General features: G+C 33.6%; 124 protein-coding genes, 2 pseudogenes and 1 riboswitch (2 of these 127 cut by a window edge). Of the genes and pseudogenes, 21 read left to right on the top strand and 105 right to left on the bottom strand.

What is annotated here, in order from left to right:
- A protein-coding gene (locus tag EKH84_RS10235) for a family 10 glycosylhydrolase (RefSeq protein ID WP_127066208.1) crosses the window boundary here: on the bottom strand, positions 1 to 1,570 show its 5' portion. It extends 131 nt beyond the left edge of the window; the window shows 1,570 of its 1,701 coding nt (coding positions 1-1,570); its start codon is at positions 1,568 to 1,570; the stop codon falls past the left edge of the window.
- A gap of 228 nt (positions 1,571 to 1,798) precedes the next feature.
- Here EKH84_RS10235 and EKH84_RS10230 point away from each other — a divergent pair, with 228 nt between their 5' ends.
- Positions 1,799 to 2,488 (top strand): transglycosylase domain-containing protein, encoded by a 690-nt coding sequence (locus EKH84_RS10230; protein WP_127066207.1) that lies wholly within the window; start codon positions 1,799 to 1,801, stop codon positions 2,486 to 2,488.
- Between the two features lie 142 nt (positions 2,489 to 2,630).
- On the top strand, positions 2,631 to 3,068 hold the full coding sequence (locus tag EKH84_RS10225) for a MarR family winged helix-turn-helix transcriptional regulator (RefSeq protein WP_127066206.1): 438 nt from the start codon (positions 2,631 to 2,633) through the stop codon (positions 3,066 to 3,068).
- A 56-nt stretch (positions 3,069 to 3,124) separates the two neighbouring features.
- Here EKH84_RS10225 and EKH84_RS10220 read toward each other — a convergent pair whose 3' ends face one another.
- The 3 genes from EKH84_RS10220 to EKH84_RS10210 are packed head-to-tail and all read right to left on the bottom strand — an operon-like array spanning position 3,125 to position 4,775.
- A complete protein-coding gene (locus tag EKH84_RS10220) occupies positions 3,125 to 3,532 on the bottom strand; it encodes a hypothetical protein (protein ID WP_127066205.1) in 408 nt (135 codons plus the stop codon).
- A gap of 32 nt (positions 3,533 to 3,564) precedes the next feature.
- Positions 3,565 to 3,744 carry a hypothetical protein gene (locus EKH84_RS10215; RefSeq protein WP_013656558.1) on the bottom strand — a complete coding sequence of 60 codons (180 nt, stop codon included), beginning with the start codon at positions 3,742 to 3,744 and terminating at the stop codon, positions 3,565 to 3,567.
- Positions 3,745 to 3,773: 29 nt separating this feature from the next.
- On the bottom strand, positions 3,774 to 4,775 hold the full coding sequence (locus EKH84_RS10210) for an SPFH domain-containing protein (RefSeq protein ID WP_127066204.1): 1,002 nt from the start codon (positions 4,773 to 4,775) through the stop codon (positions 3,774 to 3,776).
- Between the two features lie 238 nt (positions 4,776 to 5,013).
- On the opposite strand from EKH84_RS10210, the gene EKH84_RS10205 reads away from it, so the two are divergent.
- Positions 5,014 to 6,288 carry an L-cysteine desulfidase family protein gene (locus EKH84_RS10205; RefSeq protein ID WP_127066203.1) on the top strand — a complete coding sequence of 425 codons (1,275 nt, stop codon included), beginning with the start codon at positions 5,014 to 5,016 and terminating at the stop codon, positions 6,286 to 6,288.
- A 97-nt stretch (positions 6,289 to 6,385) separates the two neighbouring features.
- Here EKH84_RS10205 and EKH84_RS10200 read toward each other — a convergent pair whose 3' ends face one another.
- The 17 genes from EKH84_RS10200 to EKH84_RS10125 all read right to left on the bottom strand — a co-directional run bounded on the left by EKH84_RS10200 (position 6,386) and on the right by EKH84_RS10125 (position 23,812).
- Positions 6,386 to 6,703: a DUF1540 domain-containing protein gene (locus EKH84_RS10200; protein WP_127066202.1), complete on the bottom strand. Its 318-nt coding sequence runs from the start codon at positions 6,701 to 6,703 to the stop codon at positions 6,386 to 6,388.
- 95 nt (positions 6,704 to 6,798) lie between these two features.
- On the bottom strand, positions 6,799 to 8,106 hold the full coding sequence (locus EKH84_RS10195; protein ID WP_127066201.1) for an MATE family efflux transporter: 1,308 nt from the start codon (positions 8,104 to 8,106) through the stop codon (positions 6,799 to 6,801).
- Positions 8,107 to 8,198: 92 nt separating this feature from the next.
- Positions 8,199 to 8,750, bottom strand: coding sequence for a TetR/AcrR family transcriptional regulator (locus tag EKH84_RS10190; protein WP_127066200.1), 552 nt, complete (start codon positions 8,748 to 8,750; stop codon positions 8,199 to 8,201).
- 130 nt (positions 8,751 to 8,880) lie between these two features.
- Complete coding sequence (locus EKH84_RS10185) at positions 8,881 to 10,599, bottom strand: methyl-accepting chemotaxis protein (protein WP_127066199.1); 1,719 nt, start codon at positions 10,597 to 10,599, stop codon at positions 8,881 to 8,883.
- A gap of 163 nt (positions 10,600 to 10,762) precedes the next feature.
- Positions 10,763 to 11,101, bottom strand: coding sequence for a P-II family nitrogen regulator (locus EKH84_RS10180; protein ID WP_041712938.1), 339 nt, complete (start codon positions 11,099 to 11,101; stop codon positions 10,763 to 10,765).
- Positions 11,102 to 11,144: 43 nt separating this feature from the next.
- Entirely contained in the window at positions 11,145 to 12,401 is a 1,257-nt protein-coding gene (locus EKH84_RS10175) for an ammonium transporter (RefSeq protein ID WP_127066198.1), read from the bottom strand.
- A 995-nt stretch (positions 12,402 to 13,396) separates the two neighbouring features.
- Entirely contained in the window at positions 13,397 to 13,630 is a 234-nt protein-coding gene (locus tag EKH84_RS10170; RefSeq protein WP_127066197.1) for a hypothetical protein, read from the bottom strand.
- Positions 13,631 to 13,701: 71 nt separating this feature from the next.
- The gene (locus EKH84_RS10165) at positions 13,702 to 14,130 is read right to left on the bottom strand and encodes a DUF1893 domain-containing protein (protein ID WP_127066196.1); all 429 of its coding nucleotides are present in this window, start codon (positions 14,128 to 14,130) and stop codon (positions 13,702 to 13,704) included.
- Entirely contained in the window at positions 14,096 to 14,704 is a 609-nt protein-coding gene (locus EKH84_RS10160; RefSeq protein WP_243118659.1) for an ECF transporter S component, read from the bottom strand. Before EKH84_RS10160 ends, EKH84_RS10165 begins: the two co-directional genes overlap by 35 nt.
- Positions 14,705 to 14,708: 4 nt before the next feature.
- Complete coding sequence (locus EKH84_RS10155) at positions 14,709 to 15,839, bottom strand: aldo/keto reductase (RefSeq protein ID WP_127068036.1); 1,131 nt, start codon at positions 15,837 to 15,839, stop codon at positions 14,709 to 14,711.
- 210 nt (positions 15,840 to 16,049) lie between these two features.
- Entirely contained in the window at positions 16,050 to 16,193 is a 144-nt protein-coding gene (locus tag EKH84_RS22035; RefSeq protein ID WP_190283569.1) for a hypothetical protein, read from the bottom strand.
- 219 nt (positions 16,194 to 16,412) lie between these two features.
- Positions 16,413 to 17,171: an ABC transporter ATP-binding protein gene (locus tag EKH84_RS10150; protein WP_127066195.1), complete on the bottom strand. Its 759-nt coding sequence runs from the start codon at positions 17,169 to 17,171 to the stop codon at positions 16,413 to 16,415.
- A 3-nt stretch (positions 17,172 to 17,174) separates the two neighbouring features.
- On the bottom strand, positions 17,175 to 19,493 hold the full coding sequence (locus EKH84_RS10145; protein WP_127066194.1) for an ABC transporter permease: 2,319 nt from the start codon (positions 19,491 to 19,493) through the stop codon (positions 17,175 to 17,177).
- Positions 19,478 to 20,776, bottom strand: a complete 1,299-nt coding sequence (locus EKH84_RS10140; RefSeq protein WP_127066193.1) for an MFS transporter — start codon at positions 20,774 to 20,776, stop codon at positions 19,478 to 19,480. Before EKH84_RS10140 ends, EKH84_RS10145 begins: the two co-directional genes overlap by 16 nt.
- 2 nt (positions 20,777 to 20,778) lie before the next feature.
- The gene (locus tag EKH84_RS10135) at positions 20,779 to 21,417 is read right to left on the bottom strand and encodes a TetR/AcrR family transcriptional regulator (RefSeq protein ID WP_127066192.1); all 639 of its coding nucleotides are present in this window, start codon (positions 21,415 to 21,417) and stop codon (positions 20,779 to 20,781) included.
- A gap of 367 nt (positions 21,418 to 21,784) precedes the next feature.
- Positions 21,785 to 23,071, bottom strand: coding sequence for a branched-chain amino acid transport system II carrier protein (gene brnQ / locus EKH84_RS10130; RefSeq protein ID WP_127066191.1), 1,287 nt, complete (start codon positions 23,069 to 23,071; stop codon positions 21,785 to 21,787).
- A gap of 405 nt (positions 23,072 to 23,476) precedes the next feature.
- A complete protein-coding gene (locus tag EKH84_RS10125) occupies positions 23,477 to 23,812 on the bottom strand; it encodes a YddF family protein (protein ID WP_127066190.1) in 336 nt (111 codons plus the stop codon).
- Between the two features lie 310 nt (positions 23,813 to 24,122).
- Here EKH84_RS10125 and EKH84_RS10120 point away from each other — a divergent pair.
- A pseudogene (locus EKH84_RS10120) lies at positions 24,123 to 25,295 on the top strand (IS3 family transposase).
- 43 nt (positions 25,296 to 25,338) lie between these two features.
- On the opposite strand, the gene EKH84_RS10115 reads toward EKH84_RS10120, so the two are convergent.
- The 6 genes from EKH84_RS10115 to EKH84_RS10090 form a co-directional block, all read right to left on the bottom strand.
- Entirely contained in the window at positions 25,339 to 25,524 is a 186-nt protein-coding gene (locus tag EKH84_RS10115; RefSeq protein WP_127066189.1) for a hypothetical protein, read from the bottom strand.
- 649 nt (positions 25,525 to 26,173) lie between these two features.
- Positions 26,174 to 26,938, bottom strand: a complete 765-nt coding sequence (locus tag EKH84_RS10110) for an alanyl-tRNA editing protein (RefSeq protein ID WP_127066188.1) — start codon at positions 26,936 to 26,938, stop codon at positions 26,174 to 26,176.
- Between the two features lie 10 nt (positions 26,939 to 26,948).
- Entirely contained in the window at positions 26,949 to 27,260 is a 312-nt protein-coding gene (locus EKH84_RS10105) for an AzlD domain-containing protein (RefSeq protein ID WP_127066187.1), read from the bottom strand.
- Positions 27,261 to 27,307: 47 nt separating this feature from the next.
- Positions 27,308 to 28,042, bottom strand: a complete 735-nt coding sequence (locus EKH84_RS10100) for an AzlC family ABC transporter permease (RefSeq protein ID WP_013656532.1) — start codon at positions 28,040 to 28,042, stop codon at positions 27,308 to 27,310.
- A gap of 29 nt (positions 28,043 to 28,071) precedes the next feature.
- Positions 28,072 to 29,052, bottom strand: a complete 981-nt coding sequence (locus EKH84_RS10095; protein WP_243118657.1) for a serine O-acetyltransferase — start codon at positions 29,050 to 29,052, stop codon at positions 28,072 to 28,074.
- 58 nt (positions 29,053 to 29,110) lie between these two features.
- On the bottom strand, positions 29,111 to 30,025 hold the full coding sequence (locus tag EKH84_RS10090) for a PLP-dependent cysteine synthase family protein (protein WP_127066186.1): 915 nt from the start codon (positions 30,023 to 30,025) through the stop codon (positions 29,111 to 29,113).
- A 142-nt stretch (positions 30,026 to 30,167) separates the two neighbouring features.
- Between EKH84_RS10090 and pdxR the strand changes: the two genes are divergently transcribed.
- Positions 30,168 to 31,607 carry a MocR-like pyridoxine biosynthesis transcription factor PdxR gene (pdxR, locus tag EKH84_RS10085; protein WP_127066185.1) on the top strand — a complete coding sequence of 480 codons (1,440 nt, stop codon included), beginning with the start codon at positions 30,168 to 30,170 and terminating at the stop codon, positions 31,605 to 31,607.
- A gap of 306 nt (positions 31,608 to 31,913) precedes the next feature.
- Here the strand turns inward: pdxR and EKH84_RS10080 are convergent, their stop codons facing one another.
- The 6 genes from EKH84_RS10080 to EKH84_RS10060 form a co-directional block, all read right to left on the bottom strand.
- Entirely contained in the window at positions 31,914 to 32,822 is a 909-nt protein-coding gene (locus tag EKH84_RS10080; protein WP_190283568.1) for a C40 family peptidase, read from the bottom strand.
- Between the two features lie 425 nt (positions 32,823 to 33,247).
- On the bottom strand, positions 33,248 to 33,406 hold the full coding sequence (locus EKH84_RS22030; protein WP_190283567.1) for a hypothetical protein: 159 nt from the start codon (positions 33,404 to 33,406) through the stop codon (positions 33,248 to 33,250).
- Positions 33,407 to 33,413: 7 nt separating this feature from the next.
- On the bottom strand, positions 33,414 to 33,620 hold the full coding sequence (locus tag EKH84_RS10075) for a hypothetical protein (RefSeq protein WP_127066183.1): 207 nt from the start codon (positions 33,618 to 33,620) through the stop codon (positions 33,414 to 33,416).
- A gap of 37 nt (positions 33,621 to 33,657) precedes the next feature.
- Positions 33,658 to 33,981, bottom strand: coding sequence for a hypothetical protein (locus tag EKH84_RS10070; protein ID WP_127066182.1), 324 nt, complete (start codon positions 33,979 to 33,981; stop codon positions 33,658 to 33,660).
- Between the two features lie 153 nt (positions 33,982 to 34,134).
- Positions 34,135 to 34,602 carry a GyrI-like domain-containing protein gene (locus tag EKH84_RS10065; RefSeq protein WP_013656523.1) on the bottom strand — a complete coding sequence of 156 codons (468 nt, stop codon included), beginning with the start codon at positions 34,600 to 34,602 and terminating at the stop codon, positions 34,135 to 34,137.
- A 110-nt stretch (positions 34,603 to 34,712) separates the two neighbouring features.
- A complete protein-coding gene (locus EKH84_RS10060) occupies positions 34,713 to 35,657 on the bottom strand; it encodes a copper amine oxidase N-terminal domain-containing protein (RefSeq protein ID WP_127066181.1) in 945 nt (314 codons plus the stop codon).
- Positions 35,658 to 36,007: 350 nt separating this feature from the next.
- On the opposite strand from EKH84_RS10060, the gene EKH84_RS10055 reads away from it, so the two are divergent.
- Positions 36,008 to 36,412 (top strand): hypothetical protein, encoded by a 405-nt coding sequence (locus EKH84_RS10055; protein ID WP_127066180.1) that lies wholly within the window; start codon positions 36,008 to 36,010, stop codon positions 36,410 to 36,412.
- A 348-nt stretch (positions 36,413 to 36,760) separates the two neighbouring features.
- Here EKH84_RS10055 and EKH84_RS10050 read toward each other — a convergent pair whose 3' ends face one another.
- The 3 genes from EKH84_RS10050 to EKH84_RS10040 all read right to left on the bottom strand — a co-directional run bounded on the left by EKH84_RS10050 (position 36,761) and on the right by EKH84_RS10040 (position 38,850).
- The gene (locus tag EKH84_RS10050; protein WP_127066179.1) at positions 36,761 to 36,988 is read right to left on the bottom strand and encodes a hypothetical protein; all 228 of its coding nucleotides are present in this window, start codon (positions 36,986 to 36,988) and stop codon (positions 36,761 to 36,763) included.
- Between the two features lie 595 nt (positions 36,989 to 37,583).
- A complete protein-coding gene (locus EKH84_RS10045) occupies positions 37,584 to 38,654 on the bottom strand; it encodes an FtsK/SpoIIIE domain-containing protein (RefSeq protein WP_127066178.1) in 1,071 nt (356 codons plus the stop codon).
- 4 nt (positions 38,655 to 38,658) lie between these two features.
- Positions 38,659 to 38,850 (bottom strand): hypothetical protein, encoded by a 192-nt coding sequence (locus EKH84_RS10040; protein ID WP_127066177.1) that lies wholly within the window; start codon positions 38,848 to 38,850, stop codon positions 38,659 to 38,661.
- A 132-nt stretch (positions 38,851 to 38,982) separates the two neighbouring features.
- Between EKH84_RS10040 and EKH84_RS10035 the strand changes: the two genes are divergently transcribed.
- Positions 38,983 to 39,186: a helix-turn-helix domain-containing protein gene (locus EKH84_RS10035; RefSeq protein ID WP_190283566.1), complete on the top strand. Its 204-nt coding sequence runs from the start codon at positions 38,983 to 38,985 to the stop codon at positions 39,184 to 39,186.
- Positions 39,187 to 39,195: 9 nt separating this feature from the next.
- Here EKH84_RS10035 and EKH84_RS10030 read toward each other — a convergent pair whose 3' ends face one another.
- From EKH84_RS10030 to EKH84_RS09965, 17 genes are all read right to left on the bottom strand, one after another.
- On the bottom strand, positions 39,196 to 39,594 hold the full coding sequence (locus tag EKH84_RS10030; RefSeq protein ID WP_127066175.1) for a metal-dependent hydrolase: 399 nt from the start codon (positions 39,592 to 39,594) through the stop codon (positions 39,196 to 39,198).
- Positions 39,595 to 39,794: 200 nt separating this feature from the next.
- Positions 39,795 to 44,441, bottom strand: coding sequence for a phage tail tape measure protein (locus tag EKH84_RS10025; RefSeq protein WP_127066174.1), 4,647 nt, complete (start codon positions 44,439 to 44,441; stop codon positions 39,795 to 39,797).
- A gap of 1 nt (position 44,442) precedes the next feature.
- Positions 44,443 to 44,820, bottom strand: a complete 378-nt coding sequence (gene gpG / locus EKH84_RS10020; RefSeq protein ID WP_127066173.1) for a phage tail assembly chaperone G — start codon at positions 44,818 to 44,820, stop codon at positions 44,443 to 44,445.
- A gap of 69 nt (positions 44,821 to 44,889) precedes the next feature.
- Positions 44,890 to 45,240 (bottom strand): hypothetical protein, encoded by a 351-nt coding sequence (locus EKH84_RS10015; protein ID WP_127066172.1) that lies wholly within the window; start codon positions 45,238 to 45,240, stop codon positions 44,890 to 44,892.
- A complete protein-coding gene (locus tag EKH84_RS10010; RefSeq protein WP_127066171.1) occupies positions 45,240 to 45,803 on the bottom strand; it encodes a hypothetical protein in 564 nt (187 codons plus the stop codon). Before EKH84_RS10010 ends, EKH84_RS10015 begins: the two co-directional genes overlap by 1 nt.
- A complete protein-coding gene (locus EKH84_RS22025) occupies positions 45,800 to 45,967 on the bottom strand; it encodes a hypothetical protein (protein ID WP_190283565.1) in 168 nt (55 codons plus the stop codon). Before EKH84_RS22025 ends, EKH84_RS10010 begins: the two co-directional genes overlap by 4 nt.
- 9 nt (positions 45,968 to 45,976) lie before the next feature.
- Positions 45,977 to 46,774 (bottom strand): hypothetical protein, encoded by a 798-nt coding sequence (locus tag EKH84_RS10005; protein ID WP_127066170.1) that lies wholly within the window; start codon positions 46,772 to 46,774, stop codon positions 45,977 to 45,979.
- Positions 46,749 to 47,288, bottom strand: a complete 540-nt coding sequence (locus tag EKH84_RS10000; protein WP_127066169.1) for a hypothetical protein — start codon at positions 47,286 to 47,288, stop codon at positions 46,749 to 46,751. The genes EKH84_RS10005 and EKH84_RS10000 overlap by 26 nt, the downstream gene beginning before the upstream one ends.
- Positions 47,289 to 47,600: 312 nt before the next feature.
- Positions 47,601 to 48,053, bottom strand: coding sequence for a hypothetical protein (locus EKH84_RS09995; protein ID WP_127066168.1), 453 nt, complete (start codon positions 48,051 to 48,053; stop codon positions 47,601 to 47,603).
- A 137-nt stretch (positions 48,054 to 48,190) separates the two neighbouring features.
- A complete protein-coding gene (locus tag EKH84_RS22020; protein ID WP_190283564.1) occupies positions 48,191 to 48,340 on the bottom strand; it encodes a hypothetical protein in 150 nt (49 codons plus the stop codon).
- Between the two features lie 90 nt (positions 48,341 to 48,430).
- Complete coding sequence (locus EKH84_RS22015) at positions 48,431 to 48,607, bottom strand: hypothetical protein (protein ID WP_190283563.1); 177 nt, start codon at positions 48,605 to 48,607, stop codon at positions 48,431 to 48,433.
- A gap of 13 nt (positions 48,608 to 48,620) precedes the next feature.
- Complete coding sequence (locus EKH84_RS09990) at positions 48,621 to 48,944, bottom strand: helix-turn-helix transcriptional regulator (protein WP_127066167.1); 324 nt, start codon at positions 48,942 to 48,944, stop codon at positions 48,621 to 48,623.
- 197 nt (positions 48,945 to 49,141) lie between these two features.
- A complete protein-coding gene (locus EKH84_RS09985; RefSeq protein ID WP_127066166.1) occupies positions 49,142 to 49,936 on the bottom strand; it encodes an ATP-binding protein in 795 nt (264 codons plus the stop codon).
- Positions 49,937 to 49,955: 19 nt separating this feature from the next.
- Positions 49,956 to 50,666, bottom strand: a complete 711-nt coding sequence (locus EKH84_RS09980) for a hypothetical protein (protein ID WP_127066165.1) — start codon at positions 50,664 to 50,666, stop codon at positions 49,956 to 49,958.
- A gap of 26 nt (positions 50,667 to 50,692) precedes the next feature.
- Positions 50,693 to 50,977 (bottom strand): helix-turn-helix domain-containing protein, encoded by a 285-nt coding sequence (locus tag EKH84_RS09975; RefSeq protein ID WP_127066164.1) that lies wholly within the window; start codon positions 50,975 to 50,977, stop codon positions 50,693 to 50,695.
- A 206-nt stretch (positions 50,978 to 51,183) separates the two neighbouring features.
- Positions 51,184 to 51,507: a hypothetical protein gene (locus EKH84_RS09970; RefSeq protein WP_127066163.1), complete on the bottom strand. Its 324-nt coding sequence runs from the start codon at positions 51,505 to 51,507 to the stop codon at positions 51,184 to 51,186.
- 99 nt (positions 51,508 to 51,606) lie between these two features.
- Positions 51,607 to 51,801 (bottom strand): helix-turn-helix transcriptional regulator, encoded by a 195-nt coding sequence (locus EKH84_RS09965; RefSeq protein WP_127066162.1) that lies wholly within the window; start codon positions 51,799 to 51,801, stop codon positions 51,607 to 51,609.
- A 143-nt stretch (positions 51,802 to 51,944) separates the two neighbouring features.
- Here EKH84_RS09965 and EKH84_RS09960 point away from each other — a divergent pair, with 143 nt between their 5' ends.
- Both EKH84_RS09960 and EKH84_RS09955 read left to right on the top strand, forming a co-directional pair.
- Positions 51,945 to 52,430, top strand: a complete 486-nt coding sequence (locus tag EKH84_RS09960) for a helix-turn-helix domain-containing protein (RefSeq protein ID WP_190283562.1) — start codon at positions 51,945 to 51,947, stop codon at positions 52,428 to 52,430.
- Complete coding sequence (locus tag EKH84_RS09955) at positions 52,431 to 53,552, top strand: tyrosine-type recombinase/integrase (RefSeq protein ID WP_127066160.1); 1,122 nt, start codon at positions 52,431 to 52,433, stop codon at positions 53,550 to 53,552.
- A 92-nt stretch (positions 53,553 to 53,644) separates the two neighbouring features.
- On the opposite strand, the gene purD is transcribed toward EKH84_RS09955, so the two are convergent.
- The 12 genes from purD to EKH84_RS22010 all read right to left on the bottom strand — a co-directional run bounded on the left by purD (position 53,645) and on the right by EKH84_RS22010 (position 66,869).
- Positions 53,645 to 54,898 carry a phosphoribosylamine--glycine ligase gene (gene purD, locus EKH84_RS09950; protein WP_127066159.1) on the bottom strand — a complete coding sequence of 418 codons (1,254 nt, stop codon included), beginning with the start codon at positions 54,896 to 54,898 and terminating at the stop codon, positions 53,645 to 53,647.
- A gap of 3 nt (positions 54,899 to 54,901) precedes the next feature.
- Positions 54,902 to 55,483, bottom strand: a complete 582-nt coding sequence (gene purN, locus EKH84_RS09945; RefSeq protein WP_127066158.1) for a phosphoribosylglycinamide formyltransferase — start codon at positions 55,481 to 55,483, stop codon at positions 54,902 to 54,904.
- The gene (purM, locus tag EKH84_RS09940) at positions 55,471 to 56,514 is read right to left on the bottom strand and encodes a phosphoribosylformylglycinamidine cyclo-ligase (protein ID WP_127066157.1); all 1,044 of its coding nucleotides are present in this window, start codon (positions 56,512 to 56,514) and stop codon (positions 55,471 to 55,473) included. Before purM ends, purN begins: the two co-directional genes overlap by 13 nt.
- A 134-nt stretch (positions 56,515 to 56,648) precedes the next feature.
- Positions 56,649 to 58,046: an amidophosphoribosyltransferase gene (purF, locus tag EKH84_RS09935; RefSeq protein ID WP_127066156.1), complete on the bottom strand. Its 1,398-nt coding sequence runs from the start codon at positions 58,044 to 58,046 to the stop codon at positions 56,649 to 56,651.
- Positions 58,047 to 58,061: 15 nt separating this feature from the next.
- On the bottom strand, positions 58,062 to 58,766 hold the full coding sequence (gene purC / locus EKH84_RS09930) for a phosphoribosylaminoimidazolesuccinocarboxamide synthase (protein WP_013656491.1): 705 nt from the start codon (positions 58,764 to 58,766) through the stop codon (positions 58,062 to 58,064).
- 125 nt (positions 58,767 to 58,891) lie between these two features.
- Positions 58,892 to 59,380, bottom strand: coding sequence for a 5-(carboxyamino)imidazole ribonucleotide mutase (purE, locus tag EKH84_RS09925; RefSeq protein WP_127066155.1), 489 nt, complete (start codon positions 59,378 to 59,380; stop codon positions 58,892 to 58,894).
- 121 nt (positions 59,381 to 59,501) lie between these two features.
- Positions 59,502 to 63,218: a phosphoribosylformylglycinamidine synthase gene (locus EKH84_RS09920; protein WP_127066154.1), complete on the bottom strand. Its 3,717-nt coding sequence runs from the start codon at positions 63,216 to 63,218 to the stop codon at positions 59,502 to 59,504.
- A 363-nt stretch (positions 63,219 to 63,581) separates the two neighbouring features.
- Positions 63,582 to 64,301: an RNA polymerase sporulation sigma factor SigF gene (gene sigF, locus EKH84_RS09915; RefSeq protein ID WP_127066153.1), complete on the bottom strand. Its 720-nt coding sequence runs from the start codon at positions 64,299 to 64,301 to the stop codon at positions 63,582 to 63,584.
- Between the two features lie 23 nt (positions 64,302 to 64,324).
- The gene (spoIIAB, locus tag EKH84_RS09910; RefSeq protein ID WP_013656487.1) at positions 64,325 to 64,753 is read right to left on the bottom strand and encodes an anti-sigma F factor; all 429 of its coding nucleotides are present in this window, start codon (positions 64,751 to 64,753) and stop codon (positions 64,325 to 64,327) included.
- 24 nt (positions 64,754 to 64,777) lie between these two features.
- Positions 64,778 to 65,119 (bottom strand): STAS domain-containing protein, encoded by a 342-nt coding sequence (locus tag EKH84_RS09905; protein WP_013656486.1) that lies wholly within the window; start codon positions 65,117 to 65,119, stop codon positions 64,778 to 64,780.
- A 201-nt stretch (positions 65,120 to 65,320) separates the two neighbouring features.
- Positions 65,321 to 66,706: a tetratricopeptide repeat protein gene (locus EKH84_RS09900; RefSeq protein ID WP_127066152.1), complete on the bottom strand. Its 1,386-nt coding sequence runs from the start codon at positions 66,704 to 66,706 to the stop codon at positions 65,321 to 65,323.
- On the bottom strand, positions 66,696 to 66,869 hold the full coding sequence (locus EKH84_RS22010; RefSeq protein WP_013656484.1) for a hypothetical protein: 174 nt from the start codon (positions 66,867 to 66,869) through the stop codon (positions 66,696 to 66,698). Before EKH84_RS22010 ends, EKH84_RS09900 begins: the two co-directional genes overlap by 11 nt.
- Before the next feature lie 237 nt (positions 66,870 to 67,106).
- Between EKH84_RS22010 and EKH84_RS09895 the strand changes: the two genes are divergently transcribed.
- Together EKH84_RS09895 and EKH84_RS09890 are read left to right on the top strand one after the other, a co-directional pair.
- Positions 67,107 to 67,463, top strand: a complete 357-nt coding sequence (locus tag EKH84_RS09895) for an ArsR/SmtB family transcription factor (protein WP_013656483.1) — start codon at positions 67,107 to 67,109, stop codon at positions 67,461 to 67,463.
- A 19-nt stretch (positions 67,464 to 67,482) separates the two neighbouring features.
- The gene (locus tag EKH84_RS09890; protein WP_127066151.1) at positions 67,483 to 68,661 is read left to right on the top strand and encodes an aminotransferase-like domain-containing protein; all 1,179 of its coding nucleotides are present in this window, start codon (positions 67,483 to 67,485) and stop codon (positions 68,659 to 68,661) included.
- A gap of 153 nt (positions 68,662 to 68,814) precedes the next feature.
- On the opposite strand, the gene EKH84_RS09885 is transcribed toward EKH84_RS09890, so the two are convergent.
- The 4 genes from EKH84_RS09885 to EKH84_RS09870 all read right to left on the bottom strand — a co-directional run bounded on the left by EKH84_RS09885 (position 68,815) and on the right by EKH84_RS09870 (position 72,719).
- A complete protein-coding gene (locus EKH84_RS09885; RefSeq protein WP_127066150.1) occupies positions 68,815 to 69,705 on the bottom strand; it encodes an ATP-grasp domain-containing protein in 891 nt (296 codons plus the stop codon).
- Between the two features lie 117 nt (positions 69,706 to 69,822).
- A complete protein-coding gene (locus EKH84_RS09880) occupies positions 69,823 to 70,245 on the bottom strand; it encodes a hypothetical protein (RefSeq protein WP_127066149.1) in 423 nt (140 codons plus the stop codon).
- Positions 70,246 to 70,543: 298 nt separating this feature from the next.
- Positions 70,544 to 71,527 (bottom strand): tetratricopeptide repeat protein, encoded by a 984-nt coding sequence (locus EKH84_RS09875; RefSeq protein ID WP_127066148.1) that lies wholly within the window; start codon positions 71,525 to 71,527, stop codon positions 70,544 to 70,546.
- 55 nt (positions 71,528 to 71,582) lie between these two features.
- Positions 71,583 to 72,719: an SLC13 family permease gene (locus EKH84_RS09870; protein ID WP_127066147.1), complete on the bottom strand. Its 1,137-nt coding sequence runs from the start codon at positions 72,717 to 72,719 to the stop codon at positions 71,583 to 71,585.
- Positions 72,720 to 73,117: 398 nt separating this feature from the next.
- On the opposite strand from EKH84_RS09870, the gene fba reads away from it, so the two are divergent.
- Both fba and EKH84_RS09860 read left to right on the top strand, forming a co-directional pair.
- Complete coding sequence (gene fba, locus EKH84_RS09865) at positions 73,118 to 73,981, top strand: class II fructose-1,6-bisphosphate aldolase (protein WP_127066146.1); 864 nt, start codon at positions 73,118 to 73,120, stop codon at positions 73,979 to 73,981.
- A gap of 354 nt (positions 73,982 to 74,335) precedes the next feature.
- Positions 74,336 to 74,500: an alpha/beta-type small acid-soluble spore protein gene (locus EKH84_RS09860; RefSeq protein ID WP_013656476.1), complete on the top strand. Its 165-nt coding sequence runs from the start codon at positions 74,336 to 74,338 to the stop codon at positions 74,498 to 74,500.
- 75 nt (positions 74,501 to 74,575) lie between these two features.
- On the opposite strand, the gene EKH84_RS09855 is transcribed toward EKH84_RS09860, so the two are convergent.
- The 13 genes from EKH84_RS09855 to EKH84_RS09795 form a co-directional block, all read right to left on the bottom strand.
- A complete protein-coding gene (locus EKH84_RS09855) occupies positions 74,576 to 76,270 on the bottom strand; it encodes a peptide ABC transporter substrate-binding protein (RefSeq protein ID WP_127066145.1) in 1,695 nt (564 codons plus the stop codon).
- Between the two features lie 87 nt (positions 76,271 to 76,357).
- Positions 76,358 to 77,347, bottom strand: coding sequence for an ABC transporter ATP-binding protein (locus tag EKH84_RS09850; protein WP_127066144.1), 990 nt, complete (start codon positions 77,345 to 77,347; stop codon positions 76,358 to 76,360).
- Positions 77,334 to 78,362, bottom strand: coding sequence for an ABC transporter ATP-binding protein (locus EKH84_RS09845; RefSeq protein ID WP_013656473.1), 1,029 nt, complete (start codon positions 78,360 to 78,362; stop codon positions 77,334 to 77,336). Before EKH84_RS09845 ends, EKH84_RS09850 begins: the two co-directional genes overlap by 14 nt.
- A gap of 18 nt (positions 78,363 to 78,380) precedes the next feature.
- Positions 78,381 to 79,565 (bottom strand): ABC transporter permease, encoded by a 1,185-nt coding sequence (locus EKH84_RS09840; protein ID WP_127066143.1) that lies wholly within the window; start codon positions 79,563 to 79,565, stop codon positions 78,381 to 78,383.
- Between the two features lie 10 nt (positions 79,566 to 79,575).
- The gene (locus EKH84_RS09835) at positions 79,576 to 80,496 is read right to left on the bottom strand and encodes an ABC transporter permease (RefSeq protein WP_127066142.1); all 921 of its coding nucleotides are present in this window, start codon (positions 80,494 to 80,496) and stop codon (positions 79,576 to 79,578) included.
- Positions 80,497 to 80,882: 386 nt separating this feature from the next.
- Positions 80,883 to 81,842, bottom strand: coding sequence for a D-2-hydroxyacid dehydrogenase (locus tag EKH84_RS09830; protein WP_127066141.1), 960 nt, complete (start codon positions 81,840 to 81,842; stop codon positions 80,883 to 80,885).
- Between the two features lie 4 nt (positions 81,843 to 81,846).
- Positions 81,847 to 82,974 (bottom strand): SPFH domain-containing protein, encoded by a 1,128-nt coding sequence (locus tag EKH84_RS09825; RefSeq protein WP_127066140.1) that lies wholly within the window; start codon positions 82,972 to 82,974, stop codon positions 81,847 to 81,849.
- Between the two features lie 137 nt (positions 82,975 to 83,111).
- Positions 83,112 to 84,341, bottom strand: coding sequence for an aminopeptidase (locus EKH84_RS09820; protein WP_127066139.1), 1,230 nt, complete (start codon positions 84,339 to 84,341; stop codon positions 83,112 to 83,114).
- Positions 84,342 to 84,420: 79 nt separating this feature from the next.
- Entirely contained in the window at positions 84,421 to 84,603 is a 183-nt protein-coding gene (locus tag EKH84_RS09815) for a DUF4250 domain-containing protein (protein WP_127066138.1), read from the bottom strand.
- 168 nt (positions 84,604 to 84,771) lie between these two features.
- Entirely contained in the window at positions 84,772 to 86,058 is a 1,287-nt protein-coding gene (locus EKH84_RS09810; RefSeq protein ID WP_190283561.1) for a bifunctional folylpolyglutamate synthase/dihydrofolate synthase, read from the bottom strand.
- Positions 86,037 to 86,816, bottom strand: a complete 780-nt coding sequence (locus EKH84_RS09805; protein ID WP_127066136.1) for a folate family ECF transporter S component — start codon at positions 86,814 to 86,816, stop codon at positions 86,037 to 86,039. The genes EKH84_RS09810 and EKH84_RS09805 overlap by 22 nt, the downstream gene beginning before the upstream one ends.
- A gap of 71 nt (positions 86,817 to 86,887) precedes the next feature.
- Positions 86,888 to 86,985, bottom strand: a riboswitch (THF riboswitch).
- A 121-nt stretch (positions 86,986 to 87,106) separates the two neighbouring features.
- Positions 87,107 to 88,540, bottom strand: a complete 1,434-nt coding sequence (locus tag EKH84_RS09800) for a sensor histidine kinase (RefSeq protein ID WP_127066135.1) — start codon at positions 88,538 to 88,540, stop codon at positions 87,107 to 87,109.
- Positions 88,537 to 89,223, bottom strand: a complete 687-nt coding sequence (locus EKH84_RS09795) for a response regulator transcription factor (protein ID WP_013656464.1) — start codon at positions 89,221 to 89,223, stop codon at positions 88,537 to 88,539. The genes EKH84_RS09800 and EKH84_RS09795 overlap by 4 nt, the downstream gene beginning before the upstream one ends.
- A gap of 182 nt (positions 89,224 to 89,405) precedes the next feature.
- Here EKH84_RS09795 and EKH84_RS09790 point away from each other — a divergent pair, with 182 nt between their 5' ends.
- Positions 89,406 to 89,624: a helix-turn-helix domain-containing protein gene (locus tag EKH84_RS09790; protein WP_013656463.1), complete on the top strand. Its 219-nt coding sequence runs from the start codon at positions 89,406 to 89,408 to the stop codon at positions 89,622 to 89,624.
- Between the two features lie 13 nt (positions 89,625 to 89,637).
- On the opposite strand, the gene EKH84_RS09785 is transcribed toward EKH84_RS09790, so the two are convergent.
- The 5 genes from EKH84_RS09785 to EKH84_RS09765 all read right to left on the bottom strand — a co-directional run bounded on the left by EKH84_RS09785 (position 89,638) and on the right by EKH84_RS09765 (position 94,956).
- Positions 89,638 to 91,377 (bottom strand): ATP-dependent metallopeptidase FtsH/Yme1/Tma family protein, encoded by a 1,740-nt coding sequence (locus EKH84_RS09785; RefSeq protein WP_127066134.1) that lies wholly within the window; start codon positions 91,375 to 91,377, stop codon positions 89,638 to 89,640.
- Positions 91,378 to 91,827: 450 nt separating this feature from the next.
- Positions 91,828 to 92,499: a GntR family transcriptional regulator gene (locus EKH84_RS09780; protein WP_127066133.1), complete on the bottom strand. Its 672-nt coding sequence runs from the start codon at positions 92,497 to 92,499 to the stop codon at positions 91,828 to 91,830.
- Positions 92,500 to 92,578: 79 nt separating this feature from the next.
- Positions 92,579 to 93,838 (bottom strand): hypothetical protein, encoded by a 1,260-nt coding sequence (locus tag EKH84_RS09775; protein ID WP_127066132.1) that lies wholly within the window; start codon positions 93,836 to 93,838, stop codon positions 92,579 to 92,581.
- Positions 93,839 to 93,900: 62 nt separating this feature from the next.
- The gene (locus tag EKH84_RS09770) at positions 93,901 to 94,056 is read right to left on the bottom strand and encodes a DUF1540 domain-containing protein (RefSeq protein WP_013656459.1); all 156 of its coding nucleotides are present in this window, start codon (positions 94,054 to 94,056) and stop codon (positions 93,901 to 93,903) included.
- Between the two features lie 63 nt (positions 94,057 to 94,119).
- Positions 94,120 to 94,956: a phosphatase PAP2 family protein gene (locus EKH84_RS09765; RefSeq protein WP_013656458.1), complete on the bottom strand. Its 837-nt coding sequence runs from the start codon at positions 94,954 to 94,956 to the stop codon at positions 94,120 to 94,122.
- 116 nt (positions 94,957 to 95,072) lie between these two features.
- On the opposite strand from EKH84_RS09765, the gene EKH84_RS09760 reads away from it, so the two are divergent.
- The gene (locus EKH84_RS09760; protein ID WP_127066131.1) at positions 95,073 to 95,975 is read left to right on the top strand and encodes a tetratricopeptide repeat protein; all 903 of its coding nucleotides are present in this window, start codon (positions 95,073 to 95,075) and stop codon (positions 95,973 to 95,975) included.
- 36 nt (positions 95,976 to 96,011) lie between these two features.
- Complete coding sequence (locus EKH84_RS09755) at positions 96,012 to 97,097, top strand: sensor domain-containing diguanylate cyclase (RefSeq protein ID WP_127066130.1); 1,086 nt, start codon at positions 96,012 to 96,014, stop codon at positions 97,095 to 97,097.
- Between the two features lie 72 nt (positions 97,098 to 97,169).
- Here the strand turns inward: EKH84_RS09755 and deoD are convergent, their stop codons facing one another.
- The 3 genes from deoD to EKH84_RS09745 form a co-directional block, all read right to left on the bottom strand.
- Positions 97,170 to 97,871, bottom strand: coding sequence for a purine-nucleoside phosphorylase (gene deoD / locus EKH84_RS09750; RefSeq protein WP_013656455.1), 702 nt, complete (start codon positions 97,869 to 97,871; stop codon positions 97,170 to 97,172).
- 154 nt (positions 97,872 to 98,025) lie between these two features.
- Positions 98,026 to 98,190, bottom strand: a complete 165-nt coding sequence (locus tag EKH84_RS22005; RefSeq protein ID WP_013656454.1) for a hypothetical protein — start codon at positions 98,188 to 98,190, stop codon at positions 98,026 to 98,028.
- 124 nt (positions 98,191 to 98,314) lie between these two features.
- Positions 98,315 to 99,169, bottom strand: a complete 855-nt coding sequence (locus EKH84_RS09745; protein WP_127066129.1) for a DUF6734 family protein — start codon at positions 99,167 to 99,169, stop codon at positions 98,315 to 98,317.
- Between the two features lie 453 nt (positions 99,170 to 99,622).
- Here EKH84_RS09745 and EKH84_RS09740 point away from each other — a divergent pair, with 453 nt between their 5' ends.
- The 3 genes from EKH84_RS09740 (at position 99,623) to EKH84_RS09730 (ending at position 100,984) form a co-directional block, all read left to right on the top strand.
- Positions 99,623 to 99,874 (top strand): FAD-dependent oxidoreductase, encoded by a 252-nt coding sequence (locus tag EKH84_RS09740; RefSeq protein ID WP_127066128.1) that lies wholly within the window; start codon positions 99,623 to 99,625, stop codon positions 99,872 to 99,874.
- Positions 99,875 to 100,092: 218 nt separating this feature from the next.
- Positions 100,093 to 100,590 carry a TetR/AcrR family transcriptional regulator gene (locus EKH84_RS09735; protein WP_127066127.1) on the top strand — a complete coding sequence of 166 codons (498 nt, stop codon included), beginning with the start codon at positions 100,093 to 100,095 and terminating at the stop codon, positions 100,588 to 100,590.
- 31 nt (positions 100,591 to 100,621) lie between these two features.
- Entirely contained in the window at positions 100,622 to 100,984 is a 363-nt protein-coding gene (locus EKH84_RS09730) for a hypothetical protein (protein ID WP_127066126.1), read from the top strand.
- Positions 100,985 to 101,225: 241 nt separating this feature from the next.
- On the opposite strand, the gene EKH84_RS09725 is transcribed toward EKH84_RS09730, so the two are convergent.
- The 5 genes and pseudogenes from EKH84_RS09725 to EKH84_RS09705 form a co-directional block, all read right to left on the bottom strand.
- Positions 101,226 to 101,822 carry an HAD family hydrolase gene (locus tag EKH84_RS09725; protein WP_127066125.1) on the bottom strand — a complete coding sequence of 199 codons (597 nt, stop codon included), beginning with the start codon at positions 101,820 to 101,822 and terminating at the stop codon, positions 101,226 to 101,228.
- Between the two features lie 81 nt (positions 101,823 to 101,903).
- Positions 101,904 to 102,212 (bottom strand): GNAT family N-acetyltransferase, encoded by a 309-nt coding sequence (locus EKH84_RS09720; protein ID WP_127066124.1) that lies wholly within the window; start codon positions 102,210 to 102,212, stop codon positions 101,904 to 101,906.
- Positions 102,213 to 102,449: 237 nt separating this feature from the next.
- Positions 102,450 to 102,824, bottom strand: coding sequence for a hypothetical protein (locus tag EKH84_RS09715; RefSeq protein WP_013656450.1), 375 nt, complete (start codon positions 102,822 to 102,824; stop codon positions 102,450 to 102,452).
- Positions 102,825 to 103,121: 297 nt separating this feature from the next.
- On the bottom strand, positions 103,122 to 103,832 hold the full coding sequence (locus EKH84_RS09710) for a CPBP family intramembrane glutamic endopeptidase (RefSeq protein WP_127066123.1): 711 nt from the start codon (positions 103,830 to 103,832) through the stop codon (positions 103,122 to 103,124).
- A gap of 346 nt (positions 103,833 to 104,178) precedes the next feature.
- Positions 104,179 to 104,586 (bottom strand): annotated as a pseudogene (locus EKH84_RS09705) (IS3 family transposase); the annotation flags it as partial.
- A 240-nt stretch (positions 104,587 to 104,826) separates the two neighbouring features.
- On the opposite strand from EKH84_RS09705, the gene EKH84_RS09700 reads away from it, so the two are divergent.
- Positions 104,827 to 105,300 carry a hypothetical protein gene (locus EKH84_RS09700; protein WP_127066121.1) on the top strand — a complete coding sequence of 158 codons (474 nt, stop codon included), beginning with the start codon at positions 104,827 to 104,829 and terminating at the stop codon, positions 105,298 to 105,300.
- Positions 105,301 to 105,354: 54 nt separating this feature from the next.
- Here EKH84_RS09700 and EKH84_RS22000 read toward each other — a convergent pair whose 3' ends face one another.
- The 3 genes from EKH84_RS22000 to EKH84_RS21995 all read right to left on the bottom strand — a co-directional run bounded on the left by EKH84_RS22000 (position 105,355) and on the right by EKH84_RS21995 (position 106,308).
- Positions 105,355 to 105,492: a hypothetical protein gene (locus tag EKH84_RS22000; RefSeq protein ID WP_190283560.1), complete on the bottom strand. Its 138-nt coding sequence runs from the start codon at positions 105,490 to 105,492 to the stop codon at positions 105,355 to 105,357.
- Between the two features lie 283 nt (positions 105,493 to 105,775).
- Positions 105,776 to 106,138: a hypothetical protein gene (locus tag EKH84_RS09695; protein WP_127066120.1), complete on the bottom strand. Its 363-nt coding sequence runs from the start codon at positions 106,136 to 106,138 to the stop codon at positions 105,776 to 105,778.
- Between the two features lie 14 nt (positions 106,139 to 106,152).
- Positions 106,153 to 106,308, bottom strand: a complete 156-nt coding sequence (locus tag EKH84_RS21995; RefSeq protein ID WP_190283559.1) for a hypothetical protein — start codon at positions 106,306 to 106,308, stop codon at positions 106,153 to 106,155.
- Positions 106,309 to 107,000: 692 nt separating this feature from the next.
- Here EKH84_RS21995 and EKH84_RS09690 point away from each other — a divergent pair.
- Positions 107,001 to 108,587, top strand: coding sequence for a transposase (locus tag EKH84_RS09690; RefSeq protein WP_127066119.1), 1,587 nt, complete (start codon positions 107,001 to 107,003; stop codon positions 108,585 to 108,587).
- A gap of 360 nt (positions 108,588 to 108,947) precedes the next feature.
- On the opposite strand, the gene EKH84_RS21990 is transcribed toward EKH84_RS09690, so the two are convergent.
- The 7 genes from EKH84_RS21990 to EKH84_RS09660 all read right to left on the bottom strand — a co-directional run.
- Positions 108,948 to 109,091, bottom strand: coding sequence for a hypothetical protein (locus tag EKH84_RS21990; RefSeq protein ID WP_190283558.1), 144 nt, complete (start codon positions 109,089 to 109,091; stop codon positions 108,948 to 108,950).
- Positions 109,092 to 109,161: 70 nt separating this feature from the next.
- A complete protein-coding gene (locus tag EKH84_RS22945) occupies positions 109,162 to 109,359 on the bottom strand; it encodes a helix-turn-helix domain-containing protein (protein ID WP_127066118.1) in 198 nt (65 codons plus the stop codon).
- 39 nt (positions 109,360 to 109,398) lie between these two features.
- Positions 109,399 to 110,199, bottom strand: a complete 801-nt coding sequence (locus EKH84_RS09680) for a hypothetical protein (protein WP_127066117.1) — start codon at positions 110,197 to 110,199, stop codon at positions 109,399 to 109,401.
- A gap of 87 nt (positions 110,200 to 110,286) precedes the next feature.
- Entirely contained in the window at positions 110,287 to 110,475 is a 189-nt protein-coding gene (locus EKH84_RS09675) for a hypothetical protein (protein WP_127066116.1), read from the bottom strand.
- 468 nt (positions 110,476 to 110,943) lie between these two features.
- A complete protein-coding gene (locus EKH84_RS09670; protein ID WP_127066115.1) occupies positions 110,944 to 111,486 on the bottom strand; it encodes a hypothetical protein in 543 nt (180 codons plus the stop codon).
- Positions 111,487 to 111,498: 12 nt separating this feature from the next.
- Positions 111,499 to 112,905 carry an AAA family ATPase gene (locus EKH84_RS09665; protein ID WP_127066114.1) on the bottom strand — a complete coding sequence of 469 codons (1,407 nt, stop codon included), beginning with the start codon at positions 112,903 to 112,905 and terminating at the stop codon, positions 111,499 to 111,501.
- Between the two features lie 315 nt (positions 112,906 to 113,220).
- Positions 113,221 to 115,343: the 3' portion of a phage tail tape measure protein gene (locus tag EKH84_RS09660; RefSeq protein ID WP_127066113.1), read on the bottom strand. It continues 196 nt past the right edge of the window; 2,123 of the gene's 2,319 nt are visible here — the last part of the coding sequence; its start codon lies beyond the right edge, outside the window; the stop codon is at positions 113,221 to 113,223.

Genomic DNA, 115,343 nt, shown 5'->3' with positions numbered 1-115,343 from the left:
TTCTAGCTCCTGCTCTAATATTAAGGCTCGTCGCATTAACTGTACCTTGTTTTGGAAAACTGCTAGTATTTGTTGTACTACCAGCTGTATTGCCATTATTGGTTGTACTTTGACTGGCATCTACCTTGATATACGCTGCACTTGCCCAACCCACTGTGCCGTTAGACAACTTTACTTTATACCAATCCCCTAAAATACTTAGGATAGTAACCTTAGTTCCACTACTTACTTTTGCAACAACTGGTCTATCTGTTCTAGCACCAGATCTAATATTTAAAGTTGTTGCAGATACAACACCTGTTTTTCCCACAGCATTAGGATTTACATTGCTGCTAGAAGAACCTGAACCCGTACCATTTTCAGTATTACTATTACCATTGTTACTACTGTTTCCTCCAGAACCTGTATTTCCTGTACCTGTCACTGGGTTTGCTTTGTAATAATTGCTAATTTTATCTTTGCTTCCCATACGATTACTCAAAAGATCTCTCAAACTAAAGTAAATACTGCCCTCAACTTGGGTATACTTTTCATTGACAGCTAATTGCGTATCAATTTGAGTTGCCACTACATCACGATAAATACCTTGTCCAATATATAGCTTAGTAGAAGTACCTACTACTTGATTAGACCACCATTTCACTAAAGTTTCATAATCTGCTTTAGCATGACCTGTTTCCCAATAGATTTGAGGTGTAATGTAATCTAGCCAACCATTTTGAATCCAGGTTCTTGCATCAGCGTATACCGAATAATACGCTTCATTACCTGATGTTGCTGAGCCTAAAGGATCAGAAGTATTATTCTTCCAAATACCTGCTGGGCTAATACCAAAACTGATATTCTTTCCTGAAGAACGATTAATCGCTTTAATAGCATAGCTTACACGAGATACCATATCATTAACTGCTTGGCGTCTATGATTAGCTACGGTGCCATCTTTGCTTTCACCTGCTGGAAGTGGATACGAAGATGGGTAAAAATAATCATCAAAATGAATCCCATCTACATTATAGTTTGTAGCAATTTCTTTGACTGTATCTACAATATGTACTTTAACTTCTTCTAACTCCGGATTATAGTAGAGTGCATTATTATAACTAAATAACCAAGAAGGATTTAAGCGAGCTGGATGATTAATTGCTAAAGCATTAACATCTGTGCCACTGGTTGTTACACGATAAGGATTTAACCATGCATGAAGTTCCATTCCTCTTTTATGTGCTTCTTCTATCATAAAAGCTAATGGGTCATAGCCTGGATCTTGCCCTTGCGTGCCTGTTAATACGTCTGACCAAGGATTAATATGAGACTTATATAAGGCATCAGCTTTTGGCCTTACTTGTATAAAAACAGCATTAATACCTATGGCTTTTAACTGATCTAATTTTGTGGTGAACTCATCTTTTTGAGCACTTATATTATTTTTAGTGCTTGGATAATCTAAATTATAAACTGTCGATATCCAAACCCCTCTTAATTGTTTACTTTGTGTTTGTGCTAGTGCATTCACACTAAACATACTCACTATGAGCATAAACACAGTGAATACTGAGACTACTTTTTTCACTTTCTTTCCTCCTTTGGCGATATTCTAGCTTTTTTTAGGTTTTTCTTCTTTAAATTATAAAGGGACTCCCACAATTTGTAAATGTTTGTCATCTATTTGTTATGTAGTTATGATGTTTAGCTTCTAAATGTTACAAAACTGAAAGAAAACTGTCACCAAAATCCTATAGTTTAGCTGTTCATTTAGCTTTATAATAAATCTATAAATAAAAGAAAGGAGCTTATTACTATGAAATATATTAAAAATCTATTTAAAGGTATGCTCATTCTTCTACTTGTATTAACTATTAGTGGCATAGGCTATGGTTACTCTGCTTATCATCGCACTATTAATGCCTATCCCATAAAAGAAACAATCGTAGCACTTCAAAATAGTGAGAACTATACACACTTTGATGAAATTAGCCCTACTTTTCTTGATGCCATCGTGGCCATTGAGGACCATCGTTTTTATAAGCATGGTGCTGTAGACCTTATTAGTCTTGGCCGTGCACTCATTACTAATGTAGTCTGTGGTAACATTGAGCAAGGCGGCAGTACCATCACTCAGCAACTAGCCAAAAATCTCTTTTTAGATAAAACACAAACTTTAGAACGTAAGCTCAAGGAAATGTTTATCGCTTATGAATTAGAGAATCTTTATAGTAAAGAAGAAATTCTCGAACTTTATGTCAATGCCATTTATTATGGAGATGGCAATACAGGTATTACTATGGCTAGTCAAAATTACTTTAATAAAACACCTAAAGAGCTTACTTTCGATGAAGCCACTTTATTAGCAGGACTTCCTCAAGCGCCTTCAGCTTATGCACTTAGTAACCATTATGATGCTGCATTAAAAAGACAATCACAAGTTATTACTGCACTTGTTGCCTTTTCTGATGATTATAATCATCTTACTGATGCCAATATGCCTTAACACCCAAAAATGTTCACCTATATTTGGACAATTTATGGGTATTTTTTTGTAAATAATTATGGCATTTAATGCAATTGACTATTTATACTAAATATTCTAATATATTATTATGTTTAATTTTTAATATTTAAGGAGTTTTAATGTGATATCTCAAAATCTCGAAGCCATAACAAGCTACTTATGGCGTCAATCCTCAGAACGTATTAATCATCTTTTGGCAACTGAAACCGGCTTCAATATTAGTGACTACTATTATCTTCTAGCTATTCATAACATGAAGCATCCCAATTTTGGAGATGTGGCAGACGCTTTATCTCTCACTAAACCAGCTATTTCTGCACTTATAAAAAGACTTCAAAAGCACCAGCTTATCGAAAAGGTTCAATCAGAAGAAGATAAACGTGTGTACTATCTTCAATTAACCACAAAGGGAAAAGAAATCGTAGAGGGCGATTACCAAATTTATTCCCATATTGAATCACTTATTTCGTCTAGTGTTAGTTCAGACCAACTTCAAGCACTAGATTGTTTATTAGAGGTCGTTATTTCTTTAATTCGTACTTCCCAAGAGCAAAACTAGACCCACTAAAAGGGCTAAGTCTATTCATGTTACTGCAATAGACTTAGCCCTTTTGCTTAATCTGCCTTTAATATTTCTTCTATATAAGCTCTATTCTTCTCAAGCAGGGGGGATTTAGCTATTAAGATATAAATATCTTTAATTTCTCTAATCCACTTATGGATATGCGCTTCTGTCTGCCTATAACTTGCTAATCGATATTTAATATCTGTCTCAGCCTTTATGCTCCATTCAGTTTTACCCTCCTTGGCTATTTGCTGATTTATAAAAGCAAATAACTGTTCTTTTAAGGCTTCTAAATTCAAATGAAGCTCTACATACTCCGGTAGCCTTACTTCTTCTCTTTTATGATTAATGGTATATTCATCACTCCAAAGTTCTAGTTGTCCTATGAGTTCTTCAAGTTTCCTCACATCTCCTTCAAATTCCTCATATTCTGCTTGTATGATGTCATTATCCCTCATGCTTTTCTCCTTAATTACCTATGATTTTCTATTTATTCTTCTTTTGTAGCACTTTTCTTACGCTTTTTTACACACTCGGTAAGTAAATATTCTATTTGTCCATTAATCGAGCGAAAGTCATCTTCTGCCCAAGCTGCTAGCTCATTCCAAAGACCTGGTGACAATCTCAGTAGAACCTGTTTTTTTTCTTTTTCTTTCGCTTTGCTGTCCATATCCTCTAGGTCCTTTCTATATATGATTTCTAATAGATCGTACCACTATTAACGATTGGCTGTGCATCTTTATTCCCACAAAGTACCACAAGTAAATTACTTACCATAGCAGCCTTACGTTCTTCGTCTAGCTCTACCACACTATTCTCATTAAGTTGTTTAAGTGCCATCTCTACCATGCCTACCGCACCTTCAACAATTTTTTGTCTTGCTGCAATAATTGCTACTGCTTGCTGTCTTTGAAGCATAGCTGAAGCAATTTCTGGTGCGTAAGATAAATGAGTGATGCGTACTTCTAAAATCTCAATACCTGCAATATTAACTTTTTCTTGAAGCTCTTTTTTCATAATGTCAGCTACTTCTTGACTACTGCCACGCAAAGATTTTTCATCACTACCTTCTGTTTCTGCGCCATCATAAGGATAGCATCTTGCTACATTACGAATCACAGAATCACATTGAGTAGAAATATAATTTTTGTAATTGTCTACGTTAAAGACAGCCTGTGCTGAATTTCTAACCTGCCAAATAACAATTGCACCTATTTCAATAGGATTTCCTAATTCATCATTTACTTTTTGCTTTTTATTTTCTAATGTAGTCGCTTTAAGAGATACTTTTTTACTCCCCGTTTCAATCCCTTGAATATTAATATCATTAGCTCCTTGAGCTGTAGCTACTTGAACCCCTGATTTAACAGTTGGATTAATACTTGTGCAGAATGGATTTACCCAATAAAATCCTTCTTTTTTTAATGTACCCTGATACTGTCCAAATAATGTAAGTACTAATGCTTCATTAGGATTGATTACCTTAAGTCCTGCAAATAGAAAGAAGGTTGAAATAAAGCCAATACCTGCTACAATGCAAATAGTAACTGTTAATGCTACAGAAACTTTCGCAAGAAAGCCTATACTTAATGGAAATGCAGCTATGCAGATAACCATTAATAATAAAGTTCCCAATAACATTCCCATCCCACTTTTGGTTTTCATTTCTTTTTCATCATATATTTTCTTCTTATCCTCCATCACATTCACTCCTCAGCTTTTTATACTTTTGATATCATTCTAATATCATATTAATATGATATCATTTTCTATTACCAAGTCAATGTACTTTATAAAAATTTAATAAATAACCCAAATTCAATTTTATCTGATATTCAAACTTCCAAATTTAATTTTTTGAATCTGGTTTTTCTTTATGCTACAATTAGTCTATAGATATGTTTAAACATTATTGATTACTAGAAATGAGGGCCAATCGATGCAGACCACACATCATTATCAAGATTTTTTAGCCATACTAAAAGAAGAATTAGTCCCAGCAATGGGATGTACAGAACCTATTGCCCTAGCTTTTGCTGCTGCTAAAGCTAGAGAAGTATTAGGTGATTTTCCTGACCATGTAATTGCCAAATGTAGTGGTAACATTATTAAGAACGTTAAATGCGTTACTATTCCTAATACAGACGATTTAGTAGGTATAGAAGCCAGTGTTGTTATGGGTATTGTGGCTGGTGACGCTTCAAAAGAAATGGAAGTTTTATCATCTGCTACACCCAAGCAACTTACTAAGGTAAAGCAACTCTTATCAGAAGACTTTTGTAAAGTAGAGCTTTTAGAAAGTCCATTACAACTCCATATCCAACTGGAAGTCTTTAAAGATGATCAGCAAGTGATGCTAGAAATTAAACATAGTCATATCCATATCACTCAGATTATAAAAAACGGAGAACTTCTTTATAGCGGTGAAGATTCTGATGATAAATATTTAGGAACTTTTACGGACCGTAGCATTTTAAGCTTAAAAGCTATTAAAACTTTTGCAGATACAGTTAACCTAGAAGATGTTGCGCCTCTTATGGATTTACAAATAGCTTATAATATGGCGATTGCTAAGGAAGGGTTAAAAGGCTATTACGGTCTAGGCATTGGCAAAGTCATTTTAGAGTCTTATTCTAGAGGTATTGTAACAGACATAAAAGCTTATACTTCTGCTGCTTCTGAAGCACGTATGAGCGGCTGTGTCCTTCCTGTTATTATTAATTCAGGTAGCGGTAATCAAGGCTTAACCTCTTCTATTCCAGTTGTAGTGTATGCAAAGGAAAAGGGCATCTCTAAGGAAAAGCTTTATCGTGCTCTAGTCTTTTCTAACCTTCTAACCATTCATCAAAAGACGTTTATTGGTAGATTATCTGCTTTTTGTGGTGCTGTTTCAGCTTCCTGTGCAAGTGGCGCTGCCATCACTTATCTAGAGCGTGGCAGTATGGAACAAATTCAAAAAACCATAGTAAATACCTTAGCTAATATCTCTGGTATTATTTGTGATGGTGCTAAAGCCTCTTGTGCCTCTAAGATTGCCTCTAGTTTAGATGCTGCTATGATGGCTCATTATTTAGCCATGCAAAATAAGGCTTATGCACCTTTTACAGGTATTGTTCAAGATGGTATTGAAGAAACCATTAGCTGTGTAGGTTATATTGGTAAAGAAGGAATGAAACAAACTGATTTAGAAATCTTAAAAATTATGATTAGCTAATCATCTCTTTAAACACCTTGTCTTATAATAAATAGCTATTTTAATAAACAGAAAAAGAAGTTATCCTTTGATTTTAAAGGATAACTTCTTTTTCTGTTTATCTACTAATAAAAGCCTCACATAAAGTATCTTCACAAGCACAACAGGCTGTACTTGTACTACTAATAGGCACATATTCCGCTCTGCATTTCTCGTTAGCATTGTAAACACATTGAGTTGCACTACATTTAATCTGAACCACTTCTTCTGGTTCTTTTGCACAATTGCTAGCTACATATTCGCCTTCATTAAAACTTTCACAACAAGTTGCTTCTTTATTAGTTGCACCTTCTTTTCCTACATGAATATAATCTAACGAACAATAATTGCATTCATTATAAGAGCAATTCTTAACATCACATTTTAAAGTTGGCATCTGTATTCTCCTTTTAAATAGAAATCCTTCTATACTATTTTGGAGACTTTTTGCCGTATTTATTCTTATTTTTATGAACACAAATCATTTTAAATTTATATTTTTTTCGTTCTTACTAATAGCATAGCAATTATTACTGTAATCAGCTCTGTAATAGGCATTACTAACCAAATTCCTGTAACCCCTAACCATATTGGTAATATAAATACTAAAATCACACAAATAACAATTCCTCTTAAAAGGCAAATAATCAAAGATATCTTAGGTCTTAAGACAGATTGAAAATAGGTACTATAAAAGATATTTAAGCTCATCATTAAGAAGGCCACAAAATAAAGTCTTATAGCATCTCTGGCTAAAGTCAAAATTTCTGAGGTTGGATTAACAAATAACGTAACTGTTATATCTGGGTACAATGCCCCTAATAAAAAGATGACTAGTCCAATAACAAAAGCTGTTATAGCCCCTAATCTTCTTACATTTGCCACACGTTCTAACTGCCTAGCACCATAGTTAGTAGCCATAATAGGCTGTGCTCCCTGTGATACCCCATTAAACAGTGACATGGCTACAATAGCACTATTAGCAATAATACTATATACAACCACACCTACTTCTCCTATATATTTAAGAAGCTGTAGGTTGAAAAGCAGTACGACAATACCACTGGCAATTTCTATTAAAAAGCTTGGTAAACCACTATGGAGAATTCTCCTCATAATCTCCCAGTTCCACTTTTCTTTCATAAGCTTCATTTTATTATGATGTGATAAAAAGTGAGTCAGCAAAATACCAACTGAAAGTGTAGACCCTAAAACAGTTGCTATAGCGCCTCCTGCCATGCCCATATTGAAATCAAAAATAAAAATATAATCTAGTATAATATTGGTTACACCACCTGTAATAACAGCTACCATTGCTGTTTTCGGTGCACCGTCATTTCTTACAAAAGCTTGTAATAAACTAGAAAATACAAATATCGGGCAAAAGTTCACTAAATACTTACCATAACTTGTAAATAGTATTATATTTTCTTTCGTACAGCCTAAGGCATAACCTAAAGGTTCTAAAAAAATACTCCCGATCACCATATAAAGAATGGCTATCACACTACTTGCTATAACCGAATGTGTAAAATACCTGTTTGCTAATTTTCTATCACCACTCCCATTAGCTACCGACATGAGAACTGCGCCACCTACACCTAATAGTAAACCTGTTCCAAAAAACAAGTTAAACACAGGTAAAATTAAATTAAGAGCAGCTATACCTCTAGGGCCAACACCTTTTCCAATCATAATGGTATCTGCTAGTACATAAATAGAAGTGACTAAGGTTGCACTAATAGATGGCAATAAGTATTTAAAAAATAGCTTTCGTGTATCTTCATGAAGTAAATCCATAAGCCTTATTCCTCCTAATAAAATCAACTCAATTCTTTCGTACATTCGTACGACAAGATTCACTTTATCATACCGCCTAACCTATGTCAATCTTAATCATACAGCATAACAATTACCTTATGAACTACTAAAGATACCTCTATACTAGTTTCATCCAGTAACAATTGAAGTGCAATACCATCAATAATGGCTAGCAGTAAGCTGGCACTTAATAAGTGCTCCTTATCTTGTGCTTTAATTTCTCCATAAAGATATTCTGCAAATTGTATTCTCCACAAATGATATTTTTCTTTCATTTTTTTTAACATAATTGTATTACCAGAAAAAGCTTCTCCCATCAGATAATAATCCAGTTTCATAAAATACTCACTTGATGTCATTTGCTGAAAAACATTTTCTAATGCTACTTTTTTTTCTTCCAAGGTATTACATTTAAAAGCTTCTTGTAGTAATAAGTCTTGCTTTTCGGTAGTCATCTCAAAAATATCAAATAGTAATTCTTCCTTACTCGGATAATGATAAGTAAAAGTTCCCACACTAATTCCTGCTGCTTTAGCTATGTCACGAACAGAAGTTTCTTTTATTCCTTTTTGCAGAATCAAGTTAAAAGCTGCGTCTATAATTTTCTGCTTTCCTTTTTTCATTCATGTTGCTCCTTTTATTTTAATCCTAGTCCGTCTTATTATATCATTTTACCTATCAATTCATATCATTCATTTATGTTAAAAGACTTCTAGCCATTTTATTTAAAATCAGCTAGAAGTCTTCTTTATACTACTTTACATTATATTTAATCATTTCTTGATTGAGACGTTTCACTATTTCTCTATTAGCTTTTGTTAATTTCTCTGCCATTTTCATATTGCCTTCTAGATACTCTATACTATGAGTAACCGTTGCAATTTCTGAATTATTTTCTTCTGAAGTAGCAGCAATAGTATCTATCGCCTCTTGTACACCTTCAATGGCACTAAATAAACTATTTGTTTTGACCTCCAAGTCACACATACTTTTTTCAATGCTCTCCATATTTTTGGTATAGAACTTGCTTGTATTTGCAAATTCATTATACTCTTCTAATATATGATGATTAATAAAAGCAAGCATTTGTTTAGCCATTTCTGCTAAATCTTCCGTAATCATAATAATATGCTCACTGACTACCTGTATCTCTGTAGCCGCATTTTTAGAATAAGCGGCTAACTGACTGATCTCTCCTGCAACTATTGCAAAACCTTTACCAGCTTCTCCGGCCCTTGCAGCTTCAATACTAGCATTTAGTGCCAGCAAATTAGTCTGCGCAGATATCCCCAGTATATTATTGGTTAGAACTTTTATTTCCTCAATTTCTTTAGCTTGTTCTAGTTTTTTTACAAGAACTTCGTTAATGTGTGTAGAAGTCTTTTCTGCCAATAACTTTGAATCTGTTATCTTTTGATTTAAGTCTTCTGTTTTCTGATAAACACTTTTAATTAATGCAGTATTTTCCTCTGTTAAAGATACTAAACCTTCTGTGGTAGAACGTACATTACCTGTGGATACCTGCACTTTCTCTAAAGAACTTGCCAGGCCTTCTGTAGCACGATTCATTTCATTCATCATCATAGCAATACGAGCTACTTCATCACTAGATTGAACCATAGCCTGTGTCATTCGCTGTGTACTGCTATCTAGCTGCGTGGAAGAGTCTATTACCTCTGTTATGGTGAGTTTAGTTTTATCTAACATAGCATTTAAACTGTCTGCTATTACTTCAAACTCATCTCCTGTATGAATATCTACAGTTTTTGTTAAATCACCATCGCTAAATACCACATCACAAATCTTATTATTAACTATTCTTAAATTCTTTCCTATTTGACGTACAATCAGTAAAGCAACTCCAATGGAAAGTAAAATACAAATAACTGATCCTATTAATATATATTTAATAAGATTTTGTAATTCACTACGGATAGTAGCAATTTCACAATCAACACCTACTATTCCAACTACTGCTTGTTGACTATTATAAATAGGTGCATATGCTGTGAAATAAGTCCCCCACTTATCACTCGTTATCTCTTGGTCTACCGTTACATGACCTTCTAAGGCTTCAAGTAGTTCTGGATAAGCTTCATAAGCATCACCGATTAATGCTTTCGTGTCTGCATCATCTGCATCCACTACAAATTGAACATAGGTTCCATCTAAAGGCTTCATGGTATAAATATAGGTTATCTTTTTATCTTCCAAAAAATCTCTTAAACAAGTTAAGATTTCTATGTAAGCCTCTGAATCTTCTTCCCCTATTTGAATACCATCATGAATATCCCCATCAATTTGCTTAGCAATCACTTTAGCGATTTCCATCATGTGAGACTTATTGGTCCCGATTAAATAATTAGACATAGTCTTATAAGAAATCATGCTTATCATTAAAATAGTAATCATACACAAGACAATTATGGCGATTAAAAGTTTTTTTTCAACGCCTATTTTTCTTGTCTTCACCTCTTACCAGCTCCTTTATTTACCATTCTCATTTATCAATATAATTATTATATCAAATTCAATAAAATTTTAATACTCTAAAAATTCGTATACAAAAAGAGTATTACCCAACCTTGATTTAGCTAGGTAATACTCTTTTTCGGTTCATTAATAATGTTTCTATCTATAGTGCTTTATCACCATGCTCTGCTGTTCTAATACGAATACAATCGACAACATCATATACAAAAATTTTGCCATCTCCAAACTCACCTGATTGTGTAACTGAAATAATAAGTTTAATCATTTCATCTAAACGCTCATCTGGAATAATAAGTTTAACTTCTACCTTAGGTAAGGTATTAACAATAATCTCATTAGCACGAACATGCTCCGTATAACCATATTGATTACCACACCCATAAATCTGATTAATGGTCATTCCTGGAATATTTGCTTTTAATAAAGCCTCTTTAAGTTGCTCTAAATTTTCTGGCCTAATAATGGCTTCAATTTTTTTCATCATCTTTCCCTCTTTTCTCTTTATAATCACTCATGGTGTTGTGTTAATCTAAACCATTATAAGCAGGATAAGCTGCTTCATTATGCTCTGCTAAGTCAAGTCCTACACCCTCAGCTTCCACACTTACACGTAGATCCCCAAAACATTTCATAACCTTTAAGATAATAAAGCTTACTACTACTGCAATAACGATTGTTACGACAATACTAAGAAGTTGTGCTCCAAATAATTTTGTTTCTCCATAAATAAGACCATTCCATTTAATGACATCTGGATTAATAGATTGGTGTGCAAAAATACCTGTTGCAATCCCCCCCCAAATACCACCTATACCATGGCAACCAAATGCATCCAATGCATCATCATAACCAAATTTACCTTTTACCTTTGACATAAAGAAGAAGCAAAGTGGACTTACTACAAGACCTATAATAATAGAAGCCCAAATAGGAACAAAGCCTGCACCTGGTGTAATGGCTACAAGTCCTATAACACCACCTGTTGCTGCACCTAATACCGTTACCTTTTTATAAACAATCTTCTCAACAATTAACCAAGAAATAAGTGCTGCTGCTGCTGAAGTATTGGTTGTAAGGAAAGCGTGAACCGCTAAAGGACTGGCAGATAAAGCACTACCTGCATTAAACCCAAACCAACCAAACCATAATAAACCTGCGCCTAAAACAACAAAAGGAATATTATGTGGTTTATAGGAAAGCATACCATAACCACGGCGTTTACCTAGAATGATACATGCTACTAAACCTGTTACACCTGAGCTAATGTGTACAACATTACCACCTGCAAAATCAAGTGCACCTAACTCTCTTAAGAAACCACCTGCACCCCAAACCATATGAGCTAATGGGTAATATACTAATAAAGACCATATACCTATAAAAATAACTAATCTAGAAAACTTCATACGTTCTGCCACAGCTCCGCAGATAAGAGCAGGTGTAATAATAGCAAACATCATTTGAAAAGCTGCAAATAAGGTTTCGGGAATCGTTCCTGAATAGTCACCATTGGGCTGCATCCCAACACCGTTAAAGAACAAATGATTAAGACCACCTAAAACACCTGCATGATCTGTTCCAAAAGATAGAGAATAGCCACAAATAATCCACATTAATGAAGCTAAACCACAAATAAAAAAACAAGATAAAAGTGTGTTTAAAGCATTTTTTCTTCTTACCATCCCAGCATAAAAGAAAGCAAGCCCTGGTGTCATTAAAAATACCAGTGCCGAGCAAATCATTATAAATCCTGTATCTCCTGCATTAATTTGTAAATCCATTTTTTCACCCTCCTACAATTTCAATTTTTTGAAACGCAAAAAGGCGACCTCGCATCATCATGATGCAAGATCGCCTTTGACCTTTATCAAGAATCATTCTAACATTCATTTTTTAAATTGCAATATACATTTCAGAATATTTATACGTTCTTAACATTCCTAAAAATATTGTTGAATTGTCTTTTTATTAAGACTTGCATTTTTAAATAAGAGGACTATAATGTAGGTATCAACTTTTAGAGCTGAAATCTTCATCAAAGGAGGTCCTTGTCTATGTCACATAAAAAGTCTATCAACAAACGTTTAGCGGCTAGCAGGGTTTCTACTGATGCAGCTAAAGAAGCTACTTCAAGTAAAACTAGCACACAATCAAAAGCCAAACATTAAAGTATTTTTACAAAATGAAAAGAACACACTGACTATTCTCAGTCAATGTGTTCTTTTCATTCTATGAGTGATAAGCATTCATTCAAAACTTCTTCTGAAATCTCTTCCTGCATCGTAACCTCACCTCTTTTTAATAAAGCTCTGTTTCCTTTATTAAAACAGATCTGTGTTAAGATTGTGAGATGCTCTGTATTAAAATCACGTTAAACTTATCTATAACAATGCTCATCTTAGCTGTAGCTATTTTTGCTCACAAAAATCAATGTTATGGATAAACACTGTCTTCTTTAATTGATTTATTGATCCATTTGGGCTGTAACTTCTTCCTTATCATTTAATTGCCTATATACATTAGCCATTGTAATATTCATATACGGAATAAGCCAAAGATACCCGATTCCCAAAGTTAAATTAGCAAGTATCCCCCTGCAAAGTATTTTTACCCCTTCTTTATATGTATTACGTATGTTCTGAAATTATTCCCCTCAATCAATAACAGTATTTTCCATCTATTTTCTTTGCTTCGCTATTAATTCACCGCTACTAAAAGATTGCCTTTGCAAAAAAACAGCTTAGGCGTTCACACTTAAAGCCTAAGCTGTTTTTACTTATTTTATAATACCCTTTGCCCTTAAATACGCACCTAACTTCTTATTTTCTACATGAGTAAAGGTTTCATTATAGTCTTTTGTACTATATTTAATAAGACCACACTCACGTGCACCACGTAAGGCCTCTCTTACCTCTTCACGAGATACCTTGGTGCGCCTTGAGATTTTTTCCATATTCTCACAACCTAAATAAAATGCTTTAAATACTGCCATTGTTTGATTAGTGTCCATTATTTTATCCTTTCAACTTCTGCGCCTCTGGCTTAAGCTCTATTCTATCTTAAATTCGCACAAATGAAAAGCTATTGATTTTTTCTCATCATTGCCATCTTATTTCTAAGAACCTCATAAGCTTCATTGACTTCTTCTATCTCGAGCACACTTGCTTCCATAGGGCACATACCATCGCCTTGTCGATTAATAATATAAGGGACTACTTTTTCATAGGTTACTATAATCTCTGTGTCTTTTAAAGCCCTTAGAGCATGCTCACTTATAATACTTGCATACAAACTATGAATTTGTGCTTTTTTATAAAGCATTGCCGCTGACTTACCTACTACTTTATCAGCTACAATAGCTCCTTTAAAGAACTGTTCATTTTTTTCTAACTGATTTAATATAGGTGAAATTCCCCTCTCTTTTGAAAGATAGCTTTCTTCTCCTATAAGTGCTATACAAGTAGAGTCTGTCTCCCTAAGAAGCTTTTTTGCCCTGTCTAATAATGTCACTTAATACGCCTCCTTTTTTTAAAGCCATAATAAGAACAGGAATACATACTACTTGAATGACTATCCCAGGTATACCTGTTATAATAGCCGTTCCTACCATCCCTATACTTAAACCTTTAACACCAAATAAGTAAATTGCCCCAACTATCATTAAGCCATAAACGATTCTTCCAACCAACATAGCACCTAATAAACTTATGTAAATACCAAATCTTCTTTTATAAAGACCTAATTGTTCAAATAACAGACCACTAATAGCTCCGTATGTAGCTAACTCTCCTATCATAAAAGGTAACCTTGCTATGGCCGGCATGCCTGTTGTCATGGTGCTAATGATGGGTGAAAGCATGCCTATTATTAAACCATAAAGCGGTCCTAATAAGAAACCTGCTATTAATACAGGAATATGCATAGGTAAAAAAACAGCTCCAGAGGCTGGAACACCTGTAAAGTGAAAAGCTTGAGGAACTAGAATCCCCATGGCCAATAGTAATCCTCCTGCTGCTAAACGTTTAACATTCATTTTTGTTCTCCCTTCATTTTGATCACCTTTTCCTTTTCCAGCACCTGCCATCTTTTTAAGGCTTCCACTTAGGATTTTCTAGGTCAATCATCACCTGTTCTAAATCTTTTCTAATGGCAATCTTTTGCGGACAATGCTGCTCGCATTTACCACATTTGATACACGCATCTGCTTTGGCTTTTCCTAAATTTCTCTCCCAATCCCAATTTACAGCCCAATAATTTCGATATATATGATAAGTATTCCACAGCTTAAAGTTAAAAGGAATATCTACCCCAGCTGGACATGGCATACAATAACGGCACCCTGTGCAACCATTTTGTACACGACTTCTTAAAATACCTACTATTTCATTAATTGCTTCTTTCTCTTTCTCTGTCATAGGCTTATAATTACAAAAAGTATTTAAATTATCCGCTACTTGTTCTGGCGTAGACATACCACTTAAAATCACTTTTACATTAGGATGACTTGCTACCCAACGAAGTGCAAAAGAAGAAATACTTGCTGTTTCATCCATAGCTGTAAAACGGGCATTAATATCGTCAGAGAAATTAGCTAGGCTACCACCCTTAATAGGCTCCATAATCACAAGTGGAATCCCAAGCTGCTCAGTTAAGGCATAGCCTTTTTCACCTGCTTGTTCTTCAGTGTCCATATAGTTGAGTTGAATTTGACAAAAGTCCCATTGACGATAAGTAGCAATTTCTTCAAATACTTCATAATCATCATGAAAAGAAAAGCCTAAATACTTGATTTTTCCTTCTCTTTGTAGCTGCTCGCAATATTCAATAATGCCATAATCTAATACTTTTTGCCAAGTTCCTTTATTAAGGGCATGGAGTAAATAAAAATCTATGTACGTTTTGTCTAACCTTTCTAACTGTTCTTCAAACAAGCGTTTTGCGTCTTCTACAGAATTAACTAACCACACAGGAAGCTTTGTCGCCAAATAATAGCTACTGCGTTCATATTCATTGAGGACTCTCCCTACAAAAGGCTCACTTGCACCATTATGATAAGGGTATGCTGTATCAATATAATTAACACCCTTTGCCATAGCTTCTTTAATCATATTCGTTGCTACTAATTCATCAATCTTTCCCTCATTCATTGGAAAGCGCATACAGCCAAATCCTAAAAGAGAAAGATCAATTCCTAGGTTTTTCATCTTTCTTGTTACCATCATAGATTCTGCCCCCTCTACTTACATCATGCTTTTTCTTATTACTTATCTATTGTATCATACAACTTTTAAATAAATACAATTAAGCAAAGTTTTTCTCTTTTAAAAAGCTAATAACCTTATAATCATGTTCATCTTAACTGAAACTACTTTTACCCACAAAAAAAGACAGTGTTATTAGTAAACACTGTCTTTTAAAATTGATTTATACTAATTACTCTTTTCATGTTTCCCATGTACACCTATTTTGTCACCATTAATTCTTCCTCTATCAGCATAGGTGGTAGGATCCATCTTTCTTAACTCGGAATTACTTTTTCCTCTATCTTTTACTCTATTTTTATTATTATCCATACTATGCTCTCCTTTTATTTTGCAGTACCATTTTCCTTAGATGAGCTTATACAAAAAGCTATCTCTTTTTATTATTAGAGAATGAAATGGAGTTTATTTATAATCTATGTTAGTATATTCTTCCATAGACTCCTTTTATATTCAAAAACTATTGAATATAAAGGTCTAATGATACTTTTTATAAAATCTTTCTTTTAATAAAACCATAAGCCCCCAAAATTATATACCGATTGTTTGCATTTCCTGATTAATCTTCTCCATTCTTTTTTCAAGGTCTATAACATGAGCCTTTGGAAGCCTAAGTTCACTTACAATTTTTCCATCTCTCATAAACATAATACGCTCTGCTCTTGCTGCCACCTTGGCATCATGTGTTACTAGCATAATGGCTGTTCCTTGTGCATTGATTTCCTCAAACATCTCCATAATCTCCTCAGCTGCCTTGGAATTTAAAGCTCCTGTAGGTTCATCTCCAAAAATAATTTTAGGATTACTCATAAATGCACGGCATATACCTGCACGTTGAAGCTGTCCACCTGAAACCTGGGTGATTTCTCGCCTCTCTAATGTCTTAATTCCTGCTTTTTCCATTAACCTTCTCGCCCTTTCAAGTATTTTTGCGGAATCTTTTTTATTTCCTTTCATAGCAGGCAGTATAATGTTATCCAATAAATTAAGATTTTTCAAGAAGGTAGGCTGTTGAAAAACAAAGCCCATCTTAGTAAGGCGCATATCCGCCAGTTCATTTTGATTAAGCTTTGATAAATCCCTTTTATCAAAAACAACCTTACCGCTATCAAAGGTGTCCATGTAACTTAGGGCATACATCAGTGTTGATTTACCTGAGCCCGATGGCCCCATTACTGCCACAAATTCTCCTTCATAGATTTGAATGGAAACATCATTTAAAACCGTATGCTTTTCCTCTCCTTCACCAAAAGTTTTTACTATCTTTTCACCGTTCATTATCTTTTCCATAAGCTACTCCTTTATATTCTCAGATATTTTCGTATTTTTCACATCTGATGTCCCTATTATTGTGGCAATAAGTATAGTACCTATCATCATTAACGGACAAAGTAGATACGCTGAAACAGGATCAACTACAAACCTAAAAGAAGTTGCACCAAAGGTAGCAATAACTGCCCCTGCAAGGACTCCTCCTAATGTATTTGCTAAAAGCATTCCAAGTACAATACCTATAATCATTACAATCATTGAACGAGTCATATACTGAGTTTCTATATCCTTACTTGTCAATCCAAAAGCTTTCATCACAGCAGTCTCATAGCGATCTTTTATTACTAGCATTTTCATAAATAAAAGTGTCACAAGTCCTGATATCATCAATGCCACAAGGATAGATACAGATGAAGCTTTTCCTACTGCCTCTATAGTCGATCCCATAGTTTGAGTAATATAATCATCCACACTTGACACCTTTGCGAACCTCAGTTGATTTTTATAATCTAAAATCTTACTTGCTACAATTGAATTATCCGAAAATTCCACGCAGATAATACTCCACATTATATCAGTTGACGTATCCTTAAAAACTGCTTTTGCCGTTTTACCCCCGTTGGTAATGTCCGAATAAATACCACATACATTAAGCTGCTTCTCCTTACCGTCTATTATTAAGGTAATAACCTCCCCAACCTTTTTCCCTAATTCATCTGCCTGAATTGATGAAAGGGCTATTTCCTCTTCTACTATAGGCGCTCTCCCTTTAGCATAATTAATCGGAAATACCGACTGATTACCAAATTCAATTTTTAATCTTTCCTCCGTACCATCCTCTAGCTTCACAGTAAAAGCTTTAGTGGTCAGTACCACATATTTTGAAATAGTACTGTCACTAGCCATTACCTTTACCACTTCATTAACTTTTTCTGAAATATTATCAGTCTGCTGAATATCTATACGCATATCACAGCTACCGGTTCCCATAAAAGTAATAAAGCTTTTAGAAGAAAGCGTATGGTACATATTTTTAGGAACAATCATGATAAAAGCGGAAATCATAATGACTACTAACATAGTTCTATAAAGCTTTTTACGGCTAAGGACATCTTGAATCCCAAGAAAAACATTGGTACTAAGAAATCTATTACTACTCAAGCAAAAATGCTTTGTGCCTTTAGTCTTTTCTTGTGCCATGCCAAAACGGATAGCCTCAGCTGGTGATATTTTTTTAAACCGCCTTAATACACCATTGACATAAACAATTATTGCTAGGGCTACAAGAACAACACTCATTCCTCCAAAAAGTGGTGCTAAATACCCCTTTTGACTTTCTCCCATAGAAAGCCGAATATTTTCAAGTAACGCTCTTCTAAAAAAAAGTGAAAGCACAAATCCCAAAATGCAACCTACTCCCCCAAGGGCAGCATATTTTGCAAGGTAAATTTTTTTAATTTCTGAAATACGTAGTCCTATGGCTTTCATTACTCCTATTTCTTCATAGTCTTCTTCAATTTTTGCAAGTAGTGTAAATCGGATACACATTAATGAAACAGCAACCACTAATACACTTACAAGAAGAATCACTGCAATCATTAATCCATCCGAAAGCGCATTAATCATCTTAAAAAGTGGATAAGTAATTGTAGGGCCATTAGCTTCAAGCTTGGCCATAGTATAAGCCTTTTCAAATTCACCCAGCCTTTCTAAGTCCTTTAAGCGAAACTCTACTAGATACTCTGATTTTCCAACGGCCTTAAGTTCCTTAAAGTCCTCTTCACTAACAAGAAATCTTTTTGAAGAAGCTTGCAAGGAATTCATTTGTGAGTCTCTTAAAAAACCTGCTACTATTAATGCCTTTCCTCCTATGAGGGCCTTATCACCTATCTTTGCTAGACCATCCTTTCTATAACATAGTGGGACATAAAGCTCTCCCTCTTGGGGATGAATCACTTCTCCATTAAGGTCAAGAAGGTAATCAAATGTTTTACTTTGAATGCAGAAACCATTATCTTGAACATTATCTACTAATGAATCTTCCCCAATGATAATATCGCTGCTATCAACATTGAGAAACTCTAAGATTTGAAAAGCCTCCACATTACTGTTTTGATGAGCAAAACTGGTTAATCGCTTAACATTAATCGTTCCTGAATGCATCTGTAAAAAGTGAGGCGTCTTAGCTGTTGTCATTAAGGTTTCTATTGAACCAGAAAGATTCACAATAAGTATTGCCGCAAGTGAAACGAGCATGGCTGCTGCTGCAATAAAAACAATGGTTATTAGTGTAATCAGCTTGCTTTTTAAAAAATCATTTTTAATTATTTTGTAGTACATAAGTCACCTCTTTTTTCAAGGTTCTTGACTGATTTAAGTTGATATAAAATAACTGCCGCTATACTTAATAATAAACCGGCAATAATAATCAGTAGCCCCGTTCCTCTACCACTGCCTATACCAATGATTTTCCCTATACTATTAGCCAGAGGACCCTCTTCTACTAAAAGTGGTGTAAAGACGTAGTCTGCCAGTACTCCCGAAACAGCATAAGCTGCCACAAAACCAAGCTGTGAAATAACACCTATAAGTGCCCATGCTCTTCCTTGAACTGCATTATCCATATTGGTACGTACTAGATAATCTAAACTAGAGTTAGCAAGCGGCATCATAGCAAAAAATAAAAAGCCTGTTATGCTCATTAGCAAAATATTTTCCCGAAACCCAAAACCTGCCATAAAAACTCCCTCTAAAAATAATGCAAGTGAAAGGATTTTTACATAGCCCTTTTTAATAGGAATGATGCCTACAACTATACTTGTTACCAGCATTCCCATAGCAACTACTGTTTGAAGTGTTCCTACCATGGCACTGGTTGTAAAAGCTAGCGCCATGGGCATAGCTAGTGTTTGTATAAAACCCATAAAAAAAGTCATAACTGAAGTCGTGATAACTAAAACGAGAACTCCTCTATTCTTAGAAACAGTAATCCATCCATCTTTCAATTCTTTCTTAAAAGACATGGCACTTTCTGCTTTCTTTGAAATAAGTCCTTTACGTACTACAAGAGTTGAGGTGACCGTTACAAAGAACGTACAAATATCAAGGATGATTAAGAGCTTAATATCTGAAATAGAAAGTAAAAATCCTGCTAAAGCAGGTGATATGAGATATTTTGCATTGCTTGCTATCTGAGCAAGACCACTTGCCCTAGTGTATTCTTCTGCCGTGAGTAAATCGGTAATAGTTGCCTTATAAGCAGGTTCTAATAAAGAAGTAAATATCGAGCTAATGGTAACTCCTACACAAATCTGCCAAAGCTGTGTCTTTCCGAAAAGCATACAAAGTAGGATAAACACAAGGCCTATAACAGAAAAGCTATCCCCTATTACCATTAGAAGCCTACGATCATAACGGTCTGCAAATACACCTGCTATTGGAGCTAATAGTAAAGATGGCAAAAAAGCAAGTAAGGTAACAAGTGCCATAGCAGATGCTCTGCCTGTCTGCTGAAATACATACACCCCAAGTCCAAAAGAAGTCAGCCCACTTCCTATGGCTGAAATAAATTCCCCTCCCCAAAGCAAAAGAAACTTTTTAAATGGTTTTCCTGTATTATTCATCATCAATTCCCCTTTTCATTTCCAAACACCTGTAATACTTTCATTAAACTACCACTTTCGGCACCAAATAGTCTTTCTACGTTAAAAACAAAACCTTGCATGCGTGAATAACGTTCTACATCTGACATTTCTACTAAATCTCCATCAAAAATAGTACTGGCATAGACAACGACCATCTCCATACATTCATAAGGAAATGGTGTATTAAATACTCCTTCTTCAATGCCTTCACGAACAATAGCTGTTAAAATTGGAGTAATACCATTAATAATAGCTCTTTGTATTTTTTGATGCATCAAGGCATTCTGTGGTTTATGAATATGCTCTACAATTTCCTGCCCACCTTGATTGGTTATATTAAGTGCCATCACAACGCGAATAATCCGTTCATCTACTGGTATCCTTTGATCCTCAGCAATAACCTTGGCTGCTGCTAGAAGCCTATTATTATACCTTTCAATAAGTGCATCCATAATATGCTCTTTTGACTTGAAGTGATAATAAAGTGTTCCTCTGGCAATGCCTACTTTTTCAAGAATATCGTTGGTACTTGTGGCATCAAAGCCTTTTTTTTCAAACAGCTCACTTGCCACATCCAGTATTTCATTCCTACGTTCTTCTGCATCTTTTACATCCCTCATCTTATATTCCCCTTTCTAGACCGACTGTCTGTCGGTTATATAATATTCTTATATTTTAAAATTGTCAATATGTTTTCAAACAATTTTAAACCGTAAAAAAGCTCTAAAAAGAATACAATACCAAATTGTGTTCTTTTTAGAGCTATATGTTTTATTCAACACCAAAAGTCTTTTAAAACACTTATCCTAACTATAAGTTATCTATTACTTTTTTCTAGATTTTGACAGGTTTGATGTAAAAACATTCTATCCTTAGTTTCTAACTGTTCTTTATTAATAAAAAACGTTAAATGTCTATAAATTGAAATAAATGCTACAGCCTAACCATCCTTACATAATAGATAACGAATAATACACTATTATTGTATTACTCCTTTACCTGGTTCCAACTTATTAGTTGATAAACTATAAATACCACTAGAACTGGTACAACCCATGGAAATCCCATGCTACTTAAAGGAATAAGTCTAATTACTTTTTGTAACGGCATAATCCCTAATGTTTGCCCCATAACATCAAATAAAGATATGGCTAGGGTTGTATAAACCGCTATTTGATAAACTCTATCACTAGCAATCCATTGGTCTACAAATGTAAGTCCTATAAGTACAATAATAACAGGATAAAGAATTTTAAGCACTGGTAGTGTAATCCCTACGATTCGATCTACTCCCATAAGTGCTATGCCCATACTTACAATCGAAATTAAAATAGCCCCTAACCAATAAGGTAATTTCCCCTTTGTTAAATCTGAAAAATACTCTGCTCCTGTAGCAGTTAACCCTATAGAGGTTGTTAAACACGCTAAAGATACTGATATTGCAAGAAAAACAGATCCCGTTTCACCTAGAATTTGATGTGCAAGCGATACAACTAAAGCTGTTTTTTCTATTGTTCCTTTCATATGACCTGTATACATCCCCAGGTACATCAATCCTCCATAGATAATGCCCAGGCCAATGATAGCTACTAAAGAAGATTTTAATGTAAGTGTTATAATCTCCTTAGGCTCATTATAACCTTTGGATTTAATCGTATGAACTATCATACCACCAAAGCACACTGCTGCAAGAGCATCCATGGTCTGATACCCTTCTATTAAAGAGTCTGCAAATACATTATCTAAAGTTGTTTCTGTTACTGGCCCTAAAGGTGATATACTCCCTCTAACAATTAGTGTCACTAAAGTAACTAATAAAATCGGTGTTAAAAACTTACCTATTAAATCCACAATAGATATAGGACTAATAACAAGGAAGGTATTTATTAGAAAATATATACCAATAATTGCTACAGGATTGATATTTTCAAAAAAAGGTTTAATCCCTATCTCATAGGTTGTTGCAGCTGTTCTTGGAATAGCAAAAAAAGGGCCTATAGTTAGCATAAGTGATGTGATTAAAATTGCAGAGAACAAACTACTTACATGGTTTCCTACAACCCTGAAATCCCCTCCAACTTTAGCTGTTGCCATAACACCTAATAGAGGAAGCCCTACGCCCATAATCATAAATCCAATTAATCCTATCCAGTACTGATCACCTACCATACGCCCAAGGTAGGGTGGAAAAATAAGATTACCTGAGCCAAAAAACATTGCAAACAATGCAAATCCAATAATTATCATGTCTTTTATACTTGTGTCTTTTTTCATGTTGAATCTCCTGTCCATTATTTATGTAACCTACAGATTGTATTTTAATCTATTTTACTGTGTAAATATAGTCTCAAAAAGTTTAACGCCAATTAAAAAATATTATTTACCTTCTTCTATTATTTTAGTCATAAAGGTATAGCTTACTATTTACTGACACCTTCTCGGGCTACAACGACCATGTAAAAAAGAGCCAAATGACATCTATCATTTGACTCTTCTTTGCATTCCAGCATCTCATTATTCTTTTTGATTTATTCTATAGCAAAAAAGGCATAGCCGTAATCCCTCAGCATGCCCTGCACTTAAAAAAGTAATCTGATATGTTATAGAATTGAATTCCACATTAATTATCTGACCGCTGTCACTCTTGGTAAAAGCCAAGGTCAATTCCTTTCTTGATTACTATTTAAGACGAACCATTCTCTTTAAACAATAACCAATATCCTCTACTTCTTCCCGATTAAGAACAACACCTTCATCTGGTCTTTCATTAAGTTTGAAAACAATGGCTATTTGTCCCACCTCTTGATGAAATTGAATTCGGTTCATCATTATAGGCTGCTCTAATAATTCTCTCATAATAGTTGCTGTTGCTTCATGACCAATAGCTGATATAAATCCATAAGTTTGTAAAAGTTCTCTAGCTGTATCAGTATCAATGTCTGATATTTCATAAAGTCCATTTGTTGTTGCTACAGTTCCATTAAATAAGGCTATAGGCCACGTATTTTCTTTCACCCACTATCTCCCCCCCTAAAAATCTTCCGTTTTTATGAAGTTTAAAACTTTTATCTTGTATATTATTCATACCTTTTCTTATTATTATACTTTCTTCTTAGTTCATTCCAGTCAATGTATCGTCATTTTATAGTCTCATTATATCACAATTCATCATAAAAATAGAAAACTTTCATTTATCTCATATGAAGTTACCTCATTTAATGCAAGAAAAGCTACATCATTAATCATTTGTGGATCTATATTAAATAAGTAGACACAATTTGATATTAGTGATTATATTAAAGTAGACACAAAAGGAGGTGCCCACATGGCAACTAAACAAACTCGTTATGATGAAGATTTTAAAAAATCAATCGTTGCACTTTATCATAATGGCAAAACTCAGACTTCTCTCTGCCAAGAATATGATATTTCACAGACTTCTCTCTGCCAAGAATATGATATTTCACAGACTTCTCTCGCTAAATGGATTAAACAATATTCTACTGTTGAGACCGATGATGGCAAAGTCCTAACTGCTAAACAAATTAAAGAAATGCAAAAAAGAATGGCTCAACTTGAGGAGGAAAACCTCATATTTAAAAAGCGATTGCCATATTCACGCCACACTCTCTGAGCGACTAGATGCTGTTTATAAACTACGCTTTCAGCATGATATCAAAACCCTTTGTCGTGTACTAAACGTAAATCTCAGCACTTACTATAAGCACTTCAACTCTGAATCTGCTCCAAGAGTAAGGGAAAACCTAAATATCAAACGTGTCATTCTTCAGATTTATTCTGACTATGATAAATGTCTTGGTGCTTATAAAATCACATATATCCTCAGTCGTGATTATGGTATAAACATCAGCGTGGGACGAGTGTACCGACTGATGCAATCAATTCTCTTCCTAAAATGTCTACAGATAAACCTTGTAGAGTAAAACATCACGATCAGGGAGAATGCGATAATCACCTCCATCAGGAATTTAACCAAAAGGCTCCAAATCTTGTCTGGGCTAGTGATTTCACTTACATAAAAGTTAATGGTAAATGGTATTATCTTTGCATTGTCATGGGCTTGTTTTCTAGAAAAATCATTGGTTGGCACATAGCTAGCAACCACGATGTTACCTTAACAATGTCAGCTTTTAATAAGGCTTATAAAAGCCGTCATGTTCAGTATGGCCTCATATTTCACTCTGACCAGGGATCTGAGTATACTGCTTTTGCATTTAGAAATCTCTTAGATTCCTATAATGTTGTGCAGTCATTTTCTAAAAAAGGATACCCTTTCGATAATGCTTGTTGTGAAAGTTTTTTCAAATATCTCAAAAAGAATCGCACCAATCGCAGAAACTATCATACCTTAGAGGAACTTCGACTAGATATTTTCGAGTACATTGAAAATCTATATAACAATCGTCTTCCCCACGGTGCGATTGGATATAAAATGCCAAATGAGTTAGAAGCAGAATACTGGGATCAGCACGCATAATTGTTGATCTCAACAAATTTTTTCGTTACAAATCGTGTCCAAACTATTGACTATACTCCAGAGCATCACAAAAAAACCTTAACCATTTTCCTTCTTGTGTAATGCCTAACATCATTAAGTTATATTTGCTTAAATCCATATTTTCTATCGCTGCTGCAGCTGACTTTAAAGATACTTCATATTCATTTGACATCCCACCAAAGATTACTAATACATTTTTCTTTTTCATCGCTCATTCTCCCTTTGATACGCTCAGTTAAATTTTTATAAACTTGCTATATATCTAGATTAACAATTCTTTATAACAATCCACTTACTATTTTCATTACGAATTTGTCATAAATTATTTTTTAATGCTATTAGTGTGGCAATCTGACTTTAGCATGCAAAAAGAGCCAAACAACATTTGTCATTTGGCTCTTTTTATGCTCCAGCACTTCATTATTCACTTTTTCTTACTTATGCTATTGCCAAAAAAGGGCATAGTCATAGCTCCTCAGTACACCTTGCACTTTAAAGGCCTGATAGCATAAGTTATAAAAGTTTCAACGAAGAGTGAGGAGCTCTTAAAAGTCTTAGCCGGTGCACCCTTATGTTAGGAAACTAAGACTTTAAGACTCTGGTTTAAAACTTTATTTAATTGTAAACTTTATAAAAACGTTTTTTGACAACTTATAAGTGGTGCCTCCCTTGCAGCGTACAAGCGAACATTTTCCTTAGAGCTAGAGGTACCTGCAAGGCAGATTGAGCCTTAGTCCAAGCCCGGTCAGTTCATCAATTTGATACTGTGGTGATTATACCATGGCAGTTGTTTGTTATGTTTTTACACCTATTATATGTACCCTAAAAGTGGAATCCCTAATAAAAATTTAACCTTCTTAATCTTTATGATATAATTCCATTGGTAACACATGATTAGGGAATTCTATTGTAATTCTTTGTAGATTTTTTCCTTTACTTTTCTTAGTGATACGCACATTACCAATATATTTGGTAGAAGGTAAGTGTGTTCCTCCACATGCACATACATAATCTAAGCATTTCCAGTAAACAGCTTCTTTTTGCTTAACATGAGCATATGTTTCTATTTTGTAGTCGTTTAAAATAAGTTCATTTACACATTCTGTAATTTTCATTATCTCATCATCATTTAATTTATCATGTATAAAAAAATCCAGCCTAGCTAAATCTTCCCTAATATCTGCCCCTTTAACATACGTTATTATTCCTTTCCTTACTCTATCAATTGCCATTAGCACAAGGTGAATAGCTGTATGTGAAATAGTTAATCTAGCTCGCCTTTCTACATCTATACAAATCTTCACTTTCATTCCTACTTTAAAATATCTTAGATATTCAACCTCTATATAATGATAAATAGGAGTATTAACAGATATAGTTGGAAAGTCTTGCTCCAAGAAAACATCTCCTACTCCTTTTTTTACATTTAAAAAAAGAATTTTTAAGCTTTGCTTAAAATTATCTTCTATTAAAAAACATCCTTTATCTGCCTGTTGTCCTCCTCCTTCTGGAAAAGCTACCGTTTGGTCACATACAATACCCATTTCACTAACTTCTACTACTGTAGCAATACATGTTGTTAAATACAAATCATCATAATATATTTTTTCTGTTTTTATCATTAATATCTCCTTAAATAAAAAATAACTGTATTAAAATAGTTACCGCTACTGTTCCGCAAATAGTATATGTTATATTTAGCTTAGCATAAGAAAGTATGACTGCTACACATCCACCTACTATACCTATTATAGGATAATTTGTATTTACTGATAAAATGCTTGGAAATATCAAAGATCCTAATGCTGCATAGGGTATAGCTTTTAAAATACCTTCTAACTTCTGAGATATATGCATTTTATCTAATATCATTACAGGCAGTACTCTTGGAATATATGTTACTAAAGACATTCCTATTATTATAAAAACTATTTGTATATCCATTGAGTTCCCTCCATTTGAAGCAAATTTTAATTTATGTAAAATCCCTTTTATTCCTTGTCGATTTTGCTCATAGTGTATTTCCCTTCTTCATTAGTATCACGTAATATTTCGGCACCTATAACACCACCTAGTATAGTCGAACAAACAATTGCCCAGCTAGACTTCATAATTATTCCTAATAATATATTGATACAGATGCTGATAAGTACTACATATAAAACTTTAAAATCTTCATGAATACTTGGCATAATCAAACCAATGAACATAGCATATAGTGCAATAGACATACTTGAACAAATACTTGTTGGAATAATATCTATGATAACTGTCCCCAATATGGTTCCACCAATCCAAGAAACATATGTTATTAATGCTAATCCACCAAAAAAGTATTGATTACAATGGCTATCTTCTTCCATAGACATAATTCCAAAGGTTTCATCTGTTACGCCAAATGCCAATATCCATTGCAACCATATAGGTACATTTTTTAATCGATTCATTATGTAAGTACTCATAATTAAATGCCTAATATTAATAATTAATGTAGCAATTATAATTTCTAAACTTCCAGCACCGACAGATAACATATTCACTGCCATTAATTGACTAGCTCCTGCTAACAACATTATTGACATGACAATGCATTCAAGCTTAGATAATCCTGTTTGAACAGCAATTACCGAAAATGCAATTGATATAGGTATAAAACCTATTAATATAGGTATGCCTTTTTTTAGTCCCCATATAAACATTTGCTTATTTTGATTTAACTTCTTCATGGCAAACCTCTCTCTTTTAATATTTAATATCATCCTATCTGTTCTTTATAACCCTCTCTTCCTAATGCCACTGCCTCTATAATAATTATTTGAAAATCATCCTCAAAATCAATTCGTATATTCATTTTCTTGCATTCTGGACTCTTTTTTTCTTCAGTAAATTTAATTGTTAAGCATATTACACTATCTTCAATAGTAGTCACCTCAAGCTGAACACCTAATATTATACTATTATTTTCATCAACCAAATAAACCCTTGGTTTAGTTAAATTTCTCCCATGTATTTCTATTTTATCGTTACTTTTAGGTATTACTCCATAAATTAAGACCTTTTCCCTATCCTTGTTATACATAATTTGCATCTGATTAGAAATAGAGACTACAGTCTGAGAAGGAATATTCGTCGTTACAACACAATTAGGATTAATGACGACATCGTCTCCAATATTTATAGGCCCTAATATTCTTGCACCTCCACCTATCTGAACATTATTACCTATTGTAGGATGTCTTTTCCCCGGCTTATTATTAGCTATCCTTCTAGAACCAATAATTACACCTTGCAACAAATAACAGTTATCTCCTATAATTGCAGTTTCTCCAATCACACTACCTACACCATGATCAATTACAAATCTCTTTCCAATCTGAGCTGCGGGATGAATTTCTACATGAGTCTTTACTTTAGCTTCTTCAGAAATTAAACGTGAGATTTGTCTACGCTTAATTTCTTCTAGTGTCTTTTCATAGTAAATCGCATTAGCCATTCTATAATATACAACTGCTCTAAAACTCAAATATGAATTAAAGACATACTCCAATTCATTTGCTGCAGGGTCTTTTTCTCTTAGTGCTATTAAATCATCTCCTACACGCACACATATTTCATCTATAACTTGCTTTTTAATATCAGTAATCATCCCGATATCATCCCATTCTTCTTTCGGTAGATATAAATAAAATAAATTTTCTATTTGCTTTTTTATTATTTTATAAATTTTTTTGTCCATTCGTCTATTTCCCCTTTGATTCCTATATCGTGCCCATCAATAAACTACTTATTTCCTATTAATAATGTTCTAAATAACTTCTCCCACTATCCGGTGCAACTGTAACTACTACTTTTCCCCTTCCTAATTCTTTTGCAAACTTTAATGCTATACAAATATTAGCACCTGCTGAAATCCCCACAAGTAAGCCTTCTTTACATGCCAATTGTTTCATCATTCCATTAGCCTCTTCATAAGTTATATCAATGGCATTATCAATAACCTCGCCTTGAAGAATAGGTGGTATCATTCCTATTGAAAGACCCTGGATTTTATGAGGAACTGAATTACCTTCTAAAGATTGACATCCTTTAGGCTGTACTACTACTATATTTGCATTACTAAACTTCTCCCTAATAGCTTTTCCAACACCACTTATAGTTCCACTACTTCCCATTCCTGCAACAAAACAATCTATTTGTTCCAATGCACTAACAATTTCCTTTCCCGTTCCCCTATAGTGTGCCTCTACATTCCCCATATTACTTAACTGATCTAGCCATATATACTCTGGATGTTCATTTAATATTTCATTAACTAATCTAATATGTGAATCATTTCCTGTACTACTATCTGATAAATATACCTTCGCACCATATGCTTCTAACATCCTAATCTTTTCCTTACTATAATTATCAGGAATAACTAATATTAAATTATAACCTAATATGCTCGCAGCCATAGCCAATCCTATTCCTGTGTTTCCACCTGTTGGCTCTATAATTGTCTGCCTAGAGTTAGGAACTAACACCCCTTTTTCTTGGGCTTCTCTAATCATCTGAATTGCAACCCTACTTTTTACGCTACCCCCTGCATTAAATTCTTCTAATTTCACATACACATCAGCCATATCTTCTGACACCACTCTTCTTAATTGAATCAATGGCGTGTTTCCTACATAGTCTATAACAGTATTTCTAAACTCTTTTTCCATAAAATTCCCCTTAGTATAGTTTATTTTTTCAAATTTTCTAATATAATATAACATATACTAAAATTTAATTTTAGTACCACAATTTTACTTTTTTTCTAGTACCACGTTGAATAAACCAACTTTTTACGAAAGGATACTAACTATGATTTGGATAGAAATAGATAAAACAAAAAAACTTCCCCTAATTAGACAAGTTTATCAGCAATTACGAAGTAAAATATTAAATGGTCAATTAAAATCAGGTGATAAACTACCTTCCTCTAGAGAATTAGCTATCTTCTTACATATTTCTCGAAATGTGATTTTAGAGGCATACAATTTACTATTGTTAGAAGGATACATTATTAGTAAACCTTCTATTGGTACTTTTGTTGCAGAAGGCATCTTATTAGACAACACCCTAACCACTCCTTCTCAAAACTTTTCATCTTCTCTACTTTCAAAAAATTCTATTTCTAATGAAAAAACCATAGATTTTCGTTCAGGCATTCCTGCACTAGACTTGTTCCCCCTAAAAAAATGGTATACTTTAGAATCTCAACTTGCTTTAGAGACATCGCCTAATTGCTTTGATTATGGTACGCCTCAAGGAACTCCTGAATTACGCACCTCTATTTGTACCTACCTCCAGCGAACACGTGGCCTAATTTGTGATCCCTCACAAATTATTATTACCAGTGGGTCCATTCAAAGCTTCTCTCTTCTATCTAAACTTCTACTGACTCAAGATACCTCCTATATCATTGAAGATCCTTTGCATTATGAAATCAGAAAAACCTTTGAAACCACTTGCATCAATCATTATAGTGTTCCAGTAGATGAACAAGGTATTCTTACTGCTTTTCTTCCTGAAAATATTAATCCTTCATTTATATTTGTGACACCTTCACATCAATACCCATTAGGTGGTCTACTTTCTATTCAACGTAGAATTGAATTAATTAGATATGCTGAAGAAAAAAATTGCTATATTATAGAAGATGACTATGACAGTGAATTCCATTATTTAGGATCTCCTGTTTCTGCTTTATATGATTTGGCTCCTAATCGTGTCATTTATGTAGGTACTTTTAGTAAAATTCTCTCGCCTTCTCTTCGTATAGGCTACATGATTCTTCCTTATGAATTGGTTGATTGCATTTGCGAATATAAAAAAAGAAGTGACTATTTCACCAACACCCTTAATCAACTGCTTCTTTCTAAATTTATAGATAATATGTACCTTAACAAACACATACTTAAAATGCGCAAGTTATATTTTAAGCGCCATAATACACTTATTGAATCACTACTAAGTACCTTCGATAATTCCGTAACAATTCAAGGAGAATCAACAGGGTTACATTTAATAGCTATGTTTAAACATGTAGAATTTACAGAGCCTCTAATAAAATTTCTTTATCAAAACGGTGTTGCTATTTATCCTATTTGGATTCACTCTCTAAGAAAAGATTACCCAAAAAACAGTATTATTTTAGGCTACAGCCACCTTTCCTGTGAAATGATTCAAAAAGGTATTACACTTTTAAAAGAGAATCTTATTGTTTGGTACAATCAGATTGATAGCAACAATAATGGCTAACGCCACCGTTTAAATCAACTTGTAGTATTCTTTTAACTTACAGGTTGATTTTTTATCTAATGAATTTGTCTATAATAACACTTCGATGTCTTTCATGCGGACCTCTTAATACTGCAATATCTAAAACTCATCTTAACTAACTACAATTACTTAAAATACGTACTATTTTATTACTAACGCAAAAATCTCTCAAGACATTAACTAGCAATATCTTGAGAGACCTATTATTTTATACTTATTCTAAAGTCATTTTATGACACATAGTTTAGAAAAACCACCAAATTTTAATATTTCCATTTTTATATTTTATATTACTCTTCTAATCACTTGAAGCGGTAAACTGCCAGATGTATAGGCACCTGAAATAATAATCCCTGTTGATGGTGTACTTGCATGAATCATCTTACCATCTCCTATATAAATGCCACAATGACTAATGGCTGATGCACTGCTTCCAAAGAATAACAAATCTCCTTTTTGAAGGTTTGCTTTAGCAATCAATGCTCCTACTTTGCTTTGATCAATTGAGGTCCTTGGAATCGTTACTCCATGAATTTTCATAACACTTTGTGTAAAACCAGAGCAATCTGTCCCATTTGTTAGACTACTCCCACCATATACATAAGGGTTTCCTAAATACTTCATGGCTGTATCAACCACTTTTTCACCTTTTGAACTATTAGTGGTTGTTGTGCCACCTGTCCATACAGGAATCTCTCCAACATTACTGAGTGGCTGGGTACTAATATAAGCTCCATACTTACAGTCTATATATTGACTCGACACAAACCCGGCACTGCCATTAACCATAATCTTATAAAAGTCATTAACTTTATATAAAACTTCAACATTAGTTCCGCTTTTCAAACTTCCAATAATTTTTGACTTTTGAGTATCCGGATAGCTCCTTATATTTAAACTTGTTGCTTTAACAGTCCCATCAGCTTTTGTGAGTGTTAGGTATTCTCTTTTAATATAAGCTTTTGTACCTTGAATATCGACTTTATACCATACATCACTTGTTCCTACCAAATCAACAATCTGTACTGACTCTTTAGCATAAACCTTCTTAACAATAGATGAGGTTGCTGTAGGATTTGATCTCACATTAAGAACATTTGCATTAACAGTACCTACTGTTTTACCAAATGCAAACTGAGGAAGCATCATCATGCTAGCTCCTAATATCAATGTTATTTTCTTTCTATTCCACATAAAAACCTCCATTTTCGTACCATAAGTTGTATATATTAACAATTTATTACATTTTGTTACAGACATTGTACATCTTTTTAAAACAAATGTCAATTTCTGTAAGAGTATTTCTGTAAAAACTACATAGCGCTATTAATTAAACCCTCCTAATAATTGATTCAAAATAAAAAGCCTCACAACTCTTGAAAATCAAGTAATTGTAAGGCTCAAACCTATTCCTTTTATTTTGCTATATCGCTTCTAAATAGAGTACGGTTCATCATACTATGCAAAGTATTGATAAACCGTACTTTTTAACATTTCACTATAATGATTTATAGTGTATTTTATTCGTTTTTCATTACTTATTTGTCCCAAATTTGTCCCAAAATTTTTATCAAACTACGGTTGTAGCTCCTTTAACATTTTGTTATACACTCTTACAATTATTTATCATTATTCTGCTTATATTCTATTTCATCAAATGGTATGATTAGTCCATAGTATTTTTTAGCTGACTCTATAATCTTTCTATCTAATCTAATCCGTTCCTCAAGAGTTATTTCTTCAATTAGTTTTCCGTTAACGGTTATAATATGCTTCATAAATCACCTACTTGTTTTTTATTTTATACCTTTCTAATTCCTCTAGAAATTCCTCATCTTCTCTCTCAAATCGCAACCCTATTGCATGAACTGCATTTATTAGCATCTGCTCAAATAATATTTCTCTTTCTTCTTCTGTGTATTCCTCGTCTGGAATATCATTTATATATCTTTCTATAGTCCAAGCATTTACATCAAATTTCTTTTTGGCCACATTCTCGACCTCCTTGACTTTTGTCCCTGTAGTTACATCACTGTCCCACTCTAAAATTATCACTTTTATAATTTTTGATACTTACTTTATTCATCTTCTCAACTTCTAGTCGTTTAAGTTCTCCCATTCTCCATTGGTCAGCAAGCGACTTTTTAAACCTCCAAGGTAATGTCTCTGAATGGGGTATTTCATCTAAACGATTTTCTATCCATCTAGGACTCACACCCCAATACTCAGCGAGTTGCTTTTTGCTAAGCCACTTATCTGTTATTTCCTGCTGTATGAGTTCTTTTATAGTATCTCTAAGTGTCTCATTGATATTCTTCCTTAAATCATCAAAAAATGTTTCTACAATTCCCATATTATCTCCTATCGTCCTTTTAAATTTATATTTTTTAATTATTGACTTTACTATATCATTTTATCCATAAAAACAAGGCTAGAGAAATCTAGCCTTAACGAACTATCTTTTTAATTGCTAATTTAATAGCTATTTATTACGATAAACTGGAATTTAGGACTTTCTTTGAATAGCAAAAATAATATCAATCGTTGGCTGATTTCCAGTGCTTTTTTCTGTGTGATATTCATATTCCATATTCAAAGCTTCATAAGAATTTTTAGGTAACCATTTTGTGTAAAAATATCGTTTTGCTTCTCCAATGGAAGCACCCCACAAAAAGCCCAGTTTAGGCTTTACTGTAATTTTAGCATACTCACTGGCAGGGAGTATAAAGGTTTCCAAGCCGTCTTTATCAAAAGTACTGCCTATAAACATTTCAAAATTGTTACTTTGTTCATCGTAGTTTCTGGATAGAACAAAATAGGGAAGTACCTCTCCCTCTGGTACTGAAACCGCCATATGGTATTTTTGGGAAAGAGATTTTATGTCTTTAGAAATTGTTTTATCGTTTGATTTCTGCCATAGTCCGTATATCGTCTGTTGCTCTATATATTCCACGTTTACTTCTAAATTTGCCATTTTTGAACTCCTTTCAAATTCAAATTTATAATTCTATAAAATAACTATTTTCTCTATTATACAAAAACAGAACCAAGTTTTCACCTGGTCCTACTTAAAAAACTATTCTTTTATTCAAGTTTATTTGTTGAACTAATCTTATAGATATGATCATTATTCTGTTTTATATAACTAATATCTCCTCCTAGTAACTGAACCAGTATCCTTACAGGCAAGTAGGCCTTACCATTTTCAAAAATAGGAGCTAATTCAATGGTTACTTCTGTTCCATCTATTTTTGCTGTTGTACTTCCTAATACCAGAGAAATAGTTTTTTTGTCTAATCCATTTATCTCTATCAAACGTTTCTTTTCTATCCATTCAACTTTGACTCCTAGCACTTCTCCTAAATCCTTTAAACTAAAATAAGTATGATTTTTTCTAATCAAGCCTTCTAAATCATATTTTCCCCTTACACTGTCCTCTAAAATATAGACTGAATCATTATTTTCTATTCTAGTAATCCATTTTTCTATTTCTTTAAAACACTTAACGTAATAAGTATCTTTTTCGGGCTTATCTTTTAGATTGTTGATTTGTAATGTTTTAGTTATATCATTTGGATAAACTTCTTTAAGTGTAACTATTCCTTGAGGTGTAATTGGCATATAGTATATTTCTTTATCTCCATTCATACATTCTGTCAAAAATAATAAAGTATATGTCCCTATTTCTCCAAGTCTATAATCTGTGCTTATATGTGTTGTTGCTTCTCTAGCACCTGGTGTTACTATTGTCATTTCTCCTTTTATTATCTCTCTATCCGTTCTATTCTTTAAAATATCGTAAACCTTTATCTTCCACTGGGTATCTGCTGTAAATCCTGATTCTGTACCTCTCCTGTCAAATGTTTCACTTTTGTGTGTCATTCCTGTTTCTTCCACTATTTGAGCAAGTACAATCATATCAGAGCGTTTAACTAGCATCTCTGGCTCTACATATATATAGCACCCTAGTATAGTATTGGTCATTATTATTAGACAAATCAGTATTATTCCCCGTCGCTTTTTTAGCATCTTGCTTCTCCCCTTTATCAAGAATATCTATCATCTTAATCTTATATCTATTAATCTAATATATCCATTACGACTCTATTACATTTATATGACTTTAAACTCTTGATAAACAAATTCGCATTTGGGACATAAAAAATGAGCTACATACTAATTTATAGCCTCTATAGAAACTACTTTTTAGTCGCAAAAGATACACCAAGGACTAATCCAAAGCTTTATTTACAAATAGTATATTAACCAAAATAACATAATTTTATCAAAAATAAAAATTTTAATAAAATACTTTATTTTACAACAAAACATGTCATAATTAGGATGTAATTTACATACTATAAAAAGGGGAAATTAAAATGAAAATAATTAAAAAGGTTTTGCTATCAACTTTATTAGTGGCATCATTAGTGACTACTCTATTCGCATCAAGTGCAGACACAAATTTCACTTTTGAAAATGGGGAAATCATTTGTGATTGTGGATATACCTTGGCTGAGCATGAGGAGTTTAAAGCTCAACAAAACCCTAACGCAAGATATCAACCATGTATATGTGGCGGAAGGGAACAGAGCGAAATCGTATATGTAGATAGCAAATGGTCTTATACGGGAACTTCAAAAAAATGTGCACATTATCAATTTGGTTATGATTTTGAGCAAACTAAAGGTACACGTATAAGATACTGGTGTAATAGTTGTGGACGCGAAAGTTTTTCTAATGGTTATATAACACAATGGGAATGTCAAGGGTTTAATAGTTAATAGTATTATAACAAGTGTGTAAATTACATTTATTGGTAGCTTTCTATGATAAAACAATTTCATAGGAAGCTGTCTTTATGTATAAGTATTTAAGATTCAATAAAATACCTTTATAAGAAACTCTACAAAATCTACTAAAATGAGAAATGCATAAATACCTTATTTTTGAGTTTTACACTTTATCCTACGTATTCTCTACAATACATAAAAATCGCACTAAACAAGTCTGCATATTTCTAAAAGCAATTCATGTCTAATAATGCAAACAAATCTACGTTTTTCATGTATATTAATATTTAAAGCAGGAAATAATAAAGGCATACCTGTATAAGAGGTATGCCAGTTAGATTACATTAAATAATCCAACATTAATTTTCTTTGAGCCTTAAGGTAGTTTAAATTCTTCCTTAAGGTTTTTATCATGTCATCATTCTTAGCCACATGCATTAGATCCTCGCATCTTCTAATTTCCCAACAACATGCACGGTATTGATTTTTAGCTTGAATATAGTCTAGCTTCTCTAAGAACTTAAAGTATCTTCTTGGTTGTGGTGCTTCAAATTTTTCAATTATCATGTTAGTTTCTCCTCAGTATATTTCTTGGTACATACCTTTCTAGCTCTTGGATATAGAGTATATAACTTTCTAATAGCTGCTCTAAATGACATATATACTCTTCTACAAAGTCATTATCCATGGTGGTACCTCTTCCTAATTTAGTATAGTTTTAATTAATCTAAATAGTATGCTTGTAAAAAGAAATCCCTTTAGTATCATTGTGCTGCTCCTCTCTAGTGAATTCATAGCAATGCTATGTACATCTAATAGTACGTTATTGCTTATGTGTCTATGTGCTGTTGTTCTTAAGCATCTTAGTACTCCTTTGAATTTATATAAATTTGATTGTTAACGTTAGTATGTATATACATTTAAAGTACTTGGATTAATCTATAGCTTTAAATCACTTTAAAAAGCTGCGCTTTTTTATAGTTTATAAAAGCATAATATCTCCCCATATCCTTTATCGTATCACCACCTAGTAGTTGACCTATCACTTACGTTACCGGACTTTAGCTTCTACCTGTGATACGGTAAAGGTATGATTTTATTTTTCAAAATAGAACCATTTTAACCTATTTAGGCTTATCTTTGGTAGTTATTACTACAATCTTTATCTAAGTTTACTAATACACTCATTTAGCTTTTCATCCGTTATATTGTAACTAAACACCTTCACAAGCTTCCCATTCATTACAGTGAGTGCCTCAGTAGGTATCAGCCTCTCACACCCTTCATTCCCTATCATTACATTACTAGATATGGTATTTACGCATTGTAAACCTATAACTGCACAGTTGTTTTTTAGTTGGCCACATATTACGGTTACATCAGGTCTTTGAGTACCTAAAATAATACGTCCACCAAATGATCTAACTTTTCTAGCTAGCCTTACTAGATCAGCGTAGCACCCTAAAGGCCTTCCTATTCTATCGTGGAATGTGTCTGCTATGTCTGCATATTCGTCTATTACTAGCATGAACAAACGTAGTTTACTGTCAGAACGTTTATTATAGTCATCTAGGTTAATATACCCCCCTTGATTAAATAGCACCTTACGTGCCTCATACTCGCTCTCAAATGCTTTTATTACCTCCGGTGCATTCTCTAAATCGCTTACATACTTAACAACATTCTTCTTATTCTTAAACATAAAGAAGTCAGTTCCCTTTAAATCTCCTATGTACAATGTTCCTTGCTGAGCTGCTAAGTAATTTAAAACAATAGGATACATTTTCCTTGTCTTGCCTGCTCCTGTGGTTCCTGCCACTATATAATTAGTTGCCTTGCCCCAAATAGGCTCACCATTAACATCATGCCCTATAAGTAATTCATCCATAGAGTTAGGCTTTATGCCCTTATAAGGATATTTAGTTTCGCATGTATCTTCTATGAGCTTATATTCTTTAAGTTCTCGTTGTTTCCTGTCAACTTGCATTTGCTCATAGTTCTTTTTTATTTCCTCATTTACCTTCTGCTTATCCTCATTAAACAACGACACTTCTATCTGCTTTTTCTTTTGGATCATTTCATCATATGCCTTGGTAACTGCCCTATCTTCCCTTTCTTTCTTGGCGGTGTCCATATCAACCGCTATTTTTGCTGCAATGCTTCCTCCAATAGCTGTTGCTCCAAATATGAATTGCCCTGTGGTAATTCCAAACAGACTCAATAATTCAAGCATAAGCCTACCCCCTCGCCTTTTCTAGCTTTATAGTTATCTCCTGAAGGTCCTTATAGTTATCTATATACTCTTTGCTTATTTCTCCTAGAAAGTATAGTACTGCCACCTCAACAAGTTCACTTGCATTTATACTCTCTATTAAGGCTGTTCTAACCTTTGCATTAGTAACGCTTATATTCTTGGTCATCGTTGCCATGAATGCTCCTCCTTGCCAATCTTGATTATACTTAAGCATATGCTTAGTTTTCTTAGAGTATGCTTAAACAGTTTGATTTATTTTACAGTAAATGGTATTTTGTATTTATAACCATTTAAGGAGATGTTGCAAATGATAAGCTATAATAAGTTTTGGCATTGGTGCTTAGATAATAATATAGATAAGTCTTACATACATGAAATAATAGGTATAAGTTGGCCAACCATAAGTAAATTACGTGATAATGAGTATGTAAAAATGCAAGTACTTGAAAAACTATGTCTACACTTTAATCTAACCTTAAATGACATTTGTGAATTAAAAAAAGAACCTTAGTTTTTCATGCTAAGGTTCTTTCCTATATGTCTTTTTTACTACAAACGGAAATAGTAAGTATGGTAATCCCATAGGTGTAATTCCATCTAATATTAAGTGAGTTGCAGCACCCACTACAAGTCCTATAATAAGCCCTATGTCCATTTTAAATAGTAACCCTATTAGTCCTAGTACCACCATAAAGAAAATAGAATGAGTGACTGTTCTGTGTTCCCAAAATAACCAACCAGGAATAAACCTACCCAACATGCTATTATCTATGTCTATATCGGGTAGTAATGATCCTGCTGCACATCCTACTATAAACAATAAGTTTGAAGGACTAATCTCAAATCCTAATTTATTTTCTAGGTACACCACACCCACTCCTGTTATTATGCCTGCTGCTAAGTGAGTCTTTCCATCCATGACCTCACGCTCCTTTGTGGTAGTGTATGTATAAAATAATTATTATATTTATAGAAAAGAAATTATGCAAGTTTTAAAATGTCGGTGGCTAATTACTTCATAGAAAGTCATATGTAGACAGCAAGGAAAAATAAAAACCATGTAGACTACACGATAAATGTAATTTACATGGTTTGTTTAGTATTTATGCTATTATATTGCTATCTTTGAACTATCCCTTTTGAACGATTTAATTTCTTAATATATGTTGAGAATTGACTTATCATAGCATCTATGTCATTAGAATTCTTAATAATATTAGTAACCTGCATATTTGCATTAGTAGTATTATTCGTACTATAAGAAGATGTATTATAGTTATTGCTAGATGCACTTTGAAGCTTATTCGAAGCCGCTGCTAAAGTCATTCCACTTATTCCACTAGTAAATCCTCCTGCACCACCTAAACCTAAACTACTAAATGCACTTCTCAAAGTATTGGCGGCTGCTAACTGTACCTTTATACTGTTTAGAAAAGCATTTTCTCTTTCTGCTAGCTGTTGTTTCAGTGTTTCAGTAATACTAGTTTCTATCCTTGTAGATTCTTCTAACATCTTATTTTGAGTCTCTTTGTAAGCATCTAGTTTTTCCTTTTCGATACTTTTAGCAATATCAGCTTCATTCTTAGCCTGATCTATTTTATCTTGAAGCAATTCTTTATCACTCTTAAGCTGTTGCTGTCTTGTGTAATCTCTTTTAGCTTGCTGTGTATCGTTAAGTTCCTCAGCTAGTTTTTCAAATTCCTCTTGAGTCCTAGCATTCTTCATACGTTCTTCTAAGTCAGCTATTTTTTCATCATACTCTTTTTGCTTTTGTAACTCTTCTTCCTCATCGTATTGCTCCTGTAAAGCATCAATTTGAGCCTGGTAAGCTTCAACTTTCCTATTGCATTCATCATCAATCATGGCAATAGTCTTGTTGTACTCCTCTTCTTTAGCCTTAATATTAGATTCTACTGTCTTTTTAACAGCTTCTTGCTTTTTCTTTTCAAGTTCTTCTTGCTGTTCAGTTAATTCTTTTTCTACTCTATAGATTTCTTTGGCCATTTCTTTCTTGTATTCTGCAGATTGCTTAGAGTACTCTGCAATACGTTCATAAGCCTTTTTCTCTTCATCCAAAGACAGTCTATTGTAATACTTTTCTTGTTCAACCCATTCTTTAGATTTCTCAATTTTAGTATCTAATAGTTTAGAGGAGATTTCGGCTTTTTGATATTCTGTAAAGGTATACTTATTTAAGGCTTCTTCATACATTTTAATCTCGTCATTATAAGAAAGTTGTCCTAGACTTCTCTTTCTCTCCATGATGTCAAGGTAGTTGTTGTACATGTATTCCTCAATGTCTACCTTTTCTTCAGCAGTAGAAGCATAAGCTGCTTTAATCTTTTCAAGCTGTGCCATTTCTTCATTAAGGCCTACTTCACCTATTTTTCTACTTTTTTCAAAGGCTTCAAGTGCCTTATTTAAAGCACTATCTTTATCCTTGCCACTAGAACCACTACTTCCCCTTGTTGTACTGATAGTATCTATATTATTTAATGCCTTATCAAATTCTGATAATGCCTTTTCTAAGTCCTTAACCTTTTGTGTTTCAGCAAGGGCCTTTTCGTATTGTGCTTTAACTTCTGGGTTAGATGCCATAATATTTTCTCTAACATTATCGGGCATATTACCAAAATCAAGGTTTCCAGTATTTGTATTGTAAGACACCAGTCCTTGCAGTACCTTTTGTTCTTCTAAGTAGACTTTCATTCTTTCTTTTGCACTCTTAATGGTTGTTTCTGTTCTAGCTTTTTCTGATTCTATTTGTGCCTTAGATAAGTTAGGAAGTTCTACTCTAAGCTTTTCTAATGCACTTAATTCAACGTAGCGTTCTCCTGTGCTTTCATTTATCTTTACATTCAAGTCACTGTATTTATCTTTGAGTGCTGCAATCTCTTCGCCGCTAAGCTTTCCACCATTCTTAACCTTATCAATAGCTTTTTCCAACTCTGAAAGATTACTTGAAAAACTGTCTGTTATCTTAGAAGTATTTTCAATAGAAGTTGATAGGGTTTCTAGTTCTTGTGCAAATTCTTCTGCACTATCCTCAGTGTCCAAATTATCATCAATTGCCTTACCCACTTTAGGAAGAGTTGTTAGCATAGAATCTACAAAACTTTTATACTTAACATCTGTCTCCCCAATCATCCCCGAAAATGCCTTCTTAATCTTCTCAGTTTGCTCAATGGTTGTGCTTGATAAGTCTATATTTAGATCATCAGCTACTTTACTTAAATCATAATTGTATCTAAGTTCATACAAGTTTCTTTCAGCTTCTGTGACATCTTCTGTTGCTTCTAGAACCTTATTATATTTAGCATATATCATGTCATAAGCTTCACCGCTATCAATTCCATAATTCTTCAATGATTCCATTACTTCTTTTAAAGTTTCCTTATATTTGACTGCATTTTCTACAGTAACCTCATTACTGTCAAACGCTAATTGTATACCACTACCCCCAACATTAACTGTCATAAATTCATTAGCACTATCAGATAATTCTCTCATTGCTTTATTCCAAGCATCTACCTTGTAATCCAGCTGATGCTCATTAAACACAAAGTCTTCATTAGCAAGAAAGTCTTTTGAACCTAAGGCATCTTCTAAAGCTGTAGTCTTAATTGTAACCTCTTGTTCTAGTACAAACTTAGCATCATCATACTTCATTGCTGCTATTTCGTTTAATTTCTTTAGTTGTTCGTCATACTTTCCGTTTACCAAATCTATTGATTCATACTCGGTCCCATATGACTTAATTAATTGCTCTTGAATAACAGTTAGTTGTTCTTTTTTTTCTTTTTCATCCGTTATAGATTGGTTAATCTCTGCATATTGCTTCTTAAGTGTTTCTATTTTACTAGCAGTCTCCATATAGTTTCTAGCTTGCTCTAATGACTTTTCATGTAGTTCTTGTTGTGCACGCTTTGCATTGTCACTTTGTATCTTCCATGTTACTAAGGCTGCACTTATTCCAGCTATAGCTAATGTATATGGGTTGCATAATGATGTTGCACTTTTTAATGCACCCTTTAGTCCGTTTTCCCCTGCTATTTTCCCAGTTAAGTTACTTATGACTTTTATTGCCGAACCACCAGTACTAATAATCTTACCTAATACAAAAGCAAAAGGGCCAACTGCAGCTGCTAATAATCCAAAACGTACAATACCTTGCTTAGTATTATCATCTAAGCTTGCGAACCACTCTCCACAATCCTTAACAAGTGATGTAAAGTCTTTTACAATAGGCGCTGTATTTATAAGTATCTCTTCACCAAGTCCAGATAAGGCTATTTTAGATTGATTTAAGGCTATTTGATATTCGTCTTGTTCATCTGCAATGTTGGCAAATGTACCATCTAGAGTGCCTTTAGAATTGTTAATAACCTCAAAAAGTGATTCTATTTCAAACCTTCCACCTTGAATAGCGTCTGCTAAGTCAGGACCAGCCTTTTGTCCAAATACTTCTATAGCTTTTGATGTTGCTTCTGCTATAGTTTTATAGTTTTTGATCTCTTCAATTGTCTTTTTAAACTCTTCTGTAGCATCCTTTCCACTTTTCCCCCATGTACCTATAGCCTTTTTCATACCGCTCATAGCTATTTCCATGTTTACACCTGATAATTCCCACTGTCCTAACAAGGCTATAGATTCTTCTATATCCATACCTAGCGCCCTCATAGGTGCTCCGTAGGATGTAAGGCTTTCTAATAGTTTGCTGGTACCTATACCTGTTTCTTGAGATGTCTTAGCAACACTATCTAATACTTTGCCATATTCTTCACTTGCAATGCCTGCATCACCCATATATCTAGATATAAGTCTTACACCTTCTACTACATCGGTGTTGGTTATAGTTGAAAACTTCATAAATGCTACAGATGCATCTTCAAGTGCTTTATCTGTAAACTTAAAACGTGTATTAATTTCACCTATAGCACCACCTATATCGTTAAGATCACCTGCAATAGTACCTGCTACATTAGAAAATACATCATTCATTTTGTCTAACGTTTCTCCTGTTGCACCTGTTGCCTTTACTATCATTTCTTGAGCTTCGTCTACTTCTGAAAAGGCAGCTATTGCTGCTGCTCCTAATGCAGTAAGAGGAACAGTTACACTTTTAGTAACAGTTTCACCTAAGTTAACCATCCCTTCTCCTACTGTATTTACTTGTTCAGCAACCGTATTAAGTTGATTAGACAGCTGTTGCCACTCACTAGATTGTCTTGCAATAGCTAGATTTGTATCACTTAGCTCACTTTCCATATTTCTAAGAGCTGCTTGACTGTGATTAAGTCTAGTCTGAGCATTGGCTAAAGCTGTATTGTTACGAACTAGACCGGCTTCATTCCTTGTATACTGTTCTTCTAACTTTTTATAGGCAGTTGCTAAGGTTTTAGCCTGTTCTGACTCTTCTCCATGAAGTCTTATAGCTTCTTCATATTGACTTCTATTGTTTACCATAGCTTCCTTAAGCTCATTTTGCTTATTAACATTATTAGTTACTGCTGTTTGACTTCTCTCATAAGCTTTCTTCAAGTTCTCTACAATCTGAGATTGTATATTAATTTGTTTGCCTAAGTTTTCAGACTTAGCTCTCATACCTTCTAAGCTATCCGAAAACCCCTTCACACCAGCTTGTGCTAGTGTGAATTCACTCTTAACTGCCTTTAATTGAGCAGATAAATCTTTCATCCCATTCTTTAAGGATGAGTCTTCCATGGTGGCTCTGACTGCTAAGCCTTCTATGTCTTGGGTTGCCATCTTATTTCACCGCCTCGTTGTATAAATTAGTTGCTGCTCCTAATAGTCTTTCTGCTTTCTCTTGTTGCCCTTCAAAAGCCATCTGGCTTCCACATATCATAAACAAAATACTTATTACCTTACTTAAATCTTCTGGCTTAATACCAAATACCACATCTTGATATGTAAATTGGTTATCGAAGAACTCCATCATAAAATTAATTAAATCATGTAATAGATCATCCTTATTACAAATACCTTTAAGTATCTTCTCATTCAGTTCATAAGCCTGCTTACAACTCTTTTCACTTATATTTGAAGTCTTATATTCTTTTCTCTTACTCTCATCTTTATCAAATAAAGTAATACTTATATATAGTTCATCTTCTTGTTTATTCATTTCAAATTCCTCCTATTATTTAAGGCTTAGCGATTACACTAAGCCTTTATTTTTAATTACCTGTATTTACTATTTTAAAAACATACCTAACATCCTTAATTCTCTTTCAAAGTCTGCCACTTTTACGTCAGCACCTACAATAATTTCACTTGCTCTAAAATCACCACTGATATAAATTAATGAAGGTGTTATTGTAGTTGATGAAAGTGTAGCATCGTTAGCTAAAATCCCCCTTGGTTGGTCAATTACATCACCTACCTTGTTACATATAGCTCCATCTTTATTGATTAACGTACCTCTTACTAACGTTCCTGTTCCCACTGCTAAATCAAAACCCTTTGTGTCTATTGGATGAGTATTACCTGCAATAAGATTATCAGGTATGTATTCATCTACTTGTGAAAATGCTGTTCTACTCATTATCTTCTACCCCCTTGTATTGTTTTGGCTGCATTTACTAATAAATCAACCGCTTGTTGTTTCTCTGAAACATTAGAACTCTTACCTTGACTTGATTTTTTATCATCCTGATTAGTGATATTATTTGCTGCTTCAACTAATAAATTAATAGCTCTCTGCTGATCAACGTATCTATTAGCCGGTATTTCATTAAGAATATTAATTGCAATATCTCCTGCTGATAAATCTTTACTTAAACCATCCTCAATAATGTTGTCATACCCTAAACCCCTAAAGCTATTAATTTGCTCTTCTTCATTCATTACCTTAGTACCCCCATTATTTGAATTGATACTACAAGTAGGCATCATCTGTCTTTTCTCAGTTTTACTAATGACCAAATCATTAAGATGACGCTTGTCCTCTGCTGAAGCTGACTTGTACCATTCTGTATTTTTTACCTCTTCTAACTTTGATGCATAGTAATCTTTTGCACCTTCTATTTCAGCACTGTTTAACTGAGGTTCTCCGTGCCTTCTTCGTTCCTCATTTAAAATTTCCGTCATTCTATCCATGAAATTCATTGCACCTTCTCCTCTCTTGTTTTTGTCTGCTCTACAACGATTGCTGAATATACAATCGTTACACACGCTTCTAATACATCAGCCTTTGAACAATGTAGAGATTCTCTTATGTAATTAATCTTTTCTATCGTACTATCACTAGCTCTTATAGGTATTGTTTTCATGACAATCACCTAACGACCTAAAATTCTGTCAGCTAATGATTTTCTTTTTGTAGTTATCATTTTGCCTTTTAATATCTCGTTGTAATAGTATGAGACTTTTCCTTCCATGTTGTTCTCATATCCTTCTCGATCTATAACATGAACCGTCTTACTTAATACTGTAGTTTTTGCTGATGCAATCTCGTCTTGCCTATTGCTATATTTCACAGTAACACCTGGGTAATGTGACTCTCCTACTTTGATTGTTTCGTAATGCCCCTCTGTTTTAGGTACTTCTAATCTGTTAATTTTATTTGGTAAGTATTGAGTAATCTCTGACAATCTATTTTCTAACACATATCTCATGTATGATTTTGTGTTACTAACTCTATTACTAGCTTCATCAAACGCACTCTCCTTAATCCTAATAAGTGCCCTTGCATCTTCTAATTCTTTTCTTGCTACGGATAATTTTCTATTTTCTTCTTCTAATTCCTTTGGGTATTCCTCACAATACTCTTTGGCTGCCTGTTCAAATACTCTTTCAGCTTCCGATTCATATTCATTACCCATTTCTTTGTAAGCTTCAATCTTACTGTCTAATATACCAATCTCACTAACCCTTTTAGCTAACTCTTTATTAAGTTTTTGAACTGCATCCTGATCACCTTTATTTTCTTCTCTAATCAGCGCTTTTGAAATTTCGCTACGTTCCTTGTCTAGCGTGTGTCTTTGCTCCTCCATTTCAACTAGTTTTTGAGCTGCTATAACCTTGTCCTCTTCAACCATTTGTAAAAACTCATTAATCATTTGTTCTGTCTTTTTCATTTCCTTCATTCTCCTCTTCATTGTTTTTAAATAGTCTTTTTGCTAATACAAGTTGATAATGCCTACTATCTCCATTAAGATTATTCTCTTGTAATATGCTGAAATACATCTCACAATTCATAACATACCCTTCCTTCAATCCCTCTACTTCATCTATCAGCATTCTTGCCACAAACTCGTTGTTTGTTCTTTTATTAATAACAAGTAGGTACTGATATTTTTCACTTCTGTTTAATATTCTCTTTATTTTCAGCTTACATTTTTCATACTCAAAATTACTGATTGGAATGAGCTCTGCATGTTGTAAATATGTAATATTTCCTTTTTTATTTTGTCGCTCACATATATCAAATTTTAATACACCTTTAACTTTCATACCTGCCTTAGGTTCTACCAGCAATCTCTTTGAAATCTTGCACTTAAATCTATGGTCTTTTCCGCATTCTTTTATCAATACAATTGTTACTTCTCCACACTCTTTTAGTATTTCAGTTATGACTAGATCTCTTACCATCTTTCCTCATTCCTTTACTGTTTGTACTTCGCATTTCATTGCGTATAATCGAAAGTCCTTGCTGTTTATAATCTATTGAATGGCATTAAATTGTTTAATACTATTTTTTTCTTAAATGGGAAGGGAAATGCCCTAAAAAAAGTTTGGCAAGTAGAGATAAAAGGGGGCATCGCGCACCCGCAGTCCTTTTAATCCTTTCACAGTACCTTTTACACTTCTCTCACGAGTGTTGTTGAGGTTTATACCCCTCTACTCTTACTAACTACCACTCAAACTTTAGACTTGTCCAAACTGATTATACGTGCTTACATGCTATTGAATAATACGTATGTATTTCGCTAATTGATTCTTTATGATGTTCTTACCTCTCACAGATATATAGCAACGACTACAGTAGTATTTATGGTCTGCTAATGCACTGGCACTTATCTTCTTGAAGTATCTATCATCAATGAACTTTCTGTCCTCTTCATTTAGCACCTTCATAGCATTGTCAATTAACCTCTTGTTAAGCAACTCTATATCAATCTTTCTCTTAAGGCTTTCAATCCTAGCTTCCTTGTTTGTCACCTTACTTTCTACAAGACTAATTGTTTGGTTTGTTGGTGTGCTTGCTCTTTGGTTATCATTGTTTCCGTATAAGGTATCATAGTCGTTCTGTATTATATCTATCTCGGTTCTCATAGACTCTACACGAACATCAATGTCTGAATAGCTAAATAGTAATTCCTCAATAGCTTTAATCTTTTCTTTTGTTGTATCCACCATGCTCCTCACTTTCTGTAATATAAATTAAACTATCATTCTCGTGGCGCTGCTCTTATCCTCATATATACTTCTCCTAATCATTGATCAATTTCTAATTTAGTAGCTACTGCTTTTCTTCTCTTAGCTCTTTCTGCTTAAATTCCTCTCATGTACCCGTAATTAAATATATCTACTAGACTAAAAGTTTCTTGCTTTCGTTCACCTAGAAAATATATAAGTTTCCTTGTTCCTTCTGAACGAACGGGCATATTTTCTATTGCATTAAAAAACTGTTCTTTTTCCATTATTATCAACTCCTTAGTTAATAGCATTAGGATATATTGCTTTAAGGTCAAATATTTCATCTATACCTTTTAGTTCTGGACATGTACGATTTAACATGCAACTTGTCTTCGTGACTTTTCTACTCTTATAAATAGCCTAAATAAATCTTTCTGCTCTTCAGTAGCATTCTGATTAGCTAAGAACTTTTCAATACATAAATCATTCAATTTATCCTCTGGAAGCTCATTTGTTACCCCTAATACATCATTAATAAATACCTCTCCCATCATAACCACTCCTTTATCTTCCTACTTTAAAATCATTTTTCTTATAGTTATTAATGTTGACCTTACTTGAATTCACTATTTCCTGATTTTTCAGTTCTCCCATGCGCCATGCATCTACTTGAGATTTTTTAAAAGCAACAGGAGTAGTCACCGAGTGTGGTATTTCATCAATCTTATGATCAATGTAACTAACACTTACTCCCCAATACTCAGCGAGTTCTTTTCTAGTCATCCACTTATCTTCTGCATATCTCTTTATAAGTTCCTCAAGTGAATCATTTATTTCTTGACGTATTACAACCCTTAGTTCATCAATGAAAGCTTTATATATATCCATAAGCATACCTTCCCTTCAACAAACTTTTGCATTACTGCCGACGAAATTCGTTCCTTGTTCAGAAGTACGAATTTCGTACTTCTGAACTAAGTATCTTCTATTATTGGCTATTGATTTTAATTCGATTCAATGATACTCTTAACTTGTGAGATTAATAAATCATTGAACCTCTGTAGGCTTTCTATGGAGGTTTTCTTTTAATTGTTTCTGCTAATTCGGTAATTATTTCCTGTACACTTAACACCATATCTTCCTGTTATATCAATTATTCTTGAACCAATGGCCTCATCTAGTTCCAACAAGTCTCTTCCTGTAAATTCACTACTGAATATCGTGATTTTCTTATTCAAATACCTAGCATTAATTATTTCAAACATGATTCTTAACTCTTCGGTATTAGTCTTACCATTGCTTACTACAAACTTAAATATATCGTCTATGTACAAAACCTTTGTGCTAGTCCATCTATCCATAAGTTTGTTGTATTCATCAGAATTAAACTTATTAGCAACTAACTCTCTTACGTCCTTTCTATAATTAAAATACCTATGGCTAATTCCTTTTTTAGATAGTTCACCTAAAATCGCCATACATATATGTGTCTTACCTGTTCCTGATCTTCCATACACCCCAAATCCTAGTGCTTCTTTATCCCGAATAAACTCTAAGGCTAACTCTTTCATTTTCTTTTGTTCTTCTGTTTCTGCAACAAAAGTACTGAAATTTTTCTTCTGATATTGTTCAGGGTCTATCCCACTATTATTCATCAGTTCTAATATCCTTTTCTCTATGGCGCATGAACAAGGTTTTGAGTAATATCCACCTTGTTGAGATGCAGGTACATCGGAAGCAGGTACTTCTTCACCATTTGCTATATTTATAAAAATCATACCTGTATCTTTACACTGATAGCATTTATAATCGCTACTAGAAGTACTCTCTGAATTTGCTTTGAGTTTAAGTCTTGAAACTATTTCACTTACGCTTTGCATGATCTTATCTCCTTCCTAATTAGAATTTCAAATCTTCATCGTTATACCTATGTAAAGGATATCCACTTAGTGACTTTTGTTTTTTTGAATCACTTGATACGTTTGCATTATCAGCTGTACCTTGTCTTCTCTCCCAATTCCTAACCGCTGCTTTCCAATCTTTCATTTTATTCTTGCCAACCATCCATCCTTTTGATGAATAGAAGTCTATGAATCGTTCAGCATCTACACTATTATTTCTTTCTAAGCAATATTCTCTGACTTGATCTAGTGTAGGGGGAGTGAAACGACTATTCTCTTTTTTATTTACATTATTATGTTGTTTTGTTATTACATTATTGTTTGTGTTCAGTTGTTGTTCACTTGTTGTCCAGTTGTTGTTCAGTAGAAGTTCAGTTTGATGTTCATATTTTTGGTATTCTTCCCATCTAACTATTGATATTAGTCGGTTTTTATTTCCTGTTTGTTGTTCAATTTGATGTTCGGTTTCGAATGATTTTAAAATCCTTTGAACCTTGCTTTCACTAATACCAAATTTCTCTGATATGCTCTTACGACCTGTAATAAGTTCTCCAGGCTTAAGAGTTATCCTCTTCCCCTTAAACACTGCAGGATATTCCTTATGTGTTGCATTTAGCAGTAGATATACCCATACCGAAAAGTACTCAGCATCTTTACATACAACAGGATTATCCATAACTTTTCTGTATAAGCTTATCCATCCTTCCATGCTCTTTTCCTCTCTATGTAATTTTTCTACTTACTCTTACTTCTAACAACCTTGAAGCTTCTCCCAGTTTTATCTAGGCAATACTTCATGAGCTCACTCTTAATAAACCTATAACTTCCTCCTAGTTGGAAATGAGGAATAGCTGCAATATTTTCATAAACAAATGTCGTTCCAACATTTAGGAATTTTGCTGTCTGCTTTACGTTCATAATTTCAGGAAACTCATCACATCCGCCCTTTACTTGAAACTCCTTAAGTGCCTCTACAATTGCTACTTTAACACTTTCTTTTATGGTCTCCTCTATACTCATTGACAACCCTCCTCTCTTAAAAGCACTTTACCCTCAATAATCTCATAACCATCAAGGCATTTTTCTATAACTTTCTTTACATCTTGGCATTACTCAATTCCATTCACATAGTTGTCTATATCCAATGTTCCTTCTTCCCTTAGCATATAAACTATTTTGTTAATTAACATCTGCCTTGTCATTGCTTTGATCTCCTCATTTTTAAATTACTCACTTAAAATATCATCAATTTCACCTTGAACTCTCCAGTACTCACTATAAATAGTTTCTGCTATTTCTTCTGATGTTAAAGGCCTTTGTTCACCCGTTGAATCATCCTCGGTTGTACATTTAGCAGTTTCAAGAATATATTCACTAAATCCATTTACAAAAGCTTCGATAGATTTCTTATTCTTTTCCTTAATACCTTCTTGAATCACTGCTACAATTTCCTCAAACCGTTCTTCTTCCGGAATATTAAACCCATTTAAGGTAACAATATTTCTTTCTACAGCCACTCTTACTACTTTCTCAATCATTTCTCTTTTCATCTTCATCTTCTCCTTTGATTTTCTGTTTTTTTAAATATCGCTTGGACATTAGCAGTTCTACCCTCACACTGCCAGGTTACTTTCTAACAAAATTGTTAATTAGTTTTCTTCACTGAAAAATAAATAATCTACAGTACTATCAAGAACAGAAGCTAGCTTTAACATTACTTCTTTTGATACGTTAGCATCTTTTCCATTCTCAATTTTTGAAAGTGTGCTCCTGCCAATCCCTGCTGCTTCACAAACTTGATCTTGTGTAAGCCTTTTTCTCTTTCTTGCTATCATTACATTCATGATATCTCCTCCTTTTTAGATACTTTTGTATCTTATTTGTATCTATATGTTATGATACTTTTGTATCTATGTCAAGTTATTCTTTAATATATATATACTTTTGTATCTTAAAATGTTATTATGGTTATATTGGAGGCGATAACTTGGAATTAGTAAATATAAATGAAAAAATTAAATTTCTTAGAAAATCAAAAGGTATTACCCAAAAGCAACTTGCGGATAAAAGCGGAGTATCTGAAATTTCCATCAGAAAATATGAAAGTGGAGACAGAAACCCCAAATATGAGCAATTACAGAAAATAGCTTCTGCACTTGAAGTATCAATGGAAGTATTTAGTTATAAAAACAACTTAAATGTTAATGAAACAGAAAATAATAAACTAATTATGGACGAAATCTATAAAGATAGAGGAAAAGCATTCCACGCTATACTAGAGCGCCACAAAGACCTTAAAGCATTATCACACGAAGAGCTAGCACATTATTTTAAATGCATCCTATATACGTTAAATAGAGAAGACCTACTTTCTTTAGATGATGAAAGTATTATTTCGCTACTATACAATATAGAATTTCAAACGCTGCTAGATTTATTTTATTTTAAATACAAATCACAAGAAGGTGAGTAAATGGCATTAACTAAAAGAACTAACCTAGAAGATAAGACAGGCAGAAAACCTGCTAAATGGAGAATACGTGTTACCAGAAACGGTCATAAATACGAAACCACCTTCTTCGGAAATAAGAAGGAGGCTGAACAAGCCGAGAAGGATTTTATATATCAAATTGATAAGGGTATGATGGGTAGCAGTGAAAATATGCTATTTAGAGATTTATATAAAAAAGTCCAACGGGAATATATTGATAAACTTAAAGCTAATTCACGTATTACTTATAGAAATTCATATGATAACCATATCGGACCTGCATTTGATGATATGAAACTATGTGATATAAAACCTATAGACATTCAAGAATTTGCTACTGACCTTTTAGAAGAGTATAAATACAATACTGTCAGAGTAATAATGTCTAAACTTAATACTTGTTTATCTCTTGCTGAAAAATGGGGGATTATCTCTAATTCTCCCTATAAGCATATTGAACTAGGACAAGCAGAAAGTAAAAGCTTAGATGAGTTAATGAGTTTAGATGATATTCAAACACTAATTAAACTATATGAAAATGATAAATGGCCATTACATCGAGCAGCTTTCTTTCTAGCTGTTGGGTGTGGTCTTAGAAATAGTGAGATAAGGGCACTAACACTTAAAGATATAGATTTCAACCTAAATACAATTACTGTTGATAAGCAAATAGGCCTTTATGATGATGAAAAGGACTTATTTACCTCTACCAAAACAAGTGGATCTAAAAGAAAGATATATGCTCCCGAGTTTGTAATGAAAGCTATTAAGGAACATATTGATAGTATGCCTGCTATACCTATAAATGCTCTTATCTTCACCATATCAAAAAATAAACCTATTAATAGTCATACACTTAGTAATCACTTAAGAGAGGTCTTAATCGCTAATGACCTTCCACTAATAAGATTTCATGATTTAAGGCATATACATGCCACCTTAATGATTAATAACAACATGGACATAGCTACAGTAAGCAAACGTCTAGGGCATAAAAGTATTGCTACAACTCTTAAATTCTATACACACACTATTGAGGAAAGAGATAAACGAGTAGCCAGTGAATTTGATGATATTTATTCAAAGCTAAAGAAAAAAGGATAAGCTTTCGCCTACCCTTAATTATTTTTTATTATTTATTTGTCCTAAATTTGTCCTATTATTTTTAAGTCCTTTGATTATCAATGGCTTAGTGCCTATTTCGCTATATCGCTTCTGTATTGCATACCATCGAAGTTAATCTTTTTCACTTCTTCATAAATAGTAGCTCTAGCTTCACTTAAGCTAGCACCTAAGCTTGTAATAGCTAATACACGTCCACCATCTGTTTGGATGGTACCATCTACTTTTTTAGTGCCTGCGTGGAATAAATAAGTATCTTTATTTAAATCACCAAGACCTGTAATGACATCGCCTTTATGAGAGGTTTCTGGATACCCTTTGCTAGCAAGTACTAAAGTCACGCTTTGTCTTTCATCCCATTTAATTGGTGTATTTGCAAGGTTACCATCAATGCAAGCTTGCATGATTTCTATTAAATCTGTTTTTAATCTTGGAAGTACACTTTGAGTTTCTGGATCGCCAAAGCGTACATTGAATTCTAGCACTTTTGGTATATTGTTTTCGATCATTAAGCCGATGAAAAGCACCCCTTTAAATTTAAGGTTCTCTTTCTTGAAGCCACTTATAATTGGCCCTAGGATTTGTGTATCAATATTGGCTTTAACTTCTGCCGTGATGATTGGATTTGGTGAGAAGCCACCCATACCACCTGTGTTGAGACCTTTATCATTATCAAGAGCACGTTTGTAGTCTCTAGCTGTTTCCATTGGTACAATACTATCTCCATCTACGAAGCAAAGAAGGGAGGCTTCTGTTCCTGTTAAGAACTCTTCTAATACGATAGTACTACCTGCTTCAGCAAATTTACCACTAAAGATTTCTCTTATAGCAGCTTCTGCATCTTCGTATGTTTCACAGATAAGTACACCTTTTCCTGCTGCTAAGCCATCTGCTTTAACAACCACTGGTAAACTAAAGTTTTTGGCTTCTGCTATACAAGCTTCTACTGCATCGCTTTTAAAGCTAGCGTATGCTGCTGTTGGAATGTCATTGCGAATTAAAAATTGTTTTGTAAAGTGTTTACTTCCTTCAAATTGAGCACATTCTTTATTAGGTCCAAAGATATTTAAGCCCCTTTTTTCAAAAATATCTACAATACCCATTACAAGTGGTACTTCTGGTCCTACAATAGTAAGATCCACTTGCTTTTCTTCTGCAAAGTTGGCTAATACTTCAAGTTCCTCTACTTTAATAGGAATATTTGTAAAAGCATCTTCTGTTCCCCCATTACCTGGTGCTACAAAAATCTCAGCTTCTGGATGAAAACGTCTCACTGTATGTGCAATGGCCGATTCTCTTCCACCATTTCCTACGATTAATATCTTCATGGTTTAGTTGCTCCCCTCTATCTGTTTGATAGCTTCTACCAAAATTTTGTGTTCAATTTCAGCTAAAATACGTTGTTGTAAACTTTCTGGTGTATCGTCTTCCAATACCTCTAATTGACGTTGAAGAATAATTTCACCTGTATCTACACCTGTGTCAATATAATGAACAGTTGCACCACTTTCTTTTTCACCTGCAGCAATTACGGCTTCATGGACATGAATGCCAAAATAACCCATGCCCCCGTATTTGGGAAGAAGTGAAGGATGAATATTAATGATGCGTCCTTTAAAGGTATTTACTAATTTTTCATCCATGATTTTTAAGTATCCCGCGCAAACCACAAGGTCTACTTTTTGCTCTAATAATAAAGCCAGCAACTCCTCATCATAATGACCATTCTTTGGATCCACATGAAAAGCAGGGATATTGTGTTTTCTAGCACGTTCAAGCCCATAAGCTGATGCTTTATTAGAAATAACACAGACAACCTCACTTGCTAGCGTGCCATTTTCTACTGCATCTATAATGCTTTGCAAATTGGTGCCACCACCTGATACAAGTACACCTATTCTTAATCTTGACATAAAATCACACCCTTGTTACCTGCTACGATTTCACCGATAACTAATGCTTTTTCATCTGCCTCATGAAGTGCTGCTAATACTTTTTCACTGTCAGCTGCATCAACTACTAACATCATACCAATACCCATATTAAAAGTATTATAAAGCTCATTAACCTCAAGGTTTGAGGTTTCTTCTAAAAATTTATAAATAGGAGGTTTTTCGATGACATTGATATTGATTTTAGCATCTACGCCCTCTGGAAGTGTACGTGGTACATTTTCGATGAAACCGCCACCTGTGATATGTGCAATCCCTTTAATTCTAGCTGCTGCTTTTGCTGCTTTGACTGCTTTGACATATAGTTTAGTTGGTTTAAGCAGTGCTTCACCGTAAGTTTCACCAAGTTCTGCACTATAGGCTTTAAGGTCTACACCTGCTGTTTCCACTAATTTTCTAACAAGCGAGTAACCATTACTATGTACGCCTGTTGAAGGAAGTCCAATAATCACATCTCCTGCTTTAATAGTGCTGCCATCAATCATTTCTTGGCGATCTACAATACCTACTGCAAAACCAGCTACATCATATTCACCATCTGGATAAAAACCTGGCATTTCTGCTGTTTCACCGCCAACTAAGGCACATAAGCTTTCTTTACAACCATCTGCAATACCTTTTACAATGCTTGCAATATGTTCTGGTGCAATACGTCCTGTTGCAATGTAGTCTAAGAAGAATAAAGGTTCAGCGCCACCACAAATAATATCATTCACACACATGGCTACTGCATCGATACCAATTGTATCGTGTTTGTCCATATCAAAAGCTAATTTTAATTTAGTACCAACTCCGTCTGTTCCTGATACAAGTACAGGTTCTTTCATACCTGCAAAAGCACCAAGAGAAAAGGCACCGCCAAAGCTTCCGATATCTGTGAGTACCCCTGGGATAAAAGTTGATTTAACATGCTCTTTCATCTGTGCTACTGCTTCATATCCACGGTGAACGTCCACCCCAGCATCTTTATATGTGATTTTACTATTAGACATTTTTCTTCCTCCTATATCAGCCATAGCACGCTATAGCTATTATTTTTATATTTTATCATTTTTAGAAAAGTATTTCATTCACTATTATAACAGAATGTACCCTAGACAGATGATAATCTAGGGTACTTTCTTTATTAACATTGTGAAGGTGGTGTGCCAATAGGTACTTCCATTGGATACTTACCATTAAAACAAGCTTTACAGAATTGACTCTTATGATTGCATACTTCGCGAAGACCATCTTCACTTAAGTAAGTTAGAGAATCTGCTCCTAAGTATTCACAAATTTCATCGACTGATTTTTGCGCTCCTATCAAAAACTCTCTATAAGGTGTATCAATCCCAAAATAACAAGAATATTGTACTGGAGGTGAAGTAATACAAACATGTATTTCTTTAGCGCCTGCTTTTCTCACTTGTTCTACAATACGTTTACAGGTTGTTCCCCTTACAATCGAGTCATCAATCATAATGACTCTTTTACCCTCAAGATTTTGTTTAAGTGGAGAAAGCTTAATCTTAACTGCATTTTCTCTCATCTCTTGAGTAGGTTGGATGAAAGTCCTTCCTATATATCTATTTTTTACAAGTCCTTCTCCATAAGGAATACCTGATTCTTTAGCATATCCAATAGCTGATGGTACTCCTGAGTCTGGTACCGGCATTACCATATCTGCTTCAATCTTTTTCTGTTTTGCTAACATTTTTCCTGCATTCACACGGAAATCATACACACTATCCCCATCAATGACACTGTCAGGTCTTGCAAAGTAAATAAGTTCAAAGACACAAAGGTGTTTTTGACACATATTAGAAGGCTCTATACTTCTTAGCCCTTCCTTATTAATCACCACAATTTCTCCTGGTTCTATGTCTCTTACAAACTCCGCATCTAATACATCTAGTGCACAGCTTTCAGACGCTAATACATATCCATCTTTAAGTTTTCCAATGCAAAGTGGTCTAAGACCGTGTGGGTCACGAATACCAATAAGTTCTTCTCCTGTTGTTAAAACTAAGGCATACGCACCCTTTAAAAGACTCATCGTATTTTTAATCCCTGTTTCAATGCCTTTATTACTGTATCTAGCAATCAAGTTTAAAATAGATTCAGTATCTGTGGTGCTATGAAAAATAACACCACTATCTTCTAGAATCTCTCTAATATTTTCCGCATTTACAAGGTTTCCATTGTGAGCAAGCCCGATATCACCTTTTTTGTATTTAGCTACTAAAGGCTGTGCATTTCTCACATCTTTATCTCCTGCTGTCGAGTAGCGTACATGGCCAATAGCAATATTCCCTTGAAGTTCGTTAAGGGCTGTTTCATCAAATACATCTGCTACAAGTCCCATGCCTTTTCTAACTTCAATGTCCCCTTCACAATTAACTGCAATACCTGCACACTCTTGCCCTCTATGTTGAAGAGCAAAAAGTCCATAATACGCAAGTCTTGAGGCATCTTTTTCTTCTCTATAAACTCCAATTACGCCACATTCTTCATGTAGTGAATCATCTTGTAAAAACTTCATATGACCGCTCCCCTATTATTTGGTTACTCTTGCGAGCATTTCTGCATAAACTTCTTCTACACCGCCAAGATCTCTTCTGAAACGGTCTTTGTCTAATTTTTTGTTTGTTTCAGCATCCCAGAAACGGCATGTGTCTGGAGAAATTTCATCAGCTAGAATAATCTTGCCATCTACACGGCCAAGCTCGATTTTAAAGTCAATGAGTTTAACACCAATTTTTAAGAAATATGCTTTAAGAAGTTCATTAATTTTGAAAGTCATCTCACTCATTACTTTAAGCTCTTCTTCTGTAGCAATATCAAGTGCTAAGATTTGATAGTCATTAATCATTGGATCACCAAGAGCATCATCTTTTAAACAGAATTCAAGTGTTGGATTTTTAAGTACTGTTCCCTCTTCTACTCCAAAACGTTTTGAGAATGAACCAGCAGCTACATTACGTACGATAACTTCTAATGGTACAATTTCTACAGCCTTAACAACTGTTTCTCTATCATTAAGTTCTTCTACTAAGTGTGTTTCAATACCATTTTGTTCTAACATACGACACATAATGTTGCTCATACGGTTATTAACAACACCTTTACCTACGATTGTTCCTTTTTTCTCACCGTTAAATGCTGTTGCATCATCTTTATAACTTACAATGTAATATCTTTCATCATCTGTTTTAAATACTTTTTTTGCTTTTCCTTCGTAAAGTTGCTCTCTTTTTTCCATTTTAAATTCCCTCCATTTTTTGAATGAAGAATTAAGAATCAAGAGGGAAGAATGAGTTAACTCATCCCCTTATCACGCTCTTCCTTCTTTAATCCTTCTTTTTTGATTTTATTTTTTAAATTGATTTATTGGAATCTAGCACTTACTGCTGCATCTTTTTCTGCTACTTTTTCCGCCATATTTTTCTTGTGAAGCGCTAACTTTTCTTTTAATTCTGGGCTACTTAAAGCAAGCATTTGAACAGCCAAAATCCCCGCATTCTCAGCACCATCAATAGCCACTGTAGCTACCGGAATACCTGGAGGCATTTGTACCATTGATAGAAGTGAATCAAGACCATCCATAGTACTAGACTTAATAGGAAGCCCAATAACAGGCAATGTCGTAAAAGCAGCAATAACACCGCCTAAATGAGCCGCTTTACCTGCTGCTGCAATAATGACACCAATGCCATTTTTCTCTGCATCTCTCGCAAATTTTTCAGCAGCATAAGGTGTGCGATGAGCCGAAATAACTCTAACCTCTACCTCTACGCCAAAATCCTTAACTGTTTTTACACCTTTTTCTACAACTGGAAGATCTGAGTCACTTCCCATAACAAAAGCTACTTTCATAATAACCTCCTAAGTTACACTCTCTTGTAATCTACTCTTTTTAGACTATATAACCAACTATCTATTCTCTGTTATTTCATAAACCATCTATTTTAAAACTACGCTTCACATAGCTTATTTTTTATTTAAAGTAATTCACCCCAGATGTAAACAGACTTTGCTCTTTATTACCTGGAATATTTTTATGAATAAACTCACCCACACGTTCACTATGTCCCATCTTACCTATAATACGGCCATCAGCAGATATAATCCCCTCGATGTTATGCATACTACCATTCACATTGACATTACCATCTTGACTTGCAAAACCATTTTCATCTACATATTGGCTAAATACTTGACCTTTAGCAATAAGCTCTTTCAACATAGCTTCTGGTGCTACGAAACGACCTTCACCATGTGAAAGTGGGATTTCATGAAGGTCACCTAAGCTAACCCCGTTAAGCCATGGAGATTGCACACTTGTAATTTTTGTTCTAGCCATAAGAGAAATATGTTTACCTATCGTATTAAAGGTTAATGTTGGGCATTCTCCATCCATTTCTCTAATTTCACCATATGGTAATAACCCTAATTTAACAAGTACTTGGAACCCATTACAGATTCCTAACATTAATCCATCTTGCGTATAAAGGTGTTCATGAATGGCTTCTTTTAATCTTTCATTTCTAAAAGTGGAAGCAATGAACTTACCACTACCATCTGGCTCATCACCGGCTGAGAACCCACCTGGGAAAGCAATAATTTGTGCTGACTTAATACCTTGGTATAAACGTTCAATTGAATCTTCAATGTTACTGTTTGTACGGTTAATAAATAGTACTTCATTTACCTTAGCGCCGGCTCTTTCAAAAGCACGTCTTGTATCTACTTCACAGTTAGTCCCTGGGAATACCGGAATAAGTACTTCCGGCTGTGCGATTTTTTGTTTAGCTACATAGATTTTTCGCTCCCCAGTGAAGGTTGCATCTGTTGCTGCTAATGGACTATCTACTTTTTGAGTAAAGACATTAGCCGTTGGTGCTAACATGGCTTTAATGATTTCACTGATTTCTAAAGTCACTTCATCTATAGTTACTACTTTTTCTGTTACAGTTTCACCAATGACAGTAACGTAATCTTCTTTTAAGCTTGCTGCTACTTCTGGTGCTACTTCTAATACAATATCTCCATAGGATGCTACAAATGGTGCTATTTCTGGTGGTAATTCTACTTTTACTCCGATTTCATTACCAATAGCCATTTGACTAAGTGCAGCTACTACTCCTCCAGCACCAATAGCATAGGCACTTTGTACTTTATCCGCTTTAACAAGTTCATAAATCTTACTATAAGCTTCATGCATTATACTAAAGTCTGGCATGTAAACATTATCTTTTGGAATAGCAACATAAACAAGACGATTACCTGCTGCTTTTAAGCTACCACTTACACATTCCTTAGCATCTCCTAAGTTACAGGTAAAAGAAATAAGTGTTGGAGGAACGCTGATATTTTCAAAAGTACCAGACATACTATCTTTACCACCAATTGCTGCAAGCCCTAATTCTTTTTGAGCTTTTAATGCGCCAAGAAGTGCTGCTACTGGTTTACCCCAGCTCGTTTCACCATTTAATCTCTCAAAGTATTCCTGGAAAGAAAGGTAAGTCTTCTTGTAATCTGCACCTAATGCTACAATTTTTGCAATACTTTCTACTACTGCATAAAGAGCACCGTGGAATGGTGATTTTTCTGAAAGATATGGATCAAATCCATGTGTCATAAAGGTTGCTGCTGTTGTTTCACCTTTTACTAAAGGCACTTTAGCCACCATACCATTTTCTTTTGTTAATTGGTTTTTACCGCCATATGGCATAAGTACTGAACCTGCTCCAATGGTACCATCAAACTGCATCCCTAACCCTTTTTGGAGGCCTACATTTAAGTCTTTTAAGGTAGCAAGTACGTTATCTTTTGAAAGTTTCTTCACTTCGATTTCAATTTCAGGAGCTGTTACTTTTGCTTCTCTTTGCTGCGTTACACCTGCGCTATCTAAGAAACTTCTATCAATATTAACAACTTCTTTGTTCCTCCAAGTCATTACAAGACGTTTTTCCTTTGTTACCTCTGCTACACAAACTGCATTTAAGTTTTCTTTATTAGCTAGATTAATCATCAACTCTAAATCATTTTTATCAATGGCAATTGCCATTCTTTCTTGAGACTCAGAAATAGCAAGTTCTGTTGCATCAAGTCCCATATATTTAACTGGTACAAGGTCAAGGTTAATACGAAGCCCTTCAGCGATTTCACCGATTGCTACACACACACCACCTGCACCAAAATCATTACAACGAATAATTCGTTTTGAAAATTCTGGGTTTCTAAATAATCTTTGAAGTTTTCTTTCTTCTACTGGATTACCTTTTTGTACCTCAGAACCACAAGTATGTAGTGATTCTTCTGTATGCTCTTTAGAAGAACCTGTTGCACCACCACAACCATCACGACCGGTTGCGCCACCTAAAAGTAAAATCACATTGCCTGGGACTGGTTCTTCATGCTTTACATGTGAGCGTTTAACTGCTCCTACTACAGCTCCTACTTCAAGACGTTTTGCTTTATATCCTGGGTGATAATATTCTTTAACTTCACCTGTTGCAAGTCCTATTTGGTTACCATAGGCACTATAACCATTAGCAGCTGTTTTTGTAATCACACGTTGTGGTAATTTACCAGCCATTGTATTTTCTAATGATTCATTAGGATCAGCTGCACCCGTTACACGCATAGCTTGATAAACATAGCTACGTCCTGAAAGTGGATCACGAATAGCACCACCAAGACATGTTGCTGCACCACCGAAAGGTTCGATTTCAGTTGGGTGATTATGTGTTTCATTTTTAAATAAGATAAGGTATTCTTCATCTTTACCATCTACCTTAATGTTATCTACAATTGTACAAGCATTGATTTCCGCTGTCTCGAATAATTCTTTTAAGCCACCTTGTGCTTTAAGATGTTTTACAATAATGGTTGCCATATCCATAAGAGATACTTTTTTATGATTACGTCCTAGTTCTTCACGCATACCATAGTATTCATCTAAAGCTGCTTTAATAGGTGCTGCATATTCACCTTCTTCAACCTCTATCTTAGTAAGCTCCGTCATAAAAGTTGTATGACGACAGTGATCTGACCAATAGGTATCAACTACTTTTAATTCTGTAAAGCTTGGATTTCTATTAATCCCTTTAAAATAACCTTGGAAATAAATAAGGTCATCCAAATTCATTGCTAAGCCTTGTTCTTTTCTAAAGTTTTCTAAAGCTACTTCATCCATATTAATAAAATCTACTAATACCTTGACATCCTCTGGAACAGGATAAGTCATATCTAAACTTACTACTGGCTCTAAAGAAACTTCTTCAGCTTCTACAGGGTTAATCACATGCTTTTTAATCTTTAATAATTCTTCGTTTGTTAATTCGCCATCCACAATGTAAACTCTGGCTGTTCTCACAGTAGGTTTAAGGGTGCTATCAATAATACGAATACATTGCTCACAAGAGTCTGCTCTTTGATCATATTGTCCTCTTAAATAACTTACAGCAAAAGCCTTGCCACTTGTTAAAGCCAGTTCCTCTACTAATGTATCTGATTGAGGTTCTGAAAAAATCGTGTTTAATGCTTTTTCATAAACCTCGTTTGTAATATGCTCAATATCATATCTGTTTAAAATTCTTACTCCCTTAACAGCTTTTATATGTAAAAACTCTTTTAACTCGCTCTCCATACGCTTCGCTTCTACATCAAAACCATTCTTCTTCTCTACATATACTCTGAAAACACTCATCGTGGTTCCCCTTTCGTATGAATTAACCTTAATTAGCTATTGTAAGCGTATCATAATTTAAGAATAGCGTCAATCATTTTATCGAACAATATAGTTTAAGTTTTATTTATCGTTCGACATGTCTCTCGCTTTTTGGATATTTTTAACATTTAATCCTATATTTTTTAATTTCTTTCTCGGTTATACTTCCCTTATCCAGGCATTTTACCGAACGTTTTCATTCTAGCTCTTTATTTGTTGTTCGGTTTTATCAGTTGTAACATGTCTTTTTATACGCAAAATAAAAGCTAGACCAAGTGTTGCTTCAGCGCAACTTATCTTCATCTAGCCTTTTTATTTCTTATTTTTATAGAGAGCTAAGCTTTAGCTTCCTAACATTTCTCGCATTTTCTTTAAAATACGTTTTTCAATTCGCGACACTTGAACTTGGGATATATCTAAGGCACTAGCAATTTCTGTTTGCGTACGGTCTTCAAAATATCGCATATGAATAATCTCTCTTTCAATGGGTAGTAGCCTTTCTATGAGCTCTGTCAGAATCATTTTGTCTACTAAGCTATTTTGGAGTGTTGGCACCTCATCGATTTTATCCGATAACGTAATAGGCTTGCCATCTCCTTGATAAATAACAGCATTTAAAGATTCTACCTCTGCATTTGACTCTAAAGCCTCTACCACTTCTTCAACTTGTAAATCTAAGCCGGCTGCAATTTCACTAATCGTTGGTTCTCTATTGAGTTCCCTTATTAGCTCATCCTTTAGAATTCTTACTTTATAAGCTGTTTCCTTTAGAGAACGACTTACCTTAATCATGCCGTCATCCCTTAAAAAACGTTTAATCTCTCCTACAATCATAGGCACTGCATAGGTAGAGAATTTAACATTAAAGCTTAAATCAAACTTATCAATACTTTTTAAAAGTCCAATACTCCCTATTTGAAATAAGTCCTCCATATCATAACCACGATTGCTAAATCTTCTTACTAAACTCCAAACTAGTCCTAGATTCTCTTGTACTAATATGTTTTTGGCTATTTCATCACCTTGTTGTGCACGTTGTATGAGTTCTAAGGTATGATCCATATTATCCCACCTTTACCTCGGGCTTAGACCGCGAGAGATCTTTTCATTTTTACACTTGTTCCTTTGCCCATTTGTGAGAATACCTCGACCTCATCCATCATGGATTGCATTACCGTAAAGCCTAGACCTGCTCTTTCCTCTTCTAATGAAGTAGTATAAAGTGCTGTCATAGCATCATCTACATTCGGTATGCCTTTCCCCTCATCCACAACTTCTATTTCTACAGTGCGTTCTTCATAAGCACATCTAATGGTAATTAAGCCATCTTCTTTATTACTATAACCATGAATAATACAATTTGTAACAGCTTCTGAAACGGCCATTTTAATGTCATAAAGTTCCTCAATTGTTGGATCTAATTGAGAAACAAACGAACTAATAGCTACCCTAGCAAAACCTTCATTAATAGAACTACTTGCAAATTGTATTTGCATTTGATTTTTCTTTGGCACTTTTTTGTCCCCCTCATGCTTCTCTTAAGCAAAAGCTGCTAATGCTTCCAGTGCTTCTTGTTTACTATTATAAGTTTTCATTAATTTATAAATACCTGACATACTGAGTATTCTTCCTGCTTCTCTTGAAACGTTGTATAATCCAATACTTCCCCCACATATAGCCACACTTCTATACCTTCCCATAAGCATACCTATACCTGAACTATCCATAAAATTCACTTTTTCAAAATCAAAAAGTAAATCTTTTGCTCTATTTTTTTGATATTCCCTATCTACCTCGCGTCTAATTTCAACACAAGTATGGTGGTCAATCTCCCCTTCTAAGACAACCACTAATGTTCGCTCCACCATAATAAATTCCATTCGCAATGTCCTCGCGCCTCCTTATCTTTAATCTCTTATAAGAATAGCGCCTTTTCCAATAATTGTCAATCATTTTCCAATTATTAACTAATATCATGCATTTTTATGATTAGTGGCATTTTTATGTATTTATATTCCTATTCGTAACCATTTTGCCACTATCATCAATCGTAACTTTATGGCTTAGTACTTTAAAACTAATTATTGAATCCTTTCTTTTGCACGTCTTGCTTCATAAGTATCAGGAAATTCTGTGATCACTTTGTTATAGTAATTTTGTGCCTCTGTTATATTCCCTAGTTTCTCTTCTGTTTCCCCTAAGTAATATAAACTTCTTCTAGCTGTTTGTGAAGTCCCGTCATATATAAGGGCAGCTTCTAATTTTCCTTTAGCCCCTGCATAATCTTCTCCATTAAGTAATTGATATCCCTCGTTATACAGTTCCGCTGCTGCCTTTTCATAACAAGCTTCTTTAAGAGCCTCATAAGTCATTTTACTTTCTTCATCTAATAAAGAAGGTGCAATATTATATAAAGCTTCTGCTGCTTCAACATACATTCTTTCCTCTATATGTGTTTTTGCTGTAACTAGCTTATCCTTTTGTACATAAGCACCTAGTTGCTTTTCATATTCTTGTGTCTGTGTTTTTAATTTTGTATTATCAGCTTCTAAAGTAGCAGCTTTTAAGTTAGTATCTTTAATAATTTGATTAAGTTCATCACTTAACTCATCTTGCTTATTAGTAAGTCTTGTAATTTCTTGTTCATAGGACTTTACTTGATTAGGATGTATGAGGAAATGATAAATCACAAACATAGCTATAAGCCCTATAATAAAATAAAGCACTGAATACCTTAAAGATATACTACGATCAATAACACGGACTGGCTTTACTTTTTTATGAGACTGGTTAGTTGGAATGTATTCTAGCTCATAAGGCTGAACTGTAGAAGTGTCTTCACCACTCAATGCCTTAAAATATCTTAATGCCTTTTGATGTCCACTATCTATCTTTAGTGCACCTTTTATTTGTTCATTTGCTTTGTAAAATTGCTTATCTTGCATATAACATAAACCTAATAAAACCTTTGCTTCTACAAAATTAGGATTGACACCTACTGCCTTCTTTAATCTAATAATGGCTACATCAGTGTTTTTTTGCTTTAAATACTCCAAAGCTTTATTATATAAATGAATCACTTCCTTATAACTAACTAGCTGTTTAGGTGATTTCTGAATTTCATTAATGTAGTGCGTAGATACTTCATCTTCCTTATTTAAAGAATGACTTATAATCCACTCTTTTAATGCTTCTCCTACTCTTCCCACTTCAAAATAAATAAGCCCCAATAAATTCCTTGCTTCCGTATTATATTTATTAAGATGAAGTGCTTTCTGTAAATAATCTATTGCTAAAGTCAAATTCTTTTCTTCTGCTGCATAATAACCTCTATTATAGTAAGCTATGCTTCTCTCCCAGATTTCTTTGACCCAGTCTATTTTGCGGTGGCAGGTATGGCAATAAACGTCATGCTTTGCTTTATTTCCACAATATGGACATACATACTCCATCATCTTATTCCCCATCCTTCATCTCTCTTAAGGCACTTGCTTCATTATAAATGTCATTATCAAAAAACTTAAATATATCTATCATATCCATCATATCTTCTTGGCTAATGCGCTCCTCAATACGATTTACATTAAGGATAGGTCTAAATTTCTCTAATTCTTTTTCAAAATTAATCATTTTTCCCCCTCTTTCCCTCTAAAAATAAAATTTATATAAATATTGTCAATTATTCTTATTTCATAGTACAACGTACCATTTAGTTTATCAATATAAATCGTTCAATTCTACTATATTTTTTAAAGTTTTTTGCTTTCTCATTATTAATGTTTTAAGCCTTGTGACTTGACAGTTTCTTAAAAACTATGTACCCTAAATATTAAAATAATGTGTCTTCACATAAAAGAGGTGTCCACAATGTCCCAAAAGATAGATACTTGTACCTGTACCGTCATTCATCAAGATGTTGTACAAGCTGCTTATAAAGCGATGCTCCCCGCTGATACAACTAGTAGCTTAGCTGAACTTTTTAAGATTTTTGGCGATGCTACTCGTATTAAAATTTTAAATGCTCTGAAATGTTCTGAGATGTGTGTTTGCGACCTCGCTGCTTGCTTAAACATGACACATTCAGCTATTTCACATCAACTACGTGTTTTAAAGGCCTATAATCTCGTCAAACCACGTAAAGAGGGAAAAGTTGTTTATTATTCTTTAGCCGACTCACATGTAACGGCGATTTTAAATACAGGCCTTGAACATATCAATGAATAAAACTAAAGGTGGGATACACATGAGTGAAATGTTTTCAAATCGTATTTTAAATACCAAAAAATCTTTTATTAGAGAAATTCTTAAAGTTACCCAAAATAAAGAGGTCATTTCTTTTGCAGGTGGACTTCCAAATCCTATTTCTTTTCCTATAGAAGCACTTAAAACTTCTATGAACAGAGTGGTAGATGAAAATGGCAGTAATGCTTTTCAATATGCTACTACAGAAGGTTACTTACCTTTACGTGAGCAAATTGCCACACGTTATAAAAAACGTTTTGGTTTAGAAGTAAGTCCTAGTGATATCTTAATCACCAGTGGTTCTCAACAAGCTCTTGACCTTATTGGCAAGGCTTTAATCAATAAAGATGACCACGTCCTCATTGAGAAACCTGGTTACTTAGGTACCATTCAAGCCTTATCACTTTATGAACCTCAATTTCATGGTATTAACTTATTAGAAGATGGCTTAGACATACAATCTTTAGAAGTAGCACTTAAAGCTTATGCTCCTAAATTACTTTACACTGTACCTAACTTTCAAAATCCTACAGGTCTTACCTACAGTAAAGAAAAACGTGAAGCGATTTGTAAATTACTTAAAACAACTTCGACTTATCTTATTGAAGATGACCCTTACGGTGAACTTCGTTTTTCAGGAGAAGATTTACCTTATATTGGTTCCCACGGATTAGAACATAGCATTTTATTAGGTTCATTTTCAAAAATTGTTACGCCAGGTATGCGTATTGGCTGGATTTGTACAAAAGACAGTAAGCTTATGGATAAGCTTATTATTGCGAAACAGGCTTCTGATCTACATACAAATTTCTTCTCACAATGTGTGATTTCTGACTATCTTGCCCACAACGATTTAGATGAACATATTCGTAAAATCAAGTCACTTTATAAAGAACAAAGCTCAGCTATGGTAAACGCTATTAAAACGTATTTCCCTGGCAATATTCAAATCACTATTCCTGAGGGTGGTATGTTTTTATGGGCTACCTTACCAGAAGGAACGTCTTCTTTAGAGTTATTCGACTTAGCTTCTAAAGAAAATGTTGCTTTTGTTCCTGGTGAGCCATTTTATACAGAAGAACTTACTTCTCGTACCTTCCGCCTAAACTATACTAATTCAGATAGTGAAACGATTGAAGAAGGTATTAAACGCTTATCTAAAGTCATTAAAAACAGATAAATATAAAAGGAAGAGGATTACTCAAAAGTAATACCTCTTCCTTTTATATTGGCTTCCACTTATTACAACAATCTGGCTTACACAAGTTAACTATTCGTTTATATCACTAAATTAAGCCTACTTTTTTAATATGCCTAGCCATCTATCACCTGATTATAACTGTGCTATTATATGACTTATAATCTTCTCTGCTACGTTAACACCTGTACAACTTTGAATAGCCTTAATATGTGCATTGGAATTAACTTCACATAATATAGGCGTCTCCTCATCTTCAAAAAGCAAATCAATCCCTAGGAAGTCTGCTCCTAAAGCTTTACTTACCTCTAATGCCAACAGATTAAAAGCAGTAGGTGGCTCATAAGCTACTCCTATACCACCATTATTAATGTTGGCTCTAAAATCTGTTTCAGAGGTCCTTAACATCGTTGCTACTATTTCATTTCCTACTATATAAATTCTTATATCCTTCCCTTTGCTATAGCCAATATATTGCTGATATAAATGAGGTACTGTTATTAATTTTTTTCTCTTAGCTGCCAACTCTTCTCTATTTGTCACTAAGTAAACTTGTTCTCCAAAAGAACCATAGCATTCTTTAACTACCATGGGATAACCTAATATTTTTTCTACCTGTAAGAGATACTCTTCTTCCTTCTCTACTCCCCTGAACATTAAAGGTGCCATAATGGTATTAGGCATATGAATCCCCTTACCTGCTAAATACTGAAAGGTCTTTGCTTTATCATCACAAATTTCTATTACCCTTGCACTATTAAATACCCTTACTCCAAGTTGCTCTAATTGCATGGCAAGCCTTATATCCTTATCTAGAAATAAGACGAATTTAGGAAGCTGACTAGTCTTAGCACCTTTTAAAAACAGCTGATCGTCTCCTACTCCTATTATGAGTTCATTATTAAAAATCAGTTCTAGTCCTAATTCTACTTGAGCAGCCGCCTTTTTATAATGATCTACCATCTCCATAAATGTGTCCGTTTTAAGTGATCCATTCACTATCAACCAACCTGTTATTCCAGTCATTATGTTATTCCCTCCATTCACGTCACTTTCTTCCTCTATTTTAAGCTATTTTATAACTAATAAAAAGTGCCTAGCGTGATAAACTGCCGCTGGCACCTTTAAGAGAAATTCATATGATTAAACCCACCATTTCCCATCTTCATCAGACTTAATAGTAGGCTGTTCATCTTTTCGCAAATTAAACTGTTCTTGCCCATTTCTTTGTACTTCTCCTGGTCTAACTTCTTCAAGTGATTGTAATACTTCACTCATTTTGCCTCTTTCTTGTTCTTTATAGGTTTGCTTTTCTTGTTCTTTACTTCTAGTTTCTTCTTTCGCTTTCTTTTCTAATTCCTTTTCTTTAAGTAACTTAATCTTTTCCGAGGAAACAACTTCTTTTTCTTCTTTCCATGGCTCTATATATTCTAGTGAACTATGCTGATAATGCATACTTACATTGTTATTGCTTTTTTTCTGTTTTAAGGTTCTTACTAAACTAAAACCTACTAAAATTGCTACCCCTATAGCAAAAATAATAGCACCTATTAAAAATACACCCAAATGCTTACCCCCTCCTATTTATCTAAATTTTCCATCTTTACAATTATAGCACACGTTTTATTTTTTTATACACAATTTTAACAATTTTATCTATTTACTTTTTAAAATTGATTATCCATTATAAGTTAGGTAATATAATTGCTATATCCATTTTATTCCATATCGTTTTTTTATACAAGTATTTATTTTCATTTCAAAATAATAAGGTCACATAGCAAATGAATCTACAAAATCCATTTTACTATCTGACCTTATCAGGTTTTATTGATTTAATTAACGATCTAGTTAGCGTTCTTATCTATCCTAAACAGTCTACAAGCTGTTTAAAAATCAGGTTTTCTGGTTCAGCAGCGTAAGCTTTTTTAAAAGCTTTACTTGCCAACTCCTTTTCACCTAGATGATAATATGCAATCCCTCTTTCTGCCAAGGCATTCATATCATCTTTTCTTCTATTAATATAGAAGTTCATTTCTTCCACACAATTTTTATAATCACCAATGAGCCCATAAATAAGACCTAAACAATAATGTGCATTTTCATTATCAGGTTCAATCTCAAGTACTTTTTTGTAAACCTCTAAAGCTTCATCATACATCTTAAGACTTAAGAAAATGCTTCCTTTACATTCGTAACCAATAGCTAGCTCAGGTTCTAGGGCAATAGCTTTATTAAAACAACGTACTGCCTTTCCATATAAATCTTTGGCTAAAAACTCATCTGCTTTAGCAAAATACATTTCATATTCAGGGAAATTTAAAATAGAAGCACCTTCTAAGTCTTTTTTAGCAAAGAGGTAATTCATTTTATCTCCTGCATAGTTATGTATATACATAGCCACATCTGCAATAATTTTTTCATCTTTTTCAAAAGAAATACCTTCAGACATTTCTTTTGCATCTAATAAGCGAAGTTCTACAGGTAATAATAATGCTTCTGCTGCTGGTGCTACAATGCTATATTTAAAAAACAAACGTTCACCATCCATACTCAAATAAGTCTTAGCTTCACGATAAATGGTAGCCTTTTTATACCAGCCGATCACTTTATTTTCGCCTTCTCTGTTCTTTGAAGTCCATACAACTGTTACATCTTCTACTTGTGTATCATTTGCTAAACCACCGTCTATTTGTTCTAAGGCAATTTGGTCTAAGCCTTCACCATAGCCATAATAATAACCATTTACGTGTTGAAAATTATAACCGCATGTAGGCACTAGCTTTTCTTCATCACCTTCACCTGTATAATATTTCATCCATGGCACATTAATAAATACAATTTTCATGATTTTTCTCCTTTTTTGCCTCTAAAACTTAGTAATTCTAGTTTATCATCAAAATTTAAAATAGTAAATGTAGAAGCTGTAATAGTCCATAACCTAGAGGTGCTAATAAAATTAGTCCTAACACATTATACCATGTAAAACTCTTAAAATAGGCTTTCGCTTCTTGCTGATATTCTTTGACAAAGAGTTTATAAGAAATAACACTTGCTAAAGAAGCAATCAGCGTTCCCATGCCACCTATATCTACACCTAATACAAGCTCTTGCCAATTTTCCGTGAAAGGTGCTAGTAACATGGTGGCCGGTACATTACTAATGACCTGACTCATCACAAGTCCACTTAAATAGGTATATCCCTCTTCTTTTAAAAAACTTTGCAGTGCAGCTTTAATTGCAGGGATAGCTGCCAAATTACCTATAAAAATAAAAAAACCTATAAACGTCAATAAAAGTGTATAATCTATTTGAAATAATAAATGTCTATTTACTAAAAGTGTTACAATAATGGTTATACAAAAGGCAATACGATAATCTAAAACGCCAACAACAGAGCTTAAAATAATGATAAAAAGTATCAGAAACACCATAAGTTGTTTAGGTGCCTTCATCTGTACTGGTTCTAGAACTATGGTAATATCTGTCTTTCTCTCTTTTAACAATAAACAGCCTAGGAAAATAGCAGATAAAATAACTAGGCCAGTAGCTACTTTTAAAAACTCACCTAAATGCACACCATAATAAGTATAAATAAAGAGGTTTTGCGGATTTCCCATAGGCGTTAAGCTACTTCCTAAGTTAGCCGCTAGCGTTTGAAATACAACCCACTTAATGGGTACGATTTTGAGCTTTCTTCCTATAATCAGCGTAAGAGGGATGAAGGTAATAAGTGCCACATCATTTGTCATAAACATAGCTGCAACAAAAGTAATACCTACCAATACCAAACCCGTTTGCTTACTATTTTGACAATGCCTTAGCAGGTTAACTGCTAAATAGTCTAACAGGAGCTGCTCCTTAAAAGCCGCTATAACAACCATTAAATTAAAAAGTAACAAAAGTACCTTGAAATCTATGTATGACCACTTGGGTGCTTCCCAGAAACAAGAAATAACCGCTAATACTACCGCTACTACAAGCACTATTTCTTTTTTGATCCAAGTTTTTATTTTCATTAGTCCAAAATGCTCTTTCATACTTTTTTCTATTCTCTCCTTCTAGCTTTTGTCGTATTTTATAATATACAGCTTTTCTATTATATCATGTTTCGTCTTTATTGTTGTTTTATCACCTTAAATTTTAAAGAAATATTTCAAAATTTATTTTTGAGTTTTAATGGTTATAAGTAGGTGAAATTGTAACATATTAACAAGTATTTCTTGTATTTTTTAGCTAGTATTCATTCATTTTCTCACAATTACTTTTATAAAGAAGCTAAATTAATTAATATTTTATGATAAACAACAAATTTTTGTACTTCGCAATGATTAATTTGCTGTTTATTTTTTATCAAAATACCGTTATAATAAAAGCAGGAAGACAAATAATATAATGATTATTATTTTCTCAAAAATGAATAGATGGAGGGCGTAATATGTTAGTTTCAGCAAAAGACATGTTAAACAAAGCAAGAGAAGGTAAATACGCTGTTGGACAATTCAACATCAACAATCTTGAATGGACAAAAGCTATTCTTCTTACAGCACAAGAAAATAATTCCCCAGTTATTTTAGGTGTATCTGAAGGTGCAGGTAAATACATGGGTGGTTATAAAACAATCGTAGGTATGGTTAATGGTATGATTGAAGAATTAAACATTACTGTACCAGTAGCGCTTCACTTAGACCACGGTTCATATGAAGGTGCTTTAAAATGCATCGAAGCTGGTTTCTCTTCAATTATGTTCGATGGTTCACACTATCCAATCGACGAAAACGTTGCTAAAACAACTGAACTTGTTAAAATCACAACTGAAAAAGGACTTTCTTTAGAAGCTGAAGTTGGTTCAATCGGTGGCGAAGAAGATGGTGTTGTTGGTGCTGGCGAAATCGCTGATCCAGCAGAATGTAAGAGAATCGCTGATCTTGGTGTAACAATGCTTGCAGCTGGTATTGGTAATATTCACGGTCAATACCCAGAAAACTGGAAAGGCTTAGCATTTGATGCACTTGAACAAATCAACGCAGTAACAGGAACTACTCCTCTCGTACTTCACGGTGGTACAGGTATCCCTGAAGAAATGATTAAAAAAGCAATCTCATTAGGCGTTGCTAAAATCAACGTTAATACAGAATGTCAATTATCATTCGCTGCTGCTACACGTGGTTACATCGAAGCTGGTAAAGACCAACAAGGTAAAGGTTTCGATCCACGTAAATTATTAGCTCCAGGTTTTGAAGCTATTAAAGCAACTGTAAAAGAAAAAATGGAATTATTCGGCTCAGTTGGCCAAGCATAATTCTTTTTATAAAAGAAGGTATTGTAAATTTACAATACTTTCTTTTATTTTGATTTGCTACTTTATACTTGTTGTCTTATTTGAAGTATGACATTTTTTTTAGTGCATACAATAAATGTATTGTTCATAAACTTGATTTTAGAATTCTCTACAAAAAATATAATTTTTTATAAACGGTTACTTTAATTTTAACTGCTGACTACTCCCAACCTAATAGGAAAAAAATACTAGAATAAAAAAAATCATACTACACATATTAATACCATAGTAACCGCAAAACATTCCACCTCTTCAAAGAGCATAGAATATTTCGTGGTTACTAAAAAACTAAAAACCTTATAGGGGGCAACCATTATGTCAAACAAACAAGCTTTTGAATCTATGAAATACGAAGTAGCAAAAGAAGTTGGAGTACCTTTAAAACAAGGATACAACGGAGACCTTACAGCTAGAGAAGCTGGAAAAATCGGTGGAACAATCGTACAAAAAGTGTTTGAAAGCTACAAAGGATCAAAATAGTTGATAAGTAAGAAAAAAACCGTCTCATATGAGACGGTTTTTTTCTTACTTATCAACTATTTATTCTTCAATTTCTTATTCTTGTACTTCAATCATTTCAGCATCACCAAACCAAAGTTTGCTTGTTGATGTTAATTCTAAGTCATGTACAGAATCTTGAATCATCATGTTTGTTACATAGTAGTATACAGGAATTATTGGCATATCTTCCATTAAGATATCATGAGCTTTGTATAAGTGTTCCATACGTTCTGCGCCCATTGTTTCTCTTGATAATTGCATTTCTGTATCAAAAGTTTCACTGCTGTAACGACCAATGTTTTGTGTATTAGTAGATTCAAAGATTTCAAGCATTGTTTGTGGGTCATTGTAATCGCCAATCCAACCACGACGTGCTAATGAATCGAAGGCATTATTATTAGTTGTTTCTTGGAATACAGCCCATTCTTGATTAGTTAATTTAACATTAATACCAAGGTTTTGTTTCCACATTTCTTGCATTGCTTCTGCAATTAATTTATGACTTTCACTTGTGTTATAGAGGATTTCAATTTCTGGAAGTCCTGCTCCATCTGGGTAACCAGCTTCTGCAAGTAACGCTTTAGCTTTTTCTACATCACCTTTTGGATTAATACCGTAGTCTCCAGCTGTTTCTGTAAATGATTTTCCTTCATTATCTGTAATACCTTCTGGCATGAAACCATAAGCTACTTTTTGTCCACCTTTAGTTACTTCTTTTACGATTTGTTCACGGTTAATTGCAAGTGATAATGCTTGACGTACACGTGCATCTTTAAGCGCTTCATTATTCATATTAAATGCATAGTAGTATGTCCCGATTTTAGGCATGATATAGAATGTTGGATCCTCTGCAATAAGTGTTGGAATTTCATCTGTTGGAATGAGTTCATTCACATCTAATTCGCCTGCTGTGTATCTTGTATGTGCTGTTGATTCATCTACAATCATATACATTACAATTTTTTCAAGATTTACATTTTCTGCATTCCAGTAGTTTTCATTTTTAACAAGTACAATTTGGTCTCCCATTTTGTATTCTGACATTTTAAATGGACCGTTTCCAATGTATTTAGCTGGATCTTTAGCCCATGCTCCTTCATCATCTACCATATCTTCTCTTACTGGCATAAGCGTAGCAAAGCCTGTAAGTCCTAAGAAGTAGTCTGTTGGTGCACTAAGTGTTACTTCTAAAGTTTTATCATCAATAGCTTTAACACCAAGCTCATCGATAGATTTTTCACCTTTAGCAATAGCACCTGCATTTAAGATATTTGCTGATTCAAAAAGGTACATATATTCTGAAGCTGTTGCTGGGTTTGCACCACGTTTCCATGCAAACTCAAAGTCACCAGCTGTTACAGGTTGTCCATCAGCCCAAGTTGCATCTCTTAATGTGAAAGTATATACGAGACCATCTTCTGATAAAGTATAACTTTCTGCAATACCTGGTACTACCTCTCCATCTTTTTCTCTCATAAGTCCTTCAAAAACATTGTTAATGATATGGCTAGCATCAGTAGCTGAATTAAGTTGTGGGTCTAATGTTAATGGGTCTGCTCCTAAGTTATAGCGAAGTGTTTGGTCTGCAGCAAGTACATAGTCCTCATCTGAATCTGTTCCTGTTTCACCTGTAGTTGCTTCTGAACCAGTTGCAGTTCCTCCTGCTGTTTCTGTTTTACTAGCACATCCAGCAAGAGCCATGCTTGATGCCATAATCATAGCAAGTCCTAGTGTAAGTTTCTTTTTCATATTATTTCCTCCTAATATCTATTTTTGTTAACTTCAATAACTTCTTATTTATAAATAGGCATATCTTTCTTAAAGATGGCGCACTAATTATTTTGAATATAAGTGGCAAGCTACTTGGTGCCCTGGTGCCACTTCTTTAAGTGTTGGCGTTACTTCTGAACAAATCTTCATGCATTCACTACAACGTGTACGGAAACGACAACCTGATGGTGGATTAAGTGGACTTGGTACATCCCCTTCCAATACAATACGTTTTTTACCTCTTGCCATATCTGGATCTGGTAATGGTACTGCTGATAGTAGCGCCTTGGTATAAGGATGCGCAGGATGCTTATTAATTTCATCGCTACCACCAATCTCTACAAGGTTACCTAAATACATAACCCCTATACGATTTGAAATATGTTTTACCATAGATAAATCATGGGCAATAAATAAGTAAGTAAGTCCCATATCATTTTGTAAATCTTCAAGCATATTAATAACCTGTGCTTGAATAGATACATCAAGTGCTGAAATAGGTTCATCACAAATAATGAATTCAGGCTCTACTGCCAAAGCACGAGCAATTCCTACACGTTGTCTTTGACCACCACTAAATTCATGAGGGTAACGGCTAGCATGATCCCTCATTAATCCTACTCGTTCTAAAAGATAGTGAATACGATCATTTTTTTCTTTTCCTGTAGCAATGTGGTGTGTTTCAATGGCTTCTCCAATAATATCATTAATTGTCATACGGCTATTAAGCGAAGCATAGGGATCTTGGAATACCATTTGCATACGTTTTCTAAAAGGTAGCATTTGCTTTTCAGAGTATTTGGTGATATCTTCACCATCGAATAGAATCTTCCCCTCTGTTGGTTCATATAACTTAATAAGCGTACGTCCTGTTGTAGATTTACCACAACCTGATTCTCCTACAAGCCCTAAAGTTTCTCCTTTTTTAATATAGAAAGAAACATCATCTACAGCTTTGATGTATTGTACATTTCCTCCCCATAGCCCACTGGTTTTAGTAAAGTATTTTTTAAGGTTTTGAACTTCTATTAAGTTCTCTCTTTTATCTATGTTCATGCGCTCTAGCCTCCTTTACAAAACCTTCTACTGTTGGTGCATTTGGATGTAATAAATGACATCTTGATTTATGCGTTTTAGTCACTTCATAAACTTCTGGAATCTCTTCTAAACATTTTTTCATTGCAAATTTACAACGGTTACAAAATGCACAGCCTTTTGGTGGATTTAAAAGGTCAGGTGGTGTTCCTGGAATAGGTTCAAGCCTTTCTTTAACATCTGATTTAGGATTTGGTACTGAGTTCAGTAATCCCATTGTGTAAGGATTCTTCGCATCGTAGAAAAGTTCTTCAACTGTTCCTTCTTCCATGACCATCCCACCATACATAACAATGACACGAGTGCAAAGCTGAGCAATAACCCCTAAGTCATGTGTAATGAAAATAATTGAGCTATTTAAACGGTTTTGAATATCTTTCATGAGCTCTAAAATTTGTGCTTGAATGGTTACGTCTAAAGCTGTAGTTGGTTCATCTGCAATAATGAGCTCCGGATCACAAGAAAGTGCCATTGCAATAACCGCTCTTTGTCTCATCCCACCACTAAATTCATGAGGATAGTTCTTCATACGTTCTTCTGGTGAAGGAATTCCTACTAAAGTTAACATATTAATAGCAATTTCTTCTGCTTCTTTTTGACTTACTTTTTTATGATTACGAATCACTTCTGTCATTTGATTTCCAATGGTATAGACAGGATTAAGTGCACTCATAGGATCTTGGAAAATCATTGAGATTTCATTTCCTTGAATCTTACGCATTTCCTTTTCTGATTTTTGAACAAGGTCTTCACCTTTGAAGAGTACTGTTCCTTCTTTAATTTTTCCTGGATGTTGAAGTAATCTCATAACAGAAGAACAAGTAACAGATTTACCACTTCCTGATTCTCCTACTACCCCTAATACTTCTCCTTTATATAAATCAAAATCTACATCTCTAACAGATTGAACTTCTCCTAAATGGGTATAAAACGAAGTTTTTAATCCTCTGACTTCTAATATCTTTTCTTTATTCATCTTTAATAACCTCGCTTTCTATTTACGGAGTCTTGGATCTAGTGCATCTCTAAGCCCATCACCCAAGAAGTTGAATGCAAACATAGTAATCGCAATAGCTACTGCTGGCGCAATAAGTTGGTAAGGGTATGAACGAATACCACCTAATGCATCATTAGCAAGTGTTCCCCAAGAAGCTTCTGGTGCAGATACCCCTAAACCAATGAAGCTTAAGAAAGACTCAGTAAAGATAGCACTTGGAATACTCATTGTTAAAGAAACAATAATAGGTCCCATAGCATTTGGAATAAGGTGTCTCATAATAATTTTGAGTTTGGATACACCAATAGTTCTAGCAGCTAGAACGAATTCTTGCTCTTTTAAGCTCAGTACCTGTCCACGTACAAGTCTAGCCATACCTACCCAATAAATAAGACCTATGGTTACAATAATCGTTGTAAGACCTGGTTTGTAAACAACCATTAATAAAATAACCACTAATAAAGACGGTACTGAATTAATGATATCTACAATACGCATCATGATGTTATCTACTCTTCCGCCTTCATAGCCGGCAATACCACCATAAATAACACCGATAAATAAATTAACTAACGAAGCTACAAGACCTACTGTTAAAGAAATTCTTGCTCCATATAAAATACGAATCCAAACATCTCTTCCTAAACGGTCAGTCCCTAATAAATTAGTTTTATTTCTTACCGTTTTTACTGGTGTTGTATCGATTTCTTTACCTTCTACAAAAATTTTATATTTAACACCACCATTTTTCTTTGCTTTTTTAGCATAAGAATAGTCAAGAACAACTTCTTTCCCACCAATTTCATAGGTTTTAGTAGAAAAAGCCATATCTTCTTCTATAGTATCTGGTGCTGCAAGTAATTCACCCTTTTCACTTACTTCTATCAGTTTGTACTCATTATGTACATATACATATTGACCATCCCAAAGTTTAGTAATGGGGAACTTCGGAGGTATATTTCCAAAACCTGGTTTTTGGTCCGAATAACTTACCTCTGAAAACATCGGTACTAAAACTGCTGTTAATGTGATTAATATAATTGTAACAAGGCCTATCATAGCTAATACATTTTTGCGCAGCATACGCCATGCATCTTGCCAATAAGTATGACTTGGTCTCGATATTTGTTGTGATTGTTTTTCGCTGTTATCTAATAATTCCCACTCTGAATGTTTACTCATGATCTGCCTCCTAACCTTTAATTTTAATTCTAGGGTCAATATATGCATAAGCAATATCTACAATAAAGACCATTACGATATAAATTGCTGCATAGAATATAGTAAGTCCCATAATAACGGTGTAGTCACGGCTAGATACACTTTCTACGAAGTATTTACCCATACCTGGCACAGCAAAGATTTTTTCTACAACAAAAGAACCTGTAAGAATAGATGCCACCATTGGTCCTACATAAGTTACAACTGGAATAAGTGCATTTTTAAGAGCATGCTTACCGATAACTCTCAACTTGCTAAGTCCATTCGCTCTTGCTGTACGGATGTAATCTTGACGTAATACTTCTAACATACTAGAACGTGTTAATCTTGTTACATAAGCTATTGAAAATCCTCCTAAAGCAATAACCGGTCCAATATAACTCTTCCAACTTTCAAGTCCGCCTGCAGGAATCCATGCAAGTTTCTCTCCGAATATGTACATAATGAATGTACCAATAACAAAGCTTGGTATAGTTACCCCTATAGTTGCAATAATCATAATCACATAATCTATTGCATGATTTTGTTTAAGTGCAGAAAGTACGCCTAACGGTATACCTATTACTAAAATTAAAACAACAGCTAGAGCACCGATTTGTGCTGATGCTGGGAAAGTTTTAATAATAATTTCATTTACCGTTACACCTTTCTTTTTAAAGGAAACCCCCAGATCTCCTTTTGCTAAATCTCCTATATAATCTAAGTACTGCTCCCATAAAGGTGCATCTAGGTTATATTTTTCTGCTAAGGCCTTCTCAATTTCTGGCGTTAATGCTCTCTCACTTGTAAATGGTCCCCCTGGTATAGAACGCATTAAGATAAATGTAATCGTTGCAATTAAAAATAAAGTTATGAGCATCGATACGATACGTTTTAAACTATATTTGAACATAACCTTCCTCCTTCTCTCAAATATCTGATTGTTTAATTCAAATCCAATTAATTTAACTGATTAACATAATACATTATTTTATGATGTTTTGCAAGTTAGTATCGCCATTTTTTTATTTTAACCATTATTTTATGCTATTGGACGATGTTTTTTGACAGAAGTCTGCTGATTATCTTGCAAATTTCTTTTGTATTTGTCCAATTCTTTTCTTAATCTGATTACATAACTTTTAAGTATTTTTCACCTAAAAAGTATACATAAGTGCCAATATCATACTCACCTACTTTTCAAATAAGTCTGATTTGACACTTTACTAAAAAATATAAATAAAAAAAGACTTATAGTTTTTATTCCTATAAGTCTTTAACTATTTTTTGATTTTTATTTTAAACTATGCGATTACGCATTTCGCCTACTTCAAAAGCTCTAATATTTTCAATCACTTCCTGCACTAGCACCTGACGTGCTTCCACACTAGCCCAAGCTATATGAGGTGTGATGAAAAGCTTCTCTTGCTCTTTCACCTCAAACAAAGGATTCTCTGCATCAATAGGTTCATTAGCCAGCACATCTAATGCAGCACCCTCAATCAGATTATCATTTAATGCTTTAGCTAATTCCTCTTCTACCACAATCTTACCACGACCTAAATTAAGTAAATAAGCCGTAGACTTCATTTGTGCTATTTCTTTATATCCTATTAAGCCATGAGTTTTTTCATTATAAGGTGCGTGGATAGAAACAACATCGCTGGATGCCAAAAGTTCTTCCAAAGTAACATTCTCATATTGAGTATCACTGATATTTTTGCCTGAAGTAGAATAATAAATCACCTTCATTCCAAAAGCTACACCTATTCTAGCTACAGCTTTACCAATTGCACCAAGTCCAATAATACCTAAGGTTTTCCCTGAGAGCTGATGAAATGGCCATGCAATATAAGTAAAGGTTTCACTACTTGCATAACGTTTACTTTTTACATAAGCATCATAGGCACTGTTATGTTCAATTAAATGCAGTAACATGGCAAAAGTATGCTGCGCTACACTTTCTGTTGAATAGCCCGCCACATTAGCTACTGCAATACCTCTTTCTTTAGCGTATGCAGTATCAATATTATTATAGCCTGTAGCTAACAAGGTAATCAATTTCAAACGCTCCGCATGCTTCAAATTACTTCCATTTAATACAACCTTATTCGTAATAATAACATCTACATCTTTTATACGTTCTTCCACTTCTTCTGGTGCTGTTAAGTCATAAACGACCACTTCACCACAGCTTTCAAAGGGTGTAATATCTATGTCCGCTCCAAGTGTCAATGCATCTAGTATACAGAGTTTCATGCTATTATTCTCCAATCTTTGTTCCACATTCAGGACAGAATTTTACGCCACCTTCTATTGGCTTTCCGCATCCTGTGCAAAATCTTTTCTTTTCTACCACTTCTATCTTTTGACCACATTCAGGACAGAATTTACTCCCCTGTTTAATCATACTTTGACAGTTAGGACATGGCATAAGTTCCCCTGCTGGTGTTGCTGAAGCCACTGGTGTACTTACTGGCTGAGCATTCATAGCGGCAGCCTGTGCCATTTGATTGGCATTCATTTGGTTTAACCCTCCTGCAAAGGCATTGCCCATATGGAGCCCCATGCCTAAGCCCATACCATTTTGCATCATAGCATTAAGCCCATCATTTTCGGTTGACTTACTCATAATCTCTAGCTGCTTTAAGATTTGAATCTTACTTAATTTATCATTTTGAACACTACCTAAAATATTCATGCCTGTTAATTCTTTAAGGTGCTTTTCAATTTCTTCTGGCAAACCAATATTGCCAATCGTAAAGTGTGTCACACTTAAACCTAATTTACCGAAAGGTTCCCCTAAAGTGTCTGATAAAGCTGCTGCAATTTCATTATAATTAGATGCAATTTGAGTTACTGTTAACTGTAGGCTACCAATGATATCAGTAAACTGATTGACAATGAATCCTCTTAACTGTTCAGTTATGTCTTCTAAACGATAACGTGATTTAGTACCCACAATATTCGTTAAAAAAACAACTGGATTTTCAATCTTAAAGGCATAATTACCATGTGCTCTTACTTGAACTTGCCCAAACTGGCTATCTGGAATCCAAACTGGATTATTGGTCCCCCATTTATTATTTAAGAACTCTTTCATATTTAAGAAGTAGACATCTGATTTAAAAGGTGATTTAAAACCATAGGCCCATCCCTTTAAGTCACTTAAAAGTGGTAAATTCTTAGTTTCTAGATTATACATACCCGGGCCAAAAACATCAGCTATTTGTCCTTGTTCTACAAAGATGGCCACTTGACCCGGTCTAACCGTAAGCTGTGCGCCATTTTGAATTTCTTGATCTTCCATAGGAAACATATAAACAAGTGTATTACTACTTTCATCTAACCACTGAATAATGTCTAGAAGTTGCTTTTTAAAAAATCCCATTCCAAAACCCCCTTGATTCGTTTAAAAATAGCTTCTTATGAAGCCTCAAAACATCATTTAACCTAAGTATACCAAGAAATCTTCTAAATAGCCATAGCCTCTCTACATCGGTTTGCTATAGCTTCTTTGAAGCATACTTAAAATGCCCATTCTCCAGCTTTTAAAATATAAAAGCTTTCTCCTGCCGTTGTCGTTGCTTTAATATCTAAGGCACTACTTCCTACCATAAAATCATTATGGGTAATAGAAGTATTTGCTCCTGCTGCTTCTAATTCCTCATCGGTCATAGTTGTGCCGCCTTCTATATTAGTAGGATAGCTACTACCAATAGCAAAGTGACAAGACGCATTTTCATCAAATAAAGTATTAAAGAAAATGGTATTAGTCTTAGAAACAGGTGAACTTTCTGGTACAATGGCCACTTCTCCTAAGTAACAAGCACCTTCATCTGTTTCGATAAGCTTTTCGAGGACAGCTTTGCCTATTGCCGCATCAAAATCTACGATTTTTCCATCTTTAAAGGTAAAGCTGAAATCTTCTATGAGATTACCACCAAATACAAGTGGCTTAGTTGCTTTTAAGGTACCATTGACACCATATTTGTGAGGCATGGTAAAAATCTCTTCTGTAGGCATATTAGCCACAAAGTAAGTTCCCTTACCACTGCATTCTCCTCCCCCTTCCCACTTATGTCCTTCTGGAAGTTCAACTGTTAAATCTGTTCCTGGAGCCACATAATGTAAGGTTTTAATTTTCTTTTCATTTAAGAAAGTACATTTCTTAGCTAAATTGTCTGTATGTGCTTTCCAAGCTGCCACTGGGTCTTCTTCATAAATACGAGTGGCGGTGAAAATTTTATCCCATAACATTGCTTCTCTTTCTTCTTCCCTAGCATCTGGAAATACTTTTTTACTCCATGATGGTGTAGGCATAGATACCACGCACCAACACACCTGCGAGCTGCTTACTGCTTTTCTAAATACTGTAAGTGCTTTGCCAGAGGCTTTTTGTGCGATAGCAATTTTGTTAGGCTCGATATCTTTCAGCAAATCTGGATCTCCTGCACTAATACTAATAAAAGCTGCATTTTGTGCTACTAAATCCTCATACTTCTTGACTTCCCATGCTGGAAAATCTCCTAAAGTTTCTTCGGAAGCATAAGTATAAGTTAATTTTCCAATTTGCTCATCACTATACTCTACAATAACTTTTTTAGCTCCTACTTTGTAAGCACACTCTGTCATGGCTCTAGCAAAGGTAGCTCCTTCAATAGGTGTACGAATCACTAACACTTGGTCTTTTTGTACGTTAACACCTACTTCTACTACTAATTTGGCATACTTGTATAAATTATTCTCTAACACCATATCCGTTATCTCCTTTTATTATTTTTTGATGCTACTAAATAGTTACTTTTTGTTCAAGTTCACTATAGCTATATTTTAATTAGACAGCAATAAATTGATTAGTCTTCTTTTCATAATGGTAACCAATTTTGAGGAGTTGCTCCTCTAACTCTTGTTGATTTTTATCATAAGACTTACAGAGTTCTGTCAAGCTATCTGCTTCATCTCTTAATTTCATATTGACAATACTTAGTAATAAATAGGGATCTTTCTTATTTAACATATCCTTCTCCTTCGTTCATTTTCACCATTCTTAAATCTGATTATAGATAGTTTTATCCACTTTGTAAACTTCTATTATAGCATTCCCTAATGTGCTTTATTAAACCCATTATCAAATTAAAAAATGACATTTATCAAGCCTTTTCACTTAATAAATGTCATTTTCACCTTATATCAGTTCCAGATAACGCTGACGTATTTCACCAATCATATATAAAGAACCAAAGGCAATTATTTGACTAACACCGTGGTATTCTTTTTCAATTTTCAATGCCCTCACTAGTGCTTCTTGAATATTAGCCATTACTTCTACCTTCATCGAATAAGCACTTAGTTTTTCTGCTAACCATTCTTTTTTTAAAGATCTTAGGTTATTCGGCTCAGTTACCAAGAGTATATCAAACTGTTTGCTAATAATCGGTAACATTTGTTCTACTTCTTTATCTCTCAAAATACCTATTATGCCTATGGTATAACGTTTTGGTAATTGATTTATCGTTTTAGATAATGCCATAAATCCGTCTACATTATGCGCGCCATCTATAAATACAAGTGGTTTTTCACTTAGTTTTTCAAAACGTCCTTCCCAGACCACTTGCTTTATACCTTGTTTTATTTGTGGTTCTGTTAAAGACATATGGTAGGCTTCTTGAAGCTTCCTCATAGCTTTAATAGCAATCATACAATTATATGCTTGATGAACACCTAACATTCGAATTTGAAAAACTTCACCTGCTAGTTCAAAACAAGTACCTTTTTCATTCACTGTTACTTGCTTAAGTTCTGCACAATCAGCTACGACTAATTCAGCCCCTTTTTCTTTGGCCGCTTGTTGTAAAACCGTCATCACTTCTACTTCTTGACTTGGTGTAACTACTATCGAATGTGATTTTATAATACCCGCTTTCTCTGTAGCAATTTCAGATAATGTGGCTCCTAAAAAGTCAGTATGATCAATAGCAACCTTAGTAATAATAGACATGATTGGTTTCTTAATAACATTAGTTGCATCTAATCTACCACCCATACCTACTTCCAAAATAACAAAGTCCACCTCTTGTTCATAAAAGTATAGCAAAGCCATTCCTGTTAGGATTTCAAAATACGAAGGTGCTAAGTCTTCCTGCCTCATTTCTTCTGCAACCTGCACTACTCTACTTGAATAACTTAGAAAAGCTTCTTTTGAGATATCTTGATGGTTAATACGTATATTTTCTCTTGGAGAAATAAGTTCTGGTGAACTAAACACCCCTACTTTATAGCCTGCTTCTTGTAATATGCCTCTTATAAACTGAGTCGTAGAACCTTTTCCATTAGTACCACCTATATGAATTATCTTCAGTTTATCTTCTGGGTTGCCTAAACGCTGCATCAATATACTTATATATTTTAATCCTAGTTTAATAGTGCTACTTTTAAATAGGTTTAGGAGTTCTAAAGCTCGTTGTTCTTGCATAAGTAAGCTCCCTTTACTTTTTGTGGTAATGTACATAAAACGACATAAATGAGTGCTACCTGTAAAGGTATATCAATTAATGATTTAAAAATACGTACAATAACAGAGGCCATGATAGGTACACCATAAAGATTTTGAATCCAGAAAGGGGTTAATATAAGATGAGCCACTATAAAATTTAGTATACATACAAATATTACTTGATCAATAGTAAATAAACCATTAGCTATTCCAAAGCGCTTTTGCACCCAAAGAACAATGATAATAAGTAATATAAGTACCATTACCATCAATATGCTTAAAACAATATTCATAGGAATCCCCATAAAACTGCCTAGATTTTCAACTTCATGAATCCCTATAAAATTAATATAAATCTCTGTACCTGCTAAAGCTAAAACACCTAAAACAAGGTTTATTTTATTGAGGTTCATTGTATTTCTTTGGTTTTTAAAATAATAGAAGGCCATACCAGGAATCAGTCCTACTAAAGTTGCATTTATAGTAAATCCTGGATGATATGGTGCTCCTTGGCTTGTAAACATAAATCCTATAACATCACTTACAAAGCCTGCGACGGCGCCATAAACACCGCCAAACAAACTACCTGCTATAAATATGGGGATACTGGTCATAGAAAAGCGTACCGATTTGAAACCAAACATAGGAATATAGATGACAAACGTACTAAAAATGATACTAATGGCAACTAGCAGCGCTGTTGCTGTGAGTGGAAAATGAGATTTGTTTTTTTGCATAAAAATGCCTCCTTAAAATAATATAAGGAGCCGGTCGTTCAAAACAATTTTATTATGCATTATAATAATATTGCAGTGAATGCAAGTAATGAACCGCAACCTCTGAGGTTTTCGTCTATGTTCAACATTCCGTAACAATAGCACTTAACGCTCATTACTTTACCCTGCTCGATAGGTTCTATTTTAACATAAGCTACATGCAATTCCTACGTAAAAAATACACTAAATTTATTTATTTTTTGGATTTATTCTGTAAAAATTAAAACAGGGTTGCAATTAGCAACCCTGCTTTAATTTTTAGTCATTTTCATATAGTTACGCATTTTACCACTAATATTGTTAGGTTCCAACATTTTCGTATGGATAGGAAGTGTTACTATAATCTTAGTATATTCTCCTTCCACACTTTCTATAGCTACTTTACCATTGTGCTTCTCTACAATATTTTTTACCATTGTAAGGCCTATGCCACTACCTTGGTACTGCTCCCTGCTTTTATCACCGCGATACATACGTTCAAATACATAGGGTAAATCTTCTTCTGCAATACCAATCCCATGGTCTTCTACTGTAATGGTACACTCTTTTCCTTGCATACCTGTATATACTTTTATTTCTCCTTTATGATCACTAAATTTAAAGGCATTAGATAATAGATTCATCCAAAGCTGCTTCAGTGCATCTTTATCTGCTGATACCATAACATTTTCTGTTTCAGTATGTTTTATATGATAGTTTATTTTCTTTTCTTTAGCCACTATTTTAAAAGCATCAAATACTTCTTGTACGCTTTCATTTAAATTAATAACCCTAAAATTCATACGTGATTCATTTTCTTCAACATTTTTAAGAAGGTCTAGATTATTAAGCAGCTTTCCAAAACGTACTACTTCTTGATAAAGAACGTTCATTTGTTCCTCATCGATAGGATAAATACCGTCAATCATGGCTTCTAGATTACTTTGTAGAATATGAAGTGGCGTACGTATTTCATGCGAAACATCTGAAATAAGCTTCTTACGAATGGTATCCTGTCTTTCTAGTTTTTCACCTAAATAGTTCATACTATGGCGCAAGGTTTCAATTTCTTTAATCTTACTTTTAAATGGATACCTTGCATTAAGCTTACCATCTGCTAAAGCAATAGAGGTCTTGCTAATACCATAAATATGATAAGTAAATAACCTAGATACATAAAGACCAGCTAAGATAAACCACATTAAAATCATACTAGAGCACCAAACAATACTAACATTAACGTTCTTCTGAAACTTTAAATCGTTTTTCGTTAGTATATCGCTTGGATAATAGCCTATCTTCACATAAGCAATAATCTCACCTGCTTTATTATGAACCGGACGTTCTTCTTGCCTATATAAACTAGGATCTACTTGGTTCGGATATTTTTGATTAAGATCTTCTATAAAGCTTTGCTCAGTCTCTCCCCATATAAAATGCTTATCTGGTCCTAGGAGAGTTACAACAAAATTGCCCATATAATTCTCTAGTAGACTCTGCTGCATTGCATTGTTCTCTAATTCCCCTTTTTCATAAAGCTTCTCCACAAGGGCTACAATGCTATTACCAGCTTCTCTAATATTATTATCAATATAAATCTCAAAGTTCTTTTTAATACTGATATTAACAATCAAAGAAGTCGAAAATACCATAATACAACCAATGCTTAAGAAGATAGAAAAAAGCTGCTTACGAATGGATATCATGCATGTTCCCCTTCAAACTTGTACCCCACTCCTGTAACTGTTTTGATATAACGTGGGTTTTTAGTATCTGTCTCGATTTTCTTTCTTAAATTTTTGATATGCACATCTATAGTACGGTCAAAGCCATCAAAGTCAATTCCCATAACAGCTTCTATAAGTTGGTCTCTACTAAATACACGACCTGGTGCTGAAGCTAATTCATAAAGCAAGTCAAATTCATTGGGTGTTAAGGTGATTTCTTCATTGTTGATTTGCACAATACGTTCTTGTAAGAAAATTTTAAAGTGCCCTTTGTCAAAAACAAGCATTTCTTTATTTTCTTCTCTTTGTTTTCTCGTATCCAGTGCTTTAACACGAGCTACTACTTCTCTTGGGCTAATAGGTTTTACCAGATATTCATCAGCGCCTCTGTCAAAGCCATCAATTTTACTATCTAAAGTACCTTTAGCCGTAATCATAAAAATGTGCACATTAGATACTTGTCTCATTTCTGCGCAAATTTCCTCTCCTTGTATATCTGGAAGCATCAAGTCAAGGAGTACAATATCTATTTTATTTTTATAAAAACAATCTAGCCCACTTCTACCGGTATAACAAGTAAACACCTTATAACCTTCTTTTTCAAGATATTTGGTCATAATGTCAGCTACACGTTCTTCATCCTCTATTACTAATATATTCATGTTAATCGTCCTTTCTAGATGGGATTAATATAACCGTTTTTTATTATTATAAAACAACTATATGAAGAAAGTGAAAAGCCTATAAAATTTATCAATAATTGATTTTACAAAATTAATAATTGTTGATAATTTATCGCTTTTACTTTACAATAGTAAATATATTGGGTAAGGGGGAATAAAAAATGAAATATACTTTCGATGATAAAGAACACTTAATCAACTTTATATGTAATGAAATTATTACCACAGCCGAAGCAACAACGATGCTCAATTGTTCCAGACAATATCTTGATGAACTTGTAAGCAAAGGTAAGATTACCCCCATTAAAACGATCAATCGCGTTAGACTGTATTGGAAAAACGATATTGTGAGTTTATTACAGAGAAAACACAGCAGCTAAAATAAGCTAGCTTCTAGTTAAAGAAGCTAGCTATTTCTTTTTCATTCAATGTTTCTTTTTCTAATAAAGCTGAAGCTAAGCTTTCTAGCTTTTCCTCATGCGCTTTCATTAAAGCTTTTGTTTCTTCATACAAAGCTTTCATTTTTTCTTGACACTTGGTTAGAAGATAATCATAGTCAATAGTTTGTTTACCCATAATGGCTTCTATATTAACAAGGCCAAACTCTTCATCCATGCCATATTTCACTATATAATTCTTCATATCAATGCTAGCTTTTTCAATATCATTACTAGCACCTGTAGTAACATAGTCTTCTCCAAAGGTAATCTCCTCCGCCACACGCCCAGCAAGACTAATTTGAATACGTCCTAAAAGTTCTTTTTTAGTTAGATACATTTTATCCTTGGGTACATTCATACTAAAGCCACCTGCGCCTTTAGTACTCGGAATAATCGTTACCTTTGTCACACTGTTTTCTGGTGCTACAAGTTTAGTGATTAAAGCATGACCAGCTTCATGATAAGCTGTGATTTTACGGTCTATTTCACTAATATTGCTACGGTCTTTCTTTTCTTTCCCTGCAATAACCGTATAGAACGCGGCTTCAATATGACTCTCATCAATAATAGCCTGGCCTTTAGTTGCTGCTAAAATAGCGGCTTCATTTAAAAAATTTTCTAGCATGGCTCCTGTAAAGAATACCGTTTGTTTAGCAAGCTCCTTAGCACTAATCTCACTAGAAATCGGTTTATTTCTCAGGTGTAATTTAATAATGGATTCTCTAGCTGCTAAGTCTGGATAACCGATTTCGATATGTCTGTCAAAACGACCTGGTCTAAGAAGAGCATCATCTAACATATCTAACCTATTAGTAGCTGCAATCACTATAATCCCTTCATCGTCTTTAAACCCTGACATTTCTGTTAATAAAGCATTTAAGGTTTGATCCTTTTCGTCATTGCTTTGGGCTGCATTTTGGCTTCTTTTTTTACCAATGGCATCTATTTCGTCTATGAAAATAACTGCTTTTTCATGTTTTCTCGCTTCTTTGAAGATATCTCTTACACGACTTGCCCCCACACCCACATACATTTGAACAAAGTCTGAACCACTGGCTGAAAAAAATGCTACACCAGCTTCTTTTGCAATAGCCTTAGCCATAAGAGTTTTCCCTGTTCCTGGTGGTCCATACAAAATAAGTCCTTTTGGCATTCTAGCACCCATTTTGGCATATTGCTCTGGATTCTTCATAAAATCGATAACATCTTCCACTTGTTCTTTAGCTTCTACATTTCCGGCAATATGAGAAAAATCTATTTTTAAATCCTTAGGTTCAATAGCTTTTTGACTCATTTTCATGCCACCACTTCCGGCTCCAACCTTTTTAACACTCCTAAAAATCATAATGAATAAACCTACCATAAGTGCCATACTTGCTATATATTGAATGGTAAAGGCCGCCTCTTGAGTTGCTTCTTCTACTTGAATTTGCTTTAAGAGAAGTTCTTCTTTAAAGCCTTCCTTTCTTGGGTTATCTGTTATATAAACCGTGTCATCTTGTTTTAATTTAAATTGTAATTTTGGGCCGCTACTTAAAGTGACTTGTTCTATTTTATTAGCATTTAAATGATTTATAAAGTCATAATAGCTGACACTATTATCGTTCTTATGCTTCTGACTATAAATACCTATAATCATTAGTAAAGCTATTAAACTAACACTAACAATGATTCCTGCTCTCTTTTTATTCATATTTCCCCCTTCAAGTCCTCTCCCCTTACACAAGAGAAAAGCTAGTACACTGCTGTAAGAGCATTATAACTTAGGTACTAGGCCTATTTCATTAGTGAGTATATGGAAAACGAGCAAAAAAAGAGAAGAAAGACGACGGGCCTTTCTTCTTGAGAGAAGGTATTTTATTCTAGGGGTAGCAAATAATTAAATATTTGCTGTAACATCTGGGGGAAGTTACAAGTACATTATAGCAAGTGTTTCCCGATAAGATTGCCCTAACTTTTTTAAATTTTATTATATTTTTTATCTATTTTTAATGCGGGTTATTTTTTGTTGTTATTAATACTTTCTTTATTGCTATTTTTTTCACATTATTGTTCATACTGCTTAATGAGTTTCCAAATATTAGTTTGCTTTATTTTATTTTTATGCACTTTTATTGTTTTTCAAAGATTTTAGCTTTTCTAATTAGTGATATCTTGGAGCATCATCTAAATGCATGTTTTTACTTACCTGTTCAATATGCTTATTGGTTAGCTCTTCCGCTTTTTCGCCATCTTGATTTTGTATTGCTTTAAAAATAGCTGTGTGCTCTTTTAACAAGCATGTTGCTCTACCTGGAGTTGCAAGAGATTCCATTCTTGTTTTTTGCACGTAAGTATGAAAATCTGATAACATCTGCTTGAGTATTTTACTTTTAGTTGCTTTATAAATCATATCATGAAAGCGATGGTCTAATTCACCTATATGTACTAAGTCCTTCTTTGTTACATAGAACTCAGTTAGCTCAAGTACTTCCTTTAGTTTCTCTAGTTCTTCAGGGGTAATGCGTTCCGCTGCTAATTTGGCAGCCATACCTTCTAAACGACTTCTAATCATAAAAATATCTTGTACATCTTCTTGTGATACACCAGTAACAACCGTTTCCTTATTAGGAATAGATTGTACTAAACCTTCTAATTCTAATTGTCTAATAGCTTCTCTTACAGGTGTTCTACTTACATTTAACTCTTTTGCAATCGTCGCTTCTCTTAAAGCATCCCCAGGCTTATATTTCCCCTCTAGAATGGATTCTCTAATAGACTTAAATACTTTTTCTCTCAATGACGCCTTATCATTTGAACCGGAATCAAATATCACGTCGTGCCTCCTCGTTTTATCTTTTGTATATTTGTATACAAATATATTACCAAATATTCTAGAAATTACAATGGTATTCCTAATATTGAATCCATTTTCCTTCTAAATCTTTAACAGCAATCACACTTTCCTTAATAGAACGATTTACTATTTTCCACTCATTTGTACTAATATCCACTATTGTCTGCCATTTAATGATAACTTTATAAACTCGCTTTACTTCCTTTTGTTCTAAATCATCATATTCCTGATTCGTTAGTTCTACAGTTTCTGTAATACTACTATGTAAACGTCCCTCTTGATCTATAGTTACAGCCTCTGGTTTATAAACTACATCTACTCCTACAATATTTTTTTCTGCAATATACCACGCATTAAATAAATTTAATTGCTTTTCCTTTTGCGTTTCTAAAAAATAAGGACCTATCCCTTCACTTGTATGTTTAGTAATAGCTTCTTCATAACTTTGATAAAAATCGTTTAAGAATTGTTGCCACTTAGCACTGCCTACTTTAGAAAGACTATACTCTTGTATATCTATCATATTATTTCCTTCAGTAACTCGAATAGGTATTTTAACTGGATTCAAATAACCTTCTGGGTGAACTAATTCTAACTGATAATTACCCACTAAAATATCCGGCAATTGAATAATCCCTTGATTACTCGCTTCACTGAACTGATCTAAGTGTACTTCTAAATGAGGGGCACAAATAATTTGAACCTGCCCTAATGCATAAGGCAATACAACCTTGGTTATCTGAGGGATTTGAATCATTTGATAATAATCTTTATCTGCTTCATGGGGTAACTCCACCTTGAGCATATATTTACCTGGTAAAAGCTTTTCTTTTTTGTAGCCTATCCCCATTTTATAATCAAGTTTTACACCACCCAAAGAAACCTGCGAGCCGTTAGGCGCTATAATTTGCACCTCTGAAAAGTCAAAAGGAAAACAAATTTTCCAGCCATCCCTATTCTTATTTAGAGTTAATGCCTCTTTCTTGACACCATCTGCAAATTCATATGCTAAGATATATTTCCCATTTAGCCAGCCTACTTTTGAAACATGAATGAGTTTATTTTCCTTGGCATAAAACCGATTGTAATACTGGGTAACAACGGTTTTATCGTTCATTTCCTTTATAGAATTTGGATCTAATAGATGATATATTTTTTCATACGCTTGTTCATTAAGAGCTTTCACATAACAGTCAATGCTATACACGGGACTTGAGTAGTAATGCCACATATATTCAGCACTCTTTAAAAGTAGAAAGCCCATGATGACAGTTAAACAACTAATCATTAATATATTTTTCACTTGATTCTTTTGCATAATAATCCCTCCTATTTGTATAGTTTATATATATGATAGGAGGGACAAGTTTATCACTATTGTTATTTTCTTTCAAACTGCTGGCAATCTGTAATAGAGGAAGACTTATTATTAATAGCTTGCTGTATTTGTATATGTTCTAATGTGCAATATTTTTCTTGTGGATGATGGTGCTTACAAGCCTTTACCTCACACCCAATACTCATGTTCATACTCATAATCTCAACTCCTTTAAGGTGATGAGTTTATTTTTTGCTGATTAATAATAAATATACTTGGCCTTATTTTAACTTTTTAAAAATAAAAGGTGCACCAGCTGTAATCCATAGCAATAGAAGTGCATATTTAATCATCTTTACAATCTTAACAGCTGGTAGTACCTTACTTAAAATCAAGTATATCAGTACAAGACCGCCGAAACCAATAAGTATTTTCTTCAGCTGAATACGCCAATTTTGAACTGCTTCAAATTGTATATACTTCTGTTCAATGTAAGCACCACAAGTCATACCCCATAAAGCTGCTGCGCCCTTATATAAATCAGCATCTACTTTAAAAATCATTACCAATAATACTACAATACTAACACCTATAACATGGGCTGGTCTAATTTCACCCTTATCACCTAAGAGTTTGTTGGCTAATAAAGTAAAAATGACTCCAAAGAAAATACCGCCTAATACATCCATTGGCCAATGTACCCCTAAATATACCCTAGAAAGTGCTGTTAATAAAATGATACAGCTTCCCATAACATACATTCCTTTTGTGCGTAACACTAGCATGGCACCACTCCAAAAGCTTGTAGCTGTTTGCGTATGTCCACTAGGAAATGAAAAACTTGTAGCTGTTTCTGCTCTTATGGGTTTTACAACACCTAAATCAAACGGCCTAGGCATTTGGATTAAATTTTTAATCATTCCATTACCTACAAAGTTAAATAACACAAACCATGCAAGACGTTTACTTTTTATTTTATCAACACACCAATACAATCCTGCTAAAATAGCTACAATAAATAAGCTCTCAGCCATTATGGTAATTGTTGTCATTAGCAAAGTTAGTGTTTCTGTTCTTATTTGTTCAAAAAACTGAAGTATCTTTATCTGTATTTCCATTCATAATCTCCTTTAATCTAATTTAGTACATTCAAAATAATCACATTATATTGTATATATCTTGTTTTTGCATTACAATATATATAATAAGTATCTTTACGACAAGGAGGTTTTCTATGGAGACTCTGAATGCACAACAATCCTTGCATCTTTCTCCTCAAAATTACTTAAAAAATGCTTTAAGCTTGCTTCGCCAAGAGCAACTGCAAGATGCTTTACAATCTATAGATGCAGCCGTTATTTTTAGTGGTAATTCTCCTTTTTACATTTATCAAAAAATACGTATACTATTTAATTTAGGTGCTCTTCAAAGTTGTAGTCAGCTTATTGTATCACAATTAGAGTATTTATATAAATATGGTTCATTATATATTTTATGTCGTAGTATAGATTATTACCAAAAAATCAATGCTTGTAACCTTGAGGAGTTAGAAAATCTGTTAAAAAATGTTCATGTTCCTTACTGCTTAGCCAGTATTTACAAAGAACTTATGTTGCAAAAGCAAAAACCTTTTTTAGCAAAAGCACGTAAAGCCATGGTTCAGGATCATTATCCATTATGTATTGCTTATAGTGATTTATATCTAAAGCTTAATCCAGTTACAAAAGACTTGGTCTACATGAAAGCTTATTCGTATCATATGTTGGGTCAATTGCAACAAGCGCTTCCCTATTACAGAGAATACTTAAAGCTTAATCTGAAAGACCCAAAAGCTTACATTGAATTAGGAGCCATTTTATTAGAAATGGGGCAAGTAAGTGAAGCCTTAGAATACTTTGAAAAAGCATCCTATATGGATCCTACTAATAAAGAATATTTGTCTTATATAGCAGAATGCCATATTGCTTCTAAGAAATACGATTCTGCTATTGCTACTTATCAAACGATAGAAAAATATTATAGCACTGATATACAAAATTACTTTAACTTATCCTATGTTTATAGGAAAATCAATAAAAAACATCTCTCTAAACGTTACTTAAAAAAAGTCAGACAACAACTCAAAACAAAGTACTGATTTAACTAATTATGTATAACAAAGGGGTACGATGGTATGGATAATAAAACTGCAAATAATACCTACTTAGACCTAAATAGTATGGATTCTGAGAAATTCGAAAAGTATCAACGTTTTACAGAACAAACTATTTTTGATCTTTCTCAGCAAATTACTGAACTAGAGCAAAAGCTTAATGTTTTTACTAACCTTTTGGAAATTAGTAATTATATTAATCAATATATTAAAAGCCAAAACTTATTTCCATTAATTAATGATATGCTCATTGGTGTATTTGGAGCTAAATATTCTACCATTTATATTAAATCAGATGATGACTATGCGCAAGTGACCTCTAGGAATTTTTCCTATGATTGTATTGAAATGGAAAAACAACTTATATTTGAGCACCATGAAGAAGAGTTCATTATTAATAGTACAGAGCCTATTTATCCTGCAAAAGATGCCTCAACTGCTATATACTCTTGCTTAGGTGTACCTATCAAAATTAATAGTGGACCTCTAGGCTTTATCTTAATTCAGCATCGTGAAAAAAATTATTTTTCTAAAGATCATGCCACCTTTCTGTCTTCGCTCGCTAACCATGTAGGTGTCGCTATTGAAAATAACTTGCTTTATAATCAAATCAAAGAAAGTGCATGTAAAGATGGTCTAACTAATATCTTTAATAAAAAATACTTTTTTGATACGATTCTATCTGTCCCCAATTTGGCTCAGCAATACTATACGATTGTCATGATAGATATTGATAACTTTAAAAAGGTTAATGATACCTATGGTCATCCTTATGGAGATATTGTGCTTAAAACCATTTGTTCCATTATTAAAAATAATACACGCCCTAATGATATTGTGGCTAGATATGGTGGGGAAGAAATCATTATTTACTTTAATAACTTCATTGATAAGTCTTTAGTTGCTAAACGTGTGGAGCAAATGCGTTATCAGATTGAAACCACCTCTATACCTGGTGATGGTTTCGAATCTTCTGTAACTGCAAGCTTTGGTGTGTATGTTAAAACTGATGAAGCTCTTTCTTTAGATGAAGTCATTAAACTAGCGGATAGCAATCTCTATATTTGTAAACGTTCCGGAAAAAACAAATTTCTTATTAATGAATAAACCTTAATACATAATAAAGGAGCTATGATTCATCTCATAGCTCCTTATTTGCATTTAAATATTCTTATTTGATTAAGCTAATTCTAAAGCAATTTCCATCATTTGGGTAAATGTATTTTGTCTTTCTTCAGCTGTTGTTTCTTCTCCTGTAATAAGGTTATCTGAAATAGTAACCATAGCAAGAGCATTAACACCTGCTGCTGCTGCTTCCATATAAAGTGCCGCTGCTTCCATTTCCACTGCTAAAACGCCCATTTTTGACCATCTTTCAGTAGTTGTTGTATCTGCATTATAAAAAATATCAGAAGAAAGGATATTACCTACATGATAAGGTACATTGTTTTCCTTTGCTTTTTCAACTGCTTTTTCCAACAAGCTGTAGCTAGCAACTGGTGCAAAAGTACCTGGCAAATTGTATTGAATTGCATAATTAGAGTTCGTACAAGCTCCCATACCAAATACAATGTGGCGTAATGGTAGATCAGCACTCATACTTCCTGCTGAACCAATTCTAATAAGATTTTTACATCCGTATACATGAATAAGCTCATGAGAATAAATACCAATAGATGGCATCCCCATTCCACTTCCTTGTACAGAGATTTTTTTACCTTTATATGTTCCTGTATAACCAAACATATTTCTTACTGTATTGTACTGAACAACATTTTCTAAGAAGTTGTCAGCAATATATTTTGCTCTTAATGGATCTCCAGGTAATAAGACAGTTTCTGCAATATCCCCTGGTTTTGCTGCGTTATGTGGTGTTGACATTGTTCTCGTCCTCCTAATTGTATGTTTGGCTATTATTTTTAGCCATGAAGCTTTGCTTCTTTAGATAGCTTATCCTATTTCTTTTAAGATATCACTATCTAACCAAACCTTTTTTCTAGTATATCACATTTCTTAGGAGTTGAACACGCTAGTTTTATGGTCTATGGGCCCTTGCATAACAGGCCTTACATATTTTTCTTGCCCCTCGCACGCCACTTTCAGGCCATACTATCTTCACTCTTGTTCTCCCACAAACTGGGCAGGTTCCTCTCCAGTTTCCTTCTGCTTTAATTACTTTGCCTCTTTTAGATTTTGCCATAAGTTTATCCCCCTTTTAACATTTAATACTCTTTATAAATGTACTCAAGAGTTGTCCACTTTATGACTAATTTTAAATTTCTTTATACATAGCTTATTAGTATTCTGCTATTTTTTATATTGATTTACGATTCATCATATACTTTTAAAACTTCTATCTGCTGCAATACCGGATAAAAATCTGGATAATCTTTTTTTATTCTTTTCATACAACGCTTGCAAAAAGCTATTCTTCTTTCTGGATGGTTACGTAAGTATCTTTTATGTCCCCAAATATGGGTAAAACATTGCTGATGCTCATTAAAAAGCTCCCCTACTTCTGCAAGAGCAAATAGTTCTATCTGCTTTTCCTCTGCACACATCGCTAGTAATCGTTGCTCAGCAAATACCATATATGTAAGAGGATCGTCCCCTTGCGCTGCTCTCATAAACGCTTTAGATTCATTTACATAAAACTGTTTAAAATCTTCGTCACCTATGTACATAAAAGCTGTATTACACGGCCTAACTTCCCAGTTCCATCTTGAAAAAGCCTCATAGTCTGAAGCCATATGTAAAGATTCTTTGGCTGGATAAACATTCGGATGAAGCTCTTCTTTATGAATAACCGCAATTGAATGCTTCCTTAATTCTTCTTCTACTTTATTCCAAACGATAAAGTCTGTATCCATCATAACACAAGGTGCTTCTTCTTCTGCTAGGGCATAAATCTTCCCTGCTGCCCAAAACACCTTTGGATTTAAATGTGGATCTATATCCGTCAATCTTTCCTCTATTCCTAAATTCCATAGATGCTCTAGTCCTAAATCTCGATAATAAGCTGCACCTATTGGATCTGTTATCATTTTTATATCTCCATTTAACTCCTGCCATTTAAGGGCAGATAAAACGGTCGTAAGTAGCTCAAAATCTTCCACATAAAAATCACCTTTTTGTGACTTTAAAAAAGGGCCTGTCCATGTTGAATGAAATGCGCGCATACTTGTCCCCCCTTATATCAGATTTAAGCCATATCCCTCTAATCCTGAACCTGAAGTTGTTTCTACATTGCTTATACTTGTCATTTTCACCACTCCTTCAGCTATTGTTCTTTTACTTTATTTCTATTTTATTATATCATTTATGGGATATTTTTTCAATTTACATTATATTTCAAATAAGTATTATTATTCTTGTTTTAATTCCCAATACAGCTTCCCAATACAGCAATACCACTTGATAAAATATCTGTTCCTTCATTTCCGTAGTGGGAACGTCCACCTATAACCAATAGCCTAGAAAAAATCATTTTATCTCCTCAACTATAAATTTATTTTATAAGCATATAGTTTTTTATTATTTTACATTATATATAATCTAGTATATGATGTATAAAAACAGCGAATATTACTCATAAACTTTGACTATTTCACAATTAAATTAGGAGGCTTATTATGTATGATATTATCGTTATAGGCGCTGGTCCTGCTGGAATAAGTTCGGCCATTTATGCTACTAGTCGAGGTAAAAATGTACTGATATATGAAGGGCTTACTTTAATAAATGGTTATATTTCTGTGAATGAAAAGATGGAAACAAGTATTTCTGGTGTTTATGCAGCAGGAGATATTTGTGCAAAGCAAGTACGCCAAATAGCAACAGCTGTCGCTGACGGTGCTATCGCCGGTATAAATGCTTCAATTTAATATCTCACATTATATATAAGAAACTATTGTATAATAGGTAAATACCTCAAGAGCTACATAGCTAGTGTAAACTTCCTAGCTATGTAGCTCTTTTATTAAATAAAATTACTAAATGTAATCTTTCCAAATGTTCAGTATACTATTGTTGACAAAAATTATAGATAAGGATAAAATAACACTGTTATATAACATAGTTATTATTAAATGGAGATTGTGTCATGCCGCCTAAAAAGCAAATAACCAAAGAAATAATTTTAGAAAAGGCATTTGCCATCACAAAAGAATTTGGATTTGATAGTATTTCTGCACGAACACTTGCTAAGCAGCTTGATTGTTCAACTCAGCCTATCTATCAAGCCTTTACAGATATGGATGGGCTAAAAACAGCAATTATAGAAAAATCTATTTCTATAATGCTGAATTTTATTATCGAACATAAAGATCCTACATTACCTGAGGAACTTGGCTTTATTATTGGCTATGTCCAGTTTGCCAATTTAGAAAAACAATTATTTGCCCTACTCTTTTCTTCTGGCACAAATGGACTTATTCACTCTTTTGCTACTTCTCGTCAAATAAACTTTAATATGGATATGATTATCTATGCCAATGGTATGATTATGATGTCTACATTTCATGCACTCAATCAGTCTTGGGAAGAAAAGAAAAGCATGCTCATTCATGCCTATGAACTATTTTGCCAAGTACAATTATAAATCAAATTGTAGGGAGGCTAGCAATGCCGCTATGAAAAAAATTAATTCAATTGGATATGGTGGTAAAATCCTTGCGATTGGCATGGTTTTTCTCCTACTCATCCCTATGATCACCTATATTTTATCCCCTATCTGTAGGCATGTCGTTTATAAATATATCGGCAAAATATCACTTCTTATAGGCCTACTTACTTTGCTATTTCTTATTCTACTTTTGACAATCGAATTAAGACAAGATAGAAAACTGAATCTCTATTATGACAGTCAAAAAAACAAAAAACTGAAACTAGGAAATGATATTTTTGAATGTCAATCCTGTGGAAATCGAAAGATTCAAGCCTCAGATACCAGCTGCCCTATATGCGGCATTCATTTTACAAACAAGGGAGAATAATGATGGAAACAAAGAAAACTGTACAATTAGAAGCGTTTTCTCAAACTTTACTTATTCCACAGTTAATATAAAAATAATACATATAACTACTATCAACAAGCTAGACACTAGCACTTGTCTCTAAATTTGAAATTCTATTTAATAGAACCAAGTCATACACTTATTTTTCCTCAACTCATAATTCCATTTAATATACAGCAAAACAGGAATATTTATTTTGATAAATTATAATTTGTCAGTTTCACTTAACTATTAGCCTATTTGCAAGTTCTTTGAAATTCGTAACAGCTTTCCCATCATATTCAACATTTCTACTATTAAATAATATGGTATCCATACCAAGCGCTTGTGCTGCGGCTAAGTTATATCTTCTGTCATCTATATAGGTACAATCAGACGCTAAACACCCCAGTTTTTCAAGTGTATGCTTAAATATTTGTTTATCAGGCTTTTTGATTTTTATGTCTCCGCTTACTGTTATGACATCAAAATAATCATTAATTTTATATTTATCACGGAAATATCTGCTCCATTCACTTGAATCATTTGATATCAAAGCTAATTTATAATATTTCTTTATGCTTGATGCAAATTCGAAAAATGATTCATCAATTTCTACTGTATCTAAATATTCTTTTTCAATTTTGCATAAATTACCTTTAAAGCCTAATCTTTTAAAAACTTCTAAAGAAGATATTTCTCCTACATCTGCTTTATCCCAAATCGGATATATATCAGCTGGAGTTAAATCAGGGAATGTGCGATTTACAAATGAATAGAATCCGTCTCCTGAGTCTTTTAAAATTACACCATACATATCTAATATTACTGCTTTCATATATAATCCCCCTAAGCTCTATCAAGTAAATAAATTCAAATATATGAGTCTATTGCTCTTTTAAATTTATGTAATCGAAATTTAAACAATACATTTATAAAAGCATACTGCTTCTTCATGATGCGCATATTTTCCGTAATTAGGGCAAATCCGATATCCATTTTCCTGATAAAAACGAACAGCTGTAGTATTAATTTTTCGTGTTTCCAATACGATTTTCCTATATCCATAGCTATACGCATACTCTTCTAGAGTCCACAAAATTTGTGTTCCAATCCCTACTCCTTTTATTTTGGAATAAACACGTTTTATCTCGGCGATATCGTTTGAATAGTTTTGTAGTGCTCCGCAGCCTACAGGCTCGCCAACACTATAAGCAATAACAAAAATTGTTCGAGCTGCTTTTAATGCATCAGCCTAAAAACTTGCATTTCCACTACTTCCTGTAATGTTCTCCAGTATAGATGACAACTCCTCAATCAACTGTACTGCTTCTTTAGATGTTACAGAGGCTCGCCTTATCTCTATCATCAAAAGTCTTCTCCTTTTAAATTGAAAGTCATAATTCTATAAAATATCTATTTGATTTGTTGCGTTAAACACTTAAAACCAACCCTATTATTCATTTTACATATTTAATCCCGTAATCCAAAAACAAATGGCAGCTATCACAGATAATGGGGTAGCACAATATTTTTCTTTCTTACTTGTTGATAGTAAATTCATGATGGTATTTAGCGATAGATAGATAGCAAAAAATAATACTATGTATTTTGTTGTTTTAATAGAGAACCAGAGAGGTACTATATTCCCAGCTTGCAAGATCACTATAATTGCGAACAATTGAATTACTAAAGAAATCCAACAAAGTATTCTTAATTTTGATGGAATCACCTTATATTTTCCTCCCATTGAAAACTCCCCCAAAGGCAATCCAAGACCTATTAGCATGGTCAATATCGCTACAATTCCAAATAATATCGCTCCTAAAATTTGTATCATTCTTATCCTCCTTAATATTTATACTTTAACTAATTTACAAAATATCATTTTTATCTATTATACAAAAATATTCTTTTAATTGCTGGTTTAAATAACTATTTATTACGATAAAACAAAATTTAACTGTGTATTAATCTATTAACTTGTTTAAAAGCATACTGTTCTACCCTCATAGGATAGTTATAGTTAAGCAGTTTTGTTGTTTCTTGTGATTTGCTTGAAAACATTTCCACTGTTTTTATTGGCGACTCACCAAAATGTGTGCTTGATAGCCACTAGGCCATCAGTTAACTAAAACTATCTTTTCATTCTTTCTTTTGACACAATAAGTATAATGAAAACAGCTACTATCGTGAGCATAGCATAAATATTACTTTCAACAGTAAACTTCGGGAACTGTTCCGATTTAAACACATATGTAACAAATGCATTTGGTAGATTTACAAAATAAGAAACAATCAAGCTGTTGTCAGAAAGCTTATAGGCAATTGCAAAACCAAGGCCAACGGCAAACAATAGCAATATATCTCCGACAGTTCTAAAACCTGGATAGCCTAAATGATAGACAGAAAACATAACTGCAGAAATAAGAATAGCAATGATAGCTCCAAAATCCTTTTCTACTCTGGTTTGAACAAATCCCCTGAACAAGAACTCTTCAAAAAACGTTGTCATGATAAGAGGTGAAATAGCAAGTGGAAGCCTAGTCCACGCTATGTATTCTCTAGCTATTATTTTTGGAATTAACTGCCCGCCAATTGAAAAAACAACAAAAGCAACTAAAACAACACTCTGACGGGCACCTATTTTCTTTATGCCGACAGAAGAAAAGTCCTCTTTGTCTGTAAGAAGAAGGAATATTGGTAGTATTGTACTTATCACAAGACCATATAACACATTATAGAAGATACCGAACACTACTCCCTCAAACATATTCGCAATGGAAATAAATATAATGATTAAAATTTCAGATACCGCGCAAAAAAATATAATTTTACTTTTATTCATAAACTATACAACCACCTTCTCAAGATATAATTAATCTTAGTATTAAATACTAATTTATAAACTTACAAAAATATCTATCCATATTGCTTGCTTAAGTATATGCAGGTATTACATAGTGTACCACTTTAAATGTATTGTATTTTGTCATTTTGTGCAACAAAAATAAGACTAATTCTTTCACCTAGTCCTATAAAAAGTTATTCTTTTATATAAAATGATATTTTAAATATCAAAATAATGTTTTGGTGATTAAAAATTGTATTGGATTGTCAACATTTAACTAGACAACCTTTTTAAGGCTATTCAGTTTGTATTGATATGGTGTAAGTATACAAATATAGTGCTAGCTCATATCAACGCAGACATAAGTCAAATCACTAACCACTATGATTAAGTGGCTTTGATTTTTAAATTCACGTTTCACTAGATTAGAAACTTTAGATTCATTACATTTATCAACATGAGGTTTAAACTGTGCAATAGTGTATTTTGAGATAAGTCCACTAGCTCTCATGATACGACTAATTTTTCGTCCAGATACTTGATAGCCTTCTTTTTCTAGTTCAATCTTAATTTTGCGTGCACCATAATTAGAACGACTATCTTTAAAAATCTTCATTATAGGCGCCTCAAGAATATTTTCATTTCCTTTTTGTTTTGCTTCATAATAATAGGTACTTCTAGATAGCTGTAGGACTTTACACATTGCTGATACAGAGTATTTGTGAAGGTTATTTTTTATCACATTTTCTTTTGCCATTATGATAGCGTGCTACGATTTGTGCTTTAAACTCAGTTGTAAATGTACGTCGTGGTCTGGTTGGGTTAGAATTGGTCATGCTCATCTCCTCTTTAATATAAGTTGATTGCACATAACCCTAAAATAACTGTCCAGTTTATTGTAACCGATTCAAAGGTCGAATTTGTTTATAGAATAAAAATTAAAATATTACTTATAATATCTAGGTAATTATTACTTATATCGAGGTATAAAATGACTAAACATCACTTTAAGCGTTATTTAATTCTTATATGTTTAATATGTTTCACTTTTCATTCATCACATTTTTTTGCACAAAACATTACTACTGTTGATACAAATACAGTAATAGAGGAATCATATGGCTCGCTTAATAATATTCACAAGCAAATGTTAAATATAATAGAGAACTATTTTATTAGTAATATAAGCACTACTACTAGTAAACCTGATCCAGGCTATTTAGATATATATATTTCTCAGTTAAATGCTATAAGTGATAAAATAAAAGCCGTAGACCAATCAAAAGTCACACCAGAACAAAAAACTAAATTAAGAATACTGAGGGATGCTACTGATGATTTAACTTATATTAGCGGTACTCTAAAAAGATTACTAACATCTTTAGATGCTAAAGAACAATATAATTTATTTCGAGCTATCCTATATGTTAGTAATTTAGTAGAGAAAGATTTTTCATACTTCTAATTTTTACATATCGGCATTATGCCGATATGTTTTTTATTTATTCAAAATCAGATTTTATTTACTTTCAAAGCTGCAATCTTTTTCATCTTCTTCGCATATATTGCACCCAAAAATTGTTTCTCCTAATTTACCGTTACATCCATCTGTTATGATTTCACAATGTTTACATTCTAAACATTTTTCACTTAGCATATTATCACCACCTACATACCACATAGGATTTGAATCATAAAAATTATTGCCTAAGTTGTATGATTAAACAGTCCACCAGTATTAGTTTTTGGGCCCTCTGTGATTATGGCTACAGTATGCTCCTTGCTTCCTGATATAATCTTCTTAGTAACTTCTTATCGTATGAAAAGAAACCACTCCGAACAAAAAAGAAGACACAAATGAATTCTTGTCATATTTCTTCAACCGCTATTTATGAACAACAGTGGTTTTTTAATTCTTCTACTATTACTGATTAAAAAAGTTATTTTATATAGCACCAGCTTTGTGGTGCCCTGTTAATACCTACTTCTTCAATCTGTATTGGTATATCATAAGACTTAACGCTACTTACATCCCACGCAACCAAGTCCTTGCCATTTGCATATGCAAATAACTCATATAGACTCAGATAACTTCTATTGCATAGCTGCTGAAAAACATTAGTTACTAATGTACCTTTACAAATAAACTCTCCTTGTATACCTTTGCCACCTGTTACATAGCAAAGTACTTTAAAAGGATATTCAATACCTGCTGGCTTAGTTTTTCTGATTTCTAGTGTCTTTTCTCGGTTCTTGATCATGTGCCAGTACTTCTCATGAACACTAATTAATACTGTTTTCACTTTGTTTTCCTCCCCTATAGCATATCTGCTATGGTTTTAATCACATTCTTAAGCCTTCTATTTATGTCCCTCTCTTGGTTCTTTTCGTGTACCTTTGCAGCTATCTCATCCCTAAGTCTTTGATTTTCTATTTTAAATGTATCAACATATCTTTGTTCACTATCTGTCATTCATCTTCCTCCTTATCAACAAAAAATACTTTTTATAATTTAAATTTTGATATTGATTTTCATTTTCCTTTGTGGTATATTAAATATACAACAGTACATAAAAATTTTCGTAACTCCCATATGTTAAGCACTGGTCCTACAACTAGTGCTTTTCTTCTGTCCAGCGATATAAAGTTGACACTCTTATGAGCATCTAGCATATATCAAAAACACTTTGTTTTAATTCCAATCAGCTTCTGGTTCTTTACTTGGTGTAACTTCATCACTTTCACTCCATGTATCTACAATCACTTTGCATTCCATTTTGTGCAAGCTTCATTAAATAAATTGTGAAGTCATCCATATGTCTTAATGATGTTAAATCAAGTTGCCTGCTAAATGATATTGACCATACATTCTCTTCGTTTTTATTCCATCTTGATAGGCTAACTTCTACATTTAGATCTTCTTATTCTTCATCTTGCTCTTGCACTCCATGAATAGCTTGGCATATTTAAAACTGCTCCAGCTTCTTCCCTCTTCTTGTTCGATTTCCATTTCTGTTTCTACATATTCGTAACTTGGGCCATCATCAAAAACAAACAAAAAAGATGTTATAGAGTCACTAAATAAAGGGGATGTAAAAAAACTCCCCTAACGAAAAAATCGCTGAGGTCGTAAGACTTCAGCGATTTTTTTGGTATAATTTATTTATGCTACTAAACAAAAATACCAATGATAATTTTACACCAAGACAGCTAAAATTACCATTGGATATCGAAAAAATAATTGATATTTCAGATCCAGTATATACTTTATGCGAAGTAATGGATCACATTGACCTAACACGATATTTTGTAGAGAAGGACTGCAAAATAGGTCGTCCAAGATGTGATTCAGATAAAATGCTTAAGATTATACTTTTCACTTTTATGGAGCATGGCATTAGTTCTTTAAGAAATATTGAAAAACTCTGCCGTACAGACATCAGATATATGTATCTTCTTGACGGAATGAAAGCTCCATCTTTTGCTACTTTCGGCAACTTTATTCGTAATGAATTAACGACTTCAATTGAACAAATCTTCATTGATATCAATTCTTATATTTTTGATCAAGAGCATGTGGATTTACATCATACTTACATCGATGGAACAAAGATCGAAGCTAATGCTAATCGCTATACCTGGGTATGGAAGAAATCTTGCATCAAAAATAGAAACAAAGTGTTCGAAAAGATCTCATTACTCATCGATACAATGAATTCAGAGATTCTTAGTTTTCTTAATGTGAAGTTAGAAAAAAGAGATGAATATGCGATTGATTACGTTGAGGCATTGCTTGAAAGTTATCAGAAGGCAATAAATCTAGAGGTTTCAAAATTTGTTTCTGGAGCTGGGCATAAGAAAAGTATCCATCAAAAACAGTATCAGGAAATGCAGGGGTATCTAGAACGCCTCAAGAAATATGCAAAGCACATCGAAGTATGTGGAGAGCGAAGAAATAGTTATTCAAAAACTGATTACGATGCAACTTTTATGAGAATCAAACGTGATTATATGAGAAATGACCAGCTCCTTCCTGCTTACAATATGCAGGCTGCCATATGTGATGAATATATAGCTGTAATAGACGCAAAACCTTATGCTTTAGACATGGAATGTTTTCAACCCTTAATGGAAAAGTTTAATGCTACTTATGGTCATTATCCAACGTATCCTGTTGCTGACGCAGGATATGGTTCTTATAATAATTATCTTTATTGTGAGGAACATGGCATGGAAAAATATATGAAATTTACTATGTTTGAGAGGGAAACTAAGAATGAAAAATATCATTATGATCCATATCATGCAGTAAATTTCAAAAGAGATGAACACGGAAACCTGATCTGTCCTAATAATAAAAAGTTTATATATAAATGTGATAGGCATATATATATAAATCAATATGGTAGAACAGAAGAAATATATGAATGTGAAGACTGTGCAGGATGTCCATATCGTAGTGAATGTTGCAAAAGAGCACATGGAAATAGAACAGTACGCCTTAATCGAGAATTAACAGAAATACATAAGGAAGTAATAAATAATCTAGAATCAATTCATGGTGCCTTATTGTGTATGAACAGAAGTATTCAATCAGAGGGGACATTTGGGATAATTAAGTGGGATAGATCTTATAAAAGATTATTTCGGCGAGGTGAAAAAGCTGTCATTTTAGAATTCACGTTAATTTCTTGTGGATACAACCTCTATAAGTATCATAACAAGAAACATCGGACATCTATAGCTGCATAAAAAACGGATATAATATCATCATTTAAAGCCTATAAAACCATAGGCTTAATAAGTGACTTCTAATTTTGTGATAATGATAATAAATCTATTAAAAATCAAGGGGCAGGTCGCTACAGGCGACCTGCTCCTTGTTTCGAGGCTGTTTTTTTACAGCCCCTTTTATGTATTAAGCTTTCTGTTACGTATATTCTTACGTATAAGCTTCAATTTTACTTTCATCAATCACCTTGGAAGCCTTGATAAATCTGGAAGGAGGACTCGAACCCCCGACTTACTCATTACGAATGAAGGAATTTTTATTGACTATCAATGTTTTGAATGTTATTTTGTACAAATTTTGTACAAATGACATAAGTAAAGCTAATTATTTATTATTAATATATTAGGATCTCCACCCTTTTGCAAATAATCTCTCCACATTAGTGCTATTATATAACCAAATTCATCAAATAATACTTTCTGCTCTTCGTCTGTTATATCCGAAAATGTTACCTTTACAACCAATACATTCACCCTCCAGTCGTTAGCAGCACAATTTTAATTTTTCTTTAATCTCAAATCGCGTTGCGCTACTTCATCTAAATATAAATCTTTGCACCTCGTTAATTGGGTCCTTGCATAAATTATCCATATACTCTGAAGATATACGTATAGATCTGCCTATTCTTTTTGATGGTATTTCATTGTTTTTGACCTTTCTGTATATTGTCATTTCACATACATTCAATATTTCTGCAACTTCTCTCACTGTATACACCTTCTTCTTTACCATTATGCTCCTCTTCTACTTCTTATATAAAGTCTAATAAAACTATCTTTTACTATTTTTTGTACGCCAATCAATAAATTCACCACCTACTTGCTTAATTAGTGCCCATATAATAACTCCTATAGTTTGGAAATCTAATTGACAAAAAAAGTTGCCTATTTTTACCTTGTTTGAATACCAAACAAAGTCTTCCTCAATGTTCTTAACACATAATTCTTGATCTTTATATACTATAGAATTATCTATTCCTCTTATAAATAATCTATCCCGTTCGAGCTCTCTAGGATTAATAATTATTTTATATTTTCTTTTCTTCTCTGCAGAGTGAGAGAAATTAAAACTTTTCATTTCTGGCTCACAAGTATAGTTTTTTGATTTGTGAAACCAAATAAAATATCCTTTTGCCATATTAAATTTCATTGAATAATTTGCTCTTGCAGAATCATTACCTTGTATAATATATCCCGTTTCAGAATTACCTTCTATGTAATTGGTATAATGTATTAGCTGTATATCCATTAACTTATCATACTCATCATCTGTTAGCTTTCGCACATAGAGTTTACCAGTTATCAAATAGTAGCCTGTTACAATAACATTAATTAAGATAACTACTAATACGAATATTACTGCAATTTGTTTAATATTAAAGCATGCTTCAATAACACTAATAGGTGTTATTACACCTTCTATCGAGATATCATTTATGATTATATAGATGTATACTGAAGCATATGCTATTATTATTAAATCTAAAATTATTCCCATTACAGTAAGTATATTATTAACATGTCCAGAAAAACTAGTTTTTTTTCTTCTACTGCTTTTCATTATATTTTTCATAAGAACCTCACATTTCCCGAGTTAATTTTTCATATTATTTAATAATAGGACAAAATATTATCCTTATTACTATCGAAAATTATGCTTTCATTTCCTTTTATTCTCATTATACTTTTTCAGAGCTCTGTCAAAGCGTTTCTTTATTTCATTAACTTCTAGTTCTATACCTCTATCCTGTCTTAAGATTCCTTGACAGAACTTCCATGATAGTTTATCTTCTAACCTCCAATGCCATAACTCTGCTAGTAATTCATCGTCTGTTATTTCATTATTCATTGTTACTCACCTCTCTTCTATTTGATGTTTATTTCTAAATATTATATCATTTTATTAGTGTAACTTTTTGTAAGTTTTTGATATAGAAAAAAATAAAGGCTGAGCCATAACCCAACCTTATCTAAAACTATTCTTTTATTTGCTATAGTTTCATACTTATTAAGCTTCCATCGTCTACTACAAAACCATCTTTTGAATAGGATTCAATCAAATCATCTTGATAAATTATATATGTATCTGTTTTTGCTAGCAACCTTACTTCTCTAATTTTTCTTAGTTTAACTTATTCAATAACTTTTTTAATATTATATCGCTTTATCTGAGTAACTTTGTTTAAATTTCTCATATACAAAAAAATAAAGGCTAAGCCGTAACCCAACCTTATTTAAAGTATTATTCTATCAGTATTTAGTAATAATAGCTTTTCACTAGATTTCCTATACTCCTTAATATTAACATCAATAAATATTATATACATAATACTATTATTCTTTTATTCCTTAACTTCATATCATCCTTTTCTTTAAAAAATTCAACAGCTTCAGGGTCATCAACTGGATTGATCCATATAATATCTGCCAACTCACTTATCTGGTTTTTTACTTTAAAAAATAATTTCTTTACTTTTTCATCTCTTGAAAAAATTGTATCACTTGTTTCAAATGCTAATTCAGCTAGATGTATATCCTTAAGTATATCTTCTTTTTCTTTGTCACTAATCCGCTTATATTCATCACATTCCCTAGCAATACACTTTCTTAAATTTTCATCATACTTGTCCACTTTATAAATTAGTCCTTGGCTACACATTGCGGCCCACCACGTATGTGAAAAAGAAGATTTGTGTTTTTTCCATTCAGCTATTAACTCTTTATTTAGTGCAACACAGCACTTTTGTTTACGAATCTCATCCAATACTTCTCTACAAGCCTTTGAAACAGGAACTTCTGTTTTCCCTGCACTATGTAATATACAAGCATCAACGACAACCGCCATTTTTCTTTTACTCATATTCTTCCCCCATTATTCAAGCATCATATTTTCTATAGCAGTTAGATAATCATCCTGCGATTTTAATGATATATCGGCAAAGTCTTGAGGCCATTCACCAAAACTTCCCATATTATCCACATCTGAACTTGTAATGGTACTTAACCCATTTTTATCTCTTTCAAACCAATGCAATTTAACATCAGAAAAATTTATTTTTTTACTGACTATTAACGTTTGAAACTGCCTTAATAACAACTCACTATGGGTTTCTAAGATTACCGTAACCCCCTCTTTTATACTCTCAGAAATAATTCTGGCTAATGCAACATGTGCTTTAGGATGCAAGTGTATTTCTGGCTGTTCAATATATACTATTTGTCCTTTATGCGCAACTATCAATGCTACTAATAAAGGAAGTATTTGAGATACTCCTAACCCAACATCTGCAATGTTGACCATATCCTCACGTGTTTCGTCTAAATATCTATTTACTAATATTTCTATTCTTGTATCATTCAATGGCTTAATATTTACTCTAGATGTTAAACCTAATTCTTGTAAATATCTACATAATAGGTGTATTTTATCTTTTTGATTACTCTTATACCAATTTGAAATAATACTAGCAATATAATTTTCAAATCTTCCCTCAAATATATTACTACTTTCAATTGCTGTAATGGGATACATTCTTTCTGGTGTACTTCTTAGACCTGGTAAATATATTATTCTCCTCAGCTGATCTTCAACATATGTAAAATCAGATATTCCAATTTGGGGGAAAAATTTATCATTAGAGTCATTCAAGTCACTATAACTTTCTATTCTTAAATAGCATTTTTCTCTTACTACCCTCCATTTAATATCTTTTTCAAACACTTTGGAAAGGAGTTCTTGTGCTTCTCTTAAACTTTCATTAGCTTTTAAAACCTCATTGCTAGACATATTAGGATATATTTCATAACTTTCGTCAGGATTAATTTTTGTGATTTTCTGTGATTTAATATCAATTTTTGATTCTGCTAAATCTTTTTTATATGTAATAGATACTTCTGTCTCATCATTACAAAACCCTATAGAAAAAGAATTTTCTTTTCTATCAGCATTTTTAGTAATTAGTTGTTCAAAGTCTGTTATTTGTAATATTGAATTTGGTCCCCCTAAATATAAAGGCCCTGCATCATATGAACTCTCCAAAGTTTGCTTTAACAGCAACAATGGTTGGAAAATGCTGGATTTACCTGAGCTATTAGCTCCTGCTAAAATAGTTAATGGTTTTATCTCTATTTCTTGCTTCTTTTTTATAGATTTATAATTAGACACCCAAAATTTTTTTATTTTCTCTGTAATTTCAAAATCATCTAATTCCTCTACTTTAAATTTAATATTATTTCTTAATTTATTTGACTTAGTATTTCGTTTAGCACCTGATTTCATGTTTATCTCCCTTCCATATAAACTAGATGATTATATTATCTGAATTATATCATTTAATTCTATCTATGTATACTTCGTATCCAAAATATTTTATATAACAATTAACATAAAATCAATTCAAAAAATAATTATTTATATAATTAAATTTATACATTTTACTTATAACTTTAAAACAAATTCGCAATTGCTTGCTTAAGCTCTTAAAACAAATCTACGTTTAATTAAAATCATTCTTATTTAACCTGTCTCACATATGAGTTCTATAACACAAAATAACCAATCCATAATTGGATTGGTTATTTTGTATTATAATTTTTAATATCCCCCTTCTCTTACTAATCTTTGTTGTTGTTTTGGTAAGTTTGATATAGTGTTTTCAAGTGTATTAACCTTACCTATAAGCTGCTTTAGAAGTCCATTTGTTTCGCTCATATCGACCTTACTATTCTCTTCTAGCTGTCTTGTCTGAGCACCATTTAGAACCCTATCCCCACGTCTAAGCAAAGTTTCTTGCTGATTATATTCATTGTATCGATACCATCCATCTTCTCTTACAAAGTTTGTACCTGTAGCATATCCACCCATACTAGTCTTACTTGAATAAGTGCTTGCACTAGCTGCCTTCTGCATACGCTTTGCTTGTTTCTCTGCTGTATCTGCTGCTTTAGTTACATCTGAAGCTACTCCTTGAGCTGTTTTACCTGTATCTTTTAAAGCATCACTTGTTTCCTTCCCATTACCCGCACATAGAGCTAATACCACTGCTAATGCTGCAACTGCTGCAACTATCAATATAATAGGACCCATAGCCATTTGTGCTCCTGCTCCAGTCATCATAAGACCACCTCCTGCTGCTCCACCTGCAACACCAACTGCCCCTAATCCTGATGCAGCTGTTCCACTTGCTGCAGCTGTTACTCCTAATGAGGTTGCTGCCGCTCCTGCTCCTGTTGCTGTTGCTCCTAATGAGGTTGCTGCCGCCCCACTAGTAAGACCTAATGATGCAAGTATTTTAGATAATATACCTCCTGTTCCACTTGCTACTCCCATTCCTGCGGCTGCTGTTCCACTTGTTATCCCTAGCTTGGCAAGTATAACACCCACAATTCCTCCTGTCTCAATTAATCCAGCCATTACTTTTTTCAATATTGAAATAGTAATCGCAAAAGTTGTAAAACCTGCTACTGTTATCATTACTGATGTAGGCATTTTAGCTATTGTAGAAATTACGTTTGCTATAACTTGAATCAATGGCGCAAATGTTTCACCTAATTCAATAGCTGCATTTTTTACATCATTTAATGATTTATTAAATTGATACCCTGTAGTTTCCGTTACATTTTCAAAGCTATTGTCTAGCATACTTGTAGTACCCTGTAACTCATCTAGTACCTGTTTAAATTCTTTACCACCATTTGTTGCTATTTGTTGTGCTCCTTGAAATGCTCTAATGTTTCCAAATAACGTAGCCATTGCTTCATTATTACCTCTAGTTTTATCTGTAATTTGTTCCATTACTTTTGCAAAACCTTTAGATTGTAATGTACTAGCATTAAAATTTATGCCAAGTTCTTTCGCTGCTGTTGCTGCTTGACTTGATGGAGAAGCAATTGAACTTATAATCCCTTTTAAATTAGTTAATGCGGTAGCACTGTCTATACCTTTTCTTGTTTGTACAACTAGAGCTGCATTAATTTCTTCCATACTTACACCTACTGTAGATCCTAATGCTGCTAAATTACCAATTTCTTTGTTATAGGATTCCCATGAAACTTTTGCAAGTTTTTGTGTTAATATCAATTCGTCATACATTTTTGCTACTTCTTCCATGCTTAGTCCATATGAATTCATTATAGATGTTGCTAGGTCTGTTGTTGTAATCATGTCAGTACTTGTTGCGATAGCAAATCTAGATGCATCATTTAAAAATTTAATAGAATCAGCTGTTTGAACGTTTGATGATAAAGCCATTTCTGCCGCTGCTGCCATCTCTTTAGCTGCTATTCCATAATCAGAACTAAGCTTCATAACTCCGTCATCTAACTCTTTATAGGACATAACACTCTCATCCATTAAATTTCTTGCCATAACTAGTTTTGATTCATAGTCCATGTATGCCTTAGTAGTACTACCGACAAATGCTGTGACTGCTAACCCAAGTGCCACAAATTGACCTTTTACTTGATCTATATTTACACCTGCACGTTCAAAGCCTAGCCTTAAATCTTCCATTGCTAACTTTGCTTGACCACTTAATGTAGTTGCTTTAGCCATTTCTTGATTAGACTTTGCATATGCTGTTTGCATATTAGTAAGCTGTGCTTGAGCATTCTTAAGTGCAATTTGCTTACTTGCAATAGCTCTTTCATTTTTAGTCTCAGCCGTAGTTAATTTATCTAACTCCTTTTGCAATTGCGATACTTTATCTTTTTGCAATT

The sequence above is a fragment of the Cellulosilyticum sp. WCF-2 genome, assembly GCF_003990395.1.
GTDB lineage: Bacteria > Bacillota > Clostridia > Lachnospirales > Cellulosilyticaceae > Cellulosilyticum > Cellulosilyticum lentocellum.
This window is presented reverse-complemented; position numbering and strand designations above follow the sequence as displayed.

Excerpts from the sequence above, each read along its gene's own strand:
- EKH84_RS09735 (WP_127066127.1), top strand. The coding sequence starts at position 100,093 with ATGCCGCCTAAAAAGCAAATAACCAAAGAAATAATTTTAGAAAAGGCA.
- EKH84_RS10140 (WP_127066193.1), bottom strand. The coding sequence starts at position 20,776 with ATGAATAATACAGGAAAACCATTTAAAAAGTTTCTTTTGCTTTGGGGA.
- gpG (WP_127066173.1), bottom strand. The coding sequence starts at position 44,820 with ATGAATAAACAAGAAGATGAACTATATATAAGTATTACTTTATTTGAT.
- EKH84_RS10135 (WP_127066192.1), bottom strand. The coding sequence starts at position 21,417 with ATGAGGGATGTAAAAGATGCAGAAGAACGTAGGAATGAAATACTGGAT.
- EKH84_RS10160 (WP_243118659.1), bottom strand. The coding sequence starts at position 14,704 with ATGGCAGGTGCTGGAAAAGGAAAAGGTGATCAAAATGAAGGGAGAACA.
- fba (WP_127066146.1), top strand. The coding sequence starts at position 73,118 with ATGTTAGTTTCAGCAAAAGACATGTTAAACAAAGCAAGAGAAGGTAAA.
- EKH84_RS09715 (WP_013656450.1), bottom strand. The coding sequence starts at position 102,824 with ATGATACAAATTTTAGGAGCGATATTATTTGGAATTGTAGCGATATTG.
- EKH84_RS09665 (WP_127066114.1), bottom strand. The coding sequence starts at position 112,905 with ATGAAATCAGGTGCTAAACGAAATACTAAGTCAAATAAATTAAGAAAT.
- EKH84_RS09710 (WP_127066123.1), bottom strand. The coding sequence starts at position 103,832 with ATGAATAAAAGTAAAATTATATTTTTTTGCGCGGTATCTGAAATTTTA.
- EKH84_RS09815 (WP_127066138.1), bottom strand. The coding sequence starts at position 84,603 with ATGTTAAATAAGAAAGATCCCTATTTATTACTAAGTATTGTCAATATG.
- purF (WP_127066156.1), bottom strand. The coding sequence starts at position 58,046 with ATGAAGTTTTTACAAGATGATTCACTACATGAAGAATGTGGCGTAATT.
- EKH84_RS22020 (WP_190283564.1), bottom strand. The coding sequence starts at position 48,340 with ATGGAAAAAGAACAGTTTTTTAATGCAATAGAAAATATGCCCGTTCGT.
- EKH84_RS09985 (WP_127066166.1), bottom strand. The coding sequence starts at position 49,936 with ATGCAAAGCGTAAGTGAAATAGTTTCAAGACTTAAACTCAAAGCAAAT.
- purC (WP_013656491.1), bottom strand. The coding sequence starts at position 58,766 with ATGGAAAAAAGAGAGCAACTTTACGAAGGAAAAGCAAAAAAAGTATTT.
- EKH84_RS09770 (WP_013656459.1), bottom strand. The coding sequence starts at position 94,056 with ATGAGTATGAACATGAGTATTGGGTGTGAGGTAAAGGCTTGTAAGCAC.
- EKH84_RS22005 (WP_013656454.1), bottom strand. The coding sequence starts at position 98,190 with ATGGCAAAATCTAAAAGAGGCAAAGTAATTAAAGCAGAAGGAAACTGG.
- EKH84_RS09840 (WP_127066143.1), bottom strand. The coding sequence starts at position 79,565 with ATGAGTAAACATTCAGAGTGGGAATTATTAGATAACAGCGAAAAACAA.
- EKH84_RS09975 (WP_127066164.1), bottom strand. The coding sequence starts at position 50,977 with ATGAGTATAGAGGAGACCATAAAAGAAAGTGTTAAAGTAGCAATTGTA.
- EKH84_RS10190 (WP_127066200.1), bottom strand. The coding sequence starts at position 8,750 with ATGAAAAAAGGAAAGCAGAAAATTATAGACGCAGCTTTTAACTTGATT.
- EKH84_RS10145 (WP_127066194.1), bottom strand. The coding sequence starts at position 19,493 with ATGTACTACAAAATAATTAAAAATGATTTTTTAAAAAGCAAGCTGATT.
- EKH84_RS09675 (WP_127066116.1), bottom strand. The coding sequence starts at position 110,475 with ATGAATAATGAAATAACAGACGATGAATTACTAGCAGAGTTATGGCAT.
- EKH84_RS10230 (WP_127066207.1), top strand. The coding sequence starts at position 1,799 with ATGAAATATATTAAAAATCTATTTAAAGGTATGCTCATTCTTCTACTT.
- EKH84_RS22010 (WP_013656484.1), bottom strand. The coding sequence starts at position 66,869 with ATGATTAATTTTGAAAAAGAATTAGAGAAATTTAGACCTATCCTTAAT.
- EKH84_RS10090 (WP_127066186.1), bottom strand. The coding sequence starts at position 30,025 with ATGGAAAAAGAGTTTAGAAATACTGTTATAGACTATGTAGGAAACACG.
- EKH84_RS22945 (WP_127066118.1), bottom strand. The coding sequence starts at position 109,359 with ATGGTAAAGAAGAAGGTGTATACAGTGAGAGAAGTTGCAGAAATATTG.
- EKH84_RS10070 (WP_127066182.1), bottom strand. The coding sequence starts at position 33,981 with ATGGGAATTGTAGAAACATTTTTTGATGATTTAAGGAAGAATATCAAT.
- EKH84_RS09820 (WP_127066139.1), bottom strand. The coding sequence starts at position 84,341 with ATGGTGTTAGAGAATAATTTATACAAGTATGCCAAATTAGTAGTAGAA.
- EKH84_RS09785 (WP_127066134.1), bottom strand. The coding sequence starts at position 91,377 with ATGAATAAAAAGAGAGCAGGAATCATTGTTAGTGTTAGTTTAATAGCT.
- EKH84_RS09850 (WP_127066144.1), bottom strand. The coding sequence starts at position 77,347 with ATGAACATAGATAAAAGAGAGAACTTAATAGAAGTTCAAAACCTTAAA.
- EKH84_RS10015 (WP_127066172.1), bottom strand. The coding sequence starts at position 45,240 with ATGAGTAGAACAGCATTTTCACAAGTAGATGAATACATACCTGATAAT.
- EKH84_RS10215 (WP_013656558.1), bottom strand. The coding sequence starts at position 3,744 with ATGGACAGCAAAGCGAAAGAAAAAGAAAAAAAACAGGTTCTACTGAGA.
- EKH84_RS10045 (WP_127066178.1), bottom strand. The coding sequence starts at position 38,654 with ATGCTTGAATTATTGAGTCTGTTTGGAATTACCACAGGGCAATTCATA.
- deoD (WP_013656455.1), bottom strand. The coding sequence starts at position 97,871 with ATGTCAACACCACATAACGCAGCAAAACCAGGGGATATTGCAGAAACT.
- EKH84_RS09775 (WP_127066132.1), bottom strand. The coding sequence starts at position 93,838 with ATGCAAAAGAATCAAGTGAAAAATATATTAATGATTAGTTGTTTAACT.
- EKH84_RS10065 (WP_013656523.1), bottom strand. The coding sequence starts at position 34,602 with ATGGCAAATTTAGAAGTAAACGTGGAATATATAGAGCAACAGACGATA.
- EKH84_RS09745 (WP_127066129.1), bottom strand. The coding sequence starts at position 99,169 with ATGCGCGCATTTCATTCAACATGGACAGGCCCTTTTTTAAAGTCACAA.
- EKH84_RS10025 (WP_127066174.1), bottom strand. The coding sequence starts at position 44,441 with ATGGCAACCCAAGACATAGAAGGCTTAGCAGTCAGAGCCACCATGGAA.
- EKH84_RS09805 (WP_127066136.1), bottom strand. The coding sequence starts at position 86,816 with ATGCAAAAAAACAAATCTCATTTTCCACTCACAGCAACAGCGCTGCTA.
- EKH84_RS10050 (WP_127066179.1), bottom strand. The coding sequence starts at position 36,988 with ATGATAATTGAAAAATTTGAAGCACCACAACCAAGAAGATACTTTAAG.
- EKH84_RS09800 (WP_127066135.1), bottom strand. The coding sequence starts at position 88,540 with ATGATATCCATTCGTAAGCAGCTTTTTTCTATCTTCTTAAGCATTGGT.
- brnQ (WP_127066191.1), bottom strand. The coding sequence starts at position 23,071 with ATGAAAAAAGACACAAGTATAAAAGACATGATAATTATTGGATTTGCA.
- EKH84_RS09955 (WP_127066160.1), top strand. The coding sequence starts at position 52,431 with ATGGCATTAACTAAAAGAACTAACCTAGAAGATAAGACAGGCAGAAAA.
- EKH84_RS10005 (WP_127066170.1), bottom strand. The coding sequence starts at position 46,774 with ATGAAAAAGACAGAACAAATGATTAATGAGTTTTTACAAATGGTTGAA.
- purD (WP_127066159.1), bottom strand. The coding sequence starts at position 54,898 with ATGAAGATATTAATCGTAGGAAATGGTGGAAGAGAATCGGCCATTGCA.
- EKH84_RS09855 (WP_127066145.1), bottom strand. The coding sequence starts at position 76,270 with ATGAAAAAGAAACTTACACTAGGACTTGCTATGATTATGGCATCAAGC.
- EKH84_RS09905 (WP_013656486.1), bottom strand. The coding sequence starts at position 65,119 with ATGGAATTTATTATGGTGGAGCGAACATTAGTGGTTGTCTTAGAAGGG.
- EKH84_RS09730 (WP_127066126.1), top strand. The coding sequence starts at position 100,622 with ATGAAAAAAATTAATTCAATTGGATATGGTGGTAAAATCCTTGCGATT.
- EKH84_RS22025 (WP_190283565.1), bottom strand. The coding sequence starts at position 45,967 with ATGAAAACAATACCTATAAGAGCTAGTGATAGTACGATAGAAAAGATT.
- purE (WP_127066155.1), bottom strand. The coding sequence starts at position 59,380 with ATGAAAGTAGCTTTTGTTATGGGAAGTGACTCAGATCTTCCAGTTGTA.
- EKH84_RS09760 (WP_127066131.1), top strand. The coding sequence starts at position 95,073 with ATGGAGACTCTGAATGCACAACAATCCTTGCATCTTTCTCCTCAAAAT.
- EKH84_RS09980 (WP_127066165.1), bottom strand. The coding sequence starts at position 50,666 with ATGGAAGGATGGATAAGCTTATACAGAAAAGTTATGGATAATCCTGTT.
- EKH84_RS10195 (WP_127066201.1), bottom strand. The coding sequence starts at position 8,106 with ATGGATTTACTTCATGAAGATACACGAAAGCTATTTTTTAAATACTTA.
- EKH84_RS10220 (WP_127066205.1), bottom strand. The coding sequence starts at position 3,532 with ATGAGGGATAATGACATCATACAAGCAGAATATGAGGAATTTGAAGGA.
- EKH84_RS09890 (WP_127066151.1), top strand. The coding sequence starts at position 67,483 with ATGAGTGAAATGTTTTCAAATCGTATTTTAAATACCAAAAAATCTTTT.
- EKH84_RS09965 (WP_127066162.1), bottom strand. The coding sequence starts at position 51,801 with ATGAATGTAATGATAGCAAGAAAGAGAAAAAGGCTTACACAAGATCAA.
- EKH84_RS09795 (WP_013656464.1), bottom strand. The coding sequence starts at position 89,223 with ATGAATATATTAGTAATAGAGGATGAAGAACGTGTAGCTGACATTATG.
- EKH84_RS09860 (WP_013656476.1), top strand. The coding sequence starts at position 74,336 with ATGTCAAACAAACAAGCTTTTGAATCTATGAAATACGAAGTAGCAAAA.
- EKH84_RS09755 (WP_127066130.1), top strand. The coding sequence starts at position 96,012 with ATGGATAATAAAACTGCAAATAATACCTACTTAGACCTAAATAGTATG.
- EKH84_RS10175 (WP_127066198.1), bottom strand. The coding sequence starts at position 12,401 with ATGGATTTACAAATTAATGCAGGAGATACAGGATTTATAATGATTTGC.
- EKH84_RS09725 (WP_127066125.1), bottom strand. The coding sequence starts at position 101,822 with ATGAAAGCAGTAATATTAGATATGTATGGTGTAATTTTAAAAGACTCA.
- EKH84_RS09835 (WP_127066142.1), bottom strand. The coding sequence starts at position 80,496 with ATGTTCAAATATAGTTTAAAACGTATCGTATCGATGCTCATAACTTTA.
- EKH84_RS22015 (WP_190283563.1), bottom strand. The coding sequence starts at position 48,607 with ATGGGAGAGGTATTTATTAATGATGTATTAGGGGTAACAAATGAGCTT.
- EKH84_RS09990 (WP_127066167.1), bottom strand. The coding sequence starts at position 48,944 with ATGGATATATATAAAGCTTTCATTGATGAACTAAGGGTTGTAATACGT.
- EKH84_RS10040 (WP_127066177.1), bottom strand. The coding sequence starts at position 38,850 with ATGGCAACGATGACCAAGAATATAAGCGTTACTAATGCAAAGGTTAGA.
- EKH84_RS10000 (WP_127066169.1), bottom strand. The coding sequence starts at position 47,288 with ATGGTAAGAGATCTAGTCATAACTGAAATACTAAAAGAGTGTGGAGAA.
- EKH84_RS10105 (WP_127066187.1), bottom strand. The coding sequence starts at position 27,260 with ATGGATATACAAATAGTTTTTATAATAATAGGAATGTCTTTAGTAACA.
- pdxR (WP_127066185.1), top strand. The coding sequence starts at position 30,168 with ATGATTTGGATAGAAATAGATAAAACAAAAAAACTTCCCCTAATTAGA.
- EKH84_RS10100 (WP_013656532.1), bottom strand. The coding sequence starts at position 28,042 with ATGAAGAAGTTAAATCAAAATAAGCAAATGTTTATATGGGGACTAAAA.
- EKH84_RS10180 (WP_041712938.1), bottom strand. The coding sequence starts at position 11,101 with ATGAAAAAAATTGAAGCCATTATTAGGCCAGAAAATTTAGAGCAACTT.
- EKH84_RS10155 (WP_127068036.1), bottom strand. The coding sequence starts at position 15,839 with ATGGTAACAAGAAAGATGAAAAACCTAGGAATTGATCTTTCTCTTTTA.
- EKH84_RS09970 (WP_127066163.1), bottom strand. The coding sequence starts at position 51,507 with ATGAAAAGAGAAATGATTGAGAAAGTAGTAAGAGTGGCTGTAGAAAGA.
- EKH84_RS22035 (WP_190283569.1), bottom strand. The coding sequence starts at position 16,193 with ATGGATAATAATAAAAATAGAGTAAAAGATAGAGGAAAAAGTAATTCC.
- EKH84_RS10200 (WP_127066202.1), bottom strand. The coding sequence starts at position 6,703 with ATGCCAACTTTAAAATGTGATGTTAAGAATTGCTCTTATAATGAATGC.
- EKH84_RS09700 (WP_127066121.1), top strand. The coding sequence starts at position 104,827 with ATGACTAAACATCACTTTAAGCGTTATTTAATTCTTATATGTTTAATA.
- EKH84_RS09810 (WP_190283561.1), bottom strand. The coding sequence starts at position 86,058 with ATGCAAGAACAACGAGCTTTAGAACTCCTAAACCTATTTAAAAGTAGC.
- EKH84_RS10035 (WP_190283566.1), top strand. The coding sequence starts at position 38,983 with ATGATAAGCTATAATAAGTTTTGGCATTGGTGCTTAGATAATAATATA.
- EKH84_RS10030 (WP_127066175.1), bottom strand. The coding sequence starts at position 39,594 with ATGGATGGAAAGACTCACTTAGCAGCAGGCATAATAACAGGAGTGGGT.
- EKH84_RS09690 (WP_127066119.1), top strand. The coding sequence starts at position 107,001 with ATGCTACTAAACAAAAATACCAATGATAATTTTACACCAAGACAGCTA.
- EKH84_RS09895 (WP_013656483.1), top strand. The coding sequence starts at position 67,107 with ATGTCCCAAAAGATAGATACTTGTACCTGTACCGTCATTCATCAAGAT.
- EKH84_RS10055 (WP_127066180.1), top strand. The coding sequence starts at position 36,008 with ATGAAAATAATTAAAAAGGTTTTGCTATCAACTTTATTAGTGGCATCA.
- purM (WP_127066157.1), bottom strand. The coding sequence starts at position 56,514 with ATGTCTAATAGTAAAATCACATATAAAGATGCTGGGGTGGACGTTCAC.
- EKH84_RS10095 (WP_243118657.1), bottom strand. The coding sequence starts at position 29,052 with ATGGACAAAAAAATTTATAAAATAATAAAAAAGCAAATAGAAAATTTA.
- EKH84_RS21995 (WP_190283559.1), bottom strand. The coding sequence starts at position 106,308 with ATGACAGATAGTGAACAAAGATATGTTGATACATTTAAAATAGAAAAT.
- EKH84_RS09765 (WP_013656458.1), bottom strand. The coding sequence starts at position 94,956 with ATGGAAATACAGATAAAGATACTTCAGTTTTTTGAACAAATAAGAACA.
- EKH84_RS09830 (WP_127066141.1), bottom strand. The coding sequence starts at position 81,842 with ATGAAACTCTGTATACTAGATGCATTGACACTTGGAGCGGACATAGAT.
- EKH84_RS09870 (WP_127066147.1), bottom strand. The coding sequence starts at position 72,719 with ATGAAAGAGCATTTTGGACTAATGAAAATAAAAACTTGGATCAAAAAA.
- EKH84_RS10110 (WP_127066188.1), bottom strand. The coding sequence starts at position 26,938 with ATGATAAAAACAGAAAAAATATATTATGATGATTTGTATTTAACAACA.
- EKH84_RS10150 (WP_127066195.1), bottom strand. The coding sequence starts at position 17,171 with ATGGAAAAGATAATGAACGGTGAAAAGATAGTAAAAACTTTTGGTGAA.
- EKH84_RS09920 (WP_127066154.1), bottom strand. The coding sequence starts at position 63,218 with ATGAGTGTTTTCAGAGTATATGTAGAGAAGAAGAATGGTTTTGATGTA.
- EKH84_RS10115 (WP_127066189.1), bottom strand. The coding sequence starts at position 25,524 with ATGAAAAAGAAAAATGTATTAGTAATCTTTGGTGGGATGTCAAATGAA.
- EKH84_RS09845 (WP_013656473.1), bottom strand. The coding sequence starts at position 78,362 with ATGAATAAAGAAAAGATATTAGAAGTCAGAGGATTAAAAACTTCGTTT.
- EKH84_RS22030 (WP_190283567.1), bottom strand. The coding sequence starts at position 33,406 with ATGAAGCATATTATAACCGTTAACGGAAAACTAATTGAAGAAATAACT.
- sigF (WP_127066153.1), bottom strand. The coding sequence starts at position 64,301 with ATGGATCATACCTTAGAACTCATACAACGTGCACAACAAGGTGATGAA.
- EKH84_RS09900 (WP_127066152.1), bottom strand. The coding sequence starts at position 66,706 with ATGGGGAATAAGATGATGGAGTATGTATGTCCATATTGTGGAAATAAA.
- EKH84_RS09825 (WP_127066140.1), bottom strand. The coding sequence starts at position 82,974 with ATGGGATTTTTTAAAAAGCAACTTCTAGACATTATTCAGTGGTTAGAT.
- EKH84_RS22000 (WP_190283560.1), bottom strand. The coding sequence starts at position 105,492 with ATGCTAAGTGAAAAATGTTTAGAATGTAAACATTGTGAAATCATAACA.
- EKH84_RS10205 (WP_127066203.1), top strand. The coding sequence starts at position 5,014 with ATGCAGACCACACATCATTATCAAGATTTTTTAGCCATACTAAAAGAA.
- EKH84_RS09670 (WP_127066115.1), bottom strand. The coding sequence starts at position 111,486 with ATGAGTAAAAGAAAAATGGCGGTTGTCGTTGATGCTTGTATATTACAT.
- EKH84_RS09680 (WP_127066117.1), bottom strand. The coding sequence starts at position 110,199 with ATGAAAAATATAATGAAAAGCAGTAGAAGAAAAAAAACTAGTTTTTCT.
- EKH84_RS09790 (WP_013656463.1), top strand. The coding sequence starts at position 89,406 with ATGAAATATACTTTCGATGATAAAGAACACTTAATCAACTTTATATGT.
- EKH84_RS09740 (WP_127066128.1), top strand. The coding sequence starts at position 99,623 with ATGTATGATATTATCGTTATAGGCGCTGGTCCTGCTGGAATAAGTTCG.
- purN (WP_127066158.1), bottom strand. The coding sequence starts at position 55,483 with ATGTCAAGATTAAGAATAGGTGTACTTGTATCAGGTGGTGGCACCAAT.
- EKH84_RS10170 (WP_127066197.1), bottom strand. The coding sequence starts at position 13,630 with ATGGACACTAATCAAACAATGGCAGTATTTAAAGCATTTTATTTAGGT.
- EKH84_RS09885 (WP_127066150.1), bottom strand. The coding sequence starts at position 69,705 with ATGACTGGAATAACAGGTTGGTTGATAGTGAATGGATCACTTAAAACG.
- EKH84_RS09875 (WP_127066148.1), bottom strand. The coding sequence starts at position 71,527 with ATGAAAATTGTATTTATTAATGTGCCATGGATGAAATATTATACAGGT.
- EKH84_RS10060 (WP_127066181.1), bottom strand. The coding sequence starts at position 35,657 with ATGCTAAAAAAGCGACGGGGAATAATACTGATTTGTCTAATAATAATG.
- EKH84_RS10010 (WP_127066171.1), bottom strand. The coding sequence starts at position 45,803 with ATGAATTTCATGGATAGAATGACGGAAATTTTAAATGAGGAACGAAGA.
- EKH84_RS10210 (WP_127066204.1), bottom strand. The coding sequence starts at position 4,775 with ATGGAGGATAAGAAGAAAATATATGATGAAAAAGAAATGAAAACCAAA.
- EKH84_RS10080 (WP_190283568.1), bottom strand. The coding sequence starts at position 32,822 with ATGTGGAATAGAAAGAAAATAACATTGATATTAGGAGCTAGCATGATG.